We start from the raw sequence: 115,343 nt of genomic DNA on the forward strand, positions 1-115,343 counted from the left end.
GAGGAACTCTCCAGCCAGGAATTCCAGAAGCGCAACGAGACCAAGTCCCTGTATATTCCGCCGGGCCCGCGCCTGGGGGATCTGGTGGTGGAAGCCAATGGGGTCAAAAAGGCCTTTGGCGATCAACTACTGTTTGATGATCTGAGCTTCAACCTGCCCCCGGGCGGCATCGTGGGTGTTATTGGTCCCAACGGCGCCGGTAAGACCACCACCTTCCGCCTGATCACCGGCGAAGAGCAACCGGACGGCGGTGAAATCCGGGTGGGTGACACCGTGGAACTGGCCTATGTGGATCAGAGCCGGGACGCCCTAGACGACAACAAGTCGGTCTGGGAAGAGATCTCCGGCGGCGAAGACATCATTCAGGTAGGTAACTACCAGACCCAGTCACGGGCCTATGTGGGTCGTTTCAACTTCAAGGGGTCCGATCAGCAGAAGCAGATCAAGGAGCTCTCCGGTGGTGAGCGCAACCGGGTCCATCTGGCCAAGCTGCTCAAGTCCGGCGGCAATCTGCTACTGCTCGATGAGCCCACCAATGATCTGGATGTGGAAACCCTGCGGGCGCTGGAAGAGGCCCTGCTGGACTTCCCCGGCTGTGCGGTGGTGATTTCGCATGATCGCTGGTTCCTGGACCGGATCGCCACCCATATCCTGGCCTTTGAAGGCGACAGCCAGGTGGAGTGGTTCGAAGGCAACTATGCCGAGTACGAGGACGACAAGAAAAAACGCCTGGGTGCGGATGCCGACCAGCCTCACCGAATCAAATACCGGAAACTGGCGAGTTAAGCTGCAAGCTTCAAGCTACAAGCCCCAAGCTGAAAATAAAAAGGCCGCAGCATACGCTGCGGCCTTTTTTGGGTCTTCGTGGAATTGCGGGGAAGTGATGAGGCCGATCCCGATCGGGAACTGTCGATCTCAGCAATTCGAACGAAGCCCAAGCTAACTCATCCCCCCCCACTACTTTCAGTCTGGAGGATCGAGCGCATGGTGGGATGTTCCAGGGCTGTGCGCGACAAGGATGTCGCGCCCAGAGCGTCTCAGGGATGGATTCACAGCGTCCCGGGAACATCCCACCATGTGATCGAGCCGTGAAGCTCTGAAAGAAATTTATTCCCCCGGCTGGCAAAGTCTGATTCGCCTCGTAGGGTTTAGATGTGAATTGCATTCTGGCATTCAGCCATAGAAAGACTGCTCAACATTGGAATAGGGCAAGGTCCGGGCATCGCACCTTAGCGATTTTTCGGGCCGCTCCAACTAAAGCCAGCTTAGGGTGTTGTTATCTGTTTAATATCACGGCTCGAGCACAGGGTGGAACTGTCCAGGGACGCATGGACCCATCCCTGGGGCTCTGTGCGCGACATCCCTGTCGCGCACAGCCCTGGCCAGTCCCACCCTGCACTCGATCCTCCTGAATTAAAGCAGTGGTTGGGGTGAGCTGGCGTCGACTTCGATTAGCTTGCCAATGTAGAGGCCTCGTCAAACCTCACTTTAGGCATTCTTTGGGTTCGCGTGGTGGGCAACCGGGTTGCGAATCATCCTAATGCTCCCCGCCATTCCACGAAGCCCCTTTATTAGCTCGCTGCTCGTAGCGCTTAATTCGAAGAGATGTACTTCTCTCGCCGGATGTTCTGAACCGGGAAACCGGCTTCTTTCAAGCGCGTGGCGGCCAGATCGATCATCTCCGGGTTGCCGCAGAGATAGACAATATCCCGCTCCGGATCCGGATTCACCGTATCCAGCTGATCCTGCACATAGCCCTTGTGGTCAAAGGCGCTGGGCTGTTCCGGCATGACCCGGCTATAGACGGCGTGGAAGTTGAAGCCATCGTGCTTCTCGGCGAAATGCCTGAAATCTCCCCCGTACAGCAGCTCCTCGGGGTTCCTCACACCCAAGAACAGCTCCACTTTGAAATCCTCCAGATCGATCCGCCGCTCCAGCTCCGGCAGCATGGCGCGATAGGGGGTTACGCCAGTACCGGTGCCAATCAGGAGATAACGGCAGGGGGGATCGTCCCGCAGGATGAAGCGGCCAAAGGGCCCCACCGCATCCACCGAGTCCCCGTGCTCCATGGAAAACAACTTCTCGGTGGCACGCCCACCATCCACATGGGTCACCGCAATTGAGATGGCGGTAGCCTCGGCCTCTTCCGGAATGGAAGAAATGCTGTAACTTCGCCGGAGCATGTCGTTTTCATGGGGCATATGCATGGTGAGGAACTGCCCGGGGATATAATCAATGACTTCCCCATCGGCGCGAGTAAAGGTCAGCTCCTTCACCCGGGGTGTGATCATGCGCGTGGATTGCAGCACCAGCTGGAATTTTTTGATCGCCATGAACGGCCTCTCGCTTGACGGTCTGGATGGACCGGCACCCTGCCGGAATTGTCCCAAAAGCGGTATGCTAACAGACTGATCTATTTGGACCCCATACCGCCTGGCCGGCATGGGGCCCGGGAGACGATCGGAAACCGCCTCCCCTTCCGGCAACTCCATTGACAGGAGTCAATGCAATGCAAACAAGATATTCCGTGATAATCGGCCTGCTCGGCTTTATTGGGCTGGCCGCCTGTGCACCAACAACCCCCACCGACGGCGAACAACGGGAAGCCACCCGGGATGCCCTGACGGAGGCCGCGGAGGGCGCGCATCGCTCCGAGTCGAACCGGGCGCGTAATAGTGCCCGCAATCCCGTGGAGACCCTGGATTTCTTCGGGCTCCGGCAGGACATGAAAGTGGTGGAATTATGGCCGGGCGGCGGCTGGTACACCGAAGTACTGGCCCCAACCCTGAACGAAAACGGACGTCTGGTAGCAGCCAGCTTCGATACCGAATCGGAGGTGGAATATCAGGCCCGAATCGGCAAGGCCTACCTGGAGAAACTGGCCGAGGACCCGGACTTGTATGGCCCGGTGGAAATAGTGGCTTTTGATCCGCCCCGCAAGGCCAGCCTGGGAGAGCCCAATTCAGCGGACATGGTGGTCACCTTCCGCAATCTGCATGGCTGGGTCAATGACGATGTCGCCGAGTCCGTCTTTCGGGCCGTGCTGGAAGTCCTGCAACCCGGCGGCACCTTCGGCGTGGTTCAGCACCGGGCCGAAGCGGGCCAGGATGCCAGCGAAACCGCACGCAGCGGTTATGTACCGGAAGACTATGTGATCGAGCTGGCGGAACGAGTGGGTTTCCGGCTTCAGGACCGGAGCGAGACCAATGCCAATCCCCGGGACAGCAAGGATCATGAATACGGTGTCTGGACCTTGCCACCCAGCATGCGCGCCTGTCGCGACCTGGATGGTGCGGAAAAAACCGACTGTGAAGACCACTATCGATCCATCGGCGAGTCCGACCGCATGACCTTGAAGTTTGTGAAACCGGAATAAAGCCCAAGGGCTGCATCTGGTTCGCCGGGCTCGGACCCCGGTTGATAAACGAGCAGCCCCGACTTCAACGGCGGGGCTGCTCTGGTTCAGAGACAGCGGATGATTAATCCATGGACTGGATCAAACGCTCAACCACGGCTCTCAGGATCTGGCGAGTCTGATCAAAACGCTCGTGCTGAGGGCCATTCTCCGGGTCTTCCTCGTTCATATAGACCCGCTGCGCCATTTCAATCTGGCAGGCCTCGACCTGCTCCATGGCCCCGTAATGGCGGGTGATATACCCCCCCTTGAAGGGGTAGTTGCGAACCACCCGAAGCCCGGCCGCTTCAAAACCGGACTGCAAACCACCTACCAGCCATTCACCGCAGGTCCGGCCTTCCTGGTCGCCCAGATAGATATCGTTGAGCAACTCGTCGTTAATCTGCGTCGGCGCCGACATGATGCTATGGGCGTCGATCAATACCGCCCGGCCGAACCGTTCCCGGGTGGATTCGAGCAGCGCCTGGAGCTTGGCATGGTAAGGGGCATGGTAGAGCTGACGACGGCGCTCGATCTCCTCCGCATCCGGGGGATGGGTCCAGATATCCTCTCCGTGAAAGGTATGGTTGGGCACCAGTCCGGTTTCAAAACGCCCCGGATAAAGCGGCTTGTTTTCCGGGGGCCGGTTTAGGTCCACCACGAAGCGGCTGAAAACCGCATGGATGGTGGTTACACCCAGTTCCGGCAGGAAATCGTAGAGTTCATGAAGATGCCAATCGGTATTGGGCAAGGCATGCATCTTGGGCTGGGCAAAGAAACGGGATACACCCTCCGGCACCCTCACCCCGGTGTGAGGAATACTCACCACCAAAGGCACCGCTTCCCCACTCGCTTCGCGAATGATAAACGGGCTATCCGGATCCGATTGATCACTCATTCTGGCCTCCCCTTGTTTTCCGTTCTTCTCGGCGTTTATTGATAGATGCTGCGAACCACCTGGGCAAAGGCCCGGCGGCGCTCCTCGACCCCTTCCATGGAACCGGCCTGCACATGACGGCGTCCGGCCACATAGACATCGGCAATGGCATCCCGGTTGCCGCCGATAAGCAGGGCATCCAGGGCCGTCTCCGACCCATGCCCGGCCAGAGCCGGGCTGTCCGGGTCCAGCACCACCAGATCGGCCCGGGCGCCGGGCTGAATGGCGCCGGCAAATTCATCTTCACCCGCCGGATCTTCACCCAGGGCACGGGCGCCAGCGGTAGCCGCCATCTGCCAAAGAGCGGCACCAATGCCGCTATCATCGGCCAACAGTAGACGCCGCTCCCGGCGCAGGCGCTGACCATACTCCAGCAGGCGCAACTCTTCCACGGCATCCACCCGGCAGTTACTGTCCGAACCGATGGCTAGGCCACCACCCAAGCGCAGGTATTCCACCGCTGGGAAAAAGCCGTCCCCCAGATAGGCTTCGGTCAATGGACAGATCACCACCCGGGCCCCTCGTTCATGGATGCGGCGCAATTCATCGGGACCAGCATGGGTGGCATGGACCAGGTTCCAGTGGGCATCCAGCTCAACATGGTCCGCCAATACGGTCAGCGGGGCCCGGCCGTGGCGGGCCTGGCAGTCCATCACTTCCTTGCGTTGTTCGGCCACATGGATATGGATGGGAATATCCGGCCCCAGGGCCTGGCGGGACGCACTGACCAAGTCCTTCAAGAGCTCAGGTGGTACCGCGCGCAGGGAATGGGGCGCCACGCCCGGGGCCAGATCGGCCAGCTGCTCCAGCAGGCCCATGAATTCCTCGACATTCCGATGCACAAAGCGCTTCTGACCCTCCCCCGGCGCCTGGTCAAAGCCGCCGGTCTGGTAGTAGACCGGCAGCAACTTGAGATCGATGCCCACCGTTGCGGCGGCTTCCGCCACCGCTCGAGCCATCTCCGGCCCCCGGGCACCTGTCGGATCGTGATGAAGATAATGAAACTCCGCCACCCGGGTAAAACCACCCAACAGCATTTCGGAAAACACCCATTCTGCGATAATGCGCATCTGCTCCGGGGTCACCGCCGCAGCCAGGCGATACATATGATCCCGCCAGCTCCAGAAGGAGTCTTCGCCGGCGGGTTTTTCACCGAAACCGCTCATGGCCCGCTGAAAGGCGTGGCTGTGGGCATTGGGGATGCCTGGCAGGGCCAGCCAGCCGTCGTAATCCAGCGTTTTCCGGCTGGCATCCAGCTGATCAATGGCCTGGATTCGCCCGCTTGAGCTGACGACGACGGCGCAGTCGTTTAACATCCCCTGCGGTGTCAGGATATGACGGAAGGTGAGTCGCTGAGTCATGTCCGCTTCCCTGTTTCAGTTCAAGGAGTTGCCGTGTACGACCTGATCATCAGGAACGCGAGAGTATATCCAATGGCCGGCTCCATCCAGCAGGCCGAGTATGACAGTATCGCTGTCCAGGACGGGCGCATCGCCGCTCTCGGGGTGCCCGACGACGCCTCGGCCCTGGATACGGTGGATGCCCATGGCCGCGTGCTCATGCCCGGGCTGGTGGATTGTCACACCCATGTGCTCTACGCCGGTCACCGAATGGATGAGCACGCCCGCAAGCTGGAAGGGGCCAGTTACGAGGAAATTGCCCGCTCCGGTGGCGGCATTCTATCCACCGTGAGCGCCGTACGCGAGGCCAGTGAGGAAGAACTGGTGGCCCAAAGCCTGGCCCGGGTCAATGCCATGCAAGCCGAGGGGGTGACCCTGATGGAGGCCAAAAGCGGCTACGGCCTGGATACGGCCAATGAACTCAAGATGCTCAGGGCCATCCGGCATCTGGACCGGGAAACGGCAGTCAAGCTCTCCCCCACCTTCCTGGGGGCACACTCCATTCCCAAGGACCGGGGCCGGGAAGCCTATATGGATGAACTGGTGGACACCACCCTGCCTGCCGTCATCCAGGAAGGCCTGGCCGAGACCTGCGATATCTACGTGGAAAAGATCGCCTTCACCGTCGAAGACATGGAGCGACTGTTTACCAAGGCCCGGGACGGCGGCCTTCGACTGCGGGCCCACACCGATCAACTCTCCAATATGGCCGCCACCCGCCGGGCCGCCGAACTGGGGGCCCTGTCCTGCGATCACCTGGAATACACCGAAGCCGCCGATATCAAGGCCATGGCCGAGCACGGAACCGCCGCCGTCCTGCTGCCAGGCGCCTTTTACTTTCTGCGGGAAACCAAGCTACCCCCCATCGCCGGATTCCGCGATGCCGGGGTGCCCATGGCCGTTTCCACCGACATCAATCCCGGCTCCTCACCAGTGGTCAGTCTGCAGGCCGCCATGCACATGGCCGCCATCTTCTTCGGCATGACCGCCGAAGAGATTCTGCTGGGGGTCACCCTCAACGCGGCGCGCGCCATGGGCGAACTTGAACACCATGGCAGTATAGAAGTGGGCAAGCAGGCGGACTTGACCCTCTGGGACATGCCCGGTCCGGAATTCCTGGTTTACCAACTCGGCGGCATTCGCCCCGAGCGGATTTATATTGGAGGACAGCCCGCGTGAGCAATGAAGCGTTAATACTTGATGGCGAATCCCTGACCCTGAAACAGCTGCAGGCCTGGGAAGCCGATCCCGGGCCGGTGAAACTGGCGGATCAGGCCCGGGAGAAGATGCAGCAATCGGTGGATGCCGTTCAAAAGGTCATCGACGAGGAACGCACCAGCTACGGCATCAATACCGGTTTTGGTGCCCTGGCTCGCAAGCGCATATCCCGGGACAAGGTGGTTCAGCTTCAGTACAACCTGGTCCGCAGCCACAGCTGCGGGGTGGGCGATACCCTGTCCCCGGCCCTGACCCGCCGCCTGATGCTGCTCAAGGCCAATGCCCTGGCCGTGGGCTGCTCCGGTATTCGGGCGGATGTGGTGGACACCCTGCTGGATTTATTGAACGCCGATGTACTGCCCCTGATCCCCGAACGCGGCTCCGTGGGTGCCTCCGGCGATCTCGCCCCACTGGCCCATTTGGCCCTGGCCTTGATCGGTGAGGGTGAGGCCCTGCACCAGGGGGAAGTCATCGAGGGGCGCGATGTACTCGCCGTGGTGGACCGGGAGCCGGTGGTGCTGCAGGCCAAGGAAGGGCTGGCCTTGCTAAACGGTACCCAGCTGTCCGCCAGCCTCTCCATCGAGGGCCTGTTCCATCTGGAAGCCCTCTGGCAGGCATCGGTGGCCGCCGGGGCCCTGAGCGTGGAAGGTCTGGCAGGTAGCTACAGCCCCTTTGATGCGCGCCTGCACGCCGTGCGCCGCATGCCCGGCCAGATCCGGGCCGCCGAGGCCCTGCGGGAATGGCTGACTGACAGCGAAATCCGTGAGAACCACCGTAATTGCACCCGCGTGCAGGATCCCTATGCGCTGCGCTGCATGCCCCAGGTCTTCGGCGCAGCCCGGGATACCCTGGATCATGCCCACCGGATCCTGGAATGCGAACTCAATGGTGTCTCGGACAACCCCCTGATTTTTGAAGAGGAAGTGATTTCCGGGGGGAATTTCCATGCCGAACCCATCGCCATGATCTCTGATTTCCTGGCCATTGCCGCCGCCGAACTGGGCAGCATTTCCGAGCGCCGCAGTGACTGCCTGGTACGCGGCGTCAATCCCGATCTGCCCCTGTTTCTGACCGAAGAAGCCGGAGTGGAGAGCGGCTTCATGATCACCCATGTCACCGCCGCAGCCCTTGCCTCGGAAAACAAGACCCTGGCCCATCCCGCCTCGGTGGATTCCATCTCCACTTCGGCCGGCCAGGAGGACCACGTCAGCATGGCGCCCTGGGCTGGCCTGAAGCTGACCCGTCTCTGCGACAACCTGGCGCGAATCCTGGCCATTGAGCTGCTGACGGCTTCCCGAGCCGTGGAACTGCAGTCACCCCTCAAGACCACGATGGAACTGCAGAAGCTGCTGAGCTGGATCCGGGACATCGTGCCCGCCCATACCGGTGACCGTCGAATGGACGGTGATATCGAGGAACTAGCCGACGCCCTTCGAGGTCTGCCCGAGGTATGAAACCACAAGCAAGATTGTCCAGTCTGCTTCTGACCACTCTAACCCTGGCCGCGCCCGGTACCCTCCTCGCCGAGCAAGCGCCGATAGAAAACGATGGAAACGAGGCCATTGACCTGGATCGTGTCATTACCACCACGACCCGCAGTGAACGACTGCTGGCCCAGGAGCCTGCGTCCGTCGCTCGCCTGGAACAGGAGGAGATTGAGCGGGTGGGTCACCGCCACATCAGCGAACTCAGTTTTCGCATTCCCGGCAGCTGGATCACCAGCAACAGTGGTCAGGAGCATCTCACCGCCATCCGCTCGCCGGTACTGACCGGCCCTGGCGCCTGCGGTGCCTTCCAGTTTCTGGAGGATGGCATTCCCATTCGAGCCGCCGGCTTTTGCAATGTGAACGGCCTGTTTGAAGTCAATTCCGAACAGGCGGCGGGCATCGAGGTCATCCGGGGTCCGGCCAATGCCCTTTATGGCTCCAACACCCTACACGGTACCATCAATATCCTGAGCCGTGATCCGGCCGACGGCTCGCCACGACAATTTTCCCTGGAAGCCGGACCGGACGCTTACTATCGCGCCGGCGCCTCGCTCTCTGATCAAGACCAGCAGCGCTGGCGGGTCAGCACACTGCTCACCGAGGACGGGGGCTGGCGGGATGACTCCGGGGTCAGCCAGCAGAAGCTCAATGCCCGTTATCACACCACCCTGGGGGCCGGCGAACTGCAGTGGCTGTTTGCCGGCAGCTGGCTGGACCAGGACACTGCCGGCTACGTTGAAGGGCAGGACAGTTATCGAACACGCCCCAGAGACAACGACAACCCGGAAGCCTTCAGAAAGGTCGAAGCGCAACGCCTGGCCGCTCGCTGGCAAGCACCATTGGCATCCGACACGGAATTGGAACTCACGCCGTATTTCCGCAATACGGAGATGGACTTTCTTCAGCACTTTCTGCCCGGCCAGCCCCTGGAACATAATAGCCAACAAAGCCTGGGGCTGATGAGCCGGATTGAGACGAGCCTCGGTCCGGGACGCCTCAATCTGGGCCTGGACCTGGAATACACCGAAAGCGATCTCAGCCAGTACCAGGATGGGGAGGTGGAAGACGATAACGACTTTCTGCGGGAGACCCGCCCACCAGGCGCTCATTACGATTATGATGTGGATGCTTGGCTGGTGGCCGCCTACCTCCAGCATCACCATCCCCTGGGACAGCGCTGGGCCGTGGAGGCCGGGGGACGGCTGGAATACCTGGGTTACGATTACCGCAATAACCTGGAAGCCGGAAACAACCGGGCGGATGGAACCCCCTGTGGCATGGGAGGCTGCCTTTACACCCGGCCCGAAGACCGCTCGGACAGTTTCACCACCAGCACTTTCAATCTGGGGCTGACACACCAGCTCAGTGGTCAACACACCCTCTTCACCCGCGTTGCCCAGGGCTACCGGGCCCCCCAGGCCACCGAACTCTACCGCCTGCAAAGTGGTCAGACCGTGGCGGATCTGGAGCCCGAGGCCATGGATTCACTGGAACTGGGGAGTCGGGGCCATCTCGGCGATGTACGGTACGAACTGGTAGCCTATTACATGGAAAAGGACAATTTCATCTATCGAGATGCCGAAGGATTCAATGTGAGTGATGGGGCCACCCGGCACCGGGGTGTGGAAGTGGACCTGCACTGGCAACTCAGTGAACAGCTGAGTCTGGCGGCCAATGCCACATCGGCCCGCCACACCTGGGCCTTCGACCGTCAGGACGGGGAGCCCATCCATCGCGGGGATGAAGTGGACGGCGCCCCCCGTCACCTGGGCTCCGCCCGCTTAAGCTGGCAACTGAACCCAGGCATGAACCTGGAATTGGGCGCCAATTATCTGGGTAGTCACTACCTGGATGCAGCCAATGAACATCGCTACCATGGGCACACAATTTTTTCGCTCAAGTCCCGGCAACAGCTCAGCGAGAACTGGACCTTTCATACCCGCATTCATAACCTGACGGACCGGGCCTATGCGGAACGGCCAGATTACGCATTCGGCAATTATCGCTATTTCCCAGGGCGGGAAAGAAGTGTCTTTTTCACAGTGGAATATCAACAACCCCATTAATGCGTGAGGGGCACCCCCCCCACAGGAGCCTTCGAGACATGATCAAGATTCTATACACCACCCTGAGTCTGACCGCCTGCCTTGGCCTGGCCGCCTGTTTTGATGGAGCCCAAAACGACACGGGCTTGATCTCCGTCTATGTGACCGACGCTCCCGTGGATGAAGCTGCCGCCGTCTATGTCACCTTTACTGCTGTGGAGCTGCAGCACGAAAATGGTGATCTGGAACGAATAGAGTTGGACGAACCCCGTCAGATCGATTTACTAAGGCTGCAAGGTACAAATTCAGAACGCTTGCTCCGCGACGCATCGATCCTCGCGGGTGAGTACGAATGGCTTCGACTGGATATTCTTGCCGAGCCGGGCGACATGGATTCATTTGTGGAAATGGAAGATGGAGGTCAACACCCCCTGCACCTTCCAGAAGAATACCGCGAAGGATTGAAAACATCTCAGGGATTTGAAATCGCCGAGCAAGGCATTCTGGAGTTCACGGTCGACTTCGATCTGCGCAAATCTTTGCTAAAACCCAACAATGCTGGTGACGACTACATCCTTCGCCCAGAACTGCGACTGGTGGACAACGATATCGTGGGAACACTTCAGGGCCGGGTTCGGGACGACTGGGCCAACTTGGATGAATGCACCCCGGCCGTTTACCTTTATGAAGGCCATGAAGCCGAGACCGGGAGTGAAGGCAGCGAAAACCCACCCTTGACCTCGGCTCTGGTTTCACTCAACACTTCAAACGGGGACTATCGTTATTCCTTCGGCTTCCTGCCTCCGGGCGAGTATACCGCCGCATTCACCTGCGATGCCGGCTGGGATAATCCCATTGAGGACAATGACATCGAATTCCTGATGAGTCTCGATGTAGAGATCGAGGAAGACGAGTCTACCGAAGCTCATTTTGAGAACGACGACGACAATGGAGACGACTAAAAAGCACATTGCTTGGTCCCGGCCGGGGTCACTCCGGCCGGGTCTGACGGGCCATATGACTAGCCCCCTACAGCCAGTTAAGGTAGTATTCCCAATTTTCCGCCAGTCAGGCCTAAGTCATGTCCCATAGAACCAGCCATCTACCCGAGGCTCGCAACGCCGTCCACCATTTCATTCGTGAAATGCGCTACCACGAGGCGTCGAGACAATTACTGGCATTGGCCTATATTCTGGTCCTGGCGGTGTTTGCGGATGGCCAATGGCCGGCGTTCTACTGGGTCGGTTTTGGTACTGCCACAGTGGGCATGCTGATCCGTCTTTGGGCCTCCGGCCATGTAAAGAAAAACAAGGAATTGGCCACTGATGGACCCTATGCCTATGTCCGCCACCCCCTCTATGTTGGCAATATTCTGCTTCTAGCAGGTTTCTGTATCGCATCCCAGCTTTGGTGGTCAGTGCCGGTAATGCTGGCTTTCCTCTGGTTCTACTATCCCACCGCCATTTCCTACGAAGACCGCAAGCTACGGCAACTATTCGGGGATCAATGGGAGCAATGGTCTGCCAACACCCGAGCCCTACTACCCCGCTTCCAGGGTCGGGGCTTCCGTTTCGGAGGCTGGTCGCTTCGACAAAGCCTGATGAGCAATGGCGAACCACTTATCATTGCCTACGTCATCTATTGCGGCTGGCATCTGGTCGTCCTCTGACCTCGCCCTGCCGGCATGACTGAGACCATACTTCCGGAAAGCTTCGAAAAACACTTGGTGGACTGGGCCACCACGGCCCGTCGGGAAAACCGCCACCATCTCTCCAAGGGCTATCAGGGTCAGGTTCTTCTCTATCGGGATGAAAAGTATCAGCTGGTGGTAAAGGTTCCACCCCGCTGGTGGCCCTATTCCTGGCTATCAGCTCGCATGCTCCGACATGAAGCCCGGGTCTATGAACGCCTGCAGCATATTGACGGCATCCCTCGCTGTTACGGACTGCTGAACAACCGTTTTCTGGTACTGGATTTCATTGAAGGGGATTGTCTGAGGGAGGCCAGTCTTCGTCAGCGGGAAAAATTCTACGAAACATTTCTGGGGATCATTCGTCGAATGCATGCCCGGGGCGTGGGGCATGCGGATCTCAAGCGCAAGGACAACATTTTGGTGACGCCAAACGACCAGCCCTACTTGATAGATTTCGGGGTCGCCACGCTACGCCGACGGGGGGGGTGGCACCCCATCAATAACTTTCTGTTCAACGTGGCCCGCCGCTTTGATCTCAATGCCTGGGTCAAGCACAAATACCGCCGACGGCTGGAAGACTGCTCCCCACGGGATCAACGTTATCTGCATCGTACCTGGATGGAGCGCAGTGGCCGTTGGATCAAGCGGCAATATCGGCGACTGACAGGAACGAAAATGCGCAATCGCTCCTCTGGCCGCTGATTTCCGATCAAGGCAAAATAGCGGAGTGACTAGTCAAATCGGCCCACACCCGCAAAGCGGGAGGCCCAGTATTGTTTTTCCAGGCTGGCCCAGGATACGCGGCTACCCGGCGACGGAGAATGCAGAAAACGTCCATTCCCTCCGTAGATTCCCACATGGCTGATACTGATTCCATCCACCGCGAAGAAGATCACATCACCTTCTCGCATATTTGTCCGATCCACCGGCTGGGCCTCCCGAAACTGCCGGGTGGTGGTTCGGGGCACCTGGATACCGGCCTGGCGATAGGCATACTCCACCAAGCCACTGCAATCAAAGGCCCTGGGCCCATTGGCACCGAGTCGATAAGGCCGCCCCTTGACGGACAGGGCCGCCTGAACCACCGCTGAGCCGTCACCAGGTTCTGCAGGCATCGACGGCGGTGCCTCTGCCTCTGGCCCCTCCGGCCAACTCAAGGCCCCGCTACGTGCTACCTCGCGGCTGTCCACCACCGGCCCCGGCCAGTTCAACAGGCCACCCCCTTCTCCACCGGATTGGCCGCCCTGTCCCTCCGGCCAGCTGGCGCAGGCAGCCAGCAAGGCCATGCCTGCCAGGGCAGACAACATCCAGGTAAAGCGAGGCCGGGAGGCCATCACCGATCCAGCATGGGCATATCCACGCCCCGCTCCCGGGCAATGGCCTTGGCGTGCTCATAACCGGCATCGGCATGACGCATGACGCCACTGCCCGGATCATTCACAAGCACCCGGGACAAGGCTTTCTCTGCCCGCTCACTGCCGTCCGCCACGATCACCACACCGGAATGAATGGAATAGCCCATGCCCACACCCCCACCGTGGTGGAGGCTTACCCAGGAGGCGCCCCCGGCGGTATTCAGCATGGCGTTTAGCAGAGGCCAGTCCGCCACCGCATCACTCCCATCCGCCATGCCTTCGGTCTCCCGGTTGGGCGAAGCCACCGAACCGGAATCCAGATGGTCCCGACCGATAACGATCGGTGCCTTGAGCTCGCCCTTGCGAACCATTTCGTTGAAGGCCAGGCCCAGCTGGTCCCGCTCCCGATAGCCCACCCAGCAGATCCGGGAGGGCAAACCCTGAAACTGGATTCGCTCGGCCGCCGCATCCATCCAACGCATCAGCTCCGTATTTTCGGGAAACAACTCCTTGACCTTCTTGTCGGTCTTGTCGATATCCTCTGGATCCCCCGACAGTGCCACCCAACGGAAGGGCCCCACCCCCTCACAGAATCGAGGCCGGATATACAGCGGCACAAAGCCCTTGAAATCAAAGGCATTCTCAACACCGGCATCCTGGGCCATGGCCCGGATATTGTTGCCGTAATCGAAAGCAGGCACGCCTTTCTCATGGAAGCCGAGCATCGCTTGAACCTGGGCAGCCATGGAAGCCTTGGATTTTTCAACGTAGGCCCGGGCATCCTGCTCCCGCAGCTTTGCCGCCTCTTCCAGGGAATAACCCACCGGAATATAGCCATTCAGGGGATCATGGGCCGAGGTTTGGTCAGTCACAAGATCGGGATATCGATTGCCGGCCAGAATCTGGGGAAAGACTTCGGCAGCGTTGCCCAAGAGACCGATGGAACGGGCTTCACCTTCTTCCAGCGCCTCATCCAGCAAGGCAAAGGCCTCATCCAGGCTGTCCGCACGGCAGTCCAGATAGCCGGTTTCCAGACGCTTGTTGATCCGGCTGACATCCACCTCAACCGAGATGGAAGCCAGGCCGGCAATAGAGGCAGCCATGGGCTGGGCCCCGCCCATACCGCCCAGACCGCCAGTAAGCAGCCAACGCCCGGCCGGGTCTCCCTTGAAATGCTGGCGAACCGCTTCGGCAAAGGTTTCATAAGTACCCTGAACAATCCCCTGAGAACCGATATAAATCCAGGAGCCAGCCGTCATTTGCCCGTACATCATCAGGCCCTGCTTATCCAGCTCATGGAAATGATCCCAATTCGCCCATTTGGGTACCAGGTTGGAATTGGCGATCAAGACGCGGGGAGCCGACTCATGGGTCCGGAACACGCCCACCGGCTTGCCGGACTGAATCAGTAGGGTTTCATCATCCTCCAGGCGTTTAAGGGTATCGACGATGGCATCAAAACATTCCCAGTTCCGTGCTGCTCGGCCAATACCGCCATAAACCACCAGTTCCTTAGGGTTCTCTGCAACCGCTGGATCCAGATTATTGTGCAGCATCCGCAATGCGGCTTCCTGAACCCAGCCCTTACAACTCTTCGCTGCCCCCATCGGCGCATGCAATTCCACGTCTCGAAAACGCTGAGTCACGGTTCAACTCCCTAATCAAGGAAAAATCAGTGACTTATTGTACCAGCGCCGGGCTGCGTCCCAAGTGCTGTGGATTATGGCCTCCAAATCCGAACCTACCCGAGCTGAACTCAAGCTGCTTCAGATCATGCACGAGAAAGGCATCGTCACCCGGGAGAAGGACCAGCACGGCAAAGCTTGTATAAGAAGCCCCGCCCTTTCGAAGCGGGGTTCTCCTCTTTTCGGCCGCTGACTCAGGCCAGCCAGCGGCGGGCGTTACGAAACATCCGCAACCATGGCCCGGCATCACCCCGCCACTCCTCCGGGCGCCAGGAATGATTCACCATGCGTGTAATCCGCTCCGGGTGGGGCATCATGATGGTCGCTCGGCCATCCGCCGTGGTCAGCCCGGTAATGCCATCCGGTGAGCCATTGGGATTGGCGGGGTAAGACGTGGCCACCTGGCCCTGGTTATCCACATAACGCATGCTGACCAAGCCCTCGGCTTCCACCGCCCGGCGATCCGCCGCCTGGGCGAACTCGGCCCGACCTTCACCATGGGCAATGGCGATGGGCAGGCGGGAGCCCTCCATGCCGCTCAGGAACAGGGAGGGGCTTTTCACCACTTCCACCAGGCTGTAACGGGCCTCGAATTGCTCGGAGCGATTACGCAAAAAGCGCGGCCAATGCTCGGCCCCCGGAATCAGCTCGTTCAGGGCAGACAGCATCTGACAGCCATTGCAGACCCCCAAGGCAAAATGGTCGGGATTGCTGAAAAAGCGGGAGAAGATTTCCCGGGCCTGGTCGTTATAGAGAATGGACTTGGCCCAGCCTTGCCCGGCACCCAGCACATCCCCGTAGGAGAAGCCGCCACAGGCGACCAGGCCCTGCATGGCGGAAAGCTTTTCGCTGCCTTCCAGGATGTCGTGCATATGCACGTCCACCGCCTCGAAACCGGCCCGATGAAAACTGGCGGCCATTTCCACATGCCCGTTCACGCCCTGCTCGCGCAACACCGCCACCCGGGGCCGGCTGCCGGTATTCACAAAAGGTGCGGCCACATCGTCTGCCGGATCGAAACTCAGTTCGGGCTGCATGCCCGGGTCGGCTGAATCCAGAATGGCCGCCAGTGCCTCATCGGCACAGACCGGGTTATCACGCAGGGACTGCATGCGATGGCTGACCCGACTCCAGCTGGACAGCCAATTAAACAGGGATGCCTCACTCAGGGTTTGATCCCCCTGGGCCAGGCGGATCAGCTGATCATTTCGGGGCCGACCCAGACCATGCAGGCAGTCATCCAGGCCCACCTGGGCAAAGGCGGTCATCAGCGCTTCCCGGTCCGCATCCGCCACCTGGATCACCGCGCCCAGCTCTTCGTTAAACAGGGCTGCCAGGGCATCGTCCCCCAAACCTTCGAGGTTGGCGTCCAGGCCACAACGCCCGGCAAAGGCCATCTCGGCCAGGGTGGCCAGCAAGCCGCCGTCAGAGCGATCGTGATAGGCCAGGATTCGATCCTCGGCCAGCAGGGACTGGACCGCTTCGAAGAAAGCGGCCAAATCATCGGACTGGTCCAGGTCCGGGGCCGTCTGGCCAAAGCCTTCATGTACCTGAGCCAGAATGGAGCCGCCCAGGCGATTCTGGCCTCGACCCAGATCCACCAGGAAGAGTTCGCTGTCGCGGCGGGGCAGAAGCTGTGGCGTGACGCTGCGGCGCACATCCGTCACCGGGGCGAAGGCCGAGACGATCAGTGACACCGGCGAAACCACACTGTGGGCCTGGCCGTCTTCCTCCCAGCGGGTTTTCATGGACAGGGAGTCCTTGCCCACCGGAATAGTCAGGCCCAGCTTGCTGCAGAGCTCGTGACCCACCGCCTTGACCGTATCGAAGAGAATGGCGTCTTCCTGTTCGTGGTTGGCGGCCGCCATCCAGTTGGCGGACAGGCGGATCTTGCGCAGATCGCCGATATGGGCCGCGGCGATATTGGTCACCGCCTCGGCCACCGCCATGCGACCGGAGGCCGGCCCGTTAATCACGGCCAGGGGACTGCGTTCGCCCATGGCCATGGCTTCGCCGGTAAAGCCCTCATAGCCCGACAGGGTCACGGCGCAATCGGCCACCGGCACCTGCCAGGGGCCCACCATCTGATCCCGGACGCTTAAGCCGCCCACGGTGCGATCGCCAATGGTGATCAAAAAGCGCTTGTCGGCCACAGTGGGGTGGGACAGGACCCGCTCTATGGCTTGGGCCAGATCCAGACCCTGGGTATCAAAGGGCAACGGCCGGGGACTGGGCCGCCAGCTGTCCCGGGACATCTTGGGGGTCTTGCCCAGCAAGACCTCCATGGGCATGTCCACCGGCTGATTGCTGAAATGGGAGTCCACCACCGTCAGGCGGGGATCTACCGTGGCCTCGCCCACATCGGCATAGGGGCAGCGCTCCCGATCACAGATGGCATCAAAGCGGGCCATGTCCTCGGCAGCCACCGCCAGCACGTAACGCTCCTGGGCTTCATTGCACCAGATTTCCATGGGCGACATGCCCGGCTCCACACTGGGAATCTGGCGCAGGTCGATGCGCCCGCCCCGCCCGGCATCGTCCAGGATCTCGGGAATGGCATTGGACAGCCCGCCCGCCCCCACGTCGTGAATGGAGAGAATGGGGTTTTCCCCACCCTGGGACCAGCAGCGATCAATCACTTCCTGGCAACGGCGTTGAATCTCCGGGTTGTCCCGCTGTACGGAGGCAAAATCCAGCTCGGCATCGCTGCTGCCGCTGGCCACCGATGAGGCCGCACCACCGCCCAGACCGATCAACATGGCCGGACCGCCCAGTACCACCACCCGGGCACCGGCCGGCACGGTCTGCTTTTCCACATGCCCATCGCGAATATTGCCCATGCCGCCGGCGATCATGATGGGCTTGTGATAGCCGCGCACCGGGGCCTCGCCGGCCTCGGCCTGCTGTTCAAAGCTGCGGAAATAACCGGCCAGATTGGGCCGGCCGAATTCATTGTTGAATGACGCCGCCCCGATGGGCCCGTCCAGCATGATGTCCAGCGCCGAGGCAATACGGTCCGGGCGACCATGGTCCTGCTCCCAGGCGGCTTCCGCCCCCGGAATACGCAGATTGGAGACCGAGAAACCGGTCAGGCCGGCCTTGGGCTTGGCACCGATGCCGGTGGCCCCTTCATCCCGGATTTCGCCGCCGGAGCCGGTTGCCGCCCCCGGGTAGGGGGAGATGGCAGTGGGATGGTTGTGGGTCTCCACCTTCATGATGATATTCGCCGGCTCTTGATGCAGGCGATAGACCCGCTGGCTGTCGGGGAAATAACGAGCCGTTTCATAACCCGCCACCGCCGCGGCATTGTCGCGATAGGCGGACAAGACCCCCTCGCTGTTGGCGCGGTAGGTATCGCGGATCATGTCGAACAGGCTCTGGGCCTGGGCCTCGCCGTCAATGGTCCAATCGGCATTGAAGATCTTGTGCCGGCAATGCTCGGAATTGGCCTGGGCGAACATCATCAGTTCCACATCGGCCGGGTCCCGGCCCAGCTTGCCGAAGCTGTCCACCAGGTAGTCCACTTCATCGTCGGACAAGGCCAGCCCCAGGCACCGGTTGGCTTCCTCCAGGGCCTGGCGTCCCTGGTCCAGCACCGGCACGGTGGCCACTGGGGCCGGCTCGGCTTGGCGGAACAGGGCGGCGGCCTGCTTGAGATCGCTCAGAGCCGACTCGGTCATGCGGTCATGGAGGGCAGCGGCCACGGTCTGCCATTGGGCATCATCAAGCGAGTCATCGGCGAATACCCGATAACGGACACCGCGCTCGATGCGGCGGATATCATCCAGCCCGCAACGATGCAGAATATCGCTGGCCTTGCTGGACCAGGGCGACAAGGTTCCCAGGCGCGGTGTCACCCAGATGGTGGCGGCCTCCCCTTCCCGGCCGTCGGCGGCAGGCGAACCGTCATCCAGCAACCGCCCCAGCAGGGTGCGTTGATCGTCATGCAGTTCGCCATCAATGTCGGCGAGGTAGAACCAGTCAGCAGTGATGTCTTTCAGCTGTGGCAGCTTCTCGCGCAGGGTGGTAGTGAGTTTCTCGAGGCGAAAATCGGACAGGGCGCTGCCGCCGGGAAAATGCTGCATGTCGGATACTCTGGCGCTGTTGTGGGGAAGGTGCGGGAAAGCGGGAATTTTACCGGAGGCGGGCGACTCGGGCCAGTGGGCAAGGGGCCCGCCGACCGCTAGATTTCATACCAATCGCTGGGCTTGTCCTGTCGGGCCACTTCAATTCGCTCATCTGCCCAGCCCAAGGGGCCGGCCAGGGTCTGGCGGGCCAGCTCAAAGGCATTGTTCTTCTCGCTGATGTGAGCGGCCACCAGGCGCTCCAGCTCAGCCGTGTCGCCGGCTTCCAGAAAGGCCCCAGACTGGCCGTTGCTCAAATGACCGAAAGGACCGCCCACCCGCTGTTTCAAGCTGGATGGGTAAGGCCCGGCCGCCAGCATCCCCGGATCGTGATTGGCTTCCAGCACCATCATCTGGCAGCCGGCATAACTGCGAAGCACATGGGGAGTGATATGGCCGAGGTCGGTGAGCAGGCCCATGCGGGCATGACCATGCTGAAAGACGAACTGCACCGGCTCCCGGGCATCGTGGGGGACGGCAACCGGCTGAATGCCCAGGCCACCCAACTCAAAGTCACCATGGGCGGAAATCAGACGCCAGTCCACATCCGCCTCATCATCCACGGCCAGGCGGGTGCCATGGGTGGCGAAAACCGGCAGGCCGTGTTTTCGGGCCAACCGCCCCACCCCGCTGGCATGGTCGGCATGCTCGTGGGTCAGCAAAATGGCGTCCAGCTGAGCCGGATCCCGGTCCAGCACCGCCATTCGGCGGGCAATCTCCCGGGCCGAAAAGCCGCAGTCCACCAGGATCCGCGCCGAGCCGGCTTCCACCAGCAGGGCATTGCCGCGGCTGCCGCTACCCAGAAAGGCGAAACGCAGGGCCGTCACTGGCCGCCCTTGCCCGGTCCCGGGCCGTAAACGGGGAACGGTGTCACATTGCCGCTGCCTTCGCTGATTCGGGCGGTGCCACGACGGGACACCTGGTCAATGCGAACAATGGCGTGCATGGGCAGCAATGTGCTCTGGACCCCTTCAAATTCATCCCGGAGCTTTTCCTCGCTGGGATCCACGACCACAGTACTGCGCTCGCCGAAGAGGAAACCGCCAATTTCCACGAAACCAAAGAGATGGCCCTGGTTAACGTGTTCGGCGTAGAGCTCGTAAACCTTGTCCTGATTGTGAAAAACAACCCGAAAAATGCGTTCTTTGGCCATGATTTTGTCCTGCGATTGCCGGAACCGCCTAAGGCAAGGCGCGAGAGTTTACCATGAGCACCAAAACGATCGGCAGGAAGCCATCCGTGGCGAGATCCGGGTGGATCGAGAACGGGAGCGGCTAATCGCCACTCCGTTCCCGACCGATCCCTTATTCGTCTTTCAGTTTCTCGTAATCGCTGACAAAACCATCCGGCTTGACCGCCAGCACGTCACAGCCCACCTGATCCAGGATAGCCTCCGCGGTACTGCCAATCACCGCCCGCTTGAGACCACGCCGATTCACGGTGCCCAATACCAGCAGATCCGCCCGGATATCATCCGCCAGTACCGGAATCACCTTCTCCGGCGCCCCCTCTCGTTGATGAACGTGGCTGGTGTCCACCCCGCTCCCTGAGCAGGCTTCATCCAGAGCCTGTCGCTGGGACTCGCGATAAGCCTTATGGGCAGATTCGACAGTATCCACCTCAGCGGCCATATGCTGGCCCAGCAGGCTGGGCAAGGCTTCCATGGCATGCCCCACATGTAACTCGGCTTGATACAGCTCGCTCATGCCTTGGGCGGCGTCCAGAATACTGCCGTCCAGGCTTTCCGGCTTGCCCCAGGCATGCATGGGATCCAGCGCTGCCAAGACCCGTTGAATGCTGGGCGAAGGGCGGGACTGAACAAGCATCAAGGGTACTGGACAATGACGCAGCAAACGCCAGTCCGCCGGCGCCCAGCCCTTGCGCGGCCCAGTCTCGGCATCCTTCACGATCAAATCCGGGGTCAATGCCAGGGCCATCTTGATGATCTCGCGGGAGATCGAATCCGCCCAGATCACTTCTCCGTGAACCTTGAGCCCCTCCGCCTTGAGCGGTTCCATCTGCTTCTGAAGCCATTGGCGGCGATCGGCCACATGGTCGGCGATGGCACGATCCACAGTTTCACGGCGGGCAAAGGGATTGCGGCCCACTGACTTGTCCCAGGCCAGAACGAATAGACTGAGCTCGGCGCCGGAACGGCGGGCCATATCCACGGCCCGGTCCAGCGCACCTCCTGTGGGACCATCATCCCGGATGGCGGCGGCAATATGCTGAATCTGCTTCATGATCACTCCTGAAATCCCGTTATAGGGGCAATTCTACGCCTTCAGCCCAGTCTCGCATGCTGACCCAGATCAATCGAGGACCAATCATCGACGGCAGGAACCAAGTTACATTCGAACCCTCTAAAGTTTTAAAATTGATTGCCGTCATATAGAAATATACCCAGAGTTAATTTAAACCCATGAGTCTTTCATCCAATCTACACATTAACAAAACCAATCTCGCCGAGCGCCTGTCCTTTCTCAAGCTGGGGTCAGACGAAATTGCGATGCTTGCCCGATTGGACCGCTGGATGGCCCGTCGCGCGCCCTTGATTGCCCGGCGTTTCTATGATTTCCAATTCAGCCACGCCCTGTCACTGCGCTTTTTTCGGGCCTATTGCGAACGACGCGGTACTCGCCTGGAGCATCTGCGGAATCACCTGGAAGCCGCCCAGAGCCAATACCTAAAGGACATTACCCAACATGCTCGAGAAGGGGGGCTGGGTTTGGCTTACTTCGAAAACCGCCTATCCATTGGCAAGCTCCACAATGACATCGGCCTACCCATGAAGCTGTACTTGGGCTCCTATTCCCTATACCGGGAATTGATCGACCAACAGCTGTGGCGGGATTTTTTCTGGCGCCCCTTTTTCCGTCGCCGAGCCATGGTCGCCCTGGATCGAACACTATTGCTGGACATGCAGGCAGTCACCGATGGCTTTCTCATGGATGTACTCAACACCCTGGACATGAGTCACCGCATCCAGGTTCATGATGAAAAGAATGACCTCACTGATCACATTATCGATTACAAGGACCATATGCGCTCCATGCTCTCGGGCATGGGCCGCACGGCCAATGACCTGGAGCGGACATCCGATGAACTCGGACGAATGATCGAATCCCTTTCCAGCGGCGCCCAGGAAGAAGCCGCCGCCATCCAGCAGATGAATGCCAATCTTCAGGGTATTGAGCAGCTGACCCGGGACAATGAGGCCCGAACCCGGCAGGCGGCCCGAACAGCCACCGGGCATGGTGACGATCGTGACAATGCCGTCGCCGCCATGGAAGAAATCCGGCACTCCTCCCAGGAGATCACCAGCATTGTGGAAATGATCAATGACATCGCCTTCCAAACCAATCTGCTGGCGCTGAACGCGGCCGTGGAGGCAGCCCGGGCCGGCCATGAAGGGCGGGGCTTCGCCGTCGTGGCCACCGAGGTCAAGCGCCTCTCCGACCGCACCACCGAATCGGCGGCCCGCATCCGCCAGCTGATTGAACGCTCTGCAACCACCATTGAGCAGGGCAGCAGCTATGTACAGCAGGTGTCCGGGCAAGTGGAGGAAATCGCCGCCGCCCTTGCCGAACAGAGCAATGCCATCGGTGAACTGAGCGGGGCGGCCCGGGAAATTGACAGCACGGCCCAGTCCAATGCCTCGGAATCCGGGCGCCTGCAGGACCTCGCCGGCGAGCTGAAACAAAGAGCCACGCAACTACAGGGCACTCTGGGCCACGTTTGAACGGCACGGAAACCGCCGGAATCAATGGAAGTCACACCTGTCTTATCCCGTGAAAGGCACTGGAGTTGACCCGGGTCAAGGCACAGGGACCGCCTAGCTGGCACGCTCCGCGCAAGGATCGGAATGGTGTAAAATCGCGCCCGGATGAATGAGCAAGGTGATAAAACCATGAGTGATGTTCACAAGCAGGCGCTGCCTGAAGCAACCCCGGAACTGCTGGAAAGTCTGAAACCAGTCTACGAGAAGGTCCGGCATGTGATTCCGGAGGTGGAATGGGCGGTGCATGCCCCCTACGTGGCACGCATCAACGAGCTGAAGAAAACGCGCAATGCAGCGATTCTGGCTCATAACTACCAAACGCCGGATATCTTCTACGGGGTCGCCGATATCACCGGTGATTCCCTGGGCCTGGCCCGGGACGCGGCCAAGGTGGACGCCGATGTCATCGTCCAGTGCGGGGTGCACTTCATGGCCGAGACCTCCAAGATCCTGGCGCCGGAAAAGACCATCCTGCTGCCCGACATGGATGCCGGCTGCTCCCTGGCAGAGGGCATCACCGGAGCCGATGTGCGCCTGCTCAAGGAGCGCTACCCGGGTGTACCGGTGGTGGTTTATGTGAATACCTCCGCTGAAGTAAAAGCCGAAGCCGACATCTGCTGCACCTCCTCCAATGCCGTGGAAGTGGTGGAGTCCCTGGGTACCGACCGGGTGATCTTCGCCCCGGACAAATACCTGGGCCAATGGGTGGCTTCACAAACCAATGTGGAGATCATCCTTTACGAAGGTTCCTGCGAGGTACATGAGCGCTTCACCGGGAAGGAAATCGAGAGCTATCGTCAACAGCACCCGGGAATCTATGTACTGGCCCATCCGGAATGCCCCCAGGACGTCCTCAAGGAAGCAGACTATGTGGGCTCCACCGGCCATATGATCAAGCACCTGGACGAGACCCGTGCGAAGCAGGTGGTGATGATCACCGAATGCTCCATGAGCGACAACGTGGCCGCCGAGCATCCCGAGAAGGACTTCATCCGGCCATGCAACCTCTGCCCCCATATGCAGCGGATCACCCTGCCCAAGATCCTGCAGGCCCTGGAGAACATGGCACCGGAAGTGACCGTCCCGGAGAAAGTCATCGCCGGAGCGCGGGATTCTCTTCAGCGGATGCTGGAGGTGGGCAAGAAGCAGGCGGCCTAAGCCGCAAAAGGCAAGCTGAAATAAAAAAGGCCGCTCTATTCAGAGCGGCCTTTTTTCATCCGGCACTTAGTCCGCGCACATCAGCTACGCCGCCTGGGTTTCCATTCCTTCGCGAATCCGATCCGCAATATAGGCATTCACCTCGGTGACGCCATGTTCCTTGACCAGCGAGAAGTATTCACGCATCAGTACCGGATCACTCTGGATACGGATGAACACCTGCTGGGAAATGGGCCCGGAAAAACGCTCCAGGAGTCGATTCGCAAACTGGTTCAGGTCCATGACGGTCTCCTTTGCCAGGAAAAGTTTGGGCTGTCAGACTCAGAATAGCCCGAAAACACAAAAAGTCAACAATTTCTGGCATTTGGAGAGACTACCTAATAGAGCACTCTAAACTACTCACCATTAAAACTTTCCATAAGCTTATGAAAATTCTCAACTTCTGAGTCATCGAGCGGCAACAGGGGCTGGCGCACATCTCCCACGGGTAGCTCAAATCTGAGCCCGGCACCGAGCTTCGCTTTCTGGTTGTAGGCGCCCGATTCCATGCTCTGGATCACCGGCAACATGCCCCGCATGCCTTCCCGCAAGCCAGCCTGATCACCAGCGGCGGCCAGGCGTAGTAATTCCGCCTGTTCGCGGGGGAAAATATTCGCCGAGCCACTGATCCAGGTCTCCACGCCCCACCACAGATGATCCGCTGCCTGATCATCACAGCCGCAGATCAGACGGAAATCCCCCAGATCCTGCCCCATCAGGGACAGGAGGCGACTCATATCCCCACTGCTTTCCTTGATACCCACAATACTCGGATGGGCAGCCAGGGCCTTGACGGTCTCTTCCTCAATGGTCACCCCAGCCCGGTCGGGAAAGTCATAAAGGATCAGGTCCAAGGGCGTGGCATCGGCCACCACCTGGAAATGGGACTCGATCTCGTGCTGCTGGGGCAAGCTATAAGCGGGTGGCGACATCATCAGGCCGTCGCATCCCAAATCCTCGGCCTGCTTTGCCCGGCGAATCCCCTCCGCCGTGTTGAGGGCATTGATGCCGGCAACCACCGGCATGCGGCCATTCACCCGGGCCACAACACGTCGTATCAAGGTCTCCCTCTCCTCGTCGTCTAGGGTGTAGTACTCGCCCGTGGTGCCACCAACAATCAAACCGGCAACACCGGACTCAATCTGTATTTCCACCAAAGCATCCAGAGTGGAAAAATTGAGGTGATTATTGTCATTAAAAGGCGTGATGAGGGGTGTGAAAAGACCCTTGAGTTGCATGACAGTCTCCTTGACGGTGAATAAAAACGGATTCGTTCAACCCTTCGGACGACCAAATCGGCTGAGACGATAGGGCTCAATAGAAACCGGTGGGGGCCCACCCTCGGCTAAATCGCGCACAATGCGGGCGGTAAAGGCGGCCTGGGTCAGCCCCAAGTGGTGATGACCAAACGCCAGCAGTAGACGGCCATTGGCCCCAATGCGATCAATGACCGGCAAGCAATCCGGCAGGGTGGGCCGAAACCCCATCCAGGGTTCGGCCTGATCATCATCCAAGTCCCGGGCCAACAGCTGATTGGCATGAGTGCGAAGCACCCAGGCGCGGCGCCAGTTGGCGGGGCGCTCCAGACCAGCAAACTCCACGGTACCGGCCAGGCGCAAGCCCCCCTGCATGGGTGTCATGATGAAGCGCCGTTCCGCCGAAGCAATGGCCATGGGCAGACGATCGCTTTCAGCCGGCAACATCAGGTGATAGCCCCGTTCGGTATCCAGCGGCGGATTGACACCGCTGGCCTGGCGGACCAGGTTCCGGGAGTGGGCCCCGCAGGCCAGAAGCAGCTGGCTAGCTCGATACGGGCCTTTATCCGTCTCCACCCGGACCGTATCGGCTGAAACCGTCAGATCCCCGGCCTCAGCCTGAACAAAACGGGCCCCCTGCTCCCGAGCCGCCACCCAGATATGCTCCAGCAGCATCAGCGGGTCGGCCACATGCCCGGTGGCGGTGAAATGCAGGGCCCCCAGCACCGAATGGCCCAGCGCCGGGACCCGCTCCCGGGCCTCGTCTCCATCGATGGCCGTCACCGGGATATCGCATGCCTGCATTTGTTTCATGGCCCGCTGGAGCTTTCGCTGGGTGGCAGGTCGTTCAAAGACCGTCAGCGATTCCCGACTGCGAATCAGATCCTGGCCGCCGCTGCGACCCAGCAAGTCTTCCCAGGCGGCCAGGCTGTTGCCACTGAGCTGGGCCAAGCCCTCCATGGTCCGACGCTGCTGTGCCGGGCGCATGTTCAAGAGCATTCGAAACAACCAGGGGGTGATGCGATGGGCATATCGCCAGTCGATGGCCAGTGGCCCCAAAGGATCCAACAACAGCTTGGGTACCTGCCAGAGAATGGAGGCATCCGCAACGGGAAAGATCTGTTCGGTGGCCAGATGTCCGGCGTTACCCTGGGAGGCGCCGGCCCCCGGGTACTCTTTATCCATAAGCAAGACTCGGCGCCCGGCACAACTCAGTTCATAGGCCGCCGTAACCCCGATGATGCCTCCGCCAATAATCACGATATCTTCTAGCTGATCCGTATCGGACATGGTTTCTTGTTTTCCTGATCAATTGAAAGCCAACCGCCACTTGCTCCGACCACGGTCAGCTGTAATCCTACCGCCCTGGCTCACACAATCCGACCCCGACCATGAAACTAGGCACTTTCTTCTGCATCGACGCCCATACCTGCGGTAATCCGGTCCGACTGGTGACCAGCGGCTATCCGAACCTTCGGGGCCGGACCATGAGCGAAAAACGCCAGGATTTCCTGGCCCATCATGACTGGATTCGCCAGTCCCTGATGTTTGAGCCCCGGGGCCATGCCGTGATGTCCGGTTCCCTGCTGCTGCCGCCCTGCTCCGATGATACCGATGCCTCGGTACTGTTCATCGAAACCAGTGGCTGTCTGCCCATGTGCGGTCACGGGACCATCGGCACCATCACCGCCGGCATCGAATCCGGCCTGCTCAAGCCCCGAATCCCGGGCCGGGTCAGTCTTGATGTCCCGGCCGGCCGGGTGGATGCCGAGTACTGGATGGAAGACGAACGGGTGGATAGCGTCCGGATTCGCAATGTGGCCAGCTATCTGGCCCATCGCGATGTGCCCATCCAGGTTGAAGGCCTGGGCGAGCTGCGGGTGGATATCGCCTACGGCGGCAACTTCTACGCCATCGTCGAACCTCAAGCCAACTGGGCGGGCCTGGATCGGATGAGCGCTGACGAGATCCTGCATTTCTCACCGCTCGTCCGCCAGGCGGCCCATGAGGCCGTGGAGTGCGTGCACCCGGATGACCCCACGGTCAGCGGCGTTTCCCACACCATGTGGACGGACGCTCCGCGTGCCGAGGGGGCCCACGCCCGTAATGCGGTCTTCTACGGTGAACGGGCCATTGACCGTTCACCCTGCGGTACCGGCACCAGCGCGCGGATGGCCCAACTGGCCGCCCGCGACCGATTGCAGCCCGGCGAGGACTTTGTTCATGAAAGCATCATCGGCAGCCTTTTTCACGGCCGGATCGAGGACAGCACCCGGGTGGGTGAACACCCCGCCATCATTCCCAGCGTGAAAGGCTGGGCCCGGATCACCGGCCACAACACCATTTTCGTGGATGACAGCGACCCTTTCTGGCAGGGCTTCGAGGTCCGCTAAGTCCCCTAAAACGGATCCTTTCATGCCCTTGGTGTTCACTTGTCATTTTAAAATCCAACACGAAGGGCACGAAGGTTTTTAATGGCTGCCGTAGGAGCGAATTTATTCGCGAATGAGCCTGAAACCGCCTTCATTTCCTCCGATAACCAATCGCGGATGAATCCGCTCCTACGGTGCCTCGGCTGTGGCCCCACCCCACAAAACCTTCGTGCCCTTCTGCCGTTCTTCGTGCCCTTCGTGTTGGCTTTTTAAGACATCGGCCCAGGAAAGACCCACTACCCCGGTCGGCCATCGGCGCGGGGGCTGGTGAGGATGGGTAGATAGGCGATGGCAAAGATCAGCCAGGCCAGGATCCAGAAAAGCGCTGAGCTGCCAAATAACCATTGCATGGGGATGGGCGTCGAAAAGCCGGTCATCAGCCGCAGTACCGCCGCCAGAGTGACCAGTACAAACGCTACCGTAATCCACGCCGTCGCCTGAATCGGGCGGCCCGTATGCCCCAAGGAAACCCGTGCCAGCATGCCCAGGCCCAGGGCACCCAAGGCCCCCACGCTGACCGCATGCCCGGCCGTGGAGTAAGGCGTCCAGTCAAAGGCCAGACTCCCGGCGCGCAAGAAAAGGGAAACGGCCAGCCAGAGATAGCCCAGGTGCAGAATCCACAGCATGGGTTCCGGCCACGTCCCCCAGCTACGCCAGAGGGTCAGCTGCATCATCAACAGCACCGCAGCCCCCACCATCAAGGGAATGGCCATCACATTGAAGCCCAGATGATAGGCCGCCAGACCACCAAGAATGGTTATCGGTGCCGCCACGACCATACTCGCAGACCGCCGAACCGCCAGGTGGGGCAAGCGCCGTTCCGTGAAGAAAGGAATAATGCGTTGGCCCATAACCACCATGAGCAGCAACATCAAGTCCAGGCCACTGCGCATCATGGCAAAACGCCATTCCGGCAGCACCCCCAAAGCCGACAACTGAAAGACGGTGGCGGCCAATGCCACGCCGCCGAGAATGGGAATAAAGCGGTAATTGCGGCGATTACCGGCACGCAGCAGGCTGAGACTCAGCAGAAGCGTCGCCCCCCAGAGTGCGACTCCATCCCCAAGCAGCACCAGCGCCAGTGGGATGAGCTCGGGCAGAAAACCACCCAAGCGGGCCAGCAGCCAGCCAAGGAAGAGAACCAGGGTCGGCCCTGGCGAGGCAACGGTCCGGCCAATCCAGTTAGCGGAAGCGGTCAGCAGAAAACCGATCACAATGGCCCCGGCGAAACCGAACACCATGTGGTAGCCATGCCAGAGAAAGGGATTCCCCGACAGATTCATGCTGCCACTGGCCAGCATGCCGCCCCACCAGGCCCCGTGGAAAACAGCGAACCAGGCCGCGGCCAGAAAGAATACCCGGAATGGCTGATGAAACAGCACGGGCCAGGGCATACCCCGGGTCCTCGCGTCCATGGATGGGGTGCTGCTCATGTCATTTCTCCCGTCCCGATGTTGGGAATTGGCGCAGCCCGGAGTCTGCACCGAAAAGGCCGAGAGAAAACATGACCGGGATCAAAGAATTGACGCCAAGGACGGTATTGGCCACCATACCCCGCTTGAACCGGGCCCCAATGGCCCGCTCGGCAACCCATAGCCATTGAGACCGACCCATGAGTGAACGCCCCAACAGCCTGGATTATGATCAGTTGATTGAATGCGCCGAAGGCAAGATGTTCGGCCCCAAAAACGGGCGCCTGCCCCTGCCCCCCATGCTCATGTTCGACCGGATTGACGAAATCCGTGACGAGGGCGGGGAATACGGCAAGGGCATTATTCGCGCCACCTTGAACATCAATCCCGACCTCTGGTTCTTCCAGTGTCATTTCAAGGACGATCCGGTCATGCCGGGCTGCCTGGGCCTGGATGCGCTTTGGCAGCTAGTGGGCTTTTACCTGGTCTGGGAAGGCAATCCGGGGCGGGGTCGCGCCCTGGGCGTTGGCGAGGTGAAATTCACCGGCCAGGTGATGCCCGACGCCAAGGTGGTGGAATACCGCATCGATATGCGCCGGGTAATCCGCCGGGGCCTGAACATGGCCATCGCCGATGGCCAAATGAGCGTGGATGGCGAGGTGATCTACACCGCCAAGAACCTGCGCGTGGGCCTGTTCGGGGCTGACGAGGTCTGATACCACTCCCTGGTCTCCGTCTCCCTCCTTCAAACTAGGTGGCATTGGTCCGCTTGATTTTTAATACGGAGATCACGGAGGGACACGGAGTTGCTGTAGGAGCGAATTTATTCGCGATTGGGCTCTAAGCCGCCATCGTGCCATCCGGTAGCCAATCGCGGATGAATCCGCTCCTACGATTTGAATGATCGGCTCCTCCCTGAACCTCGCCCCTTCGGGGCCTTCCGCGTTTCGGAAGTTCAAAAGCGTTCCATACGCTTTTGTCTTGCCGCGAGTTGGTCTTTCCCGAGCCCCGTCGCGCCAGGAATGGCGCTCCCACAGAACACCCTTCTTCACCCTCCTCCGTGATCTCCGTGTCAAAACCCAAAGGCACTAAATACCGCCCAGACCAAGCAGTTACCCCCTTCGTGCCCTCCTGCCTTTCTTCGTGTCCTTCGTGTCCGAATTTCAAATAGACAAAACCCCACCAAGCTCAATCCCGCCGATGCTGTAGAAGCTTGGGCGCAAAGCCCAGAGTGAAAATCAAAAAGGCCAGAATCCAGGCGATGGCCGAGAGGCTGTAACCCCATTGGGGCGGCATGATGGCCGGCCAGGCGGCCAGCAGGCGGGGGATGGCGGCAAGGGCTATCAGCGCAAAGGCAGGCACCAGCCAAAGGGGCGCGCGGATCTCATGGCCGCCATGCCCCTGGGTGACCCGGGCCATCATTCCCAGGGTCAGGCAGCCCATGCCACCGACCGTGATCGCATGGACAGTATCTGAGAAGGCCATCCAGTCCCAGGCAAGGGAGCCGCCCCGGAGAAACAGGGCCAGCCCCAGCCAGAAATACCCCAGATGAAGGATCCAGAGCATGGGGTGCCGCCGGGTGCCCCAGGGCGACCAATAGAACAGACGAGCCATGAGAAAGCAGCCCGCGAACCAGCTGAACATGGCGGCCACCCCACCCGGAACCAGCCAGGTAAGGACCACCGAAATCACGACGAAGGCGGTGGCGTAAAAACCCAGCCAGTCGGGATCCATCACATCCAGGTTGGGGAGCTTGCGCTGGGTAAAAAAGGGAATCACCCGCCCGCCCATGATGACCATCAGGATCAGTACCAGATCCACCGCAGCCCGCAACAGCCAATCCTGCCAGTGAGGAATCACCTCGATAAAGGACAGCTGTACCAGAATCGCCGCCAAAGCCAGGCCACCGGTAATGGGCAGAAAGCGCAGATTGCGCCGATTCCCACTCAACCACAAAACTCTGGCCAGGGCGAGCGTCAAGCCACCCAGCACCAGGCCGTCACCGATCAGCACCAGCAGGGGTGACAGTCCCAACAAGGCGGCCAACCGGGCCAGTAACCAAGCCAAAAACAAGAACAGCAATCCCGGTGCATTGACGCTGCGATATCCGGTCCAGTTCTCCGAAGCGGTCAGAATGAAACCGCAAATTACTGCAGCGGCAAAGCCAAACAATAACTCATAGCCATGCCAGGCAAAGGAAATCGGAGCGGGTATCGTCCACAGACCCTGGAGATGGGCCAGCCACAGCAGCATATGGATGACCGCATACGCAGCGGCGCCCAGAAAGAACAAACGATAAGGCTGTCTCAAAACGGAATGCATAAAGGGTTTCCCGGCACGGGCAGTGAACACCTTGACCACCGTCAAGGACGACAACAGGCTCATCAACATACTCTGCCTCTCTCATTCAGTCGAGGGAGTGTGTCATGGACCTGGTCTGCCCGGCAGGCAGTTTGCCCGCCCTCAAGGCTGCCGTGAATGCCGGGGCGGATGTGGTGTATCTGGGGCTCAAGGATGCCACCAATGCCCGTCATTTCGCGGGGCTGAATTTCACGCCCAAACGCATTCGCGAAGCCGTGGCCTACGCCCACGCCCGAGGCAGCAAGGTGTATATGGCCATCAACACCTATGCCGACCCTGCTGGCGTTGCGCGTTGGCGCAATGCCGTGGATCAGGCCGCCGATCTGGGAGCCGACACCCTGATTCTGGCGGACACCGGGGTGCTGGACTATGCCGCCCGCAAACATCCCGACCTGCCCCGGCATCTGTCGGTACAGGCTTCGGCCACCACCCGCCAGGCCCTGGACTTCTACCATCGTCACTTCGGCATCCGGCGCGCTGTCCTGCCCCGGGTACTGGCGGTTCAGCAGGTCCGGGCCCTGGCCGCCGACACGCCGGTGGAACTGGAAGTCTTTGCCTTCGGCAGTCTCTGCATCATGGCCGAGGGTCGCTGCCAACTCTCCTCCCATGTCACTGGCCAGTCCCCTAATATGGCCGGGGTCTGCTCCCCCGCCGCCCATGTCCGCTGGCAGGAAGAGGGGGACATTCTGAAATCCCGACTCAATGAAAAGCTCATCGACCGTTTCGAAAAGCAGGAACGGGCCGGCTACCCCACCCTCTGTAAGGGCCGCTTCCTGACCAACGGACAACGCCACCATGCCCTTGAGGCCCCCACCAGCCTCAATACCACCGAATTATTGCCGGAGCTCAAGGCCATGGGGATTGCCGCGGTCAAGATTGAGGGCCGTCAGCGCAGTCCAGCCTATGTGCAGGCGGTGACGCGAGTCTGGCGAGAACTGCTGGATTCCCTGGATCGCAATCCGGAGGGCTTCAAGCCGGCTCCGGAGGGACAAAAAACCCTGTCCCGGCTTTCGGAAGGCAGCCAGACTACCCTGGGTGCCTATGCCAGAACCTGGCAGTAATGAAACAACTTGGATCAGGAGGGTTTGAATGCGCATCAGCTTGGGACCGGTATTGTATTTCTGGCCGCGGGATAAGGTCTTTGACTTTTATCGGCAGGCGGCGGATTGGCCCGTGGAACGGATTTATCTGGGCGAGACCGTCTGTTCCAAGCGCCGGGAACTGCAACTGGACGACTGGCTGGAGATCGGCGCTGAGCTTACCGAGGCCGGCAAAGAAGTTCTGCTGTCATCATTGACCCTGATTGAAGCCCGTTCCGAGGCCGGTGTGCTTAAGCGCCTCTGTGACAGCGGTGTCCGCATTGAGGCCAATGACTATTCCGCCGTGGCCATGGCTGAAGAACGGGGCCTGCCCTTTGTCGGCGGTCACAGCCTCAATCTCTACAATCGGCCCGCCATTGACGTGCTCAAGCGTGCCGGTATGTTCGCCTGGGTGCCGCCACTGGAAATGAACCGGGAACAACTGGCCCAGGTTATTGAAATCGACCCCGGCATCGAGACCGAGGTCTTCGCCTTCGGTCGCATGCCCCTGGCCTGGTCGGCCCGCTGCTTTGCCGCCCGTGCCCATAACCGGCCCAAGGACGACTGCGGCTTTGTCTGCATGGACTACCCGGACGGCCTCAGCCTGAAAACCCAGGAAGAAGAAGACTTCCTCGTGATCAACGGCATTCAGACCCAATCCCATCAATGCTTAAATCTTATCCAACACCTACCAGAACTAAACCGCATGGGTGTGAACTGGATTCGACTGAGCCCTCAGTCCCGATATATGAATGAGATCGTAAAGTGCTGGCAGCAGGCTATTGATGGTGACATTACAATGAAGCTTGAGACCCAATGGTTGCCTGGCGCCCCCGTTGACGGATACTGGCGGGGAATGCCCGGGATGACGGCAAGTCTCTGAACAGAAGGACAGGCAGAGCAACTGCACGGATGAGAGATGACTCAATCCAAGACTGATAATCAGCGCCCACCTCGGGCCATTATCGGCTTCCATCGTGACGAGGAAGACCATTGGGTGGCAGACCTGATATGCGGCCATACGCAGCATGTCAGACACCTGCCGCCGTGGATCAACCGTCCCTGGGTGATGACGGAAGCCGGTCGAGCTCGAATGATGGGTTATCGCCTTCGCTGCAAACAATGCCTGGACGAGGGAAAAACCGGATGAAACATAGCATAAGACACTGGAAGAGGAGATTGGGTATGAAACCGATATGGATGACAACCCTAATTTTCCTGGCTTTGCTGCTGAATTCACCGCTTCATGCCGAAGAGGCAGAAAGCTGGCTGCCCAGTCTGCAGACCCAAACACCGGAAGAAGGATTCCAGTTGGCGCTGACACTGGCCCGCAAGGGGGTGACCGAGACCCAGGGGGACCCAGAAGTTCTGCACGGGGAGCGTCCGAAATATTCGCAGGACGCGGAAAGCCTGATTGCGGCTTCCCAGGTGGTGGCCACCCACTTCCAGACCATTGCCGCAGCCAATGACTACTGGCGGGATTGATGGCGTTGTTACCTAGCAACGGGCAAGACTACAACGGCAGTCAAGTCATACGAATCGATACCGGCAATCGGGCAAAGCCGCTGGCCGGAAATACGGCCAGCTCCGCCTGACCCCGACGGGCCGGTTGCAGATCCTTGATCTGCGTTAACAGGGATTCCATAAACACCCGTAACTCCATCCGGGCCAGGCCGGCCCCGGGACAGACATGGATGCCTGCGCCATAGAGCAGATTGTCGGCCGGGCTACGATCGAAGCACAACTCATCAGGCGCCTTGTGGGCTTCAGGGTCTCGGTTGGCGGCCACCCAATTCAGGGACAGCCGCTCTCCTTTTCGAATCAGGCGACCACCCAGTTCTACATCCCGGGTAGCCACGCGCCGATTAGCCCCCAGCGGGCCATGGCGGCGGAGGACCTCGTCAACAGCCATGGGTATATGGGCTGGACTGCGCTTCAACCACGACAACAATCCAGCCTCCTGAATCAGGACATCCACCAGAATCCCCACGGAAGCAGAAATGGTCCCCACCTCGCCCACTGTCCAGTTGCGCAGAAGACTGGTGATGGCCTCTCGATCCAATGGCTGGCCATTGACGCGCTCATGCATCAGGGCTGCTGTTAGATCGGATTCCGGCGGAGCATCCTGACGGGCATCCAGAAGCTCGTCCACCATGGCACGGAAATCCACCGCAATGCGGGCCATGGCCGGCCGGTCGGCGGCCAGCGTGGCTGCATGATTGCGATGGTTCCAGTTGATAAGACGATCGGCATAGGTGCTTGGCCAACCTAGAAATTTGCACTGGGCCCGGGCGGCAAAGGGCAGAGCCAAGTCCGCCATGACCTCGGTTTCATCCTCTCGGATCTTTGCCAACAGCGCCCGAGTTATGTCACGAACACGGGGCTCAAAGGCCCTGATCCGTTCTGGGAAGAAATAGGGTTCGATCATTGCCCGGTAGGGGCCATGCTCCGGTGGGTCCATGCCGTTGGGGACGGAGATATGTCGGGACACTGCATTGCTGAAACTGTCGTGATCATGGAGCACGCGCAAGACATCGGCATGCCGAAAGAGCGACCATCCCTGATAATCACTCCAAGCCACCGGACAACGTCGACGCATCTCATCATAAGCGGCCCGCTGATCCCGCTGGACCACGGAGGCGCGAGGGTCCCAATCGGGCTGGCGCTTCTGCTTCATGGAATGCTCCGTAAAAGCAATTATCTTCAAGATACCCAGGCGGCACCGAAGGCCACGGCCCGGCGAAGCGGCAAGGGCAGCTCTTCCAGTTCAATACTGTCCAGAAGGTTCTTCACCAGCAATCCCATCTCCGTATCCCCTTCCACGGTCAGCCGGCGCTCGAAGAACAGGGTATCCGGATCCTCACGGCGGCTGGCCAAGAGTAGAAATTCCCGCACACCCCCCGTCACCGTCACTGCGGGACGGCCCCGCCCCAGGAGCTTGATCCGATCGTTCTCCAGAGTCAGGAACCAGTGCAGGCCGATATCGGAAATGGCCACTTCCACCACTTCCCCCCGGAGGAAGTCCAGATCGCCATCTTCAATCGACTCGGCCAGTACATTCTGCAGCAGCGGCTCCATGATCAGAGCCTGGCAACGTATGGGGGTGTATTGCACCGGCAGTCTCAACAACTGAGGAAAGGATTGCATGAACATGGCTATCTCACGCTTCAGGGCAGAAGCACACTATCCGGGATGCCATCTGATGTTTCCTTGACCCGGGTCAATTCAGCACCCCCCTCATTGGCGCTAGGATAATCCGTCATTCCCGGCGGGAGAGATGGGATGCGTGAACTGGATATCAAACAGCTACGAGATACGGTCGACGAGCTGGACGCCCAGTTGGTCCAACTCCTGGCCCAACGCATGCAAGGCGTCGAACAGATTCAATCCCTGAAACGGCTCAGCGGACAGGCCTGTCGGGAAGCCGAACGGGAAGCCGATATAATTCGACGCATCCACAGTACCGGGCGACGGCAGGGCCTGGACCCGGACTGGCTGGAATCACTCTTCCGAAAGTTATTCGAATTTTCCGAGCGTTTTGCCCGGGAGGAAGTGACGCCATGAAACGCAGCCCTACCCTCCAACCTCTTTCGCGGGAGCATAATACGGCACTCAAGCTGGCCCGGGATGCTCGCCAGGCCGCCGCCCACGGGAGCGAGAAGGAAGTAGCCGGGGTATGGCGGCGCCTCTGCCGTACCTGGTTCACCGAGATGGCCAGTCATTTCCGCGCCGAGGAGGAGCTGCTCTTCCCCCTGCTCCAGGCACAGGGCGAGACCGAACTGGTAAAGCAGCTTTTACGCGAACATCAGGCCATGCGACGAACCCTGGAGGATGCCAATCGCCAGGATCGCGCCCGGCTGGATGCGATTGGCAATGTGCTAAACGATCACGTTCGACGGGAAGAACGGGAAGCCTTCCCGAAGCTCGAAGCTTACCTGAGCCCGGAGACTGCGGAGAGAATTGACCATGGTCTGGCACTCACCCTGGCGTCTTTGAAGGAGAAACAGGCGTCCTGATGACGCAACAGGCCGTTTTCTGATACTAATTAGTGGACCCAGGCCGCTTGGAAACCCAAATCTGGCACACCACCCGAGAGAGTCGAAGGCCATGGAAACCATACAGGATGAAAAGCTCGAAGCACTGAAGGGCCATCGCCTCCTCGGCGTGCTTAGCGAGAATGCCCGACAGACCCTTCTCAAGGACAGTCTCGAATTGGAAATGCCCAGTGGCACGACCCTCTTCCGTCAGGGAGAGAGTGCCCGTTTTCTGCACGTGGTGTTGGAAGGCCGGGTAGCCTTGATTGGCAGCTCCGACCACAAAGACGAGACCGTGGTGGAGTTTTTCCGGGAAGGTGATGTCTTCATCATGCCGGCTGTGGTACTTGAAATGCCCTACCTCATGTCGGCCCGCACCGTGGACGACTCCCGCATTCTCCTGATTCCCGCCACCCCCTTTCGGGAAGAGGTGGAATCCAACGCGGCACTCAACCTGGCCGTTACCCATGAGCTCTCCCGTCACTGGCGGCTGCTGATCCGTCAGGTCAAGGATCTCAAGCTACGGTCCGCGCCCCAGCGCCTGGGCTCCTACCTCCTCAGTCTGGCCGATACGGATCAACAGTCCGGGGTTGTGGAATTGCCCGAGCAACGCGGCATGCTCGCCCGCCGTCTGGGTATGACACCGGAGAATCTGTCCCGGGCCTTCAACCGCCTTCAGGACAGCGGTGTCCGCTCCCGTGGGCGTCAGGTGATGCTGGATGATATTCCCGCCCTCCGGGAATTTTGTGCCTATGACGAGCTCGTCTGAGTTATGCATCAAGGCCTTCTGCAACAAACGACAATAAGCGGCTTGACGTCATTGGGTTAAATCATCCACCACAATCAAAAAAGATCATGCCAAGCCGCTGTTTTATCAGCCAAATCGATCGAGATTTGATCTTAATCAATTAGAATCCACGGTTGACACAGGTCAAGGTTGACCGGGCTCCCCTTCCTTAAGCTCTCCCATAAGACCTCAACGAATGGGAGAGCAGCTAGATGGCCTCGCCACGCTTCAAGCAGTACTCGGTACTCAGCGCCAATACCATTGCCTTCACGATCTGCTTCATGGTCTGGACCATGTTCGGTGAAATCGGTGTGCCCATCGCTGATGAATTAGGTCTCAATGAGACACAGTTTGGCGTTCTAACGGCTGTACCGATTCTGATTGGCTCCCTGGTGCGCCTACCCTTGGGGGCCTGGACGGACAAGTTTGGTGGACGGCCAGTTTTTTTCATTCTCATGCTGGTCACAGTTCCAGCCATCTGGCTGGTCCAGTTTGCCACCGAGTACTGGCAGTTGCTGGTTCTGGGCTGCTTCGTGGGCCTGGCCGGCGGGGCCTTCTCGGTAGGCATCAGCTACACCGCCAAATGGTTCCCCCGGCATCAGCAGGGCACGGCCATGGGCATCTTCGGTGCCGGTAACGCCGGTGCCGCTGTCACAAAATACATTGCCCCCACGGTCATTGTGGTACTCAGCTGGCAGCATGTGGCGAATTTCTATGCCGCCATCATGCTGGTCACTGCGATTCTGTTCTGGTTCTTCACCTACTCCAATCCAGAACACAAGAACACTTCGACGCCCACGCTCCGTGAACAGGTGAAGGTGCTTAACGACCCCAAAGTTTGGAAATACTGCCAGTACTACTCGGTGGTCTTTGGCGGCTATGTGGGGGTCTCACTCTATCTGACCCGCTATTACATGATGGAGTACGACATCGGTATTCAGGTAGCTGCCCTGATTGCCACCATCTTTGTACTCCCCTCCGGTGTCATTCGCGCTTTTGGTGGCTGGCTGTCCGATAAATTCGGCGCCCACAATGTGACTTGGTGGTGCATGTGGTCCAGTCTCATCTGCTTCTTCTTCATGTCTTACCCGCACACCGAGTATGCCATTGCCACTCGCGATGGCGGGACCATTGAATTTGCCTTCGGTCTGCCCATCTGGTTGTTCACCGCCCTGCTTTTTGTGGTCGGGATCGCCTGGGGTCTGGGCAAGGCATCGGTCTTCAAGTACCTCTCCGATGATTACGACCGCAACCTGGGTTTGGTCTCCGGCATGGTGGGCCTGGCCGGCGGCCTGGGCGGCTTCCTCTTGCCAATCATGTTCGGCGCCCTGATCGACCTCACCGGGGTCTCCACTAGCATCTGGATGCTTTGCTTCGGTTTCACCCTGGTCTCGGTGATCTGGATGTGGTGGACCGAGCGGCGTGAGCCGATCCTCACCCGTGACCGCCATCACCAGCCCGCAGTGAAGACGGCAAGCGATACCGAATAACAATCTGAACCACCGACACGAGGAGCCTGTTTCGTGAAAACCAATCGGGACATCGAAAACTGGAATCCAGAGGACACCACACTCTGGGAGCGTGAAGGCAAGCGTACTGCCAACCGCAATCTCTGGATCTCCATTCCCGCCCTGTTGCTGGCCTTTGCGGTCTGGCAGATGTGGGGAATGATCACGGTTCAGATGCTGAACCTGGGTTTTCCTTTCAGCCAGACTGAACTATTCACCCTAACCGCCATCGCCGGGCTGACGGGGGCGACACTGCGCATCCCTGCCTCCTTCATGATCCGAATCGCCGGTGGGCGGAACACCATTTTCTTTACCACGGTACTCATGATCCTGCCCTGCCTGGGCGCCTACTTCGCTTTGCAGTCCACAAACACACCACTTTGGGTGTTCGTGGTGCTTGCCGGCTTGTCCGGTATCGGGGGCGGCAACTTTGCGGCCTCCATGAGCAACATCTCCAACTTCTTCCCGAAGAAACAACAAGGCCTGAGCCTGGGTCTCAATGCCGGCCTAGGCAACTTCGGTGTCACCACCATGCAGATCCTCATCCCGCTGGTGATGACCATGGCTGTATTTGGCGCCCTGTCCGGCTCCCCCATGAGCTTGGAAAGTTCCAGCGGTACGCTGATCGGTCGCATTGAAGCCGGCACCGACACCTGGATACAGAATGCCGGTCTACTCTGGGTGATACTGCTTATCCCCGTCAGCATTGCCGCCTGGTTCGGCATGAACAATCTACGCACGGTCACCCCGGCTCCCGGCCATCCCGTCACGGCCTTCGGCAAGATTCTGGGACTTTACGGGGTGGGCTTCCTGGCAGCCGCCGTTGGCTTGTGGCTGTTCCTGCCACAACCGGTGGGCCTGGGCGTGCTAAACATGTGGATTGCCCTGCCGCTGATCGTGCTGCTGACCCTGGGAATAATGAAGCTCATCCCCGGTGCCATACAGACGAACCTGAATAAGCAGTTCGTGATCTTCAAGGATCGGCACAACTGGGCCATGACGGTGCTTTATATCGCCACATTTGGCTCCTTCATCGGTTTTTCCGCTGCCCTGCCTTTGTCCATCGAAGTCATCTTCGGGCAAATGATGGAGAACGGTGAACGGGTATCAAACCCAGATGGACCCAGCGCGCTGACCTATGCCTGGATTGCACCTTTCATTGGTGCTCTGATCCGGCCGGTGGGGGGATGGCTCTCCGACCGCTTCGGTGGTGCGCTAATCACTCAGATCATGCTTGCCGTCATGGTCCTGGCCTCACTCGCCGTGGGTTGGGTGATGCTGCAGGCCTATTATTCGGAATCACCCCAGGATTGGTTCTGGTCTTTCCTTGGTCTATTCCTGGTCATCTTCGCCGCCGCCGGCATTGGCAACGGCTCCACTTTCCGTTCCATCGGCGTGATGTTCGACCAGACACTGAAGGGCCCCGTCCTGGGGTGGACCTCGGCCATTGGTGCCTATGGTGCCTTTCTTGCCCCGCGGGTCATGGGCGAACAGATTGAGGCGGGCAGTCCCGAGATTGCCCTTTATGCCTTTGCCGCCTTTTATGCCCTCTGCCTGGTCATTAACTGGTGGTTTTACCTTCGCAAGAACGCTTACATCAAAAATCCCTAATCCCGGGAAACATGAGATGCCTATAGAGATACTTGAAACCATAACGTTGGGTCATGAGCCCGCCAACGCGCCTGACGGGCAAAGCAGCCTGCAAGGAGTCACAGCATGAGTCACTTTCTCGACAATCTGACCTTCTTTCGACGTGAGAAGGAGCCGTTTTCCGACGGTCACGGCATCAAAACCGATGAAAGCCGTCGCTGGGAGGACAGCTACCGTTCTCGCTGGCAGCATGACCGCATTGTGCGCTCCACCCACGGGGTGAACTGCACCGGGTCCTGTTCCTGGAAGATTTACGTAAAAAACGGTCTGGTGACCTGGGAAACCCAGCAGACCGATTACCCGCGTACCCGGCCCGGTTTGCCCAACCACGAACCCCGCGGCTGTGCCCGGGGCGCCAGCTACTCCTGGTACATCTACAGTGCCAACCGGGTGAAATTCCCCATGATCCGCCGGGTGCTTTTGGAACTGTGGCGGGAGGCCCGTCAACAGCACAAGGATGCCGTGGATGCCTGGCAATCCATTGTGGAAGACCCGGAAAAAGCGAAAAGCTATAAGTCCCGGCGTGGCCTGGGCGGATTTGTGCGGGCTGACTGGCTTGAGGTCAATGAGATCATTGCCGCGGCCAATGTCTACACCGCCAAGCAATATGGCCCGGACCGGATCATTGGCTTCTCCCCTATTCCGGCCATGTCCATGGTCAGCTATGCCGCCGGTACCCGCTACCTGTCGCTGATTGGCGGCACCTGCATGAGCTTCTATGACTGGTACTGCGATCTGCCGCCGGCCTCTCCCCAGACCTGGGGCGAACAAACCGACGTGCCGGAATCCGCCGACTGGTTCAATTCCACCTTCCTGATGATGTGGGGCTCCAACGTACCCCAGACTCGGACACCGGATGCCCACTACATGACCGAGGCCCGCTACCGCGGCACCAAGACGGTCACGGTGACCCCGGATTATTCCGAAGCCTCCAAGTTTGGTGACATCTGGCTCAACCCCAAACAGGGCACCGACTCGGCTCTGGCCATGGCTCTGGGGCATGTGATCCTCAAGGAATGGCATGTGGAGGGCAAGAGCGAATACTTTGATGACTATGTCCGCCGTTACACCGACCTGCCCGGCCTGGTGATGCTGGAGGAAAAAGACGGCCGCATGGTCCCGGGCCGCTATCTGCGTGCTTCGGATATGGATGCCAATCTCGGCCAGGACAATAACCCGGAATGGAAGACCCTGGTACGGGACGAAAATAGCGGCAACATCGTCGCCCCCCAAGGCTCCATCGGTTTCCGCTGGGGTGAGAAGGACCGGCGCTGGAATCTGGAATCCCTGGATGCCGAGGGCAAGGAAATCAAGCCCAAGCTCACCGAGATCAAGGACAGTGACGAAGTCGTCACCGTCGGCTTCCCTTACTTCGGCGGCGGCGGCAATGCTCACTGGAGCCATACCGACCACGAAACGGTTCAGCTTCGCAACGTGCCGACCCGGAAAGTGACGCTGGCCGATGGCAGCGAAATCCGAGTTGCTACCGTATTCGACCTGATGGTGGCCAACTACGGCATCGACCGTGGCCTGGGTGGCGGCAATGTGGCTTCAAGTTACGACGACGATCTCCCCTATACCCCGGCCTGGCAGGAAGCCATCACCGGCGTGCCCCGGGAGAAGGTCATCGCCGTGGCCCAGCAGTTCGCCGAGAACGCCCACAAGACCCAGGGCAAGTCCATGATTATTATCGGTGCCGCCATGAACCACTGGTACCACATGGACATGAACTACCGTGGCGTAATCAAGATGCTGATGATGTGTGGCTGCATCGGCGTCAGCGGGGGTGGTTGGGCCCACTATGTGGGTCAGGAAAAACTGCGCCCGCAAAGCGGCTGGACACCCCTGGCCTTTGCTCTGGACTGGGCCCGCCCGCCCCGGCAGATGAACTCCACCTCCTTCTTCTACAACCACACCAGTCAGTGGCGGCATGAGAGGTTGGAGATTGGTGAAGTGCTCTCCCCTCTGGCCAATGCAGCCGACTTCCAGGGGCATATGATCGACTTCAATGTGCGGGCCGAACGCATGGGCTGGTTGCCTTCCGCGCCCCAGCTGAGTCGAAACCCCTTGAACATCGGTCGGGAAGCCAAAGAGGCCGGTGTGGATCCGAAGGATTATCTGCTGGACCAAATCAAATCCGGCAAGACCGGCTTTGCCTGTGAAGACCCGGACAACCCGGCCAACTTCCCGCGCAATATGTTCGTCTGGCGCTCCAATCTGCTGGGGTCCTCTGGCAAGGGTCACGAGTACTTCCTCAAGTACCTGCTGGGCACGGAGAATGGGCTCCAGAACAAGGACCTCGGGAACGAGACGGACAAACATCCCCAGGAAGTGAAGTGGCGCGAAGCGGCCCAGGGCAAACTGGATCTGCTAACCACGCTGGACTTCCGCATGTCCACCACCTGCATGTACTCGGACATCGTCCTGCCCACGGCCACCTGGTACGAGAAGGATGATCTGAACACCTCCGACATGCATCCCTTCATACATCCGCTCACCGCGGCAGTGGACCCAGCCTGGGAGTCCCGCTCCGACTGGGATATCTACAAGGGCATTGCCAAAACCTTCGCCAAGCTGGTCCCCGGACACCTGGGCAAGGAAACCGATGTGGTCACCGTACCGTTGATGCATGACTCGCCAGCGGAACTGGCCCAAGCCCTGGACGTGAAGGATTGGAAGAAAGGCGAATGTGAACCGATCCCCGGCAAAACCATGCCCAACATCGTCGCCGTCGAGCGGGATTACGAGGCAACCTTTGATCGCTTCACCGCACTCGGCCCATTGATGGAGTCGGCCGGCAACAACGGCAAGGGCATGGCTTGGGACACCAAGGACGAGGTCAAGGCTCTGGGCGATCTGAACGGTCGTCAACTGAAAGGGGCCGCCAAAGGGCAACCCAAAATCGAGACGGCGGTGGATGCCTCAGAGACCATCCTCATGCTCGCACCGGAAACCAATGGCCGGGTGGCCATGAAGGCCTGGGAAGCACTGAGCAAGAACACCGGGCGCAAGCACACCCACTTGGTGGAAGGCCATGCAGCGGAGAAAATCCGTTTCCATGATCTCAAGGCCCAGCCCAGAAAAATCTACACCTCTCCCATCTGGTCCGGTATCGAATCGGAAAAGGTCAGCTACAACGCCGGCTGGACCAACATCAATGAGCTGATCCCGTGGCGCACCCTCACCGGCCGCCAGCAGTTCTACCAGGATCACAGCTGGATGCGGGCCTTCGGGGAACAGCTTTGTGTCTACAAGCCGCCGGTGGATCTCAAGACCACCGATGCCATGGAGAACAAGCGATCCAATGGCAATAAGGAAATCGTGTTGAACTTCATCACCCCGCACCAAAAATGGGGTATTCACAGTACCTACACCGATAACCTGTTGATGCTGACCCTGTCACGCGGTGGGCCCATTGTCTGGATCAGTGAAGTGGACGCCGCCAAGGCCGACATCAAGGACAACGACTGGATCGAGGCCTTCAACATCAACGGGGCCATCACGGCACGTGCGGTGGTCAGCCAACGTGTCCCGGAAGGTATGTCCATGATGTATCACGCTCAGGAGAAGATCGTGAACACGCCCGGGTCGGAAATCACCGGCATGCGAGGCGGGATACATAACTCCGTCACCCGTACGGTGCTCAAGCCGACTCATATGATCGGGGGCTACGCCCAGCAGAGTTATTTCTTTAATTACCACGGAACCGTCGGCGCCAACCGGGATGAGTTCATCATTGTCCGAAAAATGGACAAGGTGGACTGGATGGATGGCGAAGACACCGGCGATGCCATGTATGTGGAGGGTGCCTGATGAGAATTCGTGCGCAAATCGGCAAGGTCCTGAACCTGGACAAGTGCATTGGCTGTCACACCTGTTCGGTGACCTGCAAAAACGTCTGGACCTCCCGCGAAGGCATGGAATATGCCTGGTTCAATAACGTGGAGACCAAACCCGGCATCGGTTATCCCAAGGAGTGGGAAAACCAGGACCGCTGGAACGGCGGCTGGGTTCGTAAATCCAACGGAAAGATTGAACCCAAGATCGGCGGACGCTGGCGGATTCTGGCCAATATCTTTGCCAATCCGGACATGCCGGGCATCGATGATTACTACGAGCCCTGGGACTACGACTACGCCTTCCTGCAGAACGCGCCGGATGCCAAGACCATGCCCACGGCCCGGCCCCGCTCAGCCATCACCGGCAAGCGGATGCAGAAGATTGAATGGGGTCCCAACTGGGAGGAAATCCTGGGCACGGAATTCAAGCACCGGTCCAAGGATTACAACTTCGAGGGTATCCAAAAGGAAATCTACGGGCAGTTCGAAAACACCTTCATGATGTATCTTCCCCGCCTGTGCGAGCATTGCCTCAACCCCACCTGTGTGGCGTCCTGTCCTTCCGGGGCCATCTATAAGCGGGAAGAGGACGGCATTGTCCTGATCGACCAGGAAAAGTGCCGCGGTTGGCGCATGTGCGTCTCCGGCTGCCCCTACAAGAAGATTTACTACAACTGGAAGACCGGCAAGTCGGAGAAATGTACCTTCTGCTACCCCCGGATTGAGGTGGGTGAGCCCACGGTCTGTTCGGAAACCTGTGTGGGCCGGATTCGCTATCTGGGTGTCATGCTTTATGACGCCGACCAGATCGAAAAAGCGGCCAGCACGCCCAATGAACAGGACCTTTACGAGGCCCAGCTGGATGTATTCCTGGATCCCCATGATCCGGAGATCATCGCCGAAGCCCGCAAGCAGGGTATCCCGGACAACTGGCTGGAAGCCGCCCAACAGTCACCGGTCTACAAGATGGCCATGGACTGGAAAGTTGCCTTCCCCCTGCACCCGGAATACCGGACCCTGCCCATGGTCTGGTACTGCCCGCCCCTGTCACCCATCCAGTCGGCAGCAGACGCAGGCAAAATCGGCTACAACGGCGAGATTCCGGATGTGGATGCCCTGCGTATTCCTGTCCGTTATCTCGCCAACATGCTGACGGCGGGGGAAGAGGCGCCGGTGATTCACGCCATGGAACGGATGCTGGCCATGCGGGCCTTCATGCGCTCCCGCCATGTGGATGGTGTGGAAAACGTCGAGGTCCTGGAACGGGTGGGTCTGGATGTGGAAACGGTGGAGGACATGTATCGCTACATGGCCATTGCTGACTATGAAGACCGTTTTGTCATCCCCACCAACAAGCGGGAAAAATCCGAATCCATCTATGACGGGATCAGTGAGCGCGGTGGCTGTGGCTTTAGCTTCGGCGGCGGCTGCGATGCCGGGCATAGTGATCCGGATGTCTTCGGCGGCAAGCCCACAACCCAGCGCAAGTTCTTCCCCATCAAGGCCGACCGGGAGAAAGCATAACCATGTTGACCTTAAGAGTGTTATCACGATTAATGGCCTACCCCACGGAAGAAACCGTGGCGGCCGGCCCGGAAATGCGGGAAGTGCTGGAGCGGGAAAACAAGCTGGGGGGCGAATGCCACCAAGCCCTGCACCGCTTCATCCAGCGTCTGGAGCAGACCCCGCTGATGAAGTTGCAGGAAGAATATGTCGCCCTCTTTGACCGGGGGCGGCATCTTTCCCTGCATCTCTTCGAGCATGTGCACGGCGAGTCCCGCGACCGGGGCCAGGCCATGGTGGAGTTGATCAACTACTACCGGGAATGCGGCCTGGAGCTGGATGCCCATGAGTTGCCGGACTACCTGCCCCTGCTATTGGAATTCCTTTCCACCCGGGACCGGGACGAAATCAATGCGCTGTTGGCCGATGCCATGGCAGTGATCGTCCTCCTGGGGGCCCGCCTGCGGGAACGGGAATCGGACTACACAGCCCTCTTCGATGCACTGGTGGAAATCGGTGGCGAACCCGCCGAAGCCGAGGCCATGCGCGAACAGGCCGCCAAGGAAGGGCCGGATGAAGCCATCACCAAGATGGACGAAATCTGGGAGGAAGAACAGGTGACCTTCATGGCCAACACCAACCCGGCCGAGTCCGGCGAAGGCTGCCCCATCTCCCAGACCGGAAAACCGCAACAGGAAGTCCCCATTCAGTGGATGGACAAACCTGGAACATCCCATCCGGACGGCGCAGGCCGTAACTGACAGTCGGAGGAAGCATCATGGAAATCTATTTTAATCAGTTACTCTTCGGTGTCCTGCCCTATCTCGCCGGGTCCGTCTTCCTGCTGGGATCGCTGCTGCGCTATGAGCGGGGCCAATACACTTGGCGGGCCATGTCCAGCCAAACCCTGAGCAACACGGCGACCTTCCGCTGGGGCAGCATCCTCTTCCATGTGGGGATCATCCTGCTGTTCTTCGGTCACCTGTTCGGCCTGCTCACGCCCCAATGGTTGTATCAGGCCCTGGGCCTGAGCACGGCGGTCAAGCAGCAAATCGCCATCGCCGCAGGGGGATTCTTCGGCATGGTCTGTCTCATCGGCATGACCATCCTGATCTGGCGCCGCCTGTTCAATGAGCGTGTTCGGGTCAACAGCGCCCGGGCGGATACCTTTATTCTGGTATTGCTTTATCTGCAATTGCTCACCGGGCTGGCTACCATTCTTGTATCCATTGATCATCCAGAAGGCTACGTCATGGTGCAGCTGGGTAACTGGGCCCAATCCATCGTCACCTTCCAGGCCGGTGCCTGGGAATATGTGGTGGATGTGCACTGGATCTACAAGCTCCATATGTTCTTAGGGATGATCATGTTCACCGCCTTCCCCTTCAGCCGTCTGGTTCACATCTGGAGCTGGCCGGTGGGCTATCTGCGGAGGGCTTATCAGGTTGTCCGCGCTCGCTGAGCGCGGACAACAGCCTCAAGCTTCAAGCCGCAAGCTCCAAGCTGGTTTTCCCGGCACTTGAGCTTTGCGATTGTAGAAAACGAGTCGATACCGAGAAGTTTCTAAAGACAACGAACAGGAACAGCCGACAGTCTGCTTGTAGCTTGCGGCTTGAAGCTTGTAGCTGAAAAACCGGAGGTTTTTCAAAATGACAATACAAATGCACAACCCTCGCGCCAACTCGGCCGACATCCATGTCAATGGCCGGGTGGTTTCCGAAGACAGTATCAACCGGGAAGTCCAGTACCACCCAGCGGCCAGCCTCCGTGAGGCCCGTCGCCGGGCAGCCACGGCCCTGGTGGTGCGAGAGCTTTTGCTGGACGAGGCCGAGCGTCAGGGCCTGGATGAGCAGAACCGGGAAGGCGAGGAAACGCGTGAAGAAGCCTTGATCCGACAGTTACTGGACAAGGCCGTGGAACGCCCGGAACCCTCGGATGCCGACTGCCGACAATGGTTCGAGGCCAATCGGGAAAAGCTCCGCACTCCGGACCAGCACGAGGTCTCTCATATCCTGCTGCCAGCACCGCCGGACGATGCCGAAGCCCGGGCAGAAGCCCAGAAAAAGGCCAAGGAACTGATTGGGCAATTGCAGGGGGACAAAAGTAGCTTCCTGAGCCTGGCCCGCGAGCATTCCCTCTGCCCATCGGCGGAAGAAGGCGGACACCTTGGCGTGATTGGCAAGGGGCAGACCACGCCTGAGTTCGAACGGGCGCTCTCCCGCCTGCCCGTGGGCCAGGTGGCCGAGTATCCGGTGGAAACCCGCTTCGGCTATCACGTGGTACTGATCCACCGGCGGGATGAAGGGCGACCACTAAGCTACGAAGAGGCCCTGCCCCAGATCGAAACCTATCTGGTGGAATCGGTATATCGTCGGGCGGTGAGCCAATACATCTCCATCCTGGCCGGCCAGGCGAAGATCGAAGGCATCGACCTGGACGCCGCCACTTCTCCATTGGTTCAATGAGGGTGGATCTCACGCAAAGACGCTAAGACGCAAATTAATTCTCTTATAAACACCTCGTAGGAGCGGATTTATCCGCGATTGACCATCGGATGGCACAAGGCCGGCTTAGGGTCCCTAATCGCGGATGGAATCCGCTCCTACGGGGGAACATTAGGCCGCTTAAGGGTACATATGCAGACATCACAGATTACCGAAAAAAACATCACCGGCTTCGATGACATGATCGCCATCGCCGCCAGCGAGCCGCAGCCGCATAAGCTATTGACGGTCTTGTTGCGAGTGGACAGCCCTTATCGTCAGGATGCCGATGGCAAAACCCGGCCCATCGAGAACGAGGGGGAATTGGTGCCCATCGCCATCAAGGCCCATGATGTGGATGAAGATCTGGACTTTGCCACCCTCAAAGCCGATGCCGATGCCGGCGCCCCCGGCTGGGGCCTGATGATGACCGCCGTTTTACCCGGCCAGGGCCCCCAACCGCCCAGCGAGGAAGACGTGGACAATCATCTCAAACGCATGGCCCAGACCGTCATGTCTGGAGGCGATATGAGTCGATTCCTCTTTGTCGACCGAAAAGGCGAAGCCGTCATGATGGAGAGCCACCATGGCTGAAGAGGCAACGCTCGCCGACTGCGATCACAACGCCCGGCAACTGCTTACCGTCTCTGAGGCCCAGCAAAGGCTGCTGGACGCCACTGTTCCCGTCCCGGAGACCGAATCACTGCCCATCAGCGACTGTCTGGGCCGAGTACTGGCTGAATCGGTGATTGCCGAGGCGGCGACACCGCCGGCGGATAACAGCGCCATGGATGGTTACGCCCTGCGTGCAGTGGATGCCGACAGGGAACAGGGGCTTGCACTCAGCCAACGCATTCCGGCCGGCCACGCCCCATCTCCATTGGAGCCGGGCACGGCCGCGCGCATCTACACGGGCGCAGTAGTCCCCGAAGGGGCAGATACCGTGATCATGCAGGAGCGCTGCCGGGAAGAAGACGGCCATGTCTTTATTGAGGGGCCGGTCAAGGTGGGCGACAACATCCGACGGGCCGGGGAAGATATCCAGGCCGGTGATGAAATCCTAAGAAGCGGCCAACGCCTGCGCCCGCAGGATATCGGGGTTGCCGCCGGCTCCGGCTTGGCCCAGCTGACGGTCCGCCGACGGCCCGTGGTGGCCATCCTCTCCACCGGCGATGAACTGGTTCAGCCCGGCAAGCCCCTGGGCCCGGCCCAGATCTATAACAGCAATGAAAGCATGCTCACCGGCCTGCTGCAGAGCCTGGGTTGTACGGTGCTGCCCGCCTGGCAGGTGGCGGATACGCCCGAAGCTACCCGGCAGGCACTGAGCGAGGCTGCGGACCAGGCCGATCTTGTGGTTTCCAGCGGCGGTGTCTCGGTGGGGGATGAAGATCATGTAAAAGCGGCCGTTCAGGCACTGGGGCGGCTGGATCTGTGGCGAATCGCCGTCAAACCCGGCAAGCCCCTGGCTTTCGGTTATATTGGAAATGAGTCAGTGGAGACCCCCTTCCTGGGTCTGCCGGGTAATCCGGTTTCCCTGTTCGTTACCTTTCTCTTGTTTGGTGCCCCCCTGCTTCGCAAGATGCAGGGTCATCGCCAAGTCATTCCCACGCCTATTCATCTGCCAGCGGATTTCGAACGGCCCAAGGCCGGTAAACGGGAGGAATACATTCGGGTGCGCCTGGAAGACAGCAAGCTGAAAGCCTACCCACATCAGGGCTCCGGCGTGCTCAGCTCTGCCAGCTGGGCGGATGGCCTGGCCAAAGTGCCGGCGGATGAGACCGTGGCCAGAGGCGATCGGGTGGCCTATTTTCCATTTTCTGAATTGGCAGGATGAATATTTCCCGCAGAGGCGCGGAGGTGTTAAAACACCCCCCGTAGGAGCGGATTCATCCGCGATTGGCGATCGGAGGGCACGGTGGCCAATTAGGACCCAATCGCGAATGAATTCGCTCCTACGAGAGATCAATCAACCAAGGTGAAATCAATGTCGAGAAAAGGCTGTGCCGACAAACCCTTCGTACCCATCCGGATTGCCGTGCTGACGGTGTCCGATTCCCGAACCCGGGAGAATGACACCTCGGGGGATACCTTGCAGGAACGGTTGGAGACGGCCGGGCATGAGTTAGCCGACCGAATGATCGTGCGGGATGATATTTTCCAGCTACGCGCGGGGGTCTCACGCTGGATTGCGGATGAGACCGTGGACTGTGTTCTGATTACGGGGGGCACGGGTATTACCGGCCGGGACAATACCCCGGAAGCCATCCGGCCACTACTGATCCGGGATATTCCCGGCTTCGGAGAACTCTTCCGCCACTACAGCCTGGAGGAAATCGGCACCTCCACCGTCCAATCCAGAGCCTTCGCCGGCACCGCCAACGCCACCCTGATCTTCGCCCTCCCCGGCTCCACCGGCGCCTGCCGCACCGCCTGGGACCGCATCCTCGGCGATCAACTGGACGCCCGCACCGGGCCCTGCAACTTCATCTCCCTGATTCCGCGTTTGAATGAGGCTTGAGAGAAAATCGGAACACGAAGGACACGAAGAAAGGCAGGAGGGCACGAAGGGGTTGGTTCTGTTAGCGCTGCCCTTCTTCGTAACCTCTGGGCTTAAGACCCAAGCTGTCAAAGCTTAGTCAAGTTTGGAAGGGAACACAGAGATCACGGAGAAGCACGGAGGGACACGGAGTTGCTGTAGGAGCGAATTTATTCGCGATTGGGCCCTAAGCGGACACCGTGCTCTCCGATCGCCGATCGCGGATAAATCCGCTCCTACGGTTGCCTAGCCGCCAGCAGTATTTCCCTTCGTGTTCGCCTTTCCAAAGGTCAGTCTTAGGAACCCGCCTCGCAGGTTTTTCGAATGACACGCAGGCGGCGTTTTTCTTCCAGGCTTTGCAGGATGATGGGCACCACGATCATGGCCGAGCCCAGGTAGAACCAGATATCCGGGACTTCGGCGAACCAGACCCAACCGATCAGCATGGCCCAGATCAGGCCGGTGTACTCGGCGCTGGTGACCTGGTTGGCGGAGACATGCCGATAGGCCAGCAGGACCGTGATGTTGTAGCCCAGGATGAAGAACGACGAGGCGAAGGCCGTCCCCAGCAGGGTGGGATCGAACGGCGCCCCTTCCACCAGGGCCAGAACCGTGGCTGCTGGAATCACATAAAGATGAGTGAGCAGCAGGGTATGGGCCATGGTCTGGCCCTTGGGCAGCTTGCGCACCAGCAGCGCATTGATGGCCAGGGCAAAGGCCAGGCCCAGGGCGCTCAAGCTCTCCCAGCTCAGTTCCACTGGACGCAGGATCACCACGATGCCGAGAAAACCGCTGACCACGGCGAAGAAACTCAGCCAGCTCAGCCGCTCTCCGAAAAACCACACCCCGAACACCATCACCAATACCGGTGCCGCGTAGAAAATGGCATTGGCGGTGGCCAGGGGCAGACTGTTAAGGGCGACAATCATGCACAGCACACCCGCCAGACCCACATGGGCCCGGATCAAGTGGATCTTCGTGCCTTCAAACAGCCGGCCACGATCAATCATCCCCAGAAAGGGCAACAACAGGGCCAGGGTACAAAACACCCGCAGCAGCACGAACTGGAAGATGGGCACATCGCCCCCCTGCCATTTGATGATGCTGTCCGAGATGATGGCCAAAAAATTGCCGATCACCAGCAGGACAATCGCGCTGTTTATGGTGCGCCCTGACATGCTTTCTATACCTTTTCGTTGCTGAATGCCGTGACTTGAGGCGCCATTCTAAAAGTCACAACCCATGATGTATAATGATCTATATTCACAACCTATTAGTTTATTAGATAATAACCCATGAAACTGCCGCCCCTTAAAACCTTGCCCGTATTCGAGACCGTCGCCCGGCTAAGCAGCTTCTCCCGTGCTGCGGAGGCCCTGAACATCAGCCAGAGCGCCGTCAGTCACCAGATTCGGCAGCTGGAGGATTACCTGGGGGAACCCCTGTTTCTGCGAACCGGCCGCCAGATTCGTCTCACCGAAGAGGGCAACCAGTACTTCGAACAGATCAGTTCCGCCCTCAGCCAGATCGAGCGGGCCAGCGAACAACTACAGGGCAATGAGGACACCCAGCTGCGCCTGGCGGTCTACAGCTCCTTTGCCGTCAGCTGGCTGATCCCACGGCTGCCCCGGCTTCAACGCCTGCACCCCCAGCTGGATCTGGACCTGGAAATGCTCAGCGAGCTCCCCCGCATGTCGGACCGGATGGGCGATTGCTTTATCGCCATTAACCCGAAACAGCGGGGATTCAGCTCGGAACTCCTCTATTCGGAACGCATGTTCCCGGTTTGCAGCCGCCAATACTGGCAACAGATGGTGGATGACCTGGGCCAGGCCGGCCTGCTTGATGAGGGGCCGCCGGAAAAGCTCAATACCGGCTGGATTCAGCGCTATACCCTACTCTCCGCCACCAGCATCTTTGAGAAGAAGAACGAGGACTGGCGTCGCTGGCTGGCCGTGGAGGGGGAAACGGTACACGGGACTACCCGCGTTCAGCATTTCAGCCACATGATCATGGCCCACGAGGCTGCCCGCCACCATCAGGGGATCGCGCTGAGCAACGATTACATGTTTGATCCGGAAGACCCCATACTGGTCCGCCTTCCCTGTCATATTCTCAATACCGGTGACGAGTTCCACTTCGCCTACAAGACCAGCCGAAGAAACGAAGCGGCCATTCGCCTTCTTAAACAATGGCTTATCCAGGAGGCTATCCGGTCCGGCCTGCGGGGAGAAGGCTGAACATGCAAGTCCGAAGCGCAGGGAACTGCTTTGATCCTTCCCCTGCCTCATGGTACTAATTCGCTTACCATCAAGGCATCATGGACCTTCTTCCGAGCATCATACTGGCCTGCTTTGCATCCCTCGCGATGGGGCAAAACAGCCCTGCGGAGTGAATACGGCCAGCGCTGGCCGCTGGCACTCATGTATCAAAAACAGCAAATATTTTTATATCGGAGCCTGACAATGCCACTCAAAAGATACTGGATTGTATTACTAACCTCCATGGCCCTGACTTGCACGGCGGGGGCTGAGACAACGGTCCGTATCGGTGCCAGTATGTCGGAAAGTGGGGATTACGCCACCCAAGGTACGGCAGCGGCCAACGGCTATCGCCTCTGCGAGACCCATCTCAACGAAGCCGGCGGCATCCTAGGCCGTCCCGTGGAGTTCATCATCCAGGATGATGAATCCAGCTCTGATAGAGCCCAGGAGATTTATCAAAGCCTGATCAAGGAAGAACAGGTGGATGCCGTCATGGGCCCCTATGGCTCCACTCTGACTGAAGCGGTTGCTCCCGTGACGGAAGAACATGAACTTGTGCACATATCCCCGCTGGCTGCCACCACCTCCATATGGGAGCAGGGACGGGATTACCTGTTCATGGTACTGCCACCGGCGGAGCTTTTCCTGGCCGGTTTGATCGATATGGCCGATGAAAAGGGGGTCAAGCGTATCGCCATACTGGAAGAGTCCCAGCTTTTCCCCCAAGCAGCCGGTGCAGGAGCAGAAGAACTCGCCATTGACCGCGGTATGGAGGTGGTCTTCCGGGAAGCGTATCCCAGCGGCAAGGAAGACTTTGGCGATGTGATGGATATGCTGAAGTCCGGAGAGGTTGAGGTCCTTGCCATGGCGGCATCGAATCTGGATGATTTTATTCGCGTGACAGAAGCCCTCAAGGTGGCCGACGTCAATCTCACAATGTTTGGTACCTCCGGCGCAGTGGATGAATACCAAGAGGCATTGGGTGCCGATGCCGAGTATCACTACGGACTTTCCGCCTGGGAGCCCAGCCTGCCCAATCCGGGTATCGATGATTTTGTTAAATCGTATGAAGCACGCTTTGATCGGCGGCCCAGCTTCCACGCCGCTGGGGGCTACGGCAGCTGCCAGCTATTTGCCAAGGCGGTTGAGAAAGCAGGCACCCTGGATCAGGACAAGGTACGTGATGCCCTTCTCGAGCTGGAGACCACAACTGTCTTCGGCCCCTACGCCGTAGACGAACGTGGCTATCAGACAGCTAACCAAGGGGTATTCATTCAGTGGCAGGACGGTGAGAAAGTGGTGGTCTGGCCGTCACCATTGGCCGACAGTGAAGCCCGTTTTCCAACCCCTGAGTGATCCCAGCGTCAATAAGTGAGGCGGTAATGCTCAAGCGGCGACTGTATTCAGTGTATTCGGGCATAAGAAACCAGTTCTCGATTGTCGGGCTCTTGCTGGGGACTTTTTTCTTCGCCCTGTCACTAACGCCGTCGCTGCTGCCACGGGTCGATATCATCCAGGGCATCATTTCCGGATTCTCGCTGGCGGCCGGGTATGGCCTGGGGGTACTGAGCGTCGGACTGTGGGGCTACCTCCAGCTACCGTCGCCGCCGAACCGGGTTCAATATGTCCTAAAGGGCATCGCGGCGGCTAGCTGCATCATCCTGGCGGTGATTTTTCTCTGGCGTGCCGACGCCTGGCAAAATGATCTGCGTTCACTGATGGAAATGGAAGCCACCACCGGCGTACGCTCCCTGGTAGTGGCACTGGTCGCCCTGGTGGTTTTCTCCCTACTGCTGTTGATCGCACGCCTGTTCCGAAACCTCTTTTTCTTCCTGTCAGGCAAACTATCGGCCTATGTCCCACCACGTATCTCTCATCTCATGGGACTGCTCGCGGCGTTTGCCCTGTTTTGGGCCATTGTTGACGGGATTCTTTTCTCCTTCGCCCTGCGCAGTGCCGACACCACGCACCAACAGATCGATGCCCTGATGGAGGCCGAATTGGATCGTCCCCTGGATCCCAGGCGAAGCGGCAGTGATGCCTCGCTGCTGAACTGGGAAGAAATGGGTCGGCAAGGCCGACGTTTCCTGGCAACCGGCCCCAGTCAGTCGGACATTGCTGCTTTCTCGGAAGGTGATGCGCGTGAGCCCATTCGTGTCTATGTGGGTCTTAACGCCGCGAACACGCCCGAGGAAAGAGCCGAGCTGGCGCTGGCGGAGTTAAAGCGGGTGGATGCCTTCTCACGGGAAATGCTGATCCTCATCACGCCCACCGGGACCGGCTGGGTTGATCCGGCAGGTATAAATCCCATCGAGTACCTTCAGCGCGGCAATGTCGCCAGTGTAGCGGCCCAGTATTCTTATCTACCGAGCCCGATCTCCCTGATGGCGGAAGGTGCCTACGGCGCCGAGAGTGCCCGTGCCCTTTTCCAGTCCGTCTATGGTCACTGGCGCTCCCTTCCAAGACAGGAACGGCCCCGGTTGTATTTGTTCGGCTTGAGTCTGGGCGCCCTTAACTCGGACCGGTCCTTCGATTTTTACGACATTATCGATGACCCTTTTCACGGGGCCCTCTGGAGTGGCCCACCCTTCCGCAGTGATACCTGGCGTGACGCCACGGAACGCCGGCGTCCGGACTCTCCGGCCTGGCTACCCCGCTTCCGGGATGACTCTGTAATTCGCTTTGCCAACCAGGATGGGGGATTGGATACGGGGATGGCCCCTTGGGGGGATTTTCGACTGGCCTATCTGCAATACGCCAGCGATCCCATTACCTTCTTTGATCCGGCAAGCCTGCTTCGCGAACCGGACTGGCTCAAGACCCCCAGGGGCCCCGATGTATCCGAACATCTTCGATGGTTTCCGGTGGTCACCATGCTGCAACTGGCCGCCGATATGGCGGCAGGGAGTTCCCCCAGGGGTTATGGCCATGAGTATGCCCCAGCGCACTACCTTCAGGCCTGGCTGGCATTGACTGAACCTGACGACTGGAGTCATGCCGAACTGCAGCGCCTGCAGGAACGACTCAACAGCGAGTAGGAAAGAATATCGCTGCCGGAAATGAGAGGAGATGGTAATCTTAAGGAGCCGCCAAGCTTATTGCCACCGCACGGGCACACGCATAGGGAGCCATGCTAATGCCGACTTCCCGGCCTGTCCAAAGCAGTTTCCTGGACCAAGTGCTGGACTGCCTCCAGGATCAGTTGATCGTCATTGACTCAGCCGGCGTCATCCAGTACGTCAATCATGCCTGGCTTCAGTTCGCGCGCGAAAATGGGGGAAACCAACCAGACACCTCATGGCTCAACCAGAATTATCTGAACGTCTGCGACCAGGCAGCCGCCTCGGGAGACGAGATGGGGCGCAAAGCCGCTGCGGGCATCCGAAAGGTAATCGCCAATCCTGGGGAGGCCTTCTATTTGGAGTACCCTTGCCACACGCCCAATCAGTACCGATGGTTCATGATGCGGATCACCTCCTTTTCCGAAGGAGGCAAACACTGGTTTGTAATTGCCCATAATGACATAACCGAACGCAAGCTGGCGGAAGAGCGGGTGGAAGCACTTTCACGCCAGGACAGCCTGACCGGAATCAGCAATCGACGGAACTTCACATTCTTCCTGGATCAGGAGTGGCGGCGGTGCCGACGCAATGGCCGTCCTATTGCACTGGCCATGATCGATATTGACCATTTCAAGCTATTCAATGATCGATATGGCCATCAAGCGGGTGACGACGCCCTGATTTCGGTGGCTAATTCACTATCGCTGGCTTGCCAGCGGCCCACCGATCATTGCGCCCGTTATGGTGGTGAGGAGTTCATCATCGTGCTTGGGAACACCGACCTGGAAAGGGCGCGACCGCTGGTGGAGGATTTCCTGGAGCGCATTCGGGAACTGGACATCCCCAACGAAGACTCTCCCGACCATCCAATCCTGACTGCAAGCGCGGGCCTTACCAGCCTCGTGCCATCTGCCGAGAATAGCCAGGAAAACCTTGTTGAGTCGGCCGATAAGCTACTTTATGAAGCCAAGCACCTCGGGCGCGACCAATTGGTGGCTCGCTGACCCCAAAGGGAGACCGTCCAGGAACACATGAACCCATCCCTGGGGCGCTGGACGCGACATCCCTGTCTGGGCCTCTAGCGGAGGACGGCCATCCGTTCCAGTCGCGCCAGGTCACTGGCCACTCGCCATTCTCCCCCGCTATCCTCAACCCGGGACGCCCAATGCGACAAGCGATCCTGGTAGGCGGAGGGATCATAATTGTCCGAACGGCCGCGGGTGACGTTCACGGCAATCACCTCCACCCCCTCCAGGCCCAAGGGCATATCCCGATTCATGCCGGGCATCAGATCCTCTTCCAGGTCGGAGAGAAGAAAGAGATACCTTTCCCCGGCCCCGCTTTCCCGGAGGAACTCACTGGCCAGCAGCACCCCGCCGCTGATGTCACTGTGATAACTGGGTACCTGAAAACGCTCCAGGAACTCGGCCAGCTGCCCACTCAGGTAACGTTTCTGCTGGGTGGCCACGCTGGGCCGGCGATCCAGTTCAGTTCGGGCAATGAAATTCCGTTCACTGAAACTGCTGTTATCAATGAAGGCCACCGCCATGGAGTCACCGCTATTCAGGTCGGCCAGGACATAATTGGTCAGGGCCTGGACCTGCTCGATCTCACTGGCGTAATCACCGGAGATATCCACCAACACCACCACCGCGCGCTGCTGGGCCCGGTTGTCCCCGCAGCCACTGAGCAAACCCAGCAATAAGGCGGGCAAGAGAAGCGGCAGAAGAAAGACCAGGAAGAGCACCCGGAACCAACCTCGGGCCGGCTGTGCTTCCATGCGGGGATGATTGTCATGTGTCAGGGAATCCATATCAGGCCTCCTTCGGCTTCAGGGATTGCTCATCGGTATCGGCTGCTTTATGACGGCCCTTGCCAGCACGATTTGAACGATTGTCATGACGCCCTGCCCGGTTGCCGGCTTGTTCACGTAATGAATGCACCATCCGCTCCACGCCCAGGGGCAACATGACAAAGAGGTCATAAACACTGATCAGCATTTTGCTGCCATGGCCGGCCAGACCGCCGGCCGTCCGCAGAACGACCCGGACAAAACGCAGCACCCCAAGACTCAAAAGACCCAGAACCGTGCGCAGGGAATTGATGAAGGCCTCCAGGGGAATGGCCACGAAGGCCAGGGCGAAGGGCAGAATGAAGCCAAGCATCATCTGGGCCACGGAAGGAATCCAGCGGAACTGGGCCTCGACCATTTCCGTTCCCGCCAGGGTCTGGGCCAGGGCTTCCCGGTCCTGGGCCAGCAGATCCCGCATATAGGCCAGCGAGGATTCAATGGTTGCGAAGATAAAGAGAATGCTGAAGGCCACAATGGCCATCCGCCGACGCATCCGATCATCCATCCGGCCGATCATGGGGAACAGACGGGTCACCCCCAGGGCTTCCAGCAGGAAAATCCCCATGGAAATTTCCACCATGATGATCACCAGGGCCGCCACGTCCGAGACCGGCACATTCCCGATATAGCTCGCACCCCCCACCATTTCCGACATGGGCAGGGCGATCAGATGGAAGTTGATCAAGCCCCCGAAAGCCGCGATCACCAGGACCAGCGCGGCAATGAAGAACTGGGTCAGCGAAGAAGCGGTCAGGGCGTGAACCGACTTGTCATCACCCCGCCGGATGCTTTCATAGTTCTCCATGTGGCGATCAATCTGGCGGGTCTGCTCATCCAGGCTGCTGACCGATTTTTGAACCTGCTCCATTTGCTGATTGAGCCGGCGCCATTCCGGCTGCATGGCATGCAGGGTCTTGTGCCGCTCCTTGAGATATTTCTGGTGCACCTTCAGGGTTTCCCGATGAGACTTTTCCACCACCGACTTGATGTTCTCCAGGACCTTGACCACCTGGGGATCACCGGAGCTGGGCAGGGCCGAGACCGTCTCCACCACTTCCGACCAGGCCGGCGGCAAAGGCGCCTCAGTGGCGGAGGCCTGGTAGTCCGCCTCCACTTTGGCCAACACATCGGCCAAGCGGCGATGCAGTTCCGGGTAGCGGGCCAGGTCCCGTTCCACCACGGCATTGACCCGGCTGAACGCCCGCTCCACTGCCTTTTCCGATTCCTCCCGGCCCATGGCCAGCAGCACATCCCGATTCCGCCGGCTGACCTGGCCTTCCAGCCCGCGAATACTGGCCGCCGCCAGCCTCAGGCTCTGGTTCAGGGCCCGGCCACTGCTACGCAGCAGCTGATGGGCATGGGGACGGCCCAGATACAGGACCGTCATGGCAATCACCAGCCAGATGGCGACAGACAAGGCCCCCGAATCCGACCAGATGTAAAGCAGTTCGCTCAACATGATGTTTCACCCCTTGCGATTGACGATTGACTGACTTGGCACACAGTCTGGGGGTCGCTGGTGAAAAATCCGTGAACAGCAAAATCCGGGGAAAGAGAGGATCGGGGTGGCATGCTAAACTGATCCCAGATTCATCCCTTGGATTGTCGCGATGACCCGAATCTTCTGGGTGGAAGACCAGTCCCACTGGATCGACAAGTTTCAACCCGTGCTGGAAGCAAGCGAATTCGGTGATACTCCCACCGAAGTACAGGTGTTCAAGTTTGCCGAGGCTGCTTGTCAGCACATCCGACTGGCGGATGCCCATGAGGCCCCCGCTATCGCCCTGATCGATGCCCATATGAACGGCAACCCGGCCGCCGGCTTTTCCGTCTCCCGCATGCTGCAAAGGAAATGGCCCGACACCCCCATCCTTTATCTGTCCGAGCACAGCGGCACGGAAATCGAACAGGAAGCATTCGAGGAAACCGGTGCCCGGGATTTCATCGCCAAGCACCAGCTCAATGTGGAGTCGGTCCTCTGCTGGCGCATCAAGGCGGCACTGCGGGCAGCTCGGATGCGTCAAAGCGGGCCGGACCGGGCGGGAGACTCCCTGCAAAGCGGCGCCTTAACCCTGGATACCGCCACCTGGGAGATCTACTGGCAAGGCCAGAAACTCATGAACCCGGCCAATCCCCGCCGCCCGCTGGCCCCCATGCCCCGCAAGATCCTGAGATATTTGGTCGAAGCCTGTCCACGCCCGTTGTCCACTCTCCAGATGGCGGAAAAACTGGACATGGACAGCGAGCGCTTTTCCTACGCCAGCTACCGACAACACATTCGCACCCTTCGCCTGGCTTTCGACCAGACCATGGGTGGCAAGGGGGATTTCCTGTCCATCTGCAAGGATGGCAAGGGCATTGTCACCTTTGGTGACGAGGGGGCTTACTGCTGGCGGCCGCCCAAGGAGAGGACATGAAGATGACTGAGGCATCACAGAGCAAACCCACAATCCGTGTTCCACTCAGCCGCTATCCCTGGCCGAGTGCGCTGGGGGCACTGCTGCTGGCAACTTATCTCCTCTTGCTGGGCGACCCCATTCTTTCAGTCTTCTACTCCTTCCCCGAGCAGGCCTTTCAGGCTCATACCCTCTATGTCGTCGTAGGCGGCTTCATGGCCTTGATGCTGCTGGACCTTAGACGCTTCCAGCGGGTTCGGCGGCGGCAACAGCAGAAGGTAAAGCAACTCCAGGAGCAACTGGATGAGCTGTGGTCCCGGAACCGGCAATTGCAACTCAAGGCCCACACCTACGCCGGTCACGCCGACAAGCTCAAGCTGTTCATCAGCGACAAGCTGCTGGAATACATCGAATACGATGAGAAGTTTCTGCACTTCAAGGGGATTGCCGCGGAAGTCCGGCATAACGGTGTCATCAGCTTCGACAAGGTCCAGACCGCACTTCGGCAGGCTCAGGAGAGTACCGAGGCGGAGCCGGCCAGGCAGACACTGGGGGAGGCCCAGGATGCCATGCGTTATTTATGGGACCTGCTCGATCTGTCTACGGCCGACAATCTCTCACTGCATATCGGCAACCATCTCTGCGAATGCGAGGAACAATATTGCCAGCGCCTGCTCAATGCCGATCAACAGGGTCCTCCACCCTTCGAACCACTCTGTGACCCCCGCAAAGCGGCCTGGCAGGCATTGGGATTGCTGCAGCCCGAACGCCCCGCCCTGCCGGAGTCATCCGAGAACTACCAAGTGGAGGATGGGGAATACCATATTCAGCTATCCCCGGTGAGTGCCCTGTTGGGCAAGGAAAACCATCTGGTGCTGATGCTGGATAATCTCATCAAGAACGCCCAGTTCTTTTCCCGCAAGGTCACGCCCCGGGTGGGCATCCCGCCGCTGTCCATGACCCTGGGCGAACGGGCCGGTCACGTGATCTTCCGGCTTTACAATCGGGGCCCCCATATCCCGGTCACGGACCAGGAGCAGCTTTTCCAGCTGGGCTTTTCCACCCGTCGAAGCCGGGACCACCATGGCCGGGGCCTGGGTTTGTACTTCGTCAATGAAATCGTCAAGGGCTATGAGGGGCAAATCCATCTGGACAATGTGGCGGTTCCGGAGGGCAAATACCTGATCGAACTGGAGCTGGCCGACGGGCAAAGAGAGGCCATCAGTGCCGAGGTTCGCCTCTCCGAAGGGCGAATCCATTGTCGACCCTCAAAGCACGAGGACTCGGCTCCCGAAGACAGCCATGGCCCTGTCCAGGAAGAAGAGCACCCAACCGCGGCGCGCTGTCGATGGGCCTTATCCGCCCCCCTGCAGCGGGCCTGGGTCCGGCATGAGGATGAGGTGCGTCCCATCGAACTCGCCGAGTTCGCCCCCAAGGGCAAGCAATCCCGGATGGACCCCGAGTATCGTGATCGGCCCCGCTGGCAACTCAGCTACCACCCGGGCAAGCGTCAGCCTTCCCTGAGTTTCGAAGCCCTGGATATTCGAGGTGTTCAGTTCGAGATTCGCCTGCCCACTCCCCAAACCCGCCTTGAAGCCAGCGAGCCACCCCTGGACGATGCCGTGGATGCTGAAGTCGAGGCCCTGGATCAGCAGTTCCGCCCGCCTGAATAGCCCCGGTATCGGGGCCATTCAGACAGGCACCCGCATGGGGTGGTGAATTATTGCGCGTTGCTGATGGGAACGATCCGAGTGGGCCGCCCATCCAGCTGCCAGTGATGGAGAATTTCCGGTTCCCCCGCCACATCAATGACATAAACATCCCCGGAAGCCGGCAGGGACACCAATAGCTTGTCGCCGGAAAATTCCACCCCGGGCGCCGAGGCCCCGGCAGTACTGCGGGTCATTGCCGGCACTTCCTCCGCCAATTCCAGGTGATAACGATGCTCACCCGTGGCGGCATCGTGCAGATGCAGTTCACCATTGCCCAATAGCATAGCCAGCAATTCACCATCCGGTGAGGTGTTGTGACGCTCCACCCGGTCGGCGGCTTCATATACCCCGATTTCCAGGCTATCGGGATCGATCCAGACCAGACCATTGAAGCTTTCCGAACCACCCCAGAGTCGGCCGCCGCCGGGATAGAAACTGGCCGCACGGGCCTGTTCATCCGGCACCGAAACCCGTTCCAGCTTTTCATGGCCGGAGAAGACCAGAATGCTGTTACGACAGCCGAAGAAGCTGCGCTCGCCATGGCGGTAGCTGCCATGGGCCCCGGGGCAGTCATGACGGGCCAGCACATTGCCATCGGCGTCCTTGTGACGAACCTCCCCATGGCGCGTCATGCCAACCAGCAAGGCCTCGTCCTCCAACTCAACGATATGAAGGTGGTCGGGATGCACATCCGTGCTGCTGTATTCAAAGACTCGCTCCGCCGCCAACACCGATTCATCAAAGTGAATCAATCGGCCTTGCGCCTCGGCGGCGAGCAGATGCTGTCCTCTCAAGGTCTGCACGCCGCTGGTACGAACCGAGCTGATGCTCTCCCCCAGCAAGAGGGTTTTGCTCACCACCGGAAAGGTCCAGTCACCGCTGTCATTCAGACCGGTGTCCACCACGGTCAGATACTGTCGATCCGTATCTCTGCCGCGAGTGGCCAGAAGATACTGGCCGGACTCGGTCACCCCCATGGACATGACCTGGGGCGGCACGCTGATCCGCGTAACCTCCTCGCCCGCAGGCAAATCCATTACGATGATTTGATGATTCGCGTTGTCCGAAATAAAGAGACGGGTGTCAGCCGAGAAACGCTCGGTATCCATCTCCACCGGCTCATGGGCCTGGGCATTCAGGCTTGCCGTGAAAATGGCGAACAGAAATAGACGCATAAACGTCATAAGGTCATCCTCCAAAGCGATAAGTGAGGCGCCCAAACAGAAAGCGGCCGCGCTCGGTGTAATTAAAAGTAGGGGATCGGGATTCCAGTCGGATATCCGCCAGGTTCTCCACACCGGCTGCCCAGCGCCAGGCGTCGCTCAACTGCCCCCGTGAACGCAGGCCCAGGAGGGTATATCCGGGGGCATCGTCGCCATCGAACTGTTGTGGGCCTGTATAGCGAGCATCGATATCAAACCCGAGATTATCTAAAGGCTGCCAGCCAATACGGGCATGAACATTGTGCCGGGGACGACCATTAAGTCGCTCATCGGTATCGAGATCCTTGGCCCGCAAATAGGTATGATTCATTTCCACTTCCCATTCCGCACTCAGGCGGTACTGGAAAAAAAGCTCACTGCCCTCGGTACGCGCCCGGTCCACATTCACGTACTGGCGAATCCGGGCGGGGCCAACCGTCGGCGGACCTTCACAGTTTTCAATGCAAGTCGTCTCAATCAACTGCTCTATATTGTTCCGGAACAACACAACACCGGCCTGGAAAGTGTTGCCTTCCCGAATCAGGCCCACTTCCATGCCTTCGCTGGTTTCGGGTTCCAAGTCCGGATTACCGATGATGTCGAAGGGACGCCCGATGCCGATGGAGAGATAGTCTTCCGACAACTGATGCAATTGAGGCGTTGAAAAAGCCTCGCCATACGCCCCCTTTACATGCCAGCCCTCGCTCAGGCCCCAACTGGCACTCACCCGGGGGGATGTCACGGCATCAAAGCGGCTGTGGTTCAGGTGGGTAGCCCCGGCCGTAACCAGCAATCGGTCATTCATGAAACGACTGGCGTTCTGAAAATACAGCCGTCTATGTTCAGCGCTCTCTTCATCTGGAAGATTGTTCGGATCCGACAAGGTCTCGCGACGATATTCCATCCCAGCGGTCAGGGTCTGGTTCATGCCCCAGCCCTGGATAATACGGCCCTCCCCGACCTGATCCCCCAGGCGACGGGGCTGGTGATCCGGGTCGCTGGTCCGCTCCAAGCGGCTGGTACTGTCATAGGCATCAAAGGCCAGGTGGGTCCCGCCGAAATCACCGTCCCAGGAAATGCCCAACTCACTCTGGCGAACCTCCTGCTCCCGGGTATCACCGGGAGCATTCTGAAAATCCCGGTCGTCCAGTCCGGCACGGGCTCGGAAACCCAGGTTCTGAGTGCGTCCCAGAGGCAGCTGTAGATCCGCGATGGCTACTTGGTCACGGCGCGCCTCCACCTCGTCACCCAAACGGTCAGGATGCGGTGAGGCGGCCCTATCGTTCCCCTCAAACGCCAGAAGCAGGGCGCGGTCCTGGCTGTCCCGAAGGCCTAAAGCGGTATCGAGCCGCGCCTCGTTGCCCCCTCGTTCCGCGGTGCCGAGACGGAGCGATCCTTCACCTGCCGCCCCGGCGTCAGTCGGGCGCCGGGTGATGATGTTGATTACCCCGCCCATGGCATCGGCCCCGTAGAGGCCTGACATGGGGCCACGGATCACTTCAATCCGTTCAATGGCAGACAGGGGCAATGGCCGGGACCGGAAATCGGAATGGGCAAAGGCCGCATCGGTATTGGGCATCCGGCGACCATCCACCAGAAACAGGGTGTGCTCGCCCTCAAGACCCCGGACCCGCACCGTGGAGCGGCCTTCCCGGCCTTCTCCCTGGACGGAAATGCCCGGTACCTGTCGAAGGATATCGTTGAGGTCCCCTGCACCACTCAGGGCTTCAATCTGCTGCCTGGAAATCACTGTGGTCCCAGCAGGGGCCTCAGCCTGTGGCTGTTCACTCCGGGTTGCGGTAACCACAATCGAATCCAGTTCCGCCCCGGCATCGGCCAGCACCGGCCCCGGGGCCAGAAAAGACCCCGCACAGGCGAGCGCCGTTATAAAGCGACGATTTTCGTACGGCATGAAGATGGCACCTCCCCAAAAAGGAAATGAATGTAACGTTATTACATCTCTTATTCAAGGCGCTACCCTTCAATCCTTAATGCGCTGGGAAACTGACCGGCATCACCAGAATAGCCGTTCGTCGGAAACTGGCAGGTTCATGCTTGCATCAGGTCTCGAATCGCCTAGCTTTTATATAGGCATATGTAAAATATGACCTGAATCACTAAAATAAAAAACGCATATAGAGGGAGGCCTGTTATGCCCATTCCTTTCAAATCCGTCCCCCGTTTCTGTCTTATTCGCTCACCACCACCCGGTTTCGACCGTTGCGCTTGGCTCGGTAAAGGGCCGCATCCGCACGGCGCATGGTCTCAGCAGGTGCCTCCCCGGAACGGGCCATGGCCAGTCCGAAGCTAGCGGTAATGCGCACCGGCTTGCCGCCCCCCTTGCCCCGATACTTGCGATTCCGGCGTGGTCCTCTCAATTTGAAGTGATTTTCATACAGGTTGCGACGCAATGCTTCCAGGTGCTTGCCGGCCTTTGCCGGGTGGGCGGTACGAAAGACAATGGCAAATTCCTCGCCCCCATAACGATAGGCCTTGGCCCCCTGACTGCGCCGGGAAAGGGTGTGTGCCACCCACCTCAGCACCTCATCGCCGGCATCATGGCCCCAGGTGTCATTGAATTTCTTGAAATGGTCCACATCCACCATGGCAATGGCCAACTGACGCCGTCGCAGTCGATAATCCAGGGCACGTCGGTTTGGCAAGCCGGTCAGCTCGTCAATAAAAGCCAGGGCCCAGGCATGGGCCAGAAGCCCGCCCCAAAGGGCGAGCACTGCCGTGGCAAAATGCACCACCCAGTTCGCAAGGCTCGGCGTGGTCAGTGTCACCGGAAAAATACAGACCAGGCCGATCAATACCGCACCGCGGGTCGGCTCGGGGCGCCAAAGCTGAACGGCCAGCACAATCGCCATGCCAAGCCCGGCAACGATAGCCGGTAGCCCCAAATCCAAACCATATAAGGTATGGAAATGAGCTTCCAGGACACTCGGCACCACCGGCGGAAGCTCGTAAAAACCAATCAAGACGGCCAACAACACGCAAAGGCCCGTCAGGATTGTGGCTGGGCTGACGGGGCCCCACTCCGGCAGGACGGCAATCACCGTCAAGACAGCGGTCAGTAGCAATAGCTGCAGGGGGAACCAACCGGCGCCCGGCAAACTACCGTTGGTGAAAACCAGGAGGTAGAGAGTGATCATCAATGCCAGAGCCGAACTGATACGCCACTGGCTAAACAGCGCCGCAAGCACCATCCCGAGCACGGCCAGCAGGCCTGCGAGGGATTGCCAAAGGCGATAATCCTCCTGAAGATAATTGCTCAGCTGCGGGGTGACCCAGAAAACCACCAGCGCTGGCGCCCCCAGCAGGAGCAGCGCCATTATGGTGCGCCGAATAATGGCCGTCAGCATCATGACAAATCCATGTCCATAAGAAGATGGTTACCCGGGCCTGATATCAGGCGGACCATGGTATCCATGCTTGCCTTCCGATTCAGACGTCTGAGTCCCTGACATTTCCCAGCGGTGTCATTGGCAGGGTCAACGGAACACGCCGGGCCATCCAAATCACCGGCAGGCGACAGCCGGTATCAGCCAGAATCAATCTGGCCTGGGACCGCCCATGAGCGCCTGCATTTGCCGCCCCTGAGGCATTCCCTGGACCGCGCTGAGATCGCCGGAATCATCCAGATAAATGCTGGTGGGCGTGGCTGAGGCACCCAGGCCGCGCATGAGCTGATTATTGCGCTGCACTTGTGGTCCTGTCTCGCTGATTGCCGACTGATCCAGCTCGCTGTCCTGCTCATCCGACTGATGCCGAAGCAGTTCCCGGGTGGGATCATCAGAGCCCAGAATATGGGCGGCCTTGGCCGGGCTGTCATCACGAATGATCCCCACCATGATATGGCGCAGCTGAACCTCCCCCGCCTCGATCCAGGGCTCGGCGGCCTCCCGGAAACGCTCGCAATAGGGGCAGTTGGCATCCGTGAAGGTATAGATCACCCGGTCCGCGTTCTCCGAGCCATCCTGAACCCAATGACTGCCTTCCAGCGCTGACATCAGCTGCTGGGTCTGTGCCTCCCGGGACGGCTGATCCGAGTCATCCGCCTGCGCCGTGGCCAGGCAGACCATCACCACCATAAGCAGCACCAGGCCGCTCCGCCGTCTTATCCATTGCTTCAGGTATTTCATGGCTCATCAGTCTCCAGATTCATGGCCGATCTCGTCGGACCCGTCACCCCATACCATGCCACGAGCGAAGCCGCAGTCCCAGTGTAACGAACCGGGGCTTTGTCCTTTTCCCGCGGAATCCTTACACTTCGCCTTCCGCACCGACTGCGAGAGGACGAGGAATGACAGCCTTCACCGGTTCCGATCACTATATTGCCAGCGAAGAACTGCGCCTGGCAGTCAATGCCGCCATGACCCTGGAACGCCCTCTCTTGGTGAAGGGCGAGCCCGGCACCGGCAAAACCATGCTGGCCGAGGAGATCGCCGCGGGCCTGGGCATGCCGCTTTTCCAGTGGCATATCAAATCCACCACCCGCGCCCAGCAGGGCCTATATGAGTACGACGCCGTCTCCCGCCTGCGGGACTCCCAACTGGGCGATGACCGGGTGCACGAGATATCCAACTACATCCGCCCCGGCAAGCTTTGGGAAGCGTTCAGCAGCAATGAGCGGGCCGTACTCCTGATCGATGAAATCGACAAGGCCGATATCGAGTTCCCCAACGACCTGCTGGTGGAACTGGACCGCATGGAGTTTCATGTCTATGAGACCGGAGAAACCATCCGTGCCCGTCACCGACCCGTGGTCATCATCACTTCCAATAATGAAAAGGAACTGCCGGACGCCTTCCTGCGCCGCTGTTTCTTCCACTACATCGATTTCCCCGATGCCGACACCCTGCAGGCCATTATCGATGTTCACTTCCCCGACATCGAATCCCGCCTGGTGAGCGATGCCCTGCAGCTATTCTTCCAGGTTCGGGACGTGCCGGGTCTCAAAAAGCAGCCATCCACCTCGGAGCTACTGGATTGGCTCAAGCTGCTGGTGAGCGACAAACTCGCCGCCGCGGCCTTGAAGGACGGAGATATCCGCCAGGCCCTGCCGCCGCTCTACGGGGCCCTGGTCAAGAACGAGCAGGACGTCCAACTGCTCCAGCGGCTGGCCTTCATGAGCCGCCGCGGCGCCTGATCCGGGCAGCGGGACTGCTTCATGCTCATTCGCTTTTTCACCACCCTTCGCCAGCATGGCCTCAAGGTCACGCCCAAGGACCTGATCGCCCTCCATGAGGTGATGGAGGCCGGGCTGCCCCAATGCGATATGGACGCTTTTTATCAGCTGGCACGGATGACGCTGATAAAGGACGAGACCCAGTTCGACCGCTTCGATCAGGCCTTCGCCCATTTCCATGAAGGTCTGGAGGCCATGCCCAGCCCACTGGGTAGTGAACTGCCGGAAGACTGGCTGCGCCTGGAAATGGAGCGGCACTTCACGGAGCAAGAAAAACGCGAGATTGAAGCCATGGGTGGCCTGGAGGCACTCATGAAAGCCCTGGAAGAACGGCTCAAGGAACAGGAAACCCGCCACCAGGGCGGCAACAAATGGATTGGGACCGGGGGCACCAGCCCCTTCGGCCACGGCGGCTACAACCCGGAAGGCATCCGCATCGGCGGCCCGGGCCGGCATCGTCGAGCCACCAAGGTCTGGGAGCAACGCCAGTACCGCAATCTGGACGACGACTCCGAACTGGCCAGCCGCAATATCAAGCTGGCCCTGCGCAAGCTGCGCCATTTCGCCCGAAGCGGTGCCCGTGAAGAACTCAACCTGGACGAAACCATCCGTTCCACTGCCCGTAATGCCGGCCTGCTGGACATCCGGACCCGGCCGGAACGCCACAATGCCGTCAAGGTACTGACCTTTTTCGACGTGGGCGGCTCCATGGATGACCACGTCCAGCTATCCCAGACGCTATTCTCCGCCTGCCGCAGTGAATTCAAGCACCTGGAACATTACTACTTCCACAACTTCATCTATGAACATCTCTGGCAGGACAATCAGCTCCGCCAGCAACAGCTGATCGCCCTGGACGACATCCTCCACACCTACAGCCCGGACTATAAGGTCATCATCGTGGGTGACGCCGCCATGTCTCCTTACGAGATTGCCGTCCCCTTCGGGGCCATCGATTTCATGAACCCGGAGCCGGGCCAAGTCTCCTTTGAAAAAATCAAACAACACTTTAAGCGCATTGTCTGGCTGAACCCGATTCCGGAAACCGAATGGGAACACACCTACAGCATTGGCATGGTACGTGAGCTGGTCAACGACAATATGTTCCCCTTGACCGTCAAGGGCATCGAAGAAGCCATCACCGCGCTGCGAGGAAAATGACCGCGGACGGGAATCCGTCTTTCTTATTGAAAAGCGGGGTGGGATTGCTCCACCTTTTTGGCATACTCATCAATCCGCTTGCTGGCATGGGCAATACGGCGCTGGTGGTGAATATTGATCAACACCGTCGCCAGATAGATGTAGGCGGCCAGGCCCAGACTCACGGTCCACCATGAACCAAGTGGATTGCCAAGGTAGTAGGCAAGCAGGTTTACCGGCATCATCAAAAAGTGAAGCAGCATAAAGATAACAGTGCTGCCGAATTGACCGTAGTCGATCATGTTCCAATGCGACAGACTGAACAGGGCATGCGCCATGATACAAAACGCCACAAAGCCATTATAGAGCCGCGTCAGCCCACTACGGAGCCCGCCTTCGGCACTGGAGAGCTTTCCTGTAAACACCCCGAGCAGGTGCATCAAGCCAGACATGAGCCAGCCCAGAAATGGAATCAGGCTCAAGCCTGCCATCATCACGGGATTAAACAAGAAGCGTCCCAGGGGGTGTCTCAAAAACTGGTTTCTGGGGGCCCAGGTATTATAGACACCACCGGCTGCATTCGTTACTTCGGTATTCTTGTTGACGATCCTTTCCATTCTGTTGCCCAGCCGGTCCCAGATCACCAGAAGCTTATGGCCCGGGCGGGCTGCCACATTAAATTGACTGAACTGGAACTGACGTTCCTGATCGCTATCCACATCCCGAACCCACAGCTCCTGATCGCTGTGATGGGTCACCGTTGTTGAGATATGATCAATCCCACCGTGAACGTTGCTCCCCCCGCCGCTGACGGCCGTGGATGAATACTTGTGCAGGTTGGAATCCAGTACTTCATACACCCCGTGCTCCAGGGAAAGCTTTACACCCATCAATCACTCCTATGCATCCTGAATGGTTCAAGGCAGCCGCAAACGGTGGGAAGGTTTAACCAACGTCATCGACCAGGATTTTGAAAGAGCAGCATTCTGCTCGGTCGCCCGAAAGCGGTCAAGCAAGGCCGTTTCAAAACCCCGGTCTGATGGACGATTCACATTGACTAGCCACAGCAAAAACGTTACGTTATAACAAACCAATCAAAGGCAATAGTGAGAGAAACGCATGGCCGTCAGCCGGGAGTCACACACCCCCTCAGGGCAGGATCACGCCATCATAGGCTCGGAACCCCTGGTTCTGAGCCGGATTGTCGAGCCAGGGATCAATCTGGCCATACTCGAACGAGAGGTTCACCCTGCCCTGCGCGCCTTCTGCGAGCAGACCCTGACCCCGTCGGGGCTTTTCGCCCATGAGCTGGTCATTCAACCGGAAGAGGAACTCGCCGCAACCCTGCCGGAATCCATCACCAGCCTGCCGGGCGCTGAGGCCTTCCTGGATGACCTCAGTCACATCAACGAACTCTGGCATGATCTGTTCAGCCCGGACCGCAGCGGCTTGCGCCTGCGGGTGCTTAACCAGGCCATGTGTCCCCGCTTTAATGTGGATCGGGTCATTGCAAGACTGATCGTAAGCTATGGCGGCGTTGGCACCGAATGGCTGCCGGAAACGGCCACCAACCGGTCACTGCTGGGCCGCCCCCTGTCCGACCCGAAACAGGATCCCCTCGCCAACACCGAGCAGATCCAGGCGATACCGCCCTATGCCATTGCTCTGCTCAAGGGCGAGGCCTGGCCCGGCAACGAAGGTCGTGGCATCGCACACCGCTCTCCCCCCATCGAGCCGCCGCAACGGCGGGCCTTGTTGACGATGGACATTCTCGCCTAGGCGACCCCTGTCACGCGCCCTCGCCGGGCTTGGGCACTCATCAGGCCCCAGAACGCCGATATACGGTAGCGCTCCAGCCCAATGGCCTCGAAGCCTGCCTGGTGAAGAAAACCCTGCAAATCCCGGCCACGCCAAGTGTGGTAATGGGCCGGATCCCGAAAAACCAACCAGCGGTTAAGCAGACGCATGGTCCAATAATCCCGGCACCAGTCGGTGATCAGCAGCCGCCCGCCGGGGCGCAATACACGGTACATTTCATTTACCGCCTGTTGCGGCTGGCGAAAGTAATGAAAAGCGCTGCTGGAAACCACCCCATCGAACGACTCATCCGGGAAAGGCAAGTGCTCGGCCGGGCTCTGAATCAGTGCAAGCGACTCCCCCAGCCGTTCACGGGCCTGGACCAGCATGCCGGATGAGGCATCCAGCCCGGTGAGCGCGACCCCGGGCACTTCCGCCTGAAGTCGGGCCAGCAACAAGCCCGTGCCACAACCCACATCCAGCAAAGTCTCTCCGGAACGCATCATCAAGCGTTGGCTGGTGGCATCCAGGCTAGCCCTAATGTAATCGGCCCAGCGCCGGTCATAGTCCGGGGCCAGGCGGTCGTATTCTCGAATGGCAGATGGCTGTTTATTCATGGGCCCATTGTGACCGCCGCCGGTCGAAGCCGTCCAGCACCATCACAGCCCGCCCTCAAGCAGCTGCTTCCATTCTGCTAGAGTGAAGCGGTCATCACCCGTGAGCCTCAACACCATGCCGATCATTGAACACGAAGCGACGCTTAAGGCCGAACCCCAGGCCGTCTTCGAGCTGATCAGCCGGGTGGAACCCTTCGTGGATCTCACCGAGGCGGTCAAAGCCATCGAAGCCCTGGGCGATGAGCGCTACCGCTGGCATGTTCGTGTTGCCGGCTTTAAGCTCCAGTTCGAGGTTCAGGTCACCGATATCCAGCCACCCAATCATTTCGCCTGGCGTTCACTCACCGGTGTCCCCAACCGTGGCCGCTACACCCTCACCCCTACCGAGGATGGCACGCGCCTGCATTTCAAACTGGAGTACGAACTGAAAAACCGCTTACTGGAAAAGGCCGTCTCGGGCACCACCCGCTCCATCGTCCATCGACTCAGCAATGAGATCGTGGGTAATGTAGAACGGACACTGGCCCGATGATGCCCTCAAGGCCACTGCTCGGCTTCGGGCAATTCATTACCCAGCTCGCCCGGCAAGACCAGGGGCGAATCCAGGGCTTCTTCCCCGTCCAGCACCTGCCAGAGGCGTTCCAGGCCCGACTGGGCATAGGGCATTAAGGGAACATGCCGCTCACGCATTCCGGGCAGAGCTAGCAAGGCATCAAAATGCTGGCCGCCCGGGATCTCGCGATAAACCAGTCGATCCGCGCCCGCCGCCAAGGCCGCCTCCACGTAGGGACGGCTACTGAAAGCCGGTGGAACCAAACCATCCATGTCGCCATGCAGAATCAATACCGGAATCTCGGGCAATGCACCGCTGGCCCGCGTGTCGGCAACGGCCCGTCGCAAGTGATCGGCTTCTTCGCTGTCACCAATCCAGAGTTCGCGTAGACAGCCCAATCCCGCCATGGGTGGTTGCCCCTCCCCGTCCAGCAACTGAATCATCTCGTCGGGTGCGATACCCGTGCTGAGCGACCACCATTGATGTCGCTCCACTGCGGTAGCCGAGCGTGGTGCACCCGCCTCATCCACCAGGGCAGTACGGTAGCCACAGGGCATGTCGTCGGCACCGCGCCGGAGATAGGCCGAAGCGTAATTGGCGGCCACGGAACGCCACAGACCGAATCCGGCATTAATCGCCGACTGGCTCAATGCCTTGTCCGTGAACCCGGCCCGGGTCAGCTGCTCGGCGGCCTCGGCCGGGTCCGCCGCTTCAAGCCAGCCCGCTTCGGCGAGTGTCTCGCAGGCCTGACGGCCTTCCGCCAACTGGCCCGGCTGGGCCAGACTCATCCCGGACAGGGCGTCCTGATCCGCCAGCAGGCAGGGTTGGTACAGGCCTGCAAGGGTGGCGTAGTCATACAAGGAAGGCGCACCCTCCACTGTGATGTTTGGCGCCACCGCCAGTACCGCATCAACCAGTCCCGCCTGGTCGGCCTCGGCAGCCCGCAACACGGCACCGCCCCCATTGGACAGTCCGGCGGCGATCACCCTTACCCCTGCCCGGTCCACGTCATGTTCCGGGGTGGATTCCTCCAACCAAGTCAACGCCTGGTCAATGGCTGCCAAGGTGAAGCTTCCCCAGTCAGCCTCGGGGTGATCCTGAGAATGGGCGTGTTGCATGGCCACCAGCGTCGCCCCCTCGCCAGCATCCTGTGCAAACCCCAGAACTGCTTCATCGGGGGCGGCAACACGGGCATCCAGCGTCATGCCCTTCCCGGCAGCCAGGTCGAAATGATCTGTTCCCGCCCCCTTGTCTGTCATCACCAAGGCGCAACCGCGCTCCAACGACCATTTGGCCGCCAGACCAACGGCGCCGTAGACACCCCGAGAGCCGGATGCCGGCGCAGCCACCAGACAGGGCTGCTCGCTGTTGAACGAGTCCGGGAACTGCATCAGCAGGCGTGTCGGTTGGCTGTGACCATCCAAGCGAATGAACTGATGGAATTCCTGCCCCGGGATGCGCGGCAGGCTATCGTCGCCAAAGGGTGAGGGGCCATGGACATCGACAATCGCGGTCCAGTTGGCATGCATGGCCAGACGCCGCTTGTCCTCGTGGTCGGCCTGTTCCGGCTCCGCAAGCGCCGGCGCCTGGCCTTGCAGGCCATCCCAGCCCTGCCCGGCCGAAACCAGATCCTCGTGTGAGGTAACCCTTAGCTCCCCCACTGGCTCGTAAAACGTTGGCGGCGACTCAGGTGAATCCCGCTCACAGCCGCTCACCGACACCAGCAACAGACACAACAGACCTGCCAGACAAAGCCGCTCGCCGAACCCGCCATGGCTACCGCTACGATTCCAGTCCTGACTCACGCTCATCGCCCTACTCCCAATTCTCAAGCATCCAATGCTTCACAGCTTACCGCTACCCGGCCTGGCTCCGACCTGGACCTTCGTACAGGTTTCACCATGCCCGGAAAATGCTAGCGTTTTCTCAGACATCATAGGGAGCACAATCAAATGTCGCAGCGACATGTACTGATCACGGGCGCCGGCAGCGGTATCGGTGCCGGCATCGCACGCGACCTCGCTGCCAATGGCGAACAGATAACGGTGACCGACCTGTCTCGGGAAGCGCTGGACAATACCGTAACCGCAATCCGCAAGGAGGGCGGTGAGGTCGAAGCCCTGCCCCTGGACGTGGCAAGCGATGAGTCAGTCAATGCCGCCCTCGACGCCCTGGACCGGCCGGTGGATGTGCTCGTCAACAACGCCGGCCTGCAACATGTAGCGGCCCTGGCGGAATTCCCCATGGACAAGTGGGACCAGCTCATCCAGATCATGCTGGTGGGCGCGGCCCGAGTGACACGGGCGGTGCTGCCGGGGATGCAGGAACGGGATTTTGGACGGATCATCAACATAGGCTCCATCCATTCCCTGGTGGCCAGCCCCTACAAGAGTGCCTATGTGGCGGCCAAGCACGGCCTGCTCGGCCTCTCCAAGGTGGTGGCACTGGAAACAGCGAAATCAGACATTACCATCAACACCATTTGCCCCACCTATGTGAAAACGCCGCTGGTAGAGCAGCAGATCGAGGATCAGGCCCGCAGCCATGGGATCCCCAAGTCCAGAGTGGTGGACGAAATCATGCTCAAGCCCATGCCAAAGGGTGTTTTCATCAGTTTCGAGGAGCTGGCCGGCATCTGCCGCTTTCTGATGGGGCCGGCGGCGCGTAATATCACAGGACAGACCATTACTGTGGACGGCGGCTGGACCGTCACCTGAGGCCAGCACCCCGTGAATGGAGAACGATGCCACGCGTATTGATCGCCGATGATCACCCCCTGTTCCGGGCCGCCTTGAGCCAGGCCCTGGCCCAGTGTCTGCCTGATGCCGAGCTTATCGAGGCTCAGGACCTGGCCCAGACCCATGACTGCCTGACGCGCCACCCGGATACCGATCTTGTGATGCTCGACCTTCGCATGCCCGGTAGCCAGGGCCTCGCGGGCCTGGCTGCGATCCGTTGCGAGTACCCCTCCGTAGCCGTGGTCGTGGTCTCCGGCAATGAACATCCCCAGGTTATTCGCCGGGCCCTGGATCATGGCGCAGCCGGATTCATTCCCAAGAGTGCCGGGCTGGAAGAACTCACCGAAGCCATCGATGCCATCATGAATTGCCGGGAATGGATTCCACCGGGACTGGAAGAAGCCGTGGCCTCGGAGCACGGGGGGGACGAAGACCTGGCCGCCCGCATCGCCAGCCTGACCCCACAGCAGTTCCGGGTTCTGCAGATGGTCGCCGACGGCTATCTCAACAAACAGATTGCCGACCGGCTCAGTATCCAGGAACGCACCGTCAAGGCCCATATGAGCGATATCTTTCAGAAGCTGGCGGTACGTAACCGCACCCAGGCCGGCGTGGCCTTCCGCCAGCTGAGCATTGATCAGGGTGGCGAGGAACGCCGGGAAACCGAAGCCGCGGACTGAGCCCGGGCCGACATCAGGCGCCGCAGCAAGGAGCGAAGAGCCAGGGGCTTGAGGGGCTTGTGGAGGAGCTCGCAGCCGGCCCGGGCCGCGGCCTGCCGCAGGGAAGCACCATGATCGGCGCTGATCAGGATGGCTGGCAGCTCACCGAAATCTTTACGCAGACCTTCCAGAACCGCCAGGCCCGTTTCACTGCGGTCCAAGTGGTAATCCAGCACCAGCACATCCGGCAATGCGCGCCGACAGACAGCCGCCGCTCCCTCACCATCACGTGCCTCTTCCACCTCGCAACCCCAGTCCGACAACAGGCCAGAGAGCGAAGCCAGCATGGCCGAATCGTTATCCACCACCAGCGCCCGGCAGTCCAGGCGATCCCGGCCGGCCCGGGCGGGTTCGCGCTCGCTGGACGCGCCGGGCGCCACGCGCGGCACTCTAACCCCGAAGAGCGTACCCCGTCCCGGCACGGACTCCAGTACCAGTTCATGACCAAGCAAGCGGGCCATACGCTCGGCAATGGCCAGGCCAAGGCCCAAACCCGGTGCCGCTTCATCGGCGCGCAAACGGCGGAATTCCTCGAAGATCACGCCGCGCGAATCCGGCTCGATGCCTGGGCCGGTGTCCCAGACGCCGACCAGTAATTCCTCATCCTGTCGACGACAACCCAACAACACGCGCCCGCGTTCGGTATAGCGCAAGGCATTGGACAGGAAATTCTGCAGGATACGGCGCAGCATCTGTGCATCACTGCGCACCCAGGCGCGACTAGCAACCCAACGCAGGTCCAAATCCCGCTCGGCGGCAATCAGAGAGAATTCCCCGGCCAATTGGCTGAACAGCTCGTTGATGGGGAAGCGGTTGATGCGTGGCCTGAGCCCCCCGGCATCCAGCCGCGAGATATCCAGCAAGCCACTGAGCAGCGACTCGGTGGCCCCCAGGGCACCGTCGATCTGCTGAAGACTGTGGGCCTCCTCCCGGCCTTCCAGGCGCTGGGCCAAGGAATGGGTCAGCAACTGAGCAGCATTGAGCGGCTGAACCAAATCATGGCTGACAGCAGCGAGGAAACGGGTCTTAGCCTCATTGGCCCGTTCCGCCTCAGTCTTGGCCTGCTGCAACTCGGCGGTGCGCGACTGCACGCGCTGCTCCAGGGTCTCGTTGATCCGCCTCAAGGCCTCCTCGGCATGCCGGAAGTCGGTCACGTCGGTGAAGGTGGCCACAAAACCACCCCCCGGCATGGGATTACCACGAATCTCAATGATCCGCCCATCCGGCCAGGCCCGCTCCGAGCGGTAACGGGATCCGCTACGCATGTGGGCCAGCCGGCGTTCAATGGCACCCTCACCGTCGCCCGCCGCCAGCAGACCGGCGCGAGCATTGTGACGTATCAGGTCGGCAACCGGCCGGCCAACCTGAATCAACTCGGACGGATAATCGAATAGATCCAGGTAGGCCCCATTCCAGGCCACCAGGCGCAGACGGTCGTCCACCACGCACACCCCCTGGCTCATGTTTTCCAGCGCACCGGACAGAACCTCACGGCTGAAGCGGGCGCGGGCGGAAGCCTCCCCAACCATGTCCGCCACCGTATCCAGCGGTGCCGGGGCGCGCTGGCGGGCCGCATCCAGCAACAGCCGGGCAGAGGCGGCCCCCACCATGGCCGATAGTTCATGCTCCACCGCGCGTTCCAGGCTGCGGCCCTGGCTGCCGCCCTGGAACAAGCGCGCGGTCTGCTCGCTCCCGAGGAAACGGCGGGCAATGGTCTCCAGGGTCTCAGTCTCGATGCCGCTGACAGGTCCGGCGGGAGCCCGCCCCGGCCCAAGCACGCGCGCCAGCAGAAAGATCAGGGCCAGGTTTACTGCCAGACTGCTAGCCACCGCCCGGGGCAAGACATCAAGCTGGCCCAGGCCGAATAAGCCTTCCGGTGCCAGCCAAGCCAGACCCAATGGGCCACTCATCAGCCAGCCCGCAGGCCAGCCCAGAGCGGCCACCGCCAACGGCACCAGCAAGACATAGCTCCAGACCGCAATACCGGCAATGAGACCGGCAAGCACGGCACGGTCGGGCAAGCCCGGACGATAGACGGCAAGCACCACCGCCGGGGCCAGCTGGGCAAGGCCGGAGAAGGACAGCGCCCCGATATCCCCCAGGGGCTCGGCCACCCCCAGGGCCCGGCTGTAGCCATAGGCGAGCAGCAGCACCACCAGAATACCCAGGCGTCGCTGGGTCCTGACCGAAATGGGCAGTTTCCCCTCGCGCCCGCCGGCGTGCCGCAACAGGGCGGGGGTCAGCCAATGGTTGCCGATCATGATCGACAGGGTGAGGCTGGCGAGAATAACCATGCCAGTGGCCGCGCTCAGCCCCCCAAGAAAGGCAAACAGTGCCAGCCCCGTCTGCCCCTCCATCATTGGCAACTGCAGCACGTAGAGATCGGGCGGCACCCCAGCCGGTCCCAGCAACTCGCCACCGGCCCGGGCCAGAGGCAGGATGGGCAGGCTGATCAGTATCAGGAACAGGGGGAACAGCCAGCGGGCGGTTCGCATGTGGGCCGGATCACGACATTCAACGATGCCGATGTGGAACTGATGCGGCAGGGTAAACATGGCCAGGGCACCCAGCAGCATCAGGGTGAAGAAGCTGTCGAGGTTGCGAAATTCCGGCCGCGGCGTATTGGCGAGCAGATCCCCCGGCCCGGAGTAAAGAACAAAGACGACAAATCCCCCCAGGGCCAACATGGCCGCCAGTTTGAACAGGGACTCGAAGCCCATGGCAAAGACCAGACCCCGATTATGGGCGGTGGCCGCCGCCCAGCGGGTACCGAAGACCATGGCGAACACCGCGATGATCACCGCCACGTAAAACGCCAGATCCTGCCAGGCAGGTGGTTCGCCCCCTCCTACCTCGCCCATGCTCAGGGCACTGAAGCTCATGGCCACGGCCTTGAGCTGCAGCGCGATATAAGGCACCAGGCCAATCAATGCGACAGCAGTGACGGCCGCCGCCAGGGAGGAACTCTTGCCGAATCGGCTGGCGATGAAATCGGCGATGCTGGTGCTATTATGCTGCTTGCTAAGCCGCACCAAGCGGACCAGGAAGGGCCAGCCAAGGACAAACAACAGAATGGTGCCAATAAAGGTGGGCGGCACCGGCCAGCCGAACTCTGCCGCCTGGGTAGTGGTGCCATAAAAGGTCCAGGCGGTGCAGTAGACCGCCAGGGACAGAACATAGACCGTGGGCCAGATTCGATGCCAAAGCCGACTGGGCCGCTCGCCCAAGGAGGCCATGGCAAAGAGTAGACCCAGCCAGGCCAGGACCGCCAGGATCAGAGTGGCAATAGTGACCGTCTGGGTCATGAATTCAGCATCCCACTAAGCGAAGCATCAGAATACCTCACAGCAAACGGCCCCGCGAACGCGGGGCCGTCATGTCACCAGCCAAAGGCATCCAATCAATAATAATGTCGCAGGGACACCATCCAGTGGCGAGGTGCCCCGAAGAAAGCCCCCTGGATATTACCGACACTGGAGAACTCCTGGGCGTCCACCTTGTAAAGCTCATCGCTGAGGTTGCGAACACCGGCCGATACTTCCCAACGTGCATCCGGCGTACGGTAACGGGCCTGGGCGTTAAACAGCCAGTAGGCTTCCTGGAACAAGCGCGGCTGGTTGTCCACGCTGAGCGCCGTATCGTCCCGATACTGAGTGTCACCGCTGAAGGTCAGCGTACCGCCGTTGGGCAAGTGGAAGTCGTGAAGCAGCCCCAGACGGAAAGTCATATCGGGAGAAAACGGCACCACATCATCGGAGCGGTCGGCACCATCGGCGCGGACGTCAAAAAATTCCTTGTAGCGGGCATCCAGCAAGCCCAACTGCATGGAAAGCTGGGTGTCATCCGCCACCTGCGCCACCGCCTCCAGTTCCAGGCCATCGATCCGCAACTCACCGGCATTAATGACCGGGAAGCTGTCGATATCTTCGGCCACCCGGGCCTGGAAATCCTGGTAATCACTGCGGAATACCGCCCAGTTGGTCAGAAGGCGACCATCCAGGAAGGTGGCCTTCAGACCCAGTTCGTAGGTATCGACGATTTCCGGATCAAAGGCCCCGGTGTCATCGGGCGCATTGGCACGGCCATTGAAGCCCCCGGCTTTGTAGCCGCGACTGGCAGAGCCGTAGGCCATCATGGTCTCATCAAACTCATAACTCAGACTGAATGAGGGCGTAATTTCAGACCAGCTGTCCTTGTCCTCGAAGGCAAAGATCTCTTCCAGTAACTCGACGTTGGAGTAGGTCGTGGTGGTACGGAAGTACTCCTTCTCGTCCCTGGAATAACGGGCACCCGCGGAGAACTGCCAGCGCTCGGCAAAATCCCAGGTACCTTGACCAAAGACGGCGTAGCTGGTGGTGCGAAGGTCGTCATCAATGGTGCGCAGGAAATCCACGGGCTGGCCGGCAAAGGTAAAGGCATCGTCGGCGATAGCCCGTTGATGGGACGGCACGTCTTCCTCCATGTAGAAAAGACCGGTCACGGCCCGGAAGTTGTCGCCGCCATCGTAATGGAACTGAAATTCCTGGCTGAATTGAGACTGATCCAGCGCCACCAGAGATTCGGTAACCGAGAATTCAGAGTTATCGAAATCAAGCCAGAAGTCGGTATCCAATTCCCGGTAGGCACTGATGCCTTTCATGCGCCAGTACTCGTTCAAGCCCAGGTCCCAGCTGGCACTGAAACCCCAGTGGTCCAGGTCTTGGCCCTGCCCGGGCTCAAGATTCGTGGAGGCACGAAAATCAAAATCCTGTTCCGGCGCCGACATCAGCACCGTGCTTTCCCCCGTGGCCAGATCAACCTGGATCAGGTCTTCCTGTTGCTGGCCCAGGGTGGCAGCTGCCCGTTGACGGGTGTAATCCCAACTCAGGGTCAGATTGAAATCCATTGCCGGATCATAGTGAAGCTTGGCGCGTAGAGCCTCGCTATCGTCATCATTGAAGTCGCGCCCGGAAATGGGATCTTCCACATAGCCGTCCATGCCAGTAACCAGGCCAGAGACGGACATAGCCCAGTCATTACCCAGGCCTCCGCCCGCATAAAACTGACCGTTGTAACGGCCGTAATCGCCATATCCGACCTCGGCAATGGCTTCGGGAACCTCCCCGGGCGTGCGCGTCACAAGCTTAATGGCCCCCGCCGGTGAGTTTCGGCCATAGAGTGTCCCCTGGGGCCCACGAAGTACCTCGACCCGTTCCACATCAAAGAGATTGAACAGCCCGCCCTGAATCCGGGACATGTAGACATCATCCACATAGATACCCACCCCCGGATCAAAGCTCTGCAGTGCATCCGGCTGACCAATGCCCCGAATAAAGGCATTCACACTACTAGCCGATGCACGGCCCTGGGCAATGTTGACGTTGGGCACCGCCCCTTGAATGTCATCGAGCTGTACGGCCTGCAGATCTCGGATATCCTCGCTGCTGAAGGCAGTCACGGCCACCGGTACTTCCTGGAGGGTTTCTTCCACCCGCCGGGTGGTCACCGCCACCCTCCCAAGATCACGAGCTTCTTCATCGGCAGCTTGGCCTTGGCTTTGACCTTGGACCTCTTCCTGCTCCGCCTCCGCGCTTTCGGTCAAGGCCGGAACGGGCAGCAGCAACAAACTCACCAAGCTGCATGCGGAAAGTCGCTTGATATCCATGTGGACTCCTCAAGTTCACTGACTCGGGTGCAGCGGCCGATGCCCCTGCAGACTTGCCTGACACTCATGGAGCCTAGAGTCCACCACCCCGGGTGTAACTTGTACTTTGGTACAGTTTCGCCGCCCGTGGTGGACAGTCGACCATGATTCCCGGGAAACGACCGGGCAGGTCCCGGTGAGATCACCCTGACCGGGAGTCACGGGATGCTGAGTGTCATCGGATTGCTGGGCGCACTGACGCTTCTAATCTACCTCACCATGCGCGGGCTGAGCCTGTTCGTGGCAACACCCTTCTGTGCCCTGATTGTGGCCCTTACCAGCGGCCTGGCTCTGCTGCCTCCCCTGGCCGAAACCGAGGACATGGATCTGGTCAGTCAATACATGGAGGGCTTCACCGGCTTTATCGCCTCCTGGTTTTTCGTTTTCCTGCTCGGCTCCCTGTTCGGCAAAATGATGGAAGCCTCCGGCTCGGCGGAGAGCGTTGCCAACTGGATTATCAATCATCTGGGTACAAAACGGGCCGCTCTAGCGGTCGTAATGGCCTGCGCTGTACTGACCTATGGTGGCGTCAGCCTGTTCGTGGTGGCCTTCTCCGTCTACCCCATGGCGGTCAGCCTGTTCCGCGAGGCCAATCTGCCCCGCCGATTCATCCCCGCTACCCTGGCTTTCGGCTCCGTGACTTTCACCATGACGTCCGCGGGCTCGCCCGAGATTCAGAACTGGATTCCCGTTGAACACCTTGGAACCAGCCCCCTGGCCGCCTGGGAAGCCAGCCTGATTGTGGCCATCTTCATGGCCACTACCGGCTACTGGTGGCTGACCTGGATGCTGAAACGCGCGGTCAAGCGTGGGGAGACATTCGACACAAGGGAAGAAGATACCGCCACCCGCCGAGACAACCTGCCCCATCCGGGCCTGGCCATTATCCCGCTTAGTCTGGTGTTGGGCATTTCCTTCACCACCCATGACACCCTGGGCACCTCGGCCCTGATTCTGGCCCTGCTGGCCGGCTGCATCGGCGCCGCGCTGACCAATCCCCGTTATCTCAAGGCGCCGGGTCAGGCGCTCACCGATGGTGGAATCGGTGCCCTGATTGCGATCGGCAATACCTCCGCGGTGGTGGGCTTTGGCTCCGTCGCCCGCGTCTCACCCGCCTTCGAGTCGGCCGTGGACTGGGTTACCGGCATTCCCGGCGCCGGCCTCACCACCGCCGCCCTGGCCGTTTCCGTGATCGCCGCCCTCACCGGCTCCGCCTCCGGTGGCCAGGCCATCGCCCTGCCCATCCTGGGCCAGCACTACATTGACCAGGGCGTGGACCCCGATCAACTCCATCGCACCGTGGCCATTTCCTCTGGTGCCCTGGACTCCCTGCCCCATAATGGCTACGTGGTTACCACCATCCGCGCCATCTGCAAGGAAACCCATGCCGCAGCCTACGCCCCGGTGGGTGCCCTCACGGTCATCGTACCCCTGGCCGGCCTGGTCTTATGCCTGGGATTGTTTGCCATCGGGCTGTAAACAAGGCTGCAGCGAGCGCGGGAACAACGGCGCGATGGCCATCATTAAGACCGGAAAATGCAGGGGGGGTATTCACCCCCACGTGAGCCCCTCCGTGATCCCCAAGCAACTGTTTTTCCCCATCTTATATGACGATAAGGATTTACACCGTTGTTTAGCCGTTTATTCGATTGCTAGCCTCGACGCCAATCTCGAGAGCCCCAGGCAGGCCCTCCGCCTGCCACCGCCCCGGGATTGCCTCAATGGCCTGGCAAGGAAATTGACCCATGATGGCCACTGGAGGGGAAGCAATACGGAAGAATGATCTCGAAAAGGAGGGAGGCAAAATGACACAGGAAGAATCACACAGACCCATATGGATCGTACTCATCGCAGCTGTTTTCTCCATCACTCTCATCGCGTGTGGCAGTGACAGTGACAATGGCAATGGTGACGACAACGGCGATGATAACGGCGATCCGAGTGGCAACGGCGAAGGTAGCGACCATGGCATTGTGATCGACGGACATGAGGCAATGACCAGTGGTGTTCTGGATCCCGATGAAACCGATGAATATCTTGCAACCGTGCCTGAAGATGCAGAAGTAGTATATGCCACCACAGAAGAAGTCGGGCATCAGTACACGCTGACTTTATCCCGGGTTGATGGGGGTAGCAGTTCAAGAGGTGGATCCGGATCTCATGAAGCCAGCATAAACAATTTCGGCGAGAATGAGTACAGAATCCTCGTATCCAACGCATCGGATGAGGAGATTGAATACGAATTGACTGTTTATCTCGATCCGGAGGACGTAGAGATCGAACTGGAAGAGGTCGACGGGGACCAATCTTCAGCCAAGGCCGTGACCTACGCTAGCCCGACATCCAATCTCGAGAATCATTTCTCAGCAGCTGGCCAACAGCTGCCGGTAATCGGGGATATTATAAACAAAGCGGCGATCCAGACTGAGGAACGTGTTGTCTACGACCTCCATGGGGAGGATCGTATAATCGGTGATGTCACCATCCTGGTTGAGCGCGGCATGGCCGAAAGGCAGGTACGCTTCTACGGGCGGATCGAAGCTGAAGGAACCGATCAGCGGTTTGCAACTCATGTGGATGCTCCGGCAGTACTCGACAGCGAAACAAAGCACCTACTACAGGGTCAGTTCTGGGTGTTCGCCGAAGGGCGTATAAGTCACGGCCGCATGGGTCATGACACGGGTACCGATTCGGATGTTCAGTTGATCAGCAAGCCTGGCCCAATGGTCAAGGAAGTGACCCTGAATGAGCTGTCAAGCCAGCACACGCTGAAAGCACACTGACCCCTATCCAACCGCAATCGGCCTACCAGGGCCCGCGTGATTTCCGATCACGCGGGCCCATTTCTTTCTGGCCACAAGAAAGCTGGCAAAACCGCGCCCCCTCCTGCGGTATCCTTAGGAACCACACCGGCGCAAAGCCCGGATTCAAACTCGGCCTACCCTGGGACACTGAATTAGTATCAATTCACAACCCCAGGCAATGTGGGACAGAAGACCGGAAACCCCTGACGGAAACTGACTTCATGGCTAAATTCATGGAAATTGGGACGGCGGATATCCCCGGCCAAGGCACCCGACTCCGCCTGCTGCAGCGCAATGACGAATTCTCCATCAAGATTGCCGGCAAAACCGGCGAATTGATGAGCACCCGCCTGCACGGCTCGGAAGATGCCCTGGGCGAGTTGGCCTGCCGCCGCATCACCCAGCGGAAAAAGCCTCGAGTACTGATCGGTGGCCTGGGCATGGGGTTCACCCTGCGCGCGGCCCTGGACAGTCTGTCGAAAGACGCCGAAGCTGTCGTCTCGGAACTGGTCCCCGGTGTGGTGGAGTGGAACCATGGCCCCCTGGGATCGGCCTCCGACTACCCACTCAATGACCCGCGAACCCAAGTCGTTCTGGGCGATGTGGGAAAAGTGCTGAAGCAGGAAGTGGGCGGCTTTGATGCCATCATGCTGGACGTGGACAACGGCCCGGAAGGCCTGACCCGCAAGGAAAACAACGGGCTCTACTCCGATGCCGGCCTGGCCACCGCCCAGAAGGCCCTGCGTCCCGACGGCGTCTTGGCCGTCTGGTCCGCCGGGCAAGACCGGAATTTCAGCGAGCGCCTGCGCCGGGCCGGATTTCAGGTGGAGGAATGCACCGTCCGCGCCCACCGGGGCAAAGGCGCCAAACACTGCATCTGGCTGGCCTGGTGAGATGTACGGTACAACCCGAACAATCGGCATCACCCTGACCATAAGCCTTCTTGGCCTTCTGCTCAGCGGCTGCGCCGGCCGGGTTAGCCCGCCGCCCGAGCCGGATGATTCGATGGAAATTTACCTGCTCGACCACGGCCCCCACTCCAGCCTGGCACTGCCCCGGCAGTCCGGCGGCATGGTCCGCTACAAGTACTGCGACTGGCGCTGGTGTGTCCAAGGGCGGCGCCACCCCCTCTCAGGCACGGCCGCCCTGTTCTGGCCCACCGCCAGCGGCCTGGGCCGCGGCCAACACCCGGACGTGGACGGCAGAGAAGGCCTGGAGAAACTCGCGCCGGAAGGTATATCCCGGGTGCACCCCCTCAAGGCCGATGCCGAAAAGGCCATGGCGTTAAAACAGCGTCTGGATAGCCATTTCGAAGAAGCAGACGAAGAGCCGACCTACAACACCGAATTCGCCATGGCATTCGTGTCCTACCCCAGCGGCTACTGGCTGGCCCACCAATCCAACCTGATAATCGCCCAATGGCTCAGGGAAATGGGTTTTGAGGTTCAGAGCCTCCCGCTATCGTTCGCCTGGCGCATTGTGTCGACGGATGAATACTAGCCTTACCCAGACCGGATAGAACCATGGTTTCGCACCCAACGGGACATCTGATGGGCTTACTCGAACTGTCCCAACAAGGTCTCGCCGAGCGAAGTAATTTGCTCCTTGTCCAAGCCGCCCAGCAATGCATAGCTGGCGGAACCGGAGCCGCTACTCCAGTAGTAGATGGGGACATCATCCTGTTCAACATAAGACCCATCGGCCCCTCTGGGACCACTGGTGGCACGGGAGACGCCATGCCGCCCGGGGCTATCCACATAAGTAAAATGCAAAACCACCCGGCCCTTGTCCTCCCCCTCGTATATGAGCTGGCCGGAATGGCCGCGGGCGGCCGGCAATTCCCGAGCCCCCACAAATGAGAAGCCCTCCTCCTCCAGGTCAGGGACGAAGATGTCGAGTTCACGTTCACTCTTCAATCGCTCACCGAAGCTACCCAGGCTTTCCTCCAGCCCCGATCCGGCCCAGGGGGAATCCTCACGTGCAAGAATTGAATAGGAACTAACTGCTTCATGCAGAAACATCTGTAAGGCCAGTTGCTCCGCCTGGCGCTCCACCACGATTCCATGCGTTACCCAACCCGCCACTGCACTGACGACAAGCCCCACCGACGCAGCAGCCGCTACAGAAAAGAAGCGCCGCCAGGGCCGACCGACAACAGTTTCCCGGGCTGCTGAATCTGGCTTTGACTCGTCAACGGTTTCCAGCAGTCGATCAGGCACCGCCTCTTCAAGCACGCCCGACAGTTCCGTACGCAGGGTCTCCTCCTGCAGGCGGTAGGCTTCTAGGCGGGCCTGTGCATCCGGAGACTGGCGAAGTAACTGCTCAATTTGATGACGCTCTTCCGCATCAAGCTCATCGTCCAGATACGCACTCAGGGTTCGGATATCGATCTGTCCTTCCTGTTCGCCGTCATACGTCATAACCCACCCTCCTCGGAGACATTGCCTAAGGACCCCGAGTTAATCTCCACTCTCAGGTTTTCACGGGCACGGGACAAGCGGGAACGGACAGTCCCCACCGGGACCGACAAAGTAAACGAGGCCTCCTCATAGGAAAGCCCCGATACCGCCACCAGCAGTAATGCATCACGCTGGTCGGCCGGTAATTGGGAAACCGCATCATGAACCCGCTCCAGATCCGCTGAGTATTCCTGATTGGCCGGTATGCCATCCGTTTCCGGATAATGGCTTTGAAATCGGTTTTCCCGATCCCGGCGTCGCACGGAAGAAACGAAATGGTTATGCAGGATGCGAAACAGCCATGGCCGAAGCCGCTTTGAAGCATCCCATTGCGCCGACCGCTCCAAGGCCTTCTCGAGGCAAGCCTGGACCAGATCGTCCGCCTCTTCCGGATTTCGCACCAATGCCCTTGCATAGCGGCGCAGATGCGGTATTTCCACGGTAATCAGGGAGCGAAAATGTTTCATTTAAAGTCGGCCCCCTCCAATCTGCCCCGATCGACCGCCTTCGCCGTACGGAATAGCAAGAACGCCAGATACGTCGTCTCGGTGGTGTAGCCCCACAGAGTCGGCGCCATCTTTCCACAGCTTCATTGGCTACTTTTCCCATTTTAATACCATCCCGTCAAGTCCCCACGTTTCCGGGGCCGAAACGCAAGCAGCAGGGGCAGAATGCCTGCCCCTGCTGGGTGAAGTCCCTTTCCTCCCAGGACATGACCGTTCAGTGGTCACTGCGCTTCATATTCAACAGCCTGCCTGAGAGATTCCTCGTCCGCTTCGGCTTCCACATGGATATCCCGGCCGGAATCATCCGGGCGGATCTCCAAGGCATCCCAGGCGATGGCAACATCCTTCTCTCCAACACCCAGGAACCCGCCTACACCGACCAGGGCACCCACGATTTCACCATCATCACTCAGGATAAGATCGTTGATGGAACCGATGGACTCATCCTCGACTTTGCTTTCCACCTCCTGACCAATCAGCTTATCCGCGTGAATGGTGTTTTCCGGGGAATCCGAAAAGAAGGTGTCCTCGTCGAATGTTTCTTCACCCATGTCATCGGACTGACCATTGGCTATCAGACTTACTCCCAGCATCAATGCCAGACCGGAAACTGCAGAAAACTTGAAAAAATCGTGATACTTCATGATTGCCTCCTTTGCTTCATGCTCTCCATTTACTTCAGGTTTGAAAAAATGATCAGTCCCTGATCAGAAACGGTACTGGACATAAAGAGCGGCCAGATCCAGATCCGTGTCGTCCATGGCCATACGGTCATATTCCAGGCGCAGATCGGTGGTCTCACTCAAGGTAAAACGGGCACCCACGCCATAGAACATGTCATCCCCATCATCACTGTGGGAAATCGGGCCGATGGAGCGTTCCCGGTCCCAGTACATCTGCCCAACCCGGGCATAGGGGGCGAACCACTGCGAGACTGGGATGGCGGCGACACCGGCAATGGTCCAACCGTCGGCATCCAGACTCAATTCACCATCATTGGTTTCACCGAAGTCGTTGTAGCCCACTTCCAGTGAAAAAATTCGATTGAATTCCAATCCGCCAAAGACTCGCCAGGCAGCACGGTTATCCCTGAGCTCATCGTCTTCGTCCAGGAAGTCCTCGTCATCCAGCCGGTAATAACCGAAGCCACCACCCACATAGCCACGGAGCTCCTGATCCAATGGATCCTCGGCCGTTGCCTGGGCAGTCACCGCTCCCGTTGAAGCGAGCAAAAATATACCTGTGATCAATGAAATGATTTTCTCTGACATAATCATGCGTTCTCCTTCCCTACCATTTTCGGCGAATGATGAGTGCATTGGCTAAAGTGGGGGACGCCCTCGTAGCGCGCTGGCCACAAGGGAAATCGCCAGCAAGACCAAAAAGATCACAAAAATGATCTTGGCGATTTCAGCAGCCGCACCGGCAATCCCGGTAAATCCGAGAACGCCCGCAACAATGGCAATGATGAAAAAGATCACAACCCAGGCGATCATAGGCCTCCCTCCTGATTACAATCGGGCCAATCCTGCCCTGCGCCTGTCTGGCACATCGTCATTCCTGTCTCCGCCAACACATGGTCTTCCCTGATTAAAACTGACTGCCCGGACCACGGCTCAATATGGCCCGGGCAGCCACGACAGTCGGCATTTCCTTATCTCCGCCTGTCTATACCCACATACGCCCGAACCCGTAGATGGGTTCCATGGAATATGGATGGAATCGGCAAGACTCAGTAAAATCGCCACCGAGTGCACGGGAAAATGGAGGGGCATCGGGCTTTCCGTCATCAAGCGATTCCGCGAACAGCTCCCGGGGTGAGATCTATGCGATGGAAATGGAAACCGCTTCGGAGATGGCATTTGATAGCACCGGAGAGGTAGAACCACCAGAACTGATCCAGCGACTTCAAACCGTGTTGGTAGACGAAGGAAATAGCCGGGCAAGACCGAAGCCACTTTCAGAGGGGAATCGAGCGGTCAAGGTCGCTGTTGAACAGGATCAAAGCACAAGTTCAGTATTCCACCCGCACCACGATACTGTCCTGATAACTCCCGGGTCGGACATTCTGCCCGCTGAATATACGGCCGTACACGGAATGGGCTTCGTATTGCTGGTTACCGCTTTCCACCGCCGTATCGCCAGAGCCATCACCCCATACGGTTATCCGATTCACATCCACAAAGAGATTGTAATAAAGCTGATCCTCCGGGCCGCTCAGATAGCGATCCTGGTAGGTGCCGTTTCCGGGCTCAAGGACCAGGGTGTATGCCGTGGCCTCTTCGCATTCGACGACAATCTCGCCGACACTATCTTCGGGCGAAGCGGAGAAGGGGCTGTAATTATCGAAGATCAAGCCTGAGGCGCTTAAGGTGCAGGCCGCCTGAGACGCATGAACCGGGAGGACTAACAGCCCCGCCAAGGCAAAAAATGCCCAACGATTTCGGTTTTGGGTCTTCATTGAGATAACCTGCAGACGAGTGGCCCCACTTCCGGAATCGGATCATCGGTTTCAGGATATTCCAGCTGCACGGCACAACGTTCATTCGCCCATTGTGCCTCGAGACGCGCGGATTCCGGCAGATGGGTGATATAGACCATACCCTCTCGTGCAACCGGATGCTGCTTGTCATGGCCGCTAACCCGAACCCTGGCACCAGCGGGCACCGGCTCACCGTCGGGTAATTGCAGTGCCACCAACGCGGTTCGGTCGGAGCTCAAGGCAAAGGGTACCACCACACCACTGCGCCGACGCGGGACAACATTGCTCCTCACACTGTCTTCGATTCTAAGGGACATGGGGAGTTCGCTCTCGTCCAGGCGAATACGGTTGTTCTCATACGCCCGAAGACCGGGCACCAGGGCCCAGCCACTGGAACCGGTATGGGCCACGGGGAGGTTGTCACGATAGACCGGAATGCCCTCCCCCTCCGGGACTTCCACTGCCGCAAAACTGCCAAAGATCCAGTCCGATAGGAATGGCCGTCCACCAAGGAAAGCAATGCCACCACGTGCCTGGCCCCGATAGGTTTCGGTATCGCCATAGCGGGAAGCATCCAGCCGATAACTGCCGACCCCGGTGCGCAGGTGGGTATGCAGTTCCTCCCCTTCCAGATCACCACGATAACTCAGGGCTCTAACACCCAGGCCCCCGTCGATGGGTGCATTACGGCGAATCATGGTGCGGTGACGCTCACGCTCACCACGCTGTTGCGTTGAATGCGAAAACCCGCTTCTGGCGCCGAAAGGCACAGTGAGGCTAGCCCTGAGTGTGGACTCGGCATCCTCCTCGAGGGGATGCATGGCGCTGAACTGAAAGGAGGCATGACGACCAAAACGCAATGAATACCGCCCCGAGGCCAGGCGCTGCGCCTCACCGTCCCGCTGGCGTTCTACATAACTGAAGTTGATCGACCCGGCCCGGCCCAGATTAAAGCCGATAAAGGCATTGCTGACACGCCATTGCTCTGCGTCAATATTGGCTTCACCCAGCTGTGTGAAGTAGTCCCGGGTCTCTCTCACGCGCGCGCCGAAACTGACATGACGCCCGATACGCTGCAGGCCGATCTGACCAAGAAGACCCTCCCGGTCCAGGGCATCGCGGCTCCCGGCCATTGCCAAATCCAGCACCCCGCCCCCTGGCAGCGCGATGTTCGCACCCAGGCCGATGGTATGCCAGTCATCCGCCGCCTCCACACGCAGTTCGCCCGTCGCCCAGTCAGTGAAGCCATAGCGGTGATTGGCAAAACCGAACGGTGCGCCGTACTCGAGACTTTCTGTCCCGTAATCCTCGCGGACCTGGCCCATGGAATACTGGTATTCGTGCAACCCCTGCCTGAGAAGCTGGCGGCTGGCGTACAGAGACTGAGTAATCACATGTTCCCGCCCTAGCACATCGCGGGTCACCAGGCGCACCTCACCGCTCCCCCGGACAACGGGAATATCATCGACCACAAAGGGCCCGGCGGGAATCTCCTCCCGATGACGCAGCATCTCGTTGACATATACATCCACAGTGGCCGGTGCGGGCGATTCCGCCGTGATAGAAGGCAGAGGGAAAGTGGTGAACTCCGGCCGGGTGGAAAAATCCGTACCCCAGCTAACCCCACCGAAGCGGACCGGATTACCCCAGCTGCCGGGATCGCCGAGACTGTCGCCAAGAATGGTCGTGGTCATGCGATCCGGATTATCAATCTGCAAGGCACTTTCAAGACGGATCCATTCCCGCTCGTCACCCCGGCTGCGTGCAAGCCCGGAGGTGGTGAATACCCCGCGCCCGCCAAAGATGCCGAGTTCGTAGAATCCGCCTTCCCCGACGGATTCCGTCTGCTGTTCGCCGTTCTGGTAACGACGTTCGGCGAACAGCTCGTAATTAAAGAAGGCACCGGGAGACGACTGCGCTTCCCGCTGTGGGCGTTCCCTCGGACGCAGGTGGGTTCGGGAAAAGGCGGACGCCGGCGCCTCAATGGAAAGGGCCATCTGCCGTTGGTCCAGGTCATAACTGAGTCCCTCTATGGCATCCAGAGGGTGGTATATCGACCCATCCCGGGTTCGCCCGGGCAGACCCTCCACCCGAAGTCGAAGAGACTCCACGACATGGCTTGCCAAGTAGACAATACCGTCCGGACCCAGCACAGCCCGGACGACTCTGTCATGGGCCTGCTCGTTCACCTCAACGGTCAGTAGCAGGTCTTCAAACTCCTCAGGCACGTCGGGGAGACATTGCCCGGGAAACGGATCCCGTGTGTACCCTTCGTCCTCCGGACGTGTCTGGATGGTTGCGCGGCCAGCATCTGGAAGGAAATTGAACGTGCCACTGTCTACCCAACTGGCAGGAACAAATACTTCTCCCCGATAACGGAAGACGGTAGTGCCAGGCGCTGAAAGACCCAACTCGACAAGGTCCATCTCGCGAATCAGGAAGCGGCCGCTGATATGCTCCAGGACAAGCAGATAGAAGCCCTGGTCGATGCCATCCAGCGAGCCACGCAGCCAGAGCTCTTCCACATCGGACTCACACACCGGCTCAACGGGAACCGATCCAACAGACGGCGATACCTCATCAGCCACCGCCTGCCCGAAAAACGCTGTCAGGCTGAATCCAAACAGGAGTATTCCGGCTGCGCGAACCGTTGCATCATTCCAGGTCCAGCGAGACATTGATGTCGTCGCTACCCGCACGTCCCCGGACTTCGAGCACCGCGTGGCGCGCCTGTTGCCGATCAACCGGCATGCGCCACTCACGGGCGGCGCCCGGCAGCACATAATTCAATTGACGACCCGGCTGGGCAAGAATCCGGTCGTCATCCTGGTGGACAAGGGCCATGCGAGTGAGTCGTGCATGTGCATACCCCTGATTCTCCACAGCAATAACAGCTTCTCCGGCTGAACGGTCGTAGTGGACAGTCCAGGACAGATCCGCGCTGCCCGGCTCCAGCGGCCCGATGAATACAGGCACACTGATCTGAAGCGCCAGACGCAGGCCCATCTCGGGTCCTGTTCGCGCATCCGGTAAGACTTCCTGGAACTCGACCCGGTAGCTCGCCTCCTGCGCACCGGGCAACGAACGCCTCAAACCGGTTCGAACCACCTGGGATTCGCCAGGCCCAAGCGCAAAGATGGGGGGCGCAAGCAGCAGATCCTGGCTTTCCGTTAATCGATCCTGACCATCATCCTGGTCCCAACGATAAACACGGGCATGGATAGTGGTTTCACGATCTCCGGAATTGGACAGCGTAAAGGTACCAATTTCGCGGTCTTCGCCGAGTGTGATGATGGTCGGAGAAATACTGACGCTCTGGGCACCGGCAATACCCGCGAACAAAAACAATAGCAGCCCGACTCCCATGAGCCGGGCTGCTTTATCGTGTAGACGAAACATCGCGGTCAACTCATCCAATCAGTAGTAGATCGTGACGTTGATGGTGTCGTCGTAGCTGCCGGCCGGCAGGTCATCCTGGCCCCCGGCAACCTGGCCATACACCGTGTGGGACTCGGCAGAGCCGGTGCCTGTATCGGCTACCGTATCGTCGCCCTCGGTATCACCCCAGACATCTCCATGCCCGGCATCCTGATAAAGGTTGTAATTGAGCTCGTTATCCGAACCATCCGTCATGTGACGCGCACTCACCTCACCGGAGTTACCAGGGTCGAGACCAATTTCATAGCCCGTGTCACTGGTACAGGTCACATCAATGGTCGTTGTCTCTTCAACCGGGTCGGCCGAAAGCACGTTGATGGTGCCAAAATCGAGGTCATTGGCGGTCACCACGCAAGATGAATCCACCTCGGCACTGACGGTCAAGGTGTCGGTGTCAGCCAGAGCAACATTGGAAACAGTTGCCAGTGCGGCGGAAATTGCAAGCAGGCGATATTTCATAGCGTTCCTCCTGGAACCTTGTCTGTCGACGGGAAAGGACCGTCGCAATTGACAATCATGCCGGCAGGGAACCTGGAAGGCGTAAACTGAAGTGACACAGCAACAGGGGAATGAAACACCCCCGGCAACACGTCGTTTCAAAGAAATGAAGACGTGGTGGCTGATGATGTGCCGGCAGTTCCGCTGTCCTAGAGCCCAAGCTCCGTAGACCGGTGACTTTGCGTCCCCGCCTTTCGACGGGTTTGCCATTAGCGGCAATTTGACGGTGGCAGGTGACAGATCCCTAGTCAATCATAAACCGGCATAGCAGCTTCCTTCTGTCCCCGCATTCAATACCGCCTGTCACAACTGCACTTGTACATGTTCAAACAAGAACCGATCGCCTTTCTACGAGACAATGCCTTAATCAATACCAGGCACAGCGCCCTCTCGCTACGCCAACGGTCGGCCGGCAAATTCCTACACCGGCCAACCTATACGGCCTTCCGGGAAATGAGAGAACAGAGAATTAAAGACGGTGAGCGGGTCGGGAACAGATCACGAGTGGGTTGTACTACTCCGAGTCCGACAATTCGCCCCGGATCAAGCGGATACGGCTTTCTTCGTCTTCACGAAAGGTACTGTTGACCACCACCGGGAGGCCGTCGGCGGTGACAGCGAGCTTTTGCATGAAAAGCCCCTGCAGGCTGCCGTTGATGCCGTCGCTGGGATCCCCCGTGCCTTCCACCAGGGCCGGAGGACTGAATTCACCGTCCGCCGGCGCCCGGGTGTAGGCAAGCCCCCGGGAACGGGGCCAACCCTCCGGATACAGCTCCCAGACCAGATGTAATCGGTCAGCCCCGTCGATACGCAGGGCCGGGAAATGGGCCTGAGCGTCATTATCCCGGGGTGGTGGCTCCGAAATGGTGCTCACAGATCCAAATGACTGGGATGGCGAGTCCGCCCGCGTGTGGCGAATGGCATACGCCCCACCGGGACCCTCAGCCGCCTCGGCGTAAGCCAGATGGAGCACGCCCTCCCCGTCGAAAACAATGGATGGGGCATCGGCGTGCCCGGGTCCGGATACTGCCTTCTCCGGTTCCGAAAAATCGTCGCTGCCATCCTCCGAATAGCTTATATGGATGTCCGCCTCACGGGTCTCCCCCACGGACCAAGCCAGCGCGACCTCGCTATCACCATCGACCGCCAGGGACGGCCCGCGGGCCGGGCGGTCATCGTCGCCAGCAATGTGTCGAGGCGCCTCAAACTCAAAATCATCCGGAACCGCGCGGGCGTACTTGAGCCGCCCCTCGTATTCCGTCCACGCCGCGTGCAAATTACCCGAGGCATCGCGGACCAGGTCAAGACTGCCGTTCTGCCAGGTATCTCGATCCAGGCGCCCCTTACCGGCACCTGCCTCGATCTGGGAGAGGTTCTGCGGCTCGCTGAACTCAGCGCCCCCGTTCTGGGAACGAGCATAAAAGATTTCGCCCCCGTGGCTACCACCCGAGAAGACGATCTCCTGCCACAGCACATGGACTGCCGGACTCTCGCCCTCGCCCAATACCACACGCGGCAGCCAGGAAAAGGTATCCGAGCTGCGCGAGATATTGGTCGGCGAATCAAGCAGTGCCTCACCTTGCTCATCAAAAAGCTGAAGGTAGAGATCCTGGCGGGACTGCCTCGCCCAGACCACGGCGGTGATGCCGTCGTCGTTGACGGCGACCGCAGGATCATCCACATACCGGAAATCCGAACGATTCATCCGCCAGGACCCCTGATGGGCATCGCCACTGTCGACTTCTATCGGCGCATGCCATTCCACGGCCGACGGGCTTTCCGCATGCACCGAAAAGGCGGCGAGCATGACGGCAACCATAGCGGCAATCGCCACGAGAATACGCCCTGCCAAGCAACGCAGTTTCAACATGAGTCGGCTCCGATTACTGACGCAGTCCGGCGGATATCGGCTGGCCTTACTACAGCTCAAGGATAGTTCCTGTAAGCAATGCCGACAATCCGGCAATGCCGCATCCCCAAGTGCCGATTACTTAGCTGTAAGGGAGTTCTTTCCAGTCATGGGTGGCCATTGTCGTTCGAACAGGAAACGGAGAAAAGCGTGGCGGGTGTGAGGGAAGCAAGGAAGGCGGGTGGGTCTCAGTGGCAAAGTCAGTGGTCACGAAGGGGGATGTCATCACCCGCAGCAGGGCGGAGTAGCCTAAACCGAATCGAAGCTCGGTGCCGGGTGCCAGGCGGCATTCGGTTTCAAGCACCAAGTGATCGCTGCTGGCGGCGAGTACCCTGACACCCGTCGGAGGAACGAGACCGTCCGGATCGACATCTTGCCGCCCGATGGCAGCAATGGTCTGAATCACCGTGCCCCGCTCTCCCAGCTGCATCGCCACCCCGAAGGCGGTCTCGCCGGTTGCCCCCGGAAATCAGGGGCAGATCCAGACCCAGCTTGACCTCGATCTGGCACGCGAGTGCCGACAGTTCACTCATATTCTCGGCATTGGGTGCCACGCCAGCCCGGCAAGCCAGGTTGGTTCCGAGGCCGACAAGCCGCACATGCGGCATGAGCGATATGCGCCGGGCGATGGCATCCGCACCTTGGGGTAGTCACTGAGCATCCGGCGGGCCGGCGCATTCTGCATGATCACGGCCTGAGGGCGGCTGGCGCGTAGCACCACCGTCGAGCTCAGATAGGCTGGGTGGCTCAATGCACCCTGCCCCTCAATCACGATGACCTCTGGATGCTCGCCTTCATAAGCGGCGACCACCGCCCCTTCCTGTTCGCCGACGCCCAATTGAGCAGGGATGGCATCCAGCGCCACCCCATAGGCGGCACCCTGCATCAAGCCCGTCTGGCTCGTGCCCACCATCACGGTGTGAATACCAGCCTTGTTCAGTGCCTGGATGAGCAGCGTACAGGTGGTCCGTTTGCCGATGGCACCGTCCGTACCCAGCACCGCAATACGCACGCAATCAACACTATCGATTGCGCCATCAAACATGCGCAGATGCTTGGTGGGGCGTGGCCGGCGAATATCGTGCAGGGTCGCGATGCCGTTGAGAGATGCGTTGAGCGCAGGCTTTGGAAAGCCCGATCCCATTTTCCGATCGGTTTCTGTCCGTAATCGTCTCTACATTGAGCTTTTTTAAAGATTCCGTTAGGCCGCCATGGACGTTGTCCTGCTCATATAGGTAGGCAGGTAACTCTGGGAGTAGGTGTCCTTATATTAACCCCTCTTTTGCTCACTCCCTAGTTCAGTTCTCTTTGATTGGGCACGAACGCCTGAAAGGCAGAATAAGCGTCAATCCACACGGCACCCAAAGCGTCCGACTGGCCATCATCCAAACGGATCAGGGTTCCCTGGGTAAGCTGTGTATTGCTGATGTAAATAATTTCACCACCTTGCACACTCCGATCGTTTTCGAGCTTGACCCAAAGGAAGGTCGGGCGTAGCTGGTGATTCGCGTGGACATGAATGCGGTCCCCGGAGGGGTATTCGGAGCTCCCGGAGAAGGTATCGCTTCCGGGCAGGTAGATTCCGCTGCGACTGGGTGACGCCGGGAACCAGCCACCCTCTTTCAGGACTTGAATTCTAAATTTGGTGCCTTTCCACGGCCCGATCGAGAGGGAATTATTGACGGCTCCCTGCTCCCCCAAACTCGGCAGAGGGAGAGCTAACAGGAGCAAAAACAAAGGGAACAGGGGTCTCATCAAGGCATCCCGGAGTGTCGGAGATATTATCCCGAAGCGTCGGATATTTTCTCGAGAGTCTCTGCCGGATTGCTATTTCTTTCAAAAAGAAACAGGATTTCGAAAACGCCTCGATCAAGACCCTCCGGATCTAGCTCAGAATCGATAGCTCCGTCCTGCCTGAGGTGGGCTGGCTCCCCCTCGGCGGAACTGACCGTGCCGGCTCCGAGGAGAATGTCACGGTCACTGGTGCTTCGATGCAATTCCCAGTCTACGGTGAACAAGGTTACACCATCTTCATCCCGCTCGATGCCCACCAAAGTGGTGTGGAGGCGCAACTGCCCCGAGGGATTGATGGGATCTCGAATGGACATCCGCGCCTCTTCATCTGACGCAAGCCCAACGGACAGCGGCATCGCACCTACACCGTCGACTGTAACCTCTGCCCCAATTGCGAAATCCATTGTTCCGGCTTTCTCTTCAGCCATTGAAGGCAGCGCGAAAAGAAAAAGCATTGCCACTGGCGTAATCCAGGTGATAGTCGTTCTGCTATTCATCATGTGATTCTCCTTATCCTCAAACTTCCTTTTAACCCCTATACCAAACACGAGCCTTTCATTGTGAAATACTCCAAACTCAAATGAGTTGAGTTAAATTGCTCACATATACTCTTCCAACATACTTATAGTTAACAGTATCGTTGACGTCAAGGATGTCCGGCCTACATTCGACACTGATCGCTGAACGACCATGGAAACCCTGAGAAACCGCGTCACCATCAACCACCGACATCAAATAGCCCTGATTCGGTTGACTCGGCCGGATTCGCCGTCAGCGCGTTACCAGGAGTCCGGCTGACTTGCCGTCGTTCGTGCCTTCGGCTAGACTTTGCATCTGCTTATCCCTGCTTTCCAATACAGGAGTCATGCCAATGAAGTCAGCACTCTGAACCCCATTCCTTCTTGTGGTGTTACAGAGGTGTTGTCCATGGCTATGGCCTGTATTTCCGCAACGGATCTAACCGTTGCATTTGATCCAAATCCCCCCGTTTTCCAGGCACTGGATGTGCATCTGGCAGCAGCGCCCGTGGCGCTGATTGGTCCCAATGGCGCTGGCAAAACCGTACTGGCCGAGTGTCTGGCCGGGACGCGCAGCCCGACTGCTGGTCTGGTACAGCATCAGGTGCCGGTAGCCTTTCTGCCGCAGCAGGCTGCCGAGCAGCGTGACCCGCGCACCGTGGCTGCCTTTCTGGGTGTCGAGACAGCACTGGCGGCACTGGCACGACTGCTAGCCGGCGAAGGGCGTGTAGATGACCTATCCATTCTGAATGACCGCTGGACCCTGAAAGACGAGCTGCAGACCCAGCTGGCACAGTTCCAGTTGCCCACCGACATACTGTCCGAACCGGTCAGCTCACTGAGCGGCGGCCAGCGCACCCGTCTGCACTTGATGAAACTGTCCCGCCTGCCCGATACCTACCTGATACTGGATGAGCCCACCAATCACCTGGACCAGTCCGGTCGTCAGTGGCTGGCCGACTGGGTCAAGCAGCGCGATGCCGGCACCCTGGTCATCACGCACGATCAGGGCCTGCTGGCCAGCTTCTCGCAGCTATTGGAACTCCGGGAAGGCCGCCTGCAACGCCATGGTCAGGGATTTGCTGAATATCAGCGGACTCGCGCCCAGTTGATCGAAAAAGCGCGGCACGACAAACAGCATGCGCGCCAGACCCTGAGAAAGGAGCGCCAGCAGCAACAACTCGAGCGTGAACGCCACGAACAGCGGGCCGCCAAGGGGAAGGCCAAGGCACGCAAGGGCGACATGCCGAAGATCCTGCTCGACGCACGCAAGGATCGCAGCGAGGCAACGGGCGGGCGCATCGCGCAAAAACATCAGGCCGTACTGGATTCGGAACAACAACGTCTCGAGGCCGCTGAATCCGTACTGGAGCGAAAAACCCCCTTGGCCTTCCCGCTCACGGAACCGCCCCCCATAACCGGCTGGCTGCTGGCCCTAAGGAGTGTCCGTTTGCCGTGGATCGAGAATACGAAACCTTTGAACTGGCAAGTGATGAGCGGCGAGCGCTGGTGGCTGCGGGGAGCCAATGGCAGCGGCAAATCGACACTGCTGAGCGTCATCAGTGGTGACATCGAACCCGTCAGTGGAGACATTCAACAGCGTGGCACCTTACTGAGGCTGGACCAGCACCTGACGCTGCTGACCTCAGATCAGAGCGCGCTGGCGAACTTCCGGCGACTCAATCCGGGCTGGTCGGATGCCGCCTATCGGGACCGGCTGGCCCAGTTAAAACTGCGTGGTGATCTGGCTCTGCAGCCAGTGGCACAACTGAGTGGCGGCGAGCAGTTGAAGGTGGCACTGGCCTGCAGCCTGATGGGCCCCGAGGCGGCGCAACTCATTCTGCTCGACGAGCCCGACAACCATCTGGACCTGGAAAGCCAGACACTGTTGGCAGAAGTACTGAGCCAGTACCGGGGTACCCTGATCGTGGTCACTCACAGTGAGCCCATGGCACAGGCCATGTCGCTAGACCAGGTGCAGACGCTGTGAAGGGTGGAGCGAAAGGTAGCAGGCCCGGGGCGAGGCCACTTCCTCCGCCAAGGCCGTGTAGATTCGTTTCAGAGGTTCGGAGGTGGGACCATCCCGACGGAACTCATCCGCGTCACTGACCAAGCCACAACCAGTAAGGGCGGCCACCATTGCCAGCCCCACATATTGACTCAATGAACGCATCCCCCCCTTTACGCCCAGAATCATGATTGAGCGTTACTAAAATATAAACACCACCCCGGGAGGTCGTCTATATCACCAGTACCATCGAATACCTCTCAACAGAACAGCACTACTTAGGACACCAACACCCGCCGCTCGAGCTCCAGCAAGAAACGTTTGGCTTCCAGTCCACCGCCGAAACCAGTGAGGGCACCGTTGGCGCCGATCACCCGGTGACAAGGAATGATGATGGGAATGGGATTGCGGCCGTTGGCCATACCGACGGCGCGGGAAGCCTTGGGGTTGCCGACCTTGCGGGCCAGCTCACCGTAGCTGACCGTGCTGCCGTAAGGCACCCGCCGTAGCGCCGTCAATACTCTGCCCTGGAAGGGCGTGGTCTGAGGCGCCAGGGGCAGGTCGAATTCCGTCAGATCGCCGGTGAAATAGGCTTCGAGCTGGGCACGCGCCCGGGCAAAGGGTGCCGGATCCGGTGTCCAATCCACCTCCGGTTGGCGTACATGTCGGCCACCGGGAAATCCGATGCAGCGGATGCCCGCGTGATCACCGGCAATCAGTAGCTCGCCGATAGGACTGGGCAGATAAGTGTATTTCATTCAGTTTCCTCCCGAAGTCATGGCGGTATAACGTCGCCACAGGCAGATGGCGGCATAGGCCCGCCATGGTCGCCAGTCTTCCGCGCGACGCCTTAGGCGGGCCGGCGTCATGCGCTCGCCCTCTTCGGCCCCGCGCAGCAGGCCCAGATCCGCCGCCGGAAAGGCATCGGGATCATGACCACTGCGCATGCCGATGTACTGCGCTGTCCAGTCGCCGATGCCGGGCAAGGCCACCAGACGCGACGCCACGTCCGGGCGGCTGAAATCAATGCGACCGTCCGCGACTTCCTGGGCCAGACGGCGGATGGCTTCGGCGCGGGTGCCGACCACGCCCAGGGACTCCAGCCGCGCGTCGGCCAGGCAGGCGGGCACCGGGAACAGGCGATCCGGCTCTTGCGCCGGGGCATCGTCCAGTGCTTCGCCGAACTCGGCAACCAGGCGGCTGGCCAGGGTTCTCGCCGCCGCCACCGAGATCTGCTGCCCCAGAATCGCCCGCACCGCAATCTCGAACGGATCCCAGGCGCCGGGCACGCGGATGCCCGCATGCCTTTTCATCACCGGGCTCAGCAGGGGATCGCGGCCCAGCACCGAGGCCACGGCCAGCAAGTCCGCATCAAGATCGAACATTCGGCGAACGCGGGTGACCAATTCGGGCAACAGGCGAATATCCGGTATGCGGGCATGAAGTTCCAGGGCATGGCCGTCACCACCGGCCGGGGCGACGCTAAACCCGCCGACCTGGCCATCGAGTCGGAAGCTGCGTCGGTAGCAACCGTCGGCCACGGATTCAACGCCGGGAATCGCCCGCCCGGCAAAGAAATCCAGCAGCCCCGCCCAGTCGAAGGGCGGGCGGTAGCCTAGACGCAGGCGGATCGACTCGTGCCCCCCGGCTACGGCACGATGCCGACGCAGGGCGCCGGGGGTGCGCTGCCAAGTCGCCTTCACCACGCTGTTGAAACGACGCAGGCTGCCGAAACCGGAAGCGTAGGCGATCTCCGCAATCGACAGTGTGCTTTCATCAAGCAGGTGCTTGGCGAACAGCAGACGACGGGTGTGCGCCACCCGATGCGGGCTAGCACCGACATGCTGCTCGAACAGGCGCGTCAGGTGACGCGGGGTCACCTGTAACTCGGCGGCCAGATCAGCGACCGTGCCATCATCCAGATAACCGTCGTCGATCCGCTTGAGGGCATGACGCACCAGCGCCGGGCCGGAGGTCGCCATCCTGTTGCCGGGGGCCAGCTCCGGCAGACAGCGCAGACAAGGCCGGAAACCAGCGGCCAGGGCCGCGGCAGCCGTGGAATAGAAACGCACATTCTTTGCAAGCGGCGGCTGCACCGGGCAGGTGGGACGGCAAAACACGCGGGTAGTCACGACGGCGATGAAGAAACGCCCGTCGAAACGAGCATCCCGCGACTGGCGCGCACGTTCACAAATGGCGGCGGAGAGTTTCATGGCAAGACAATAACCTGCCACCGCCGTATTGTCTCGCCGGATTCGGACATCACCCCTTGCCCAGTGAAGAATTCAGAAACAATGCCTCGCAAGTCCAGTCTGGGCGCGTATCCCGGCCTCTTCATCTCCGATCTGCCTTCCATGCGTCCGAAACCAACCGCCCTATTTCCGGCTTGTCTACCACTAGAATCAATTGCTTGTCATGGTCACTGTAAAGCACTTCGATATTTGCCCCGGCATCGGCCATGCGACGGGTGATCAGACCCAGCTGCCCAGGGATCGTCTGGTCGAGTCTCTGGACGAGGACTTCGCGATCAGCAAGAACCCTGACTCCCGCTTCCTCCAAGGCGTGGCGTGCCTTGGCCGCATCTTCCACCAGGAAATGGCCGATTCCGCGACCATCCACCGTCCAGGCGCCGCCGCCTTCCACACTGACGCCGGTACGGCCCAACGCTTCACCCACATCGGCAAGTGCTCCGGGCCGGTCCTCCAACTCCACGGTCAGGTCTCTCATGATCTAGCGCCCCCTTCCAATACAGTCGAGGGCTGGACACGGATACCGGCCTCGTGGGCAATGGGAACACTGCAGGAGTTGGCGATAAAACAACGTTTGTGAGCCGTTTCGTGTAGTCGCAATGCTTTTTTCCGGTCTTCTTCGCGCGTAATCGTGACGACCGGGTGCAACACAACAGCTTCGAAATACCCGCCGCCGGCGGCCAACTTCAATGTTCCATCTGCTTCGTCCTCGTAAGCCGTTACAACGATGCGGTGCTTGGCACACAGTGCGAGGTACGACAACATGTGACAGCCGGAGACCGCGGCCAGGAAATGATCCTCCGGGTCGTGTCTGGACGGATCGCCCCGGAACGCCGTGCCAGCGGAGCTTTCCATGTCTGGCTTGCCCGCTATCTTCACCCGGTAGTTCCGACCGTATTCGTCGTACTTGGCCGTACCATGACCCAGGTTGCCCACCCATGCCAGATGGGCCCGGTATTCGATCTCGTTATTGCTCATTTGCTCTGCTCCTGTGATTGGTCAGAGTCGATTCTGGTAGTTGCTACGCATTTATGCTTCGTCTACGATCGAAATATGTCAGAGCATCCCGACATCGCTACCGTCGCCAGCCTGATGGGCAATCCCACGCGGGCAGACATGCTCATGATGCTCATGGACGGTACTGCCCACACGGCGACCGAGCTCGCTATGGAAGGTGGTGTGGCTCCGTCCACTGCAAGCAATCACCTTGCCCAGCTTGAGTCCGGCGGCCTCGTGACCATAGTCAAGCAGGGACGGCACCGCTATTTCCGTATCACCTCCCCTGAGGTGGCCTCTGCCATGGAAGATCTGTTGATCATTTCCCCGAAGATGAGCCGGCCGCGTTCGGGTCCGAACGACGAACGGCTGCGTCGCGCCCGAATGTGCTACGACCACCTCGCGGGCGAGGCGGGCGTCCGGCTGCTGGAAAATCTCCGGGAGCACAAGCTAATTACCGGAGACGACGGTTCACTTCATCTGACACCGACTGGCGAGGCATGGTGCAAGCGTATTGGAATCGACCTCAATGCCCTGCGGGGTATCCGGCGGCCGCTCTTCCGATGCTGTCTTGATTGGAGTGAACGTCGAATGCACCTGGCCGGGTCGATTGGCGCAGCACTGTGCAGTCGATTGTTGGATATGGGCTACGTGCGCCGAGAACCGGACAGCCGCGCGTTGGCAATTTCCCCGCGTGGTCATCGCTTCCTTGAGACACTTGACTTGGAGGACCAATAACAAGCCCCCTCGCTAACTCGCGTTTTCCCGTGAGGCGGGCCTCCGCCATCAAGGCGGCAGCAGAACAGTTCGGACGGTCATCCCTCAAGGGCATGGGCCTCGACTGGAACAAGCTAAATGTTGCCCTCGCCTCCCAGAAACACGGCAAGAACCGGCCATATTGCTGCCAGAACTCCACGACCCGACCGCGTCAGCTCACCGCACACGCAAAACTGGCCGATTTGGAGCCCGTAGGGAGTGGGTGTCCTTGTATTTTGTCGTGATAAGATCAGGCATCCATGCTAGGAATTGGACCGAATTAACCTCTTAAGGAATATCTTCAAAAGAAGGGGAGACCTCCGTGCGACATCAAACCGCGTCAAACCCGCATTCAGTGGCACTGCTACTTTTTCTCCTGCCGATCGTTGCTTGTAATAATTCGGACTCCAACAACAATAGTCCTGGTGAGACCACCGAACCCGTTACTCTATCTGCTGAATCGAATTTCAGCGAAGTCTTGCTCCGATGGGATGGAGACTCAAGAGAAGACATATTTTTCTCGACAGACAGGCACTGTGACTGGGACAACACCCTGCTCTGCCCTGACGGGGGGATCGTAACCGACGCAGGTCCGGGAGAAACCATACTCACGGCGGATAGTGATCTGGTGCGGGATAGATCATATTTTTTTGTAACGGGTGGCAACGGGACCTATTCACAACCCGTCGGCGCGCGTCCTTTTGCCATCAACACTGACAGAACAATCAACGAGGTCTCCCATTATGACAACACTCTCTACCTACTGGGTGATTTCACGCAAATAAGCCCTGCCACAGGCGGCATGTCAATCGTCTCTCGGGATGATGGTCGACCGAAGGGAGCGATGATCCCTGTTTTGAGAGAAAACGAGAACGGCAACAACTCTCTCGCAAGCATTCTACATGCTGCTCCAATGCTTGATGGCAGCTGGCTTGTCCGGGGTGATGCCACTCACGTTGGTGACCAGGGGGTGAACCAGGTATTCCGGGTGTTCCGCGACGGAACCGCCCAACAACTGGACCCCAATGGCTTTGAAACGAATAGCCATTTTTCCAAGCTTCGCGCACACCCTGACCAGGATCTAATTGTAGCAAGCGGCTCATTCAGGACCGGCCCTGAAATCGGCGCTGAAACACACAGCCTCATACTGATCAACCCTGTATCCGGCGACAAAATTGATCATTTTGATAGTTTACCTGGCCGAGCCAGCACGTTCTCCATACACCAGAACAACTTGGCGGTAGCCGGCTCACTCGAAGACGCACTCCTGGACAATTTCGTCTCTATCTATGACATCTCCACACGTAGCCCCGTCTCGCCAGACTGGACACCGATATTCGATGGAACTATACGATCAGTCGCCCTCAATGACGAACGTCTATATGTTGTCGGGGATTTCCGAAACGTCGATGGTAGGCCTCGCGCGGGCGTTGCTGCCTTTGATGCCAATACACTCGAATTACTAGAGACACCCTTCGACACCTCCGGCCTAAACAACCAAACAGTTACAAATCAGAATTTCACCTTGCTTTGTTGCTCAGACGGCGCCCCAGCCCCGGAGGACCGAGTTCTCGTACTCGACCGGAGCACTGACCAGATTTTCAATTGGAATCCAAGGCTTGCAGAAGATTCAGAAATTCATAGGATCATCAAACAACCTGGCCGAATTTATCTGACCGGCAACCTGCGCCTTGAGGACGACGCGACACCACGGAAAGCTGTCGCATACGACGGAGACTCTCTCGAGTTGATCGAGAGCTGGTCGCCAGTAGCCGGTGCGAACATCTCGACTATCTCAGACGCGGGAGACAGGACCCTCATTGGCGGAACATTCGAGCTGTCCGGAGGAGTTGCCCGCCCCGGGCTCGCAGCCATTGACATGCAATCGGGTCAACCAACGGACTGGAACCCGCCGCTCGCAAGCCTGGGCCGGCCAATCAATATAGAGGCAACTACTGATTCTGTTATTACAGCCTTCGAGGATCGCTTAGATATACCTTCCCCAGCGTGGCCGCCAAGCAGAATCGTCCCACTGGATCCGGATACCGGACAGGAGACCGGAGCATGGTCACTAGAAACGTATAACGGAATCCTAACACTCAAGGCGGAACAAGACACCCTTTATGTGGGCGGTAGGTTCACCTACTTGGGCGAAGAAGAACGGCACGGCCTTGGGTCCATTGACCTGACTACAGGCACAGTTACGCCCTGGGCGCCCAATGTAGCTGGCTACCCAGTCTCAATCGCCGTTGGCCCGGAAACCGTTTATGCAGGGATGGGATGGGGCTATCGATCGGATCGCCTCGTCGAAGCCATTGACCGGCACAATGGGGAAAACCTGAACTGGCGGCCTGGCTTGTCCGGGTTTATCAGCAATGTGCTTATTTACGAAGACTCGCTAATAGTTGACGGCCACGATCCAGAGGACATCTCAAACCTGGGCATAAATAGTCTGTCACGCAGTACTGGCGAGGTTACAGGGTTTACGTCGCTCACCGGCCGTACTCACGCGCTCACCCTTATTGATGACGAGGTCGTTACGCAGGGAATGTACTCTCCAGCCGATCAGGATTCCGGCGCTTCATTGAGATATCTGAACGCAGAGACTCTCGAGGTCACGCCCAATGTCTTACCTACAGTCCACAACTTTCAAGGCGACGTTGATATAGAAGCCTTCGGACGTTTCCTCGTAACGACAGGAACATTTCGGACAGACGGCAATATTCCCCGCCAAGGCCTGCTTATTTTCGACCGCGAATCGGGAGAGCTCGCATTTTAGGAACAGAAAACCGAATACCAGCGGCCGATTGGTCTGGAGCGGATGGGGTGCCCTCACCACCATTATGGTCTGACTAAATACCCCGCCCGCAGGCAAGCCCATGCTCACCAGCCCCAAGAACATCAACACGCCAAGTCCAATTTTCGATTTCATAGCACCCCTCCCACGTTAAGGGGCTCTCTACTCCGTCTGGATCGGGAGTGTCTCTGATTTTTCTCTACCTTTGCCCTGTCCGAGCTCTAAAACATCACGGTCAAACAGCAACCCCGTCTTGATACCCGCCACCGTACGCAGGGCTTGGCGGCGGGTGTACGGCACGCTGTTCGTCAGCGGAAAGCTAATGTCGCGCAGCCACCCGGCCAAGCGGCTATCGGACTGGAACAAGGGCGTCAGTGCTCGGCTGGCTAGCTGATAGAAACGCAGGTGACGGCGGCGGGCCGGGGTATAGGCGGCAAATGCTGCGGGTATGGAGGTCGCATGATCCACGCAACGGGCCAGCACCAGAGCGTCCACCAGTGCCAGATTCGCCCCCTGGCCGAGCTGTGGGCTCATGCCGTGTGCCGCATCGCCGATCACCGCCACCGAACCCTGATGCCAGCGGCGCATGCGCACATCCGCGTAGGTTGCCAGCAGCATCTGGTCCCGGTCGGTAATGGAGGCCATCAGCGGGCCAATCTCGGGCCAGTACTCAAGCACTTGAGACTTCCAGTCAGCCAAAGGGCGATCTTTCCAGGCAGCGTAGTCCGCCGTCTTCAGGCTCCAAAAAAAACTGACACACGGTTTCCCGCTCTGCGGATCGAGCCCGGTAGGCATCACCCCGATCATCACCCCAGCACCAACATAGCGCTGCAACAGCGCCGGCTCGGGTGCTTGCTCAAGAGACGTGCTGATCGTCCACAATGCACCCCAGGGATAAGGCTGACAGCGCTGCGGGATGGCGAGCTGCTCACGCAATTGTGACTGGGTTCCGTTGGCGATCACCACCCCGTCAAAACCAGCAAGCGTTTTTCCATCGGCCAGCTCCAGCACCGGACGCTCGTCAACATGACGAATACCATTCACCTCGGTGTCACAACGAATCTCCACCCCGGCATCCACCGCCGCGCCCAACAGCACTTGCAACAAGTTGGCCCGATGCACCCCCAATGCATACGGCTGTGCAGCCAAGCCTCCGTAACTGACATCCATCACCCGCCGCCCGCTCGATGTCCTGCCATCAAGCCGATCCACACGAGCCGCTGTTTCCTCCATCGCTTCCAGCAACCCCAATTCCCGCAAAACTGCCATGCCGGTCGGCTGCAGCAAAATGCCCGCGCCCACGGCGGTGGGTTCAGGGAACCGCTCAAACAGAGTGACTGCATGGCCTTGGCGTGCAAGGAAAATGGCCGTGGCCAGTCCAGCAGTACCACAGCCGACAATGGCGATGCTTCGCCCCTTCATTGATTTCCCCTTTATCAAAACTCTTACTGAGTATCATCCGAGAGCAGTTCTCGGGCTGGTTTCACCTCAAGCCATGGCTGCGACCGCAAGTCGGCCTCGGTAAACGGCCGATGAGCCGCCCCAACAATAAACAGGACGCGTTCATCAGACCCCTGCGCCAGAGCCCGGTACAACTCAGCAGAGATTTCGGCCGTGCGGGCATGCCAATACATTAGTCGCCGCTGAAAGGCACCTTCGTCGTTGTCGAACCGCCGTAAGGTCTCCCATTGCAGCTCGCGGTCCATCGCTTCGTAGTCTTCGCTGTTAGTGTACCGAAGCAGGCTAACCAGCGCTTCCTCCCCGGCGTCCGGCTGCCAGGCCTCCATCATGATTACCCGGTGCTCCTCCAGCCTTTCTTGCACCTCAGCACTTTCAATCACATCCATGCCACCATGTTCGACGGCTGTCCGCATACCCCGAGTCTCGTCTTCCAGGGCATCCGCCGTACACAGCTCATGTAACCCAGAACGTCTAGCAAGGGGCACCGCCAGCGAATAAGCCTCGTGGTCCGATTCCAGTATTGAGTTCAGCCCATCGACCGTCAACGCCCCCAAGACCTCGCCGGCCGCTTCCCGCTCCGCTTCGTCCAGATAGGACCAGTTCAGAACCGCGGAATGAAATTCGAACCCGGCCACCAGCAAGCCAATCGCCCGGATTCGGTCTGCCAGCTCAAGCGAACCCCACTCTTGGAGTAGGTTCCTGGCCTCGCGGCGCGCTGCCACCGGCCCCCGCTCAAGCTTGCCCCGCATTTCGTAACCGGCCGGCACAATTACTGTTGCCAATGGTCGACCGTGGGTTTCCGGCTGAAATGTCATGCCATGCTGCTTTTGGTCGAGCAACTGCGCCTGAATACGCTCACCACCCATGCGTTCCACGCACACCTGCGTCGGCTCAAACCCGGCCAGGCGATCAACGACCTTGGCCAGCTGCTCGTCTGTCGGCGCCCGATCCAAGCCCGATAGATGGGGTGTCCCCACTACCGTAATGGTCTGACTGAGCACACCGCCCGCAGGCAGGCCCATGCCCAACAGCCCCAAGAACATCAAAACGGCAAGTCCAATTTGCGATCTCATGGCACCCCTCCCACTGTGTCAGCGACAAGATAAAGTACCCAAAACGGTCGGTACCCGATCAATTATGGTTTGTTTAGCGTAGCTGGGTTCGGACCATCCAGAAAGACGAGCATCAGCCCCACGCTTGCTCAGCACGCCACAGGCACTACACTAAACCCCCTCATGCCTGACCAGCCCACGGAGACTCCCCATGAAACACCCACTGCCATTGCCCGCCCTGGCCCTGTCCGTATTGACCCTACCCGTATTGGCATTGGCCCTTGTGGCCTGTGACCCGGGAGATGAACGCGCGCAAACCCCGCAGGCGGACCTGTTGATTCATGGCGCACCGGTCTGGTCGGCGGACATGGAAGGCGAAGCCGATGCCGTGGCGGTGCGGGGTGAGCGCATTCTGGCGGTGGGTCAGTACGAGGAGCTCAAAGCGCATCGGGGCGACGACACCCGGGTGATCGAGGTGGACGGCGGGCGCATCGTGCCCGGCTTTATCGATAACCATACCCATTTCAATCGGGCCGGCGAGCTGTTGCTAGGCATCAACCTGCTGTCGGTGGCCGATGATGAAGGCTTACGGCGCGAACTCAGCGCCGCCCACGAACGCATGCCAGAGGAAAGCTGGATTACTGGCGGCCTGTGGGGGGCCTATGAGGCCTGGGAGCATGGAGACGGCCAGGGCGACGCCGAGGCCCCGGCGGATGCCTACGACCCCGACGGTGAAATCCTCGAAGACATTGCCGGCGACCGCCCGGTGCTGCTCTGGAACTGGGATGAAAGCCTGTGGCTGGCGAGCCGCTCGGCCCTGGCCCATGCTGACTTCGACTGCGAGCAGGACGGCGTGGAATGCCGGGATGGGGAACCCACCGGCCGACTGGACGCAGAGGCGGGCGAGGCCCTGCGCGAGACCGTGCCGGACAAACCCTTTGAGCAACGCATCGCCGAGGCCGAAAAAGCCCTTGAGCGGCTGCGTGAACAGGGCGTGACCACCATCCACGACATCACCACGCCCGAACAGATGCAGGTCTTCCAGCATCTGCACCGGGAGGGCCGGCTCACCACCCGGGTCTACGCCCGCCCCACCCTGGACCGCTGGGAAGCGCTGGCCGAGGTGGGCATCACCCACGGCTTCGGTGACCCCATGCTCCAGATCGGCGGCCTCAAGGGTTTTGTCGACGGCATCATGGGTAATTCCACCGCCCGCTTCTACGAGCCCTACGAGCACATCGATTCCCGCGGCCAGTGGCGGGACATGATGTCTCCCGAGGGCAACATGCTGGAGTTACTCAAAGGGGCTGATGCCGCCGGCCACTGGCCCCAGGTCCATGCTATCGGTGACGAGGCCATCGACCACCTGCTGGATCTCTACGAGGAAATGATCGAGGCCAACGGCCCGGCCGACCGCCGCCTCCGGGTGATCCACACCCAGGTCCTGCGTGATGCCTCGGTCGCCGAGCGCATGGCCGACATGGACCTGATCGCCGAAATGCAGCCCTTCCACGCCATCGACGACATGCGCTGGATGGAAGAACGCATCGCTGACCGCTCCCGCTGGGCCTATGCCTTCCGCACCCTGCACGAGGCCGGCGTCATGCTCAGCTTCGGCAGCGACTGGCCCGGTACGAATGCCTCCTGGTACCCGGCCAACCCCATGCAGGGCATTTACGCCGCCGTGGTCCGCAAGACCCTGGACGGCGAGCCGGAAGGCGGCTGGTTTCCCGAGGAACGGATCGACCTGGAAACAGCACTTGAAGCCTACACCGCCAACAACGCCTATGCCGAAGGCAATGAAGACAAGAAGGGCCGCCTGGAGCCCGGCATGCTCTCCGACATCGTGGTGCTGGACCAGGACCCCTTCGAAGTGGACGACAGGGTGCTCAAGGATATCGATGTAAATCTGACCGTGGTTAACGGTGAGGTGGTCTTTCAGCGGGAATAGGCTGGCCGTTAAAGCAATACTGAAACGTCCGGCGGCCGAACCAATCTTGGAGGTGGGTGTCTTTGCTCTTGGTTCTTCTTAAGACAATACTCCCCGATCACCCATCCCATGGCAGAGAGGAATAGAAATCTCTTACGACACTGAACGCCTCATCAAAATCTGGCAATTCCCCTTCAACTTCATCCTGAAGCCGCGAATATTCCTTCCGCGATCGCTCGGCTATTTCCGGCTCATCTATGACCTCCCTCGTACACTCGACGCCGCGCGCATCGAATTTCTGGCGCATGGCCAAAAGGAGAAGCCTCATATCTTCCTCAGTTGTTAAGTGCCCTTTCCTTATCACCGAGTAAATATCGTATACTTCCTGACGACGAATTCGACCTCGCCTCGCTGCAGTTTGCTGAATCAGCGCTCTGTACTTTTCCGCAATTTGATCGTATAGGCTATATGCGATCAGTTGATCTTCGCCCAAATAAACTTGGGATGCGATGAAAGTGCTCTCATTGAAACTGAGGTCTATAGTTACCGTTCTCGCGCTATCCCTTCCCTGAATCATTCGCGTATATTGCTTTTCACCTTTGAGGGCGTAACCAACCCGAACTCGTAAGGTAGGAAAGGTCGCATCAGATCTTGGCGGTTTAATGACATGAGACTGAACCCGACAAAGCACATCTTCGTCAATACTGCGCCCAGCGTCTAGCGCCGCTACTAGCTCCTTAATCAGCAATTCCACATTCACTTCCTGCAGAGGCTTTTCGGTGGAGAAATCCACATCTTTGGTGTGTCGCCCCGTGTCGTAACCAAGAGCGAGCAGTACGCCTCCTTTGATCACCATCTTGCTCTGCAAGGAAGGCGAGCGAGAAATGGAGACTAGAATCACCCGCATCACACGGCGCACCGCATACTCTGCTGGGTCATCTGCCGCTGAATCTACCCAGCTATCTACATCAACGAGCTTACGCACCACCTCAGACATTGATCGATAACGCCCATCTTCTCGAAAACTCATCCGAGTAGTCGCCAGCCGGATCCAATTTTCTAGATCCGCCTCGAGTCACCTCTGAGGCCCATTGCTCCAATATCGGATGCCCCTTCAACCCAGGATTCGCTTGCTCTAGCAAATACCCAACTCGCGCCTGCTCAAGCTTGTTTCCATGAGTATGTAGCTCACTCAAAATCTGCTCGGAATAAGACCCAGCGTGCTCATCAAAAACCTCTATCACATGGTATATTCCGCCGCATCGATCTGGTTCGCGCACCATATCAAGAAAGCAGCGCCCCACCGTGGCTACTCGTACTTCACCATTTTCAACCCGCTTATAGGCTGCTTGGTAAGCCTGGTCTAGGCGGCTACTAGACCAAACGCTCAGAGGCCGTTTCCGGAACTTATCCATATTTAACCGATGATAAGCAGGCAACTTCGCATCCTGGTAAACAGACAAAAGGGCCCCCAAAGAATGCTCCAACCTAGCATTCGACAAAGTTCTCCAGAGTGCTTTCGATGGGCTGGTCAAGAAAATCGTCTTCGGCATCCGGTCCGTCAATCCATGCCAATCCATCGCGCTGAGATGGGAAATATAGCTAAATGGATCAAGCGAGCAGACTGCCCGCTCGACCTTCGGAAGGGCCCCAACACCAATCATATAACCGACAACCTTACGACCTTCGCGGTACCCCTCCAGAGCCCCGAGGGCGATTAGTTCATCTCTGAACTTGCGAAAATCCTTTCGTAATTCCGCACCCTCAATCGCACCGATATCGTCACCGGCTTGATGTAAACTCTGGACGAAACTGACCGCCAAATCGGCCTCCTGAACCAACGGCCGTTGAAGCAATCTCAGATTGTTTGCGAATTGCCGGAGACGAATACTAGAGAGTCTTGGCACGGAAAGACGACCCCCATGCGGTGGTTAATGTCCTAAGGACATTAACCACCGCATGGGGGTCTTGTCAAGCTCCCTGCAGAACATGAAGGATTTGGCCCGCCAATACATTGACTTTCCCAGAAAAACCAGCTAACCTCTGTCCTTAGGACAGAGGTTAGCTGGTTTTGCTTTGCAATCAAGCGCTTAGCCGAACTAACCACCGCGCACATAGTGGGCCCGGACCAATCCTACATATCTCATCCTCCGACACCAACAAGGTGGTGGCAGAACGATTCCGAAGGTCATTCCTCAAGGGGATGGTCTTCGCCAGAGCGCTGCCTCCGGAACCCGGCTAGCGAGGAACGACCAACACCTACTCAACTTCCAATACCTGCCGCCGAAGGCGGCTCACCGCTGACTGGATCAAGCTAGTTAGAGTATTGAGTGTCCTGGCGATTGGGTCAAAATGTCGTTACGTTTCATCAAAAGCGCCTTCGGCTCGCAGTTGGGCCAGCAGCTCGTCCCAATTGTTCAGCGATAAGTCTGTGGTAATTCGCTGTGCCCGGTCACAGATTGCAATCAGCTCATTGGGGTTTTGATCTCTGGAAAGCGCTCGCAAGGCCGCGACGTAGCGGTGACGATCGGCAGTGGTGACAATCAGGCGGGCCTGCCCGGCAGCACTTAACTCTGCGTTGGCAGTCAGCCGGGCCACGCGCCCGTTACCGTCGAGGAAGGGATGGACCTCATTGACGAGGAAGAGAGTAAAGACGGCTCGGGCGAAGGGATTCTCCAGTGAGTCCAGGTAGTCGTATCCCAGCGCCAGTGATCCCCTGACCAGGGCAGCGTCCATGAATGCATGGGCACCTGTGCTTACAGGTCCGCTCCTGAATTCACCGGGACGCCATTCCGGACGTTCCGCCATCAGAACTTGGTGCCGATCTCGAATCAGTGCCTGCAACTCGCGGCTGTCCTTTGGGATCGTGTCGACCAGATTGTGACGGGCGAGCGAGAATGTGCTGGTGATGTCGTGGCTGTCGGCGGCAGGCCTGCCCGGGATAGGGCCACCCCGGAAGACCAGATCCTGTGCTTCCTCGATCAGGAAGCGGGTCCCCTCAATGTAGTTCGAGAAGTAGGCTTCAATGAAGGCACGTCGATCGGCCTGGTCGGTGGTCTCCTTCATCGGCCGGGGTGGCACGGTAGTACGCCGTAATGCCTGCGCCAAGCGATCGAATCGATCCTCGGCAATCGGACAAACTGGGTGGTCCGCAGCACGTGAGAGTACCGCTGAAGCTGACAGGATCCCGCGAGATGAGCGATTCCCGACAATGGCGTCAATAATCTCGGCGAGCAATTGAGCTTCGCGCTCCAGCCCCAGCGCTTGACCGAGCCGGCCGGCCTGATTGCCCAGAGCCTCAAGCGCGCCAAATCCTTCTCGCAAGGCATAACGCTCACAGTGCGCCTGAACCCCTTTTCTGCCGAGTGCCCGGGGAAGCCCTTTTTGAGCTCGGGTGACGGTAAGGTTTTCGAGGAGCGCCCTAGGCGTTGACGCCCAGTAAAGGTCGCCGACGAAAGGTCTGTCGCCAGGCAGTGCCCCAGGCCCGGGGGCCAGTCGTACCGTGACGCCAGGTAGCGACACTGATTGGCGGTGTCGAGCACCGACCAGAAATATCTCGCCAGC

The 115,343-nt window shown here is 59.4% G+C and carries 101 protein-coding genes and 1 riboswitch (2 of these 102 cut by a window edge); of the genes, 49 read left to right on the forward strand and 52 right to left on the reverse strand.

The window, feature by feature from the left end; genetic code table 11:
* Window positions 1-786, forward strand: the 3' end of a protein-coding gene (gene ettA / locus J2T60_RS05690) for an energy-dependent translational throttle protein EttA (RefSeq protein WP_253446597.1). 882 nt of this gene lie to the left of the window's left edge; the window shows 786 of its 1,668 coding nt (coding positions 883-1,668); its start codon lies off the left edge, out of view; the stop codon is at window positions 784-786.
* A gap of 806 nt (window positions 787-1,592) precedes the next feature.
* On the opposite strand, the gene J2T60_RS05695 is transcribed toward ettA, so the two are convergent.
* Window positions 1,593-2,333, reverse strand: coding sequence for an FAD-binding oxidoreductase (locus J2T60_RS05695; RefSeq protein ID WP_253446600.1), 741 nt, complete (start codon window positions 2,331-2,333; stop codon window positions 1,593-1,595).
* A gap of 176 nt (window positions 2,334-2,509) precedes the next feature.
* Between J2T60_RS05695 and J2T60_RS05700 the strand changes: the two genes are divergently transcribed.
* The gene (locus tag J2T60_RS05700) at window positions 2,510-3,376 is read left to right on the forward strand and encodes a class I SAM-dependent methyltransferase (protein ID WP_253446603.1); all 867 of its coding nucleotides are present in this window, start codon (window positions 2,510-2,512) and stop codon (window positions 3,374-3,376) included.
* A 103-nt stretch (window positions 3,377-3,479) separates the two neighbouring features.
* Here J2T60_RS05700 and J2T60_RS05705 read toward each other — a convergent pair whose 3' ends face one another.
* A complete protein-coding gene (locus J2T60_RS05705; RefSeq protein ID WP_253446606.1) occupies window positions 3,480-4,292 on the reverse strand; it encodes an N-formylglutamate amidohydrolase in 813 nt (270 codons plus the stop codon).
* Between the two features lie 35 nt (window positions 4,293-4,327).
* A complete protein-coding gene (gene hutF / locus J2T60_RS05710; protein WP_253446609.1) occupies window positions 4,328-5,692 on the reverse strand; it encodes a formimidoylglutamate deiminase in 1,365 nt (454 codons plus the stop codon).
* A gap of 72 nt (window positions 5,693-5,764) precedes the next feature.
* On the opposite strand from hutF, the gene hutI reads away from it, so the two are divergent.
* From hutI to J2T60_RS05740, 6 genes are all read left to right on the forward strand, one after another.
* Window positions 5,765-6,910 carry an imidazolonepropionase gene (gene hutI, locus J2T60_RS05715; RefSeq protein WP_253446610.1) on the forward strand — a complete coding sequence of 382 codons (1,146 nt, stop codon included), beginning with the start codon at window positions 5,765-5,767 and terminating at the stop codon, window positions 6,908-6,910.
* Window positions 6,907-8,403 (forward strand): histidine ammonia-lyase, encoded by a 1,497-nt coding sequence (gene hutH, locus J2T60_RS05720; protein WP_253446612.1) that lies wholly within the window; start codon window positions 6,907-6,909, stop codon window positions 8,401-8,403. The genes hutI and hutH overlap by 4 nt, the downstream gene beginning before the upstream one ends.
* Window positions 8,400-10,502, forward strand: coding sequence for a TonB-dependent receptor (locus J2T60_RS05725; RefSeq protein WP_253446614.1), 2,103 nt, complete (start codon window positions 8,400-8,402; stop codon window positions 10,500-10,502). Before hutH ends, J2T60_RS05725 begins: the two co-directional genes overlap by 4 nt.
* A gap of 38 nt (window positions 10,503-10,540) precedes the next feature.
* On the forward strand, window positions 10,541-11,443 hold the full coding sequence (locus J2T60_RS05730; protein ID WP_253446621.1) for a DUF4382 domain-containing protein: 903 nt from the start codon (window positions 10,541-10,543) through the stop codon (window positions 11,441-11,443).
* Between the two features lie 119 nt (window positions 11,444-11,562).
* Window positions 11,563-12,150 carry a methyltransferase family protein gene (locus tag J2T60_RS05735; RefSeq protein ID WP_253446623.1) on the forward strand — a complete coding sequence of 196 codons (588 nt, stop codon included), beginning with the start codon at window positions 11,563-11,565 and terminating at the stop codon, window positions 12,148-12,150.
* A gap of 15 nt (window positions 12,151-12,165) precedes the next feature.
* Window positions 12,166-12,876 (forward strand): serine/threonine-protein kinase, encoded by a 711-nt coding sequence (locus J2T60_RS05740; RefSeq protein WP_253446626.1) that lies wholly within the window; start codon window positions 12,166-12,168, stop codon window positions 12,874-12,876.
* Between the two features lie 29 nt (window positions 12,877-12,905).
* Here the strand turns inward: J2T60_RS05740 and J2T60_RS05745 are convergent, their stop codons facing one another.
* The 6 genes from J2T60_RS05745 to J2T60_RS05770 form a co-directional block, all read right to left on the reverse strand.
* Window positions 12,906-13,508, reverse strand: a complete 603-nt coding sequence (locus J2T60_RS05745; RefSeq protein ID WP_253446629.1) for a C40 family peptidase — start codon at window positions 13,506-13,508, stop codon at window positions 12,906-12,908.
* Complete coding sequence (hutU, locus tag J2T60_RS05750) at window positions 13,508-15,175, reverse strand: urocanate hydratase (protein ID WP_253446632.1); 1,668 nt, start codon at window positions 15,173-15,175, stop codon at window positions 13,508-13,510. Before hutU ends, J2T60_RS05745 begins: the two co-directional genes overlap by 1 nt.
* A gap of 233 nt (window positions 15,176-15,408) precedes the next feature.
* Window positions 15,409-19,299, reverse strand: coding sequence for a phosphoribosylformylglycinamidine synthase (purL, locus tag J2T60_RS05755; RefSeq protein WP_253446635.1), 3,891 nt, complete (start codon window positions 19,297-19,299; stop codon window positions 15,409-15,411).
* A 98-nt stretch (window positions 19,300-19,397) separates the two neighbouring features.
* Window positions 19,398-20,165: an MBL fold metallo-hydrolase gene (locus J2T60_RS05760; RefSeq protein ID WP_253446638.1), complete on the reverse strand. Its 768-nt coding sequence runs from the start codon at window positions 20,163-20,165 to the stop codon at window positions 19,398-19,400.
* On the reverse strand, window positions 20,162-20,491 hold the full coding sequence (locus tag J2T60_RS05765) for a DUF1820 family protein (RefSeq protein WP_253446640.1): 330 nt from the start codon (window positions 20,489-20,491) through the stop codon (window positions 20,162-20,164). The genes J2T60_RS05760 and J2T60_RS05765 overlap by 4 nt, the downstream gene beginning before the upstream one ends.
* A gap of 151 nt (window positions 20,492-20,642) precedes the next feature.
* Window positions 20,643-21,581 carry a universal stress protein gene (locus tag J2T60_RS05770; RefSeq protein ID WP_253446643.1) on the reverse strand — a complete coding sequence of 313 codons (939 nt, stop codon included), beginning with the start codon at window positions 21,579-21,581 and terminating at the stop codon, window positions 20,643-20,645.
* 179 nt (window positions 21,582-21,760) lie between these two features.
* On the opposite strand from J2T60_RS05770, the gene J2T60_RS13305 reads away from it, so the two are divergent.
* A complete protein-coding gene (locus tag J2T60_RS13305; RefSeq protein ID WP_301288313.1) occupies window positions 21,761-23,080 on the forward strand; it encodes a globin-coupled sensor protein in 1,320 nt (439 codons plus the stop codon).
* Between the two features lie 168 nt (window positions 23,081-23,248).
* Window positions 23,249-24,277 (forward strand): quinolinate synthase NadA, encoded by a 1,029-nt coding sequence (gene nadA, locus J2T60_RS05785; protein ID WP_253446646.1) that lies wholly within the window; start codon window positions 23,249-23,251, stop codon window positions 24,275-24,277.
* Between the two features lie 84 nt (window positions 24,278-24,361).
* Here the strand turns inward: nadA and J2T60_RS05790 are convergent, their stop codons facing one another.
* From J2T60_RS05790 to J2T60_RS05800, 3 genes are all read right to left on the reverse strand, one after another.
* Window positions 24,362-24,559, reverse strand: a complete 198-nt coding sequence (locus J2T60_RS05790) for a hypothetical protein (RefSeq protein ID WP_253446649.1) — start codon at window positions 24,557-24,559, stop codon at window positions 24,362-24,364.
* 113 nt (window positions 24,560-24,672) lie between these two features.
* The gene (locus J2T60_RS05795; RefSeq protein ID WP_253446652.1) at window positions 24,673-25,554 is read right to left on the reverse strand and encodes a dihydrodipicolinate synthase family protein; all 882 of its coding nucleotides are present in this window, start codon (window positions 25,552-25,554) and stop codon (window positions 24,673-24,675) included.
* Between the two features lie 36 nt (window positions 25,555-25,590).
* Complete coding sequence (locus J2T60_RS05800) at window positions 25,591-26,862, reverse strand: NAD(P)/FAD-dependent oxidoreductase (protein WP_253446655.1); 1,272 nt, start codon at window positions 26,860-26,862, stop codon at window positions 25,591-25,593.
* Between the two features lie 101 nt (window positions 26,863-26,963).
* On the opposite strand from J2T60_RS05800, the gene J2T60_RS05805 reads away from it, so the two are divergent.
* The gene (locus J2T60_RS05805; protein WP_253446657.1) at window positions 26,964-27,965 is read left to right on the forward strand and encodes a 4-hydroxyproline epimerase; all 1,002 of its coding nucleotides are present in this window, start codon (window positions 26,964-26,966) and stop codon (window positions 27,963-27,965) included.
* A 275-nt stretch (window positions 27,966-28,240) separates the two neighbouring features.
* Here J2T60_RS05805 and J2T60_RS05810 read toward each other — a convergent pair whose 3' ends face one another.
* A complete protein-coding gene (locus J2T60_RS05810; RefSeq protein WP_253446660.1) occupies window positions 28,241-29,437 on the reverse strand; it encodes an NnrS family protein in 1,197 nt (398 codons plus the stop codon).
* Between the two features lie 179 nt (window positions 29,438-29,616).
* Here J2T60_RS05810 and fabA point away from each other — a divergent pair, with 179 nt between their 5' ends.
* On the forward strand, window positions 29,617-30,132 hold the full coding sequence (fabA, locus tag J2T60_RS05815) for a bifunctional 3-hydroxydecanoyl-ACP dehydratase/trans-2-decenoyl-ACP isomerase (protein WP_253446662.1): 516 nt from the start codon (window positions 29,617-29,619) through the stop codon (window positions 30,130-30,132).
* A 472-nt stretch (window positions 30,133-30,604) separates the two neighbouring features.
* On the opposite strand, the gene J2T60_RS05820 is transcribed toward fabA, so the two are convergent.
* Window positions 30,605-31,807, reverse strand: coding sequence for an NnrS family protein (locus tag J2T60_RS05820; protein ID WP_253446664.1), 1,203 nt, complete (start codon window positions 31,805-31,807; stop codon window positions 30,605-30,607).
* A gap of 35 nt (window positions 31,808-31,842) precedes the next feature.
* On the opposite strand from J2T60_RS05820, the gene ubiU reads away from it, so the two are divergent.
* Genes ubiU through J2T60_RS05840 form a run of 4 tightly spaced genes read left to right on the forward strand, consistent with a single transcriptional unit; the run spans window position 31,843 to window position 34,341 of the window.
* Window positions 31,843-32,838: a ubiquinone anaerobic biosynthesis protein UbiU gene (ubiU, locus tag J2T60_RS05825; protein WP_253446667.1), complete on the forward strand. Its 996-nt coding sequence runs from the start codon at window positions 31,843-31,845 to the stop codon at window positions 32,836-32,838.
* 28 nt (window positions 32,839-32,866) lie between these two features.
* A complete protein-coding gene (locus J2T60_RS05830; protein WP_253446669.1) occupies window positions 32,867-33,739 on the forward strand; it encodes a U32 family peptidase in 873 nt (290 codons plus the stop codon).
* Window positions 33,740-33,775: 36 nt separating this feature from the next.
* Window positions 33,776-34,006: a DUF3565 domain-containing protein gene (locus tag J2T60_RS05835; protein WP_253446672.1), complete on the forward strand. Its 231-nt coding sequence runs from the start codon at window positions 33,776-33,778 to the stop codon at window positions 34,004-34,006.
* 50 nt (window positions 34,007-34,056) lie between these two features.
* Window positions 34,057-34,341: a hexameric tyrosine-coordinated heme protein gene (locus J2T60_RS05840; RefSeq protein WP_253446675.1), complete on the forward strand. Its 285-nt coding sequence runs from the start codon at window positions 34,057-34,059 to the stop codon at window positions 34,339-34,341.
* Between the two features lie 40 nt (window positions 34,342-34,381).
* Here J2T60_RS05840 and J2T60_RS05845 read toward each other — a convergent pair whose 3' ends face one another.
* Window positions 34,382-35,533, reverse strand: a complete 1,152-nt coding sequence (locus J2T60_RS05845) for a cytochrome P450 (RefSeq protein WP_253446678.1) — start codon at window positions 35,531-35,533, stop codon at window positions 34,382-34,384.
* Window positions 35,534-35,559: 26 nt separating this feature from the next.
* Window positions 35,560-36,009, reverse strand: a complete 450-nt coding sequence (gene ubiT, locus J2T60_RS05850) for a ubiquinone anaerobic biosynthesis accessory factor UbiT (RefSeq protein WP_253446681.1) — start codon at window positions 36,007-36,009, stop codon at window positions 35,560-35,562.
* Between the two features lie 129 nt (window positions 36,010-36,138).
* Here ubiT and J2T60_RS05855 point away from each other — a divergent pair, with 129 nt between their 5' ends.
* From J2T60_RS05855 to moaB, 13 genes are all read left to right on the forward strand, one after another.
* Entirely contained in the window at window positions 36,139-36,420 is a 282-nt protein-coding gene (locus J2T60_RS05855; protein ID WP_253446684.1) for a chorismate mutase, read from the forward strand.
* Complete coding sequence (locus tag J2T60_RS05860) at window positions 36,417-36,872, forward strand: hemerythrin domain-containing protein (protein WP_253446687.1); 456 nt, start codon at window positions 36,417-36,419, stop codon at window positions 36,870-36,872. The genes J2T60_RS05855 and J2T60_RS05860 overlap by 4 nt, the downstream gene beginning before the upstream one ends.
* A gap of 91 nt (window positions 36,873-36,963) precedes the next feature.
* Complete coding sequence (locus tag J2T60_RS05865) at window positions 36,964-37,659, forward strand: cyclic nucleotide-binding domain-containing protein (protein WP_253446690.1); 696 nt, start codon at window positions 36,964-36,966, stop codon at window positions 37,657-37,659.
* 230 nt (window positions 37,660-37,889) lie between these two features.
* Window positions 37,890-39,167 carry an MFS transporter gene (locus tag J2T60_RS13400; RefSeq protein WP_366518281.1) on the forward strand — a complete coding sequence of 426 codons (1,278 nt, stop codon included), beginning with the start codon at window positions 37,890-37,892 and terminating at the stop codon, window positions 39,165-39,167.
* A gap of 33 nt (window positions 39,168-39,200) precedes the next feature.
* A complete protein-coding gene (locus tag J2T60_RS13405) occupies window positions 39,201-40,796 on the forward strand; it encodes an MFS transporter (protein WP_366518282.1) in 1,596 nt (531 codons plus the stop codon).
* A gap of 105 nt (window positions 40,797-40,901) precedes the next feature.
* A complete protein-coding gene (locus J2T60_RS05875) occupies window positions 40,902-44,648 on the forward strand; it encodes a nitrate reductase subunit alpha (protein ID WP_253446693.1) in 3,747 nt (1,248 codons plus the stop codon).
* Window positions 44,648-46,198, forward strand: a complete 1,551-nt coding sequence (gene narH, locus J2T60_RS05880; RefSeq protein ID WP_253446696.1) for a nitrate reductase subunit beta — start codon at window positions 44,648-44,650, stop codon at window positions 46,196-46,198. The genes J2T60_RS05875 and narH overlap by 1 nt, the downstream gene beginning before the upstream one ends.
* 2 nt (window positions 46,199-46,200) lie before the next feature.
* Window positions 46,201-46,938, forward strand: coding sequence for a nitrate reductase molybdenum cofactor assembly chaperone (gene narJ, locus J2T60_RS05885; protein WP_253446699.1), 738 nt, complete (start codon window positions 46,201-46,203; stop codon window positions 46,936-46,938).
* Between the two features lie 17 nt (window positions 46,939-46,955).
* The gene (gene narI, locus J2T60_RS05890; protein WP_253446702.1) at window positions 46,956-47,639 is read left to right on the forward strand and encodes a respiratory nitrate reductase subunit gamma; all 684 of its coding nucleotides are present in this window, start codon (window positions 46,956-46,958) and stop codon (window positions 47,637-47,639) included.
* A gap of 187 nt (window positions 47,640-47,826) precedes the next feature.
* Window positions 47,827-48,642, forward strand: a complete 816-nt coding sequence (locus J2T60_RS05895; protein ID WP_253446705.1) for a peptidylprolyl isomerase — start codon at window positions 47,827-47,829, stop codon at window positions 48,640-48,642.
* Window positions 48,643-48,813: 171 nt separating this feature from the next.
* Window positions 48,814-49,254, forward strand: a complete 441-nt coding sequence (locus J2T60_RS05900) for a hypothetical protein (protein WP_253446708.1) — start codon at window positions 48,814-48,816, stop codon at window positions 49,252-49,254.
* A complete protein-coding gene (locus tag J2T60_RS05905) occupies window positions 49,247-50,494 on the forward strand; it encodes a molybdopterin molybdotransferase MoeA (RefSeq protein ID WP_253446711.1) in 1,248 nt (415 codons plus the stop codon). The genes J2T60_RS05900 and J2T60_RS05905 overlap by 8 nt, the downstream gene beginning before the upstream one ends.
* A gap of 150 nt (window positions 50,495-50,644) precedes the next feature.
* Window positions 50,645-51,178: a molybdenum cofactor biosynthesis protein B gene (gene moaB / locus J2T60_RS05910; RefSeq protein ID WP_253446714.1), complete on the forward strand. Its 534-nt coding sequence runs from the start codon at window positions 50,645-50,647 to the stop codon at window positions 51,176-51,178.
* A gap of 314 nt (window positions 51,179-51,492) precedes the next feature.
* On the opposite strand, the gene J2T60_RS05915 is transcribed toward moaB, so the two are convergent.
* The gene (locus tag J2T60_RS05915) at window positions 51,493-52,374 is read right to left on the reverse strand and encodes a DMT family transporter (protein ID WP_253446717.1); all 882 of its coding nucleotides are present in this window, start codon (window positions 52,372-52,374) and stop codon (window positions 51,493-51,495) included.
* 117 nt (window positions 52,375-52,491) lie between these two features.
* Between J2T60_RS05915 and J2T60_RS05920 the strand changes: the two genes are divergently transcribed.
* The 4 genes from J2T60_RS05920 to J2T60_RS05935 all read left to right on the forward strand — a co-directional run bounded on the left by J2T60_RS05920 (window position 52,492) and on the right by J2T60_RS05935 (window position 57,526).
* Complete coding sequence (locus J2T60_RS05920) at window positions 52,492-53,436, forward strand: LysR family transcriptional regulator (protein ID WP_253446719.1); 945 nt, start codon at window positions 52,492-52,494, stop codon at window positions 53,434-53,436.
* Between the two features lie 225 nt (window positions 53,437-53,661).
* Window positions 53,662-54,816: an amino acid ABC transporter substrate-binding protein gene (locus J2T60_RS05925; RefSeq protein ID WP_253446722.1), complete on the forward strand. Its 1,155-nt coding sequence runs from the start codon at window positions 53,662-53,664 to the stop codon at window positions 54,814-54,816.
* 26 nt (window positions 54,817-54,842) lie between these two features.
* On the forward strand, window positions 54,843-56,498 hold the full coding sequence (locus J2T60_RS05930) for an alpha/beta hydrolase (RefSeq protein ID WP_253446724.1): 1,656 nt from the start codon (window positions 54,843-54,845) through the stop codon (window positions 56,496-56,498).
* A 164-nt stretch (window positions 56,499-56,662) separates the two neighbouring features.
* The gene (locus J2T60_RS05935) at window positions 56,663-57,526 is read left to right on the forward strand and encodes a GGDEF domain-containing protein (protein WP_253446727.1); all 864 of its coding nucleotides are present in this window, start codon (window positions 56,663-56,665) and stop codon (window positions 57,524-57,526) included.
* Window positions 57,527-57,600: 74 nt separating this feature from the next.
* Here the strand turns inward: J2T60_RS05935 and J2T60_RS05940 are convergent, their stop codons facing one another.
* Together J2T60_RS05940 and J2T60_RS05945 are read right to left on the reverse strand one after the other, a co-directional pair.
* Entirely contained in the window at window positions 57,601-58,335 is a 735-nt protein-coding gene (locus tag J2T60_RS05940) for a VWA domain-containing protein (protein ID WP_253446730.1), read from the reverse strand.
* Window position 58,336: 1 nt separating this feature from the next.
* The gene (locus J2T60_RS05945) at window positions 58,337-59,833 is read right to left on the reverse strand and encodes a hypothetical protein (protein ID WP_253446733.1); all 1,497 of its coding nucleotides are present in this window, start codon (window positions 59,831-59,833) and stop codon (window positions 58,337-58,339) included.
* Between the two features lie 151 nt (window positions 59,834-59,984).
* Here J2T60_RS05945 and J2T60_RS05950 point away from each other — a divergent pair, with 151 nt between their 5' ends.
* Together J2T60_RS05950 and J2T60_RS05955 are read left to right on the forward strand one after the other, a co-directional pair.
* Window positions 59,985-60,791: a response regulator transcription factor gene (locus J2T60_RS05950; RefSeq protein WP_253446736.1), complete on the forward strand. Its 807-nt coding sequence runs from the start codon at window positions 59,985-59,987 to the stop codon at window positions 60,789-60,791.
* Window positions 60,788-62,443, forward strand: a complete 1,656-nt coding sequence (locus tag J2T60_RS05955; RefSeq protein WP_253446739.1) for an ATP-binding protein — start codon at window positions 60,788-60,790, stop codon at window positions 62,441-62,443. Before J2T60_RS05950 ends, J2T60_RS05955 begins: the two co-directional genes overlap by 4 nt.
* 47 nt (window positions 62,444-62,490) lie before the next feature.
* Here J2T60_RS05955 and J2T60_RS05960 read toward each other — a convergent pair whose 3' ends face one another.
* The 4 genes from J2T60_RS05960 to dsbG form a co-directional block, all read right to left on the reverse strand.
* Window positions 62,491-63,666: a hypothetical protein gene (locus J2T60_RS05960; protein WP_253446742.1), complete on the reverse strand. Its 1,176-nt coding sequence runs from the start codon at window positions 63,664-63,666 to the stop codon at window positions 62,491-62,493.
* A 4-nt stretch (window positions 63,667-63,670) separates the two neighbouring features.
* Entirely contained in the window at window positions 63,671-65,596 is a 1,926-nt protein-coding gene (locus tag J2T60_RS05965; RefSeq protein WP_253446745.1) for a TonB-dependent receptor plug domain-containing protein, read from the reverse strand.
* 277 nt (window positions 65,597-65,873) lie between these two features.
* Entirely contained in the window at window positions 65,874-67,052 is a 1,179-nt protein-coding gene (locus J2T60_RS05970) for a GGDEF domain-containing protein (protein WP_253446748.1), read from the reverse strand.
* Between the two features lie 186 nt (window positions 67,053-67,238).
* Window positions 67,239-67,829 (reverse strand): thiol:disulfide interchange protein DsbG, encoded by a 591-nt coding sequence (gene dsbG, locus J2T60_RS05975; protein ID WP_253446751.1) that lies wholly within the window; start codon window positions 67,827-67,829, stop codon window positions 67,239-67,241.
* Between the two features lie 161 nt (window positions 67,830-67,990).
* Between dsbG and J2T60_RS05980 the strand changes: the two genes are divergently transcribed.
* Together J2T60_RS05980 and J2T60_RS05985 are read left to right on the forward strand one after the other, a co-directional pair.
* On the forward strand, window positions 67,991-68,836 hold the full coding sequence (locus tag J2T60_RS05980) for an AAA family ATPase (RefSeq protein ID WP_253446754.1): 846 nt from the start codon (window positions 67,991-67,993) through the stop codon (window positions 68,834-68,836).
* A gap of 21 nt (window positions 68,837-68,857) precedes the next feature.
* Window positions 68,858-70,036 (forward strand): vWA domain-containing protein, encoded by a 1,179-nt coding sequence (locus tag J2T60_RS05985; RefSeq protein ID WP_253446757.1) that lies wholly within the window; start codon window positions 68,858-68,860, stop codon window positions 70,034-70,036.
* A 23-nt stretch (window positions 70,037-70,059) separates the two neighbouring features.
* Here the strand turns inward: J2T60_RS05985 and J2T60_RS05990 are convergent, their stop codons facing one another.
* Window positions 70,060-70,875: a hypothetical protein gene (locus J2T60_RS05990; protein WP_253446760.1), complete on the reverse strand. Its 816-nt coding sequence runs from the start codon at window positions 70,873-70,875 to the stop codon at window positions 70,060-70,062.
* 259 nt (window positions 70,876-71,134) lie between these two features.
* Here J2T60_RS05990 and J2T60_RS05995 point away from each other — a divergent pair, with 259 nt between their 5' ends.
* Window positions 71,135-71,794 (forward strand): DUF1826 domain-containing protein, encoded by a 660-nt coding sequence (locus J2T60_RS05995; protein WP_253446763.1) that lies wholly within the window; start codon window positions 71,135-71,137, stop codon window positions 71,792-71,794.
* On the opposite strand, the gene J2T60_RS06000 is transcribed toward J2T60_RS05995, so the two are convergent.
* Window positions 71,791-72,429, reverse strand: a complete 639-nt coding sequence (locus tag J2T60_RS06000; RefSeq protein ID WP_253446766.1) for a class I SAM-dependent methyltransferase — start codon at window positions 72,427-72,429, stop codon at window positions 71,791-71,793. The two genes, J2T60_RS05995 and J2T60_RS06000, sit on opposite strands and share 4 nt — an antisense overlap.
* A 115-nt stretch (window positions 72,430-72,544) precedes the next feature.
* Here J2T60_RS06000 and J2T60_RS06005 point away from each other — a divergent pair, with 115 nt between their 5' ends.
* On the forward strand, window positions 72,545-72,961 hold the full coding sequence (locus tag J2T60_RS06005; protein WP_253446781.1) for an SRPBCC family protein: 417 nt from the start codon (window positions 72,545-72,547) through the stop codon (window positions 72,959-72,961).
* Window positions 72,962-72,966: 5 nt separating this feature from the next.
* On the opposite strand, the gene J2T60_RS06010 is transcribed toward J2T60_RS06005, so the two are convergent.
* Complete coding sequence (locus J2T60_RS06010; protein WP_253446783.1) at window positions 72,967-74,793, reverse strand: 3-hydroxybutyrate oligomer hydrolase family protein; 1,827 nt, start codon at window positions 74,791-74,793, stop codon at window positions 72,967-72,969.
* Between the two features lie 141 nt (window positions 74,794-74,934).
* Between J2T60_RS06010 and J2T60_RS06015 the strand changes: the two genes are divergently transcribed.
* Together J2T60_RS06015 and J2T60_RS06020 are read left to right on the forward strand one after the other, a co-directional pair.
* Window positions 74,935-75,699 carry a 3-hydroxybutyrate dehydrogenase gene (locus J2T60_RS06015; RefSeq protein ID WP_253446785.1) on the forward strand — a complete coding sequence of 255 codons (765 nt, stop codon included), beginning with the start codon at window positions 74,935-74,937 and terminating at the stop codon, window positions 75,697-75,699.
* A gap of 26 nt (window positions 75,700-75,725) precedes the next feature.
* Window positions 75,726-76,400: a response regulator gene (locus J2T60_RS06020; protein ID WP_253446788.1), complete on the forward strand. Its 675-nt coding sequence runs from the start codon at window positions 75,726-75,728 to the stop codon at window positions 76,398-76,400.
* Here J2T60_RS06020 and J2T60_RS06025 read toward each other — a convergent pair.
* Together J2T60_RS06025 and J2T60_RS06030 are read right to left on the reverse strand one after the other, a co-directional pair.
* Window positions 76,358-79,744, reverse strand: a complete 3,387-nt coding sequence (locus tag J2T60_RS06025) for a NahK/ErcS family hybrid sensor histidine kinase/response regulator (protein ID WP_253446790.1) — start codon at window positions 79,742-79,744, stop codon at window positions 76,358-76,360. The two genes, J2T60_RS06020 and J2T60_RS06025, sit on opposite strands and share 43 nt — an antisense overlap.
* A 95-nt stretch (window positions 79,745-79,839) precedes the next feature.
* Window positions 79,840-82,083, reverse strand: coding sequence for a TonB-dependent receptor (locus J2T60_RS06030; RefSeq protein WP_253446792.1), 2,244 nt, complete (start codon window positions 82,081-82,083; stop codon window positions 79,840-79,842).
* A 204-nt stretch (window positions 82,084-82,287) separates the two neighbouring features.
* On the opposite strand from J2T60_RS06030, the gene J2T60_RS06035 reads away from it, so the two are divergent.
* The 4 genes from J2T60_RS06035 to J2T60_RS06050 all read left to right on the forward strand — a co-directional run bounded on the left by J2T60_RS06035 (window position 82,288) and on the right by J2T60_RS06050 (window position 86,426).
* Window positions 82,288-83,601, forward strand: a complete 1,314-nt coding sequence (locus J2T60_RS06035; RefSeq protein WP_253446794.1) for a GntP family permease — start codon at window positions 82,288-82,290, stop codon at window positions 83,599-83,601.
* 266 nt (window positions 83,602-83,867) lie between these two features.
* Entirely contained in the window at window positions 83,868-84,905 is a 1,038-nt protein-coding gene (locus tag J2T60_RS06040; RefSeq protein ID WP_253446796.1) for a hypothetical protein, read from the forward strand.
* 242 nt (window positions 84,906-85,147) lie between these two features.
* Entirely contained in the window at window positions 85,148-85,819 is a 672-nt protein-coding gene (locus tag J2T60_RS06045; RefSeq protein WP_253446798.1) for a spermine/spermidine synthase domain-containing protein, read from the forward strand.
* A gap of 112 nt (window positions 85,820-85,931) precedes the next feature.
* Entirely contained in the window at window positions 85,932-86,426 is a 495-nt protein-coding gene (locus tag J2T60_RS06050) for a hypothetical protein (protein ID WP_253446800.1), read from the forward strand.
* A 56-nt stretch (window positions 86,427-86,482) separates the two neighbouring features.
* On the opposite strand, the gene J2T60_RS06055 is transcribed toward J2T60_RS06050, so the two are convergent.
* The 14 genes from J2T60_RS06055 to J2T60_RS06120 all read right to left on the reverse strand — a co-directional run bounded on the left by J2T60_RS06055 (window position 86,483) and on the right by J2T60_RS06120 (window position 98,512).
* Window positions 86,483-87,346 (reverse strand): anti-sigma factor family protein, encoded by an 864-nt coding sequence (locus J2T60_RS06055; RefSeq protein ID WP_253446802.1) that lies wholly within the window; start codon window positions 87,344-87,346, stop codon window positions 86,483-86,485.
* Window positions 87,343-87,852 carry a sigma-70 family RNA polymerase sigma factor gene (locus tag J2T60_RS06060; protein ID WP_253446804.1) on the reverse strand — a complete coding sequence of 170 codons (510 nt, stop codon included), beginning with the start codon at window positions 87,850-87,852 and terminating at the stop codon, window positions 87,343-87,345. Before J2T60_RS06060 ends, J2T60_RS06055 begins: the two co-directional genes overlap by 4 nt.
* A gap of 260 nt (window positions 87,853-88,112) precedes the next feature.
* The gene (locus J2T60_RS06065; RefSeq protein ID WP_253446806.1) at window positions 88,113-88,535 is read right to left on the reverse strand and encodes a PRC-barrel domain-containing protein; all 423 of its coding nucleotides are present in this window, start codon (window positions 88,533-88,535) and stop codon (window positions 88,113-88,115) included.
* A gap of 63 nt (window positions 88,536-88,598) precedes the next feature.
* On the reverse strand, window positions 88,599-89,162 hold the full coding sequence (locus J2T60_RS06070) for a porin family protein (protein ID WP_253446809.1): 564 nt from the start codon (window positions 89,160-89,162) through the stop codon (window positions 88,599-88,601).
* A gap of 51 nt (window positions 89,163-89,213) precedes the next feature.
* Entirely contained in the window at window positions 89,214-89,387 is a 174-nt protein-coding gene (locus J2T60_RS06075; protein WP_253446811.1) for a DUF1328 domain-containing protein, read from the reverse strand.
* Between the two features lie 518 nt (window positions 89,388-89,905).
* On the reverse strand, window positions 89,906-90,352 hold the full coding sequence (locus J2T60_RS06080; protein WP_253446813.1) for a Csu type fimbrial protein: 447 nt from the start codon (window positions 90,350-90,352) through the stop codon (window positions 89,906-89,908).
* Window positions 90,349-93,051, reverse strand: coding sequence for a fimbria/pilus outer membrane usher protein (locus tag J2T60_RS06085; protein WP_253446816.1), 2,703 nt, complete (start codon window positions 93,049-93,051; stop codon window positions 90,349-90,351). The genes J2T60_RS06080 and J2T60_RS06085 overlap by 4 nt, the downstream gene beginning before the upstream one ends.
* Window positions 93,029-93,772 carry a fimbrial biogenesis chaperone gene (locus J2T60_RS06090; protein ID WP_253446818.1) on the reverse strand — a complete coding sequence of 248 codons (744 nt, stop codon included), beginning with the start codon at window positions 93,770-93,772 and terminating at the stop codon, window positions 93,029-93,031. The genes J2T60_RS06085 and J2T60_RS06090 overlap by 23 nt, the downstream gene beginning before the upstream one ends.
* Before the next feature lie 18 nt (window positions 93,773-93,790).
* Window positions 93,791-94,270: a Csu type fimbrial protein gene (locus J2T60_RS06095; RefSeq protein WP_253446821.1), complete on the reverse strand. Its 480-nt coding sequence runs from the start codon at window positions 94,268-94,270 to the stop codon at window positions 93,791-93,793.
* Between the two features lie 170 nt (window positions 94,271-94,440).
* Window positions 94,441-94,527, reverse strand: a riboswitch (cyclic di-GMP riboswitch).
* Between the two features lie 296 nt (window positions 94,528-94,823).
* Window positions 94,824-96,179, reverse strand: coding sequence for an exo-alpha-sialidase (locus J2T60_RS06100; protein ID WP_253446824.1), 1,356 nt, complete (start codon window positions 96,177-96,179; stop codon window positions 94,824-94,826).
* Between the two features lie 121 nt (window positions 96,180-96,300).
* Window positions 96,301-96,624, reverse strand: coding sequence for a hypothetical protein (locus J2T60_RS06105; protein WP_253446827.1), 324 nt, complete (start codon window positions 96,622-96,624; stop codon window positions 96,301-96,303).
* 123 nt (window positions 96,625-96,747) lie between these two features.
* Complete coding sequence (locus J2T60_RS06110) at window positions 96,748-97,362, reverse strand: DUF1611 domain-containing protein (protein ID WP_253446830.1); 615 nt, start codon at window positions 97,360-97,362, stop codon at window positions 96,748-96,750.
* A gap of 149 nt (window positions 97,363-97,511) precedes the next feature.
* Complete coding sequence (locus J2T60_RS06115; protein WP_253446833.1) at window positions 97,512-97,973, reverse strand: hypothetical protein; 462 nt, start codon at window positions 97,971-97,973, stop codon at window positions 97,512-97,514.
* Window positions 97,974-97,999: 26 nt separating this feature from the next.
* On the reverse strand, window positions 98,000-98,512 hold the full coding sequence (locus J2T60_RS06120) for a hypothetical protein (protein WP_253446836.1): 513 nt from the start codon (window positions 98,510-98,512) through the stop codon (window positions 98,000-98,002).
* A gap of 427 nt (window positions 98,513-98,939) precedes the next feature.
* On the opposite strand from J2T60_RS06120, the gene J2T60_RS06125 reads away from it, so the two are divergent.
* Window positions 98,940-100,520, forward strand: coding sequence for an ATP-binding cassette domain-containing protein (locus J2T60_RS06125; RefSeq protein ID WP_253446839.1), 1,581 nt, complete (start codon window positions 98,940-98,942; stop codon window positions 100,518-100,520).
* Here the strand turns inward: J2T60_RS06125 and J2T60_RS06130 are convergent.
* From J2T60_RS06130 to J2T60_RS06150, 5 genes are all read right to left on the reverse strand, one after another.
* Window positions 100,497-100,694 carry a hypothetical protein gene (locus J2T60_RS06130; protein ID WP_253446842.1) on the reverse strand — a complete coding sequence of 66 codons (198 nt, stop codon included), beginning with the start codon at window positions 100,692-100,694 and terminating at the stop codon, window positions 100,497-100,499. The two genes, J2T60_RS06125 and J2T60_RS06130, sit on opposite strands and share 24 nt — an antisense overlap.
* Before the next feature lie 122 nt (window positions 100,695-100,816).
* Entirely contained in the window at window positions 100,817-101,296 is a 480-nt protein-coding gene (locus J2T60_RS06135; protein WP_253446845.1) for a methylated-DNA--[protein]-cysteine S-methyltransferase, read from the reverse strand.
* Window positions 101,297-102,751, reverse strand: coding sequence for a DNA-3-methyladenine glycosylase 2 (locus J2T60_RS06140; protein ID WP_253446848.1), 1,455 nt, complete (start codon window positions 102,749-102,751; stop codon window positions 101,297-101,299).
* A 121-nt stretch (window positions 102,752-102,872) separates the two neighbouring features.
* A complete protein-coding gene (locus J2T60_RS06145) occupies window positions 102,873-103,265 on the reverse strand; it encodes an ACT domain-containing protein (RefSeq protein WP_253446851.1) in 393 nt (130 codons plus the stop codon).
* Window positions 103,262-103,765 (reverse strand): OsmC family protein, encoded by a 504-nt coding sequence (locus tag J2T60_RS06150; protein WP_253446854.1) that lies wholly within the window; start codon window positions 103,763-103,765, stop codon window positions 103,262-103,264. The genes J2T60_RS06145 and J2T60_RS06150 overlap by 4 nt, the downstream gene beginning before the upstream one ends.
* 75 nt (window positions 103,766-103,840) lie before the next feature.
* Between J2T60_RS06150 and J2T60_RS06155 the strand changes: the two genes are divergently transcribed.
* Window positions 103,841-104,521, forward strand: a complete 681-nt coding sequence (locus J2T60_RS06155) for an ArsR/SmtB family transcription factor (protein WP_253446857.1) — start codon at window positions 103,841-103,843, stop codon at window positions 104,519-104,521.
* A gap of 340 nt (window positions 104,522-104,861) precedes the next feature.
* Window positions 104,862-107,318, forward strand: a complete 2,457-nt coding sequence (locus tag J2T60_RS06160; protein WP_253446860.1) for a hypothetical protein — start codon at window positions 104,862-104,864, stop codon at window positions 107,316-107,318.
* A 180-nt stretch (window positions 107,319-107,498) separates the two neighbouring features.
* Here the strand turns inward: J2T60_RS06160 and J2T60_RS06165 are convergent, their stop codons facing one another.
* Together J2T60_RS06165 and J2T60_RS06170 are read right to left on the reverse strand one after the other, a co-directional pair.
* Entirely contained in the window at window positions 107,499-108,758 is a 1,260-nt protein-coding gene (locus J2T60_RS06165; RefSeq protein WP_253446862.1) for an FAD-dependent oxidoreductase, read from the reverse strand.
* Between the two features lie 23 nt (window positions 108,759-108,781).
* On the reverse strand, window positions 108,782-109,870 hold the full coding sequence (locus J2T60_RS06170; RefSeq protein WP_253446865.1) for a DUF5694 domain-containing protein: 1,089 nt from the start codon (window positions 109,868-109,870) through the stop codon (window positions 108,782-108,784).
* A gap of 190 nt (window positions 109,871-110,060) precedes the next feature.
* On the opposite strand from J2T60_RS06170, the gene J2T60_RS06175 reads away from it, so the two are divergent.
* Window positions 110,061-111,800 carry an amidohydrolase gene (locus tag J2T60_RS06175; protein ID WP_253446867.1) on the forward strand — a complete coding sequence of 580 codons (1,740 nt, stop codon included), beginning with the start codon at window positions 110,061-110,063 and terminating at the stop codon, window positions 111,798-111,800.
* A gap of 97 nt (window positions 111,801-111,897) precedes the next feature.
* On the opposite strand, the gene J2T60_RS06180 is transcribed toward J2T60_RS06175, so the two are convergent.
* From J2T60_RS06180 to J2T60_RS06190, 3 genes are all read right to left on the reverse strand, one after another.
* Window positions 111,898-112,776 carry a nucleotidyl transferase AbiEii/AbiGii toxin family protein gene (locus J2T60_RS06180; RefSeq protein ID WP_253446870.1) on the reverse strand — a complete coding sequence of 293 codons (879 nt, stop codon included), beginning with the start codon at window positions 112,774-112,776 and terminating at the stop codon, window positions 111,898-111,900.
* Window positions 112,769-113,602: a type IV toxin-antitoxin system AbiEi family antitoxin domain-containing protein gene (locus J2T60_RS06185; protein WP_253446872.1), complete on the reverse strand. Its 834-nt coding sequence runs from the start codon at window positions 113,600-113,602 to the stop codon at window positions 112,769-112,771. Before J2T60_RS06185 ends, J2T60_RS06180 begins: the two co-directional genes overlap by 8 nt.
* A gap of 535 nt (window positions 113,603-114,137) precedes the next feature.
* Window positions 114,138-115,343, reverse strand: partial view of a Fic family protein gene (locus J2T60_RS06190; protein WP_253446875.1) — the 3' portion only. Its footprint extends 249 nt past the window's final position; 1,206 of the gene's 1,455 nt are visible here — the last part of the coding sequence; its start codon lies beyond the right edge, outside the window — the gene reads right to left on this strand; its stop codon occupies window positions 114,138-114,140.

Origin of the sequence: Natronospira proteinivora, from assembly GCF_024170465.1 — a bacterium.
GTDB classification, from domain to species: Bacteria; Pseudomonadota; Gammaproteobacteria; order Natronospirales; family Natronospiraceae; genus Natronospira; species Natronospira proteinivora.

What these genes read in the sequence shown, in the direction of transcription:
- J2T60_RS05695 (WP_253446600.1), bottom strand. Translation starts at nt 2,333, where the DNA reads ATGGCGATCAAAAAATTCCAGCTGGTGCTGCAATCCACGCGCATGATC.
- J2T60_RS05700 (WP_253446603.1), top strand. Translation starts at nt 2,510, where the DNA reads ATGCAAACAAGATATTCCGTGATAATCGGCCTGCTCGGCTTTATTGGG.
- J2T60_RS05705 (WP_253446606.1), bottom strand. Translation starts at nt 4,292, where the DNA reads ATGAGTGATCAATCGGATCCGGATAGCCCGTTTATCATTCGCGAAGCG.
- hutF (WP_253446609.1), bottom strand. Translation starts at nt 5,692, where the DNA reads ATGACTCAGCGACTCACCTTCCGTCATATCCTGACACCGCAGGGGATG.
- hutI (WP_253446610.1), top strand. Translation starts at nt 5,765, where the DNA reads ATGGCCGGCTCCATCCAGCAGGCCGAGTATGACAGTATCGCTGTCCAG.
- J2T60_RS05725 (WP_253446614.1), top strand. Translation starts at nt 8,400, where the DNA reads ATGAAACCACAAGCAAGATTGTCCAGTCTGCTTCTGACCACTCTAACC.
- J2T60_RS05730 (WP_253446621.1), top strand. Translation starts at nt 10,541, where the DNA reads ATGATCAAGATTCTATACACCACCCTGAGTCTGACCGCCTGCCTTGGC.
- J2T60_RS05735 (WP_253446623.1), top strand. Translation starts at nt 11,563, where the DNA reads ATGTCCCATAGAACCAGCCATCTACCCGAGGCTCGCAACGCCGTCCAC.
- J2T60_RS05740 (WP_253446626.1), top strand. Translation starts at nt 12,166, where the DNA reads ATGACTGAGACCATACTTCCGGAAAGCTTCGAAAAACACTTGGTGGAC.
- J2T60_RS05745 (WP_253446629.1), bottom strand. Translation starts at nt 13,508, where the DNA reads ATGGCCTCCCGGCCTCGCTTTACCTGGATGTTGTCTGCCCTGGCAGGC.
- purL (WP_253446635.1), bottom strand. Translation starts at nt 19,299, where the DNA reads ATGCAGCATTTTCCCGGCGGCAGCGCCCTGTCCGATTTTCGCCTCGAG.
- J2T60_RS05765 (WP_253446640.1), bottom strand. Translation starts at nt 20,491, where the DNA reads ATGGCCAAAGAACGCATTTTTCGGGTTGTTTTTCACAATCAGGACAAG.
- J2T60_RS05770 (WP_253446643.1), bottom strand. Translation starts at nt 21,581, where the DNA reads ATGAAGCAGATTCAGCATATTGCCGCCGCCATCCGGGATGATGGTCCC.
- J2T60_RS13305 (WP_301288313.1), top strand. Translation starts at nt 21,761, where the DNA reads ATGAGTCTTTCATCCAATCTACACATTAACAAAACCAATCTCGCCGAG.
- nadA (WP_253446646.1), top strand. Translation starts at nt 23,249, where the DNA reads ATGAGTGATGTTCACAAGCAGGCGCTGCCTGAAGCAACCCCGGAACTG.
- J2T60_RS05790 (WP_253446649.1), bottom strand. Translation starts at nt 24,559, where the DNA reads ATGGACCTGAACCAGTTTGCGAATCGACTCCTGGAGCGTTTTTCCGGG.
- J2T60_RS05795 (WP_253446652.1), bottom strand. Translation starts at nt 25,554, where the DNA reads ATGCAACTCAAGGGTCTTTTCACACCCCTCATCACGCCTTTTAATGAC.
- J2T60_RS05800 (WP_253446655.1), bottom strand. Translation starts at nt 26,862, where the DNA reads ATGTCCGATACGGATCAGCTAGAAGATATCGTGATTATTGGCGGAGGC.
- J2T60_RS05805 (WP_253446657.1), top strand. Translation starts at nt 26,964, where the DNA reads ATGAAACTAGGCACTTTCTTCTGCATCGACGCCCATACCTGCGGTAAT.
- J2T60_RS05810 (WP_253446660.1), bottom strand. Translation starts at nt 29,437, where the DNA reads ATGAGCAGCACCCCATCCATGGACGCGAGGACCCGGGGTATGCCCTGG.
- fabA (WP_253446662.1), top strand. Translation starts at nt 29,617, where the DNA reads ATGAGTGAACGCCCCAACAGCCTGGATTATGATCAGTTGATTGAATGC.
- J2T60_RS05820 (WP_253446664.1), bottom strand. Translation starts at nt 31,807, where the DNA reads ATGTTGATGAGCCTGTTGTCGTCCTTGACGGTGGTCAAGGTGTTCACT.
- ubiU (WP_253446667.1), top strand. Translation starts at nt 31,843, where the DNA reads ATGGACCTGGTCTGCCCGGCAGGCAGTTTGCCCGCCCTCAAGGCTGCC.
- J2T60_RS05830 (WP_253446669.1), top strand. Translation starts at nt 32,867, where the DNA reads ATGCGCATCAGCTTGGGACCGGTATTGTATTTCTGGCCGCGGGATAAG.
- J2T60_RS05835 (WP_253446672.1), top strand. Translation starts at nt 33,776, where the DNA reads ATGACTCAATCCAAGACTGATAATCAGCGCCCACCTCGGGCCATTATC.
- J2T60_RS05840 (WP_253446675.1), top strand. Translation starts at nt 34,057, where the DNA reads ATGACAACCCTAATTTTCCTGGCTTTGCTGCTGAATTCACCGCTTCAT.
- J2T60_RS05845 (WP_253446678.1), bottom strand. Translation starts at nt 35,533, where the DNA reads ATGAAGCAGAAGCGCCAGCCCGATTGGGACCCTCGCGCCTCCGTGGTC.
- ubiT (WP_253446681.1), bottom strand. Translation starts at nt 36,009, where the DNA reads ATGTTCATGCAATCCTTTCCTCAGTTGTTGAGACTGCCGGTGCAATAC.
- J2T60_RS05855 (WP_253446684.1), top strand. Translation starts at nt 36,139, where the DNA reads ATGCGTGAACTGGATATCAAACAGCTACGAGATACGGTCGACGAGCTG.
- J2T60_RS05860 (WP_253446687.1), top strand. Translation starts at nt 36,417, where the DNA reads ATGAAACGCAGCCCTACCCTCCAACCTCTTTCGCGGGAGCATAATACG.
- J2T60_RS05865 (WP_253446690.1), top strand. Translation starts at nt 36,964, where the DNA reads ATGGAAACCATACAGGATGAAAAGCTCGAAGCACTGAAGGGCCATCGC.
- J2T60_RS13400 (WP_366518281.1), top strand. Translation starts at nt 37,890, where the DNA reads ATGGCCTCGCCACGCTTCAAGCAGTACTCGGTACTCAGCGCCAATACC.
- J2T60_RS05875 (WP_253446693.1), top strand. Translation starts at nt 40,902, where the DNA reads ATGAGTCACTTTCTCGACAATCTGACCTTCTTTCGACGTGAGAAGGAG.
- narH (WP_253446696.1), top strand. Translation starts at nt 44,648, where the DNA reads ATGAGAATTCGTGCGCAAATCGGCAAGGTCCTGAACCTGGACAAGTGC.
- narJ (WP_253446699.1), top strand. Translation starts at nt 46,201, where the DNA reads ATGTTGACCTTAAGAGTGTTATCACGATTAATGGCCTACCCCACGGAA.
- narI (WP_253446702.1), top strand. Translation starts at nt 46,956, where the DNA reads ATGGAAATCTATTTTAATCAGTTACTCTTCGGTGTCCTGCCCTATCTC.
- J2T60_RS05895 (WP_253446705.1), top strand. Translation starts at nt 47,827, where the DNA reads ATGACAATACAAATGCACAACCCTCGCGCCAACTCGGCCGACATCCAT.
- J2T60_RS05900 (WP_253446708.1), top strand. Translation starts at nt 48,814, where the DNA reads ATGCAGACATCACAGATTACCGAAAAAAACATCACCGGCTTCGATGAC.
- J2T60_RS05905 (WP_253446711.1), top strand. Translation starts at nt 49,247, where the DNA reads ATGGCTGAAGAGGCAACGCTCGCCGACTGCGATCACAACGCCCGGCAA.
- moaB (WP_253446714.1), top strand. Translation starts at nt 50,645, where the DNA reads ATGTCGAGAAAAGGCTGTGCCGACAAACCCTTCGTACCCATCCGGATT.
- J2T60_RS05915 (WP_253446717.1), bottom strand. Translation starts at nt 52,374, where the DNA reads ATGTCAGGGCGCACCATAAACAGCGCGATTGTCCTGCTGGTGATCGGC.
- J2T60_RS05920 (WP_253446719.1), top strand. Translation starts at nt 52,492, where the DNA reads ATGAAACTGCCGCCCCTTAAAACCTTGCCCGTATTCGAGACCGTCGCC.
- J2T60_RS05925 (WP_253446722.1), top strand. Translation starts at nt 53,662, where the DNA reads ATGCCACTCAAAAGATACTGGATTGTATTACTAACCTCCATGGCCCTG.
- J2T60_RS05930 (WP_253446724.1), top strand. Translation starts at nt 54,843, where the DNA reads ATGCTCAAGCGGCGACTGTATTCAGTGTATTCGGGCATAAGAAACCAG.
- J2T60_RS05940 (WP_253446730.1), bottom strand. Translation starts at nt 58,335, where the DNA reads ATGGATTCCCTGACACATGACAATCATCCCCGCATGGAAGCACAGCCG.
- J2T60_RS05945 (WP_253446733.1), bottom strand. Translation starts at nt 59,833, where the DNA reads ATGTTGAGCGAACTGCTTTACATCTGGTCGGATTCGGGGGCCTTGTCT.
- J2T60_RS05950 (WP_253446736.1), top strand. Translation starts at nt 59,985, where the DNA reads ATGACCCGAATCTTCTGGGTGGAAGACCAGTCCCACTGGATCGACAAG.
- J2T60_RS05955 (WP_253446739.1), top strand. Translation starts at nt 60,788, where the DNA reads ATGAAGATGACTGAGGCATCACAGAGCAAACCCACAATCCGTGTTCCA.
- J2T60_RS05960 (WP_253446742.1), bottom strand. Translation starts at nt 63,666, where the DNA reads ATGACGTTTATGCGTCTATTTCTGTTCGCCATTTTCACGGCAAGCCTG.
- J2T60_RS05965 (WP_253446745.1), bottom strand. Translation starts at nt 65,596, where the DNA reads ATGCCGTACGAAAATCGTCGCTTTATAACGGCGCTCGCCTGTGCGGGG.
- J2T60_RS05970 (WP_253446748.1), bottom strand. Translation starts at nt 67,052, where the DNA reads ATGATGCTGACGGCCATTATTCGGCGCACCATAATGGCGCTGCTCCTG.
- dsbG (WP_253446751.1), bottom strand. Translation starts at nt 67,829, where the DNA reads ATGAAATACCTGAAGCAATGGATAAGACGGCGGAGCGGCCTGGTGCTG.
- J2T60_RS05980 (WP_253446754.1), top strand. Translation starts at nt 67,991, where the DNA reads ATGACAGCCTTCACCGGTTCCGATCACTATATTGCCAGCGAAGAACTG.
- J2T60_RS05985 (WP_253446757.1), top strand. Translation starts at nt 68,858, where the DNA reads ATGCTCATTCGCTTTTTCACCACCCTTCGCCAGCATGGCCTCAAGGTC.
- J2T60_RS05995 (WP_253446763.1), top strand. Translation starts at nt 71,135, where the DNA reads ATGGCCGTCAGCCGGGAGTCACACACCCCCTCAGGGCAGGATCACGCC.
- J2T60_RS06000 (WP_253446766.1), bottom strand. Translation starts at nt 72,429, where the DNA reads ATGAATAAACAGCCATCTGCCATTCGAGAATACGACCGCCTGGCCCCG.
- J2T60_RS06005 (WP_253446781.1), top strand. Translation starts at nt 72,545, where the DNA reads ATGCCGATCATTGAACACGAAGCGACGCTTAAGGCCGAACCCCAGGCC.
- J2T60_RS06010 (WP_253446783.1), bottom strand. Translation starts at nt 74,793, where the DNA reads ATGAGCGTGAGTCAGGACTGGAATCGTAGCGGTAGCCATGGCGGGTTC.
- J2T60_RS06015 (WP_253446785.1), top strand. Translation starts at nt 74,935, where the DNA reads ATGTCGCAGCGACATGTACTGATCACGGGCGCCGGCAGCGGTATCGGT.
- J2T60_RS06020 (WP_253446788.1), top strand. Translation starts at nt 75,726, where the DNA reads ATGCCACGCGTATTGATCGCCGATGATCACCCCCTGTTCCGGGCCGCC.
- J2T60_RS06025 (WP_253446790.1), bottom strand. Translation starts at nt 79,744, where the DNA reads ATGACCCAGACGGTCACTATTGCCACTCTGATCCTGGCGGTCCTGGCC.
- J2T60_RS06030 (WP_253446792.1), bottom strand. Translation starts at nt 82,083, where the DNA reads ATGGATATCAAGCGACTTTCCGCATGCAGCTTGGTGAGTTTGTTGCTG.
- J2T60_RS06035 (WP_253446794.1), top strand. Translation starts at nt 82,288, where the DNA reads ATGCTGAGTGTCATCGGATTGCTGGGCGCACTGACGCTTCTAATCTAC.
- J2T60_RS06040 (WP_253446796.1), top strand. Translation starts at nt 83,868, where the DNA reads ATGATGGCCACTGGAGGGGAAGCAATACGGAAGAATGATCTCGAAAAG.
- J2T60_RS06045 (WP_253446798.1), top strand. Translation starts at nt 85,148, where the DNA reads ATGGCTAAATTCATGGAAATTGGGACGGCGGATATCCCCGGCCAAGGC.
- J2T60_RS06050 (WP_253446800.1), top strand. Translation starts at nt 85,932, where the DNA reads ATGGAAATTTACCTGCTCGACCACGGCCCCCACTCCAGCCTGGCACTG.
- J2T60_RS06055 (WP_253446802.1), bottom strand. Translation starts at nt 87,346, where the DNA reads ATGACGTATGACGGCGAACAGGAAGGACAGATCGATATCCGAACCCTG.
- J2T60_RS06060 (WP_253446804.1), bottom strand. Translation starts at nt 87,852, where the DNA reads ATGAAACATTTTCGCTCCCTGATTACCGTGGAAATACCGCATCTGCGC.
- J2T60_RS06065 (WP_253446806.1), bottom strand. Translation starts at nt 88,535, where the DNA reads ATGAAGTATCACGATTTTTTCAAGTTTTCTGCAGTTTCCGGTCTGGCA.
- J2T60_RS06070 (WP_253446809.1), bottom strand. Translation starts at nt 89,162, where the DNA reads ATGTCAGAGAAAATCATTTCATTGATCACAGGTATATTTTTGCTCGCT.
- J2T60_RS06075 (WP_253446811.1), bottom strand. Translation starts at nt 89,387, where the DNA reads ATGATCGCCTGGGTTGTGATCTTTTTCATCATTGCCATTGTTGCGGGC.
- J2T60_RS06080 (WP_253446813.1), bottom strand. Translation starts at nt 90,352, where the DNA reads ATGAAGACCCAAAACCGAAATCGTTGGGCATTTTTTGCCTTGGCGGGG.
- J2T60_RS06085 (WP_253446816.1), bottom strand. Translation starts at nt 93,051, where the DNA reads ATGTCTCGCTGGACCTGGAATGATGCAACGGTTCGCGCAGCCGGAATA.
- J2T60_RS06090 (WP_253446818.1), bottom strand. Translation starts at nt 93,772, where the DNA reads ATGTTTCGTCTACACGATAAAGCAGCCCGGCTCATGGGAGTCGGGCTG.
- J2T60_RS06095 (WP_253446821.1), bottom strand. Translation starts at nt 94,270, where the DNA reads ATGAAATATCGCCTGCTTGCAATTTCCGCCGCACTGGCAACTGTTTCC.
- J2T60_RS06100 (WP_253446824.1), bottom strand. Translation starts at nt 96,179, where the DNA reads ATGTTGAAACTGCGTTGCTTGGCAGGGCGTATTCTCGTGGCGATTGCC.
- J2T60_RS06110 (WP_253446830.1), bottom strand. Translation starts at nt 97,362, where the DNA reads ATGGGATCGGGCTTTCCAAAGCCTGCGCTCAACGCATCTCTCAACGGC.
- J2T60_RS06115 (WP_253446833.1), bottom strand. Translation starts at nt 97,973, where the DNA reads ATGAGACCCCTGTTCCCTTTGTTTTTGCTCCTGTTAGCTCTCCCTCTG.
- J2T60_RS06120 (WP_253446836.1), bottom strand. Translation starts at nt 98,512, where the DNA reads ATGATGAATAGCAGAACGACTATCACCTGGATTACGCCAGTGGCAATG.
- J2T60_RS06125 (WP_253446839.1), top strand. Translation starts at nt 98,940, where the DNA reads ATGGCTATGGCCTGTATTTCCGCAACGGATCTAACCGTTGCATTTGAT.
- J2T60_RS06135 (WP_253446845.1), bottom strand. Translation starts at nt 101,296, where the DNA reads ATGAAATACACTTATCTGCCCAGTCCTATCGGCGAGCTACTGATTGCC.
- J2T60_RS06140 (WP_253446848.1), bottom strand. Translation starts at nt 102,751, where the DNA reads ATGAAACTCTCCGCCGCCATTTGTGAACGTGCGCGCCAGTCGCGGGAT.
- J2T60_RS06145 (WP_253446851.1), bottom strand. Translation starts at nt 103,265, where the DNA reads ATGAGAGACCTGACCGTGGAGTTGGAGGACCGGCCCGGAGCACTTGCC.
- J2T60_RS06150 (WP_253446854.1), bottom strand. Translation starts at nt 103,765, where the DNA reads ATGAGCAATAACGAGATCGAATACCGGGCCCATCTGGCATGGGTGGGC.
- J2T60_RS06155 (WP_253446857.1), top strand. Translation starts at nt 103,841, where the DNA reads ATGTCAGAGCATCCCGACATCGCTACCGTCGCCAGCCTGATGGGCAAT.
- J2T60_RS06165 (WP_253446862.1), bottom strand. Translation starts at nt 108,758, where the DNA reads ATGAAGGGGCGAAGCATCGCCATTGTCGGCTGTGGTACTGCTGGACTG.
- J2T60_RS06170 (WP_253446865.1), bottom strand. Translation starts at nt 109,870, where the DNA reads ATGAGATCGCAAATTGGACTTGCCGTTTTGATGTTCTTGGGGCTGTTG.
- J2T60_RS06175 (WP_253446867.1), top strand. Translation starts at nt 110,061, where the DNA reads ATGAAACACCCACTGCCATTGCCCGCCCTGGCCCTGTCCGTATTGACC.
- J2T60_RS06180 (WP_253446870.1), bottom strand. Translation starts at nt 112,776, where the DNA reads ATGTCTGAGGTGGTGCGTAAGCTCGTTGATGTAGATAGCTGGGTAGAT.